The 85,491-nt window shown below is 69.7% G+C and carries 68 protein-coding genes and 2 pseudogenes; 45 read left to right on the forward strand and 25 right to left on the reverse strand.

Translation table 11 applies throughout. The features are described from left to right. The first annotated feature begins 283 nt into the window (after window positions 1-283). Window positions 284-1,372 carry a redox-regulated ATPase YchF gene (gene ychF, locus ACFCZF_RS21715; protein ID WP_375922766.1) on the forward strand — a complete coding sequence of 363 codons (1,089 nt, stop codon included), beginning with the start codon at window positions 284-286 and terminating at the stop codon, window positions 1,370-1,372. Between the two features lie 83 nt (window positions 1,373-1,455). On the opposite strand, the gene ACFCZF_RS21720 is transcribed toward ychF, so the two are convergent. Next, entirely contained in the window at window positions 1,456-1,848 is a 393-nt protein-coding gene (locus ACFCZF_RS21720) for a twitching motility protein PilT (RefSeq protein ID WP_376673039.1), read from the reverse strand. After that, on the reverse strand, window positions 1,845-2,111 hold the full coding sequence (locus ACFCZF_RS21725) for a hypothetical protein (RefSeq protein ID WP_376673040.1): 267 nt from the start codon (window positions 2,109-2,111) through the stop codon (window positions 1,845-1,847). The genes ACFCZF_RS21720 and ACFCZF_RS21725 overlap by 4 nt, the downstream gene beginning before the upstream one ends. 195 nt (window positions 2,112-2,306) lie before the next feature. Between ACFCZF_RS21725 and ACFCZF_RS21730 the strand changes: the two genes are divergently transcribed. The 4 genes from ACFCZF_RS21730 to ACFCZF_RS21745 all read left to right on the forward strand — a co-directional run bounded on the left by ACFCZF_RS21730 (window position 2,307) and on the right by ACFCZF_RS21745 (window position 5,787). Continuing rightward, window positions 2,307-4,487, forward strand: coding sequence for a DEAD/DEAH box helicase (locus ACFCZF_RS21730; RefSeq protein ID WP_376673041.1), 2,181 nt, complete (start codon window positions 2,307-2,309; stop codon window positions 4,485-4,487). Window positions 4,488-4,915: 428 nt separating this feature from the next. Next, complete coding sequence (locus ACFCZF_RS21735) at window positions 4,916-5,158, forward strand: hypothetical protein (protein WP_376673042.1); 243 nt, start codon at window positions 4,916-4,918, stop codon at window positions 5,156-5,158. Then, window positions 5,155-5,550, forward strand: coding sequence for a PIN domain-containing protein (locus tag ACFCZF_RS21740; RefSeq protein ID WP_376673043.1), 396 nt, complete (start codon window positions 5,155-5,157; stop codon window positions 5,548-5,550). The genes ACFCZF_RS21735 and ACFCZF_RS21740 overlap by 4 nt, the downstream gene beginning before the upstream one ends. A 90-nt stretch (window positions 5,551-5,640) precedes the next feature. Beyond that, the gene (locus tag ACFCZF_RS21745) at window positions 5,641-5,787 is read left to right on the forward strand and encodes a hypothetical protein (protein ID WP_376673044.1); all 147 of its coding nucleotides are present in this window, start codon (window positions 5,641-5,643) and stop codon (window positions 5,785-5,787) included. Between the two features lie 416 nt (window positions 5,788-6,203). On the opposite strand, the pseudogene ACFCZF_RS21750 reads toward ACFCZF_RS21745, so the two are convergent. Further along, a pseudogene (locus ACFCZF_RS21750) lies at window positions 6,204-6,850 on the reverse strand (response regulator). Here ACFCZF_RS21750 and ACFCZF_RS21755 point away from each other — a divergent pair. Continuing rightward, window positions 6,849-7,634 (forward strand): FtsX-like permease family protein, encoded by a 786-nt coding sequence (locus ACFCZF_RS21755; RefSeq protein ID WP_376673045.1) that lies wholly within the window; start codon window positions 6,849-6,851, stop codon window positions 7,632-7,634. The pseudogene ACFCZF_RS21750 and the gene ACFCZF_RS21755 overlap by 2 nt on opposite strands. Before the next feature lies 1 nt (window position 7,635). After that, entirely contained in the window at window positions 7,636-8,355 is a 720-nt protein-coding gene (locus ACFCZF_RS21760; RefSeq protein ID WP_376673046.1) for an ABC transporter ATP-binding protein, read from the forward strand. 120 nt (window positions 8,356-8,475) lie between these two features. Here ACFCZF_RS21760 and ACFCZF_RS21765 read toward each other — a convergent pair whose 3' ends face one another. The 3 genes from ACFCZF_RS21765 to ACFCZF_RS21775 form a co-directional block, all read right to left on the reverse strand. Continuing rightward, window positions 8,476-8,769 (reverse strand): hypothetical protein, encoded by a 294-nt coding sequence (locus tag ACFCZF_RS21765; protein ID WP_376673117.1) that lies wholly within the window; start codon window positions 8,767-8,769, stop codon window positions 8,476-8,478. After that, on the reverse strand, window positions 8,748-8,942 hold the full coding sequence (locus ACFCZF_RS21770; protein ID WP_376673047.1) for a hypothetical protein: 195 nt from the start codon (window positions 8,940-8,942) through the stop codon (window positions 8,748-8,750). The genes ACFCZF_RS21765 and ACFCZF_RS21770 overlap by 22 nt, the downstream gene beginning before the upstream one ends. A gap of 272 nt (window positions 8,943-9,214) precedes the next feature. Beyond that, window positions 9,215-9,946 (reverse strand): SDR family oxidoreductase, encoded by a 732-nt coding sequence (locus ACFCZF_RS21775; RefSeq protein ID WP_376673048.1) that lies wholly within the window; start codon window positions 9,944-9,946, stop codon window positions 9,215-9,217. A 75-nt stretch (window positions 9,947-10,021) separates the two neighbouring features. Here ACFCZF_RS21775 and ACFCZF_RS21780 point away from each other — a divergent pair, with 75 nt between their 5' ends. Beyond that, window positions 10,022-10,399, forward strand: coding sequence for a MerR family transcriptional regulator (locus tag ACFCZF_RS21780; protein WP_376673049.1), 378 nt, complete (start codon window positions 10,022-10,024; stop codon window positions 10,397-10,399). Between the two features lie 54 nt (window positions 10,400-10,453). Beyond that, window positions 10,454-10,573, forward strand: a pseudogene (locus tag ACFCZF_RS21785) (hydrolase); the annotation flags it as partial. Between the two features lie 65 nt (window positions 10,574-10,638). Here ACFCZF_RS21785 and ACFCZF_RS21790 read toward each other — a convergent pair. The 3 genes from ACFCZF_RS21790 to ACFCZF_RS21800 form a co-directional block, all read right to left on the reverse strand. Next, window positions 10,639-11,502, reverse strand: coding sequence for a carbohydrate ABC transporter permease (locus ACFCZF_RS21790; protein WP_376673050.1), 864 nt, complete (start codon window positions 11,500-11,502; stop codon window positions 10,639-10,641). Continuing rightward, window positions 11,499-12,473 carry a carbohydrate ABC transporter permease gene (locus ACFCZF_RS21795; RefSeq protein ID WP_375921473.1) on the reverse strand — a complete coding sequence of 325 codons (975 nt, stop codon included), beginning with the start codon at window positions 12,471-12,473 and terminating at the stop codon, window positions 11,499-11,501. The genes ACFCZF_RS21790 and ACFCZF_RS21795 overlap by 4 nt, the downstream gene beginning before the upstream one ends. A gap of 103 nt (window positions 12,474-12,576) precedes the next feature. After that, entirely contained in the window at window positions 12,577-13,899 is a 1,323-nt protein-coding gene (locus ACFCZF_RS21800) for an ABC transporter substrate-binding protein (protein WP_376673051.1), read from the reverse strand. 265 nt (window positions 13,900-14,164) lie between these two features. On the opposite strand from ACFCZF_RS21800, the gene ACFCZF_RS21805 reads away from it, so the two are divergent. The 4 genes from ACFCZF_RS21805 to ACFCZF_RS21820 all read left to right on the forward strand — a co-directional run bounded on the left by ACFCZF_RS21805 (window position 14,165) and on the right by ACFCZF_RS21820 (window position 21,571). Beyond that, on the forward strand, window positions 14,165-16,588 hold the full coding sequence (locus ACFCZF_RS21805) for a glycoside hydrolase family 2 protein (protein ID WP_376673052.1): 2,424 nt from the start codon (window positions 14,165-14,167) through the stop codon (window positions 16,586-16,588). Further along, window positions 16,585-17,613 carry a LacI family DNA-binding transcriptional regulator gene (locus tag ACFCZF_RS21810; RefSeq protein ID WP_375921466.1) on the forward strand — a complete coding sequence of 343 codons (1,029 nt, stop codon included), beginning with the start codon at window positions 16,585-16,587 and terminating at the stop codon, window positions 17,611-17,613. Before ACFCZF_RS21805 ends, ACFCZF_RS21810 begins: the two co-directional genes overlap by 4 nt. A gap of 398 nt (window positions 17,614-18,011) precedes the next feature. Further along, complete coding sequence (locus ACFCZF_RS21815; RefSeq protein ID WP_376673053.1) at window positions 18,012-19,175, forward strand: cellulase family glycosylhydrolase; 1,164 nt, start codon at window positions 18,012-18,014, stop codon at window positions 19,173-19,175. 227 nt (window positions 19,176-19,402) lie between these two features. Beyond that, window positions 19,403-21,571, forward strand: coding sequence for a SpoIIE family protein phosphatase (locus ACFCZF_RS21820; protein ID WP_376673054.1), 2,169 nt, complete (start codon window positions 19,403-19,405; stop codon window positions 21,569-21,571). A 78-nt stretch (window positions 21,572-21,649) separates the two neighbouring features. Here ACFCZF_RS21820 and ACFCZF_RS21825 read toward each other — a convergent pair whose 3' ends face one another. The 3 genes from ACFCZF_RS21825 to ACFCZF_RS21835 form a co-directional block, all read right to left on the reverse strand. Next, window positions 21,650-22,834 carry a type III polyketide synthase gene (locus ACFCZF_RS21825; protein WP_376673055.1) on the reverse strand — a complete coding sequence of 395 codons (1,185 nt, stop codon included), beginning with the start codon at window positions 22,832-22,834 and terminating at the stop codon, window positions 21,650-21,652. Window positions 22,835-23,178: 344 nt separating this feature from the next. Then, a complete protein-coding gene (locus ACFCZF_RS21830) occupies window positions 23,179-23,673 on the reverse strand; it encodes a DinB family protein (protein ID WP_376673056.1) in 495 nt (164 codons plus the stop codon). A 276-nt stretch (window positions 23,674-23,949) separates the two neighbouring features. Continuing rightward, window positions 23,950-24,579 (reverse strand): SAM-dependent methyltransferase, encoded by a 630-nt coding sequence (locus ACFCZF_RS21835; RefSeq protein ID WP_376673057.1) that lies wholly within the window; start codon window positions 24,577-24,579, stop codon window positions 23,950-23,952. Window positions 24,580-24,682: 103 nt separating this feature from the next. On the opposite strand from ACFCZF_RS21835, the gene ACFCZF_RS21840 reads away from it, so the two are divergent. The 9 genes from ACFCZF_RS21840 to ACFCZF_RS21880 all read left to right on the forward strand — a co-directional run bounded on the left by ACFCZF_RS21840 (window position 24,683) and on the right by ACFCZF_RS21880 (window position 35,373). Next, window positions 24,683-25,264, forward strand: a complete 582-nt coding sequence (locus tag ACFCZF_RS21840; RefSeq protein WP_376673058.1) for a helix-turn-helix domain-containing protein — start codon at window positions 24,683-24,685, stop codon at window positions 25,262-25,264. A 227-nt stretch (window positions 25,265-25,491) separates the two neighbouring features. Next, window positions 25,492-27,075: a S8 family serine peptidase gene (locus tag ACFCZF_RS21845; RefSeq protein WP_376673059.1), complete on the forward strand. Its 1,584-nt coding sequence runs from the start codon at window positions 25,492-25,494 to the stop codon at window positions 27,073-27,075. 277 nt (window positions 27,076-27,352) lie between these two features. Continuing rightward, window positions 27,353-28,564 carry a DUF4190 domain-containing protein gene (locus ACFCZF_RS21850; protein WP_376673060.1) on the forward strand — a complete coding sequence of 404 codons (1,212 nt, stop codon included), beginning with the start codon at window positions 27,353-27,355 and terminating at the stop codon, window positions 28,562-28,564. Between the two features lie 147 nt (window positions 28,565-28,711). Next, window positions 28,712-29,464 carry a GntR family transcriptional regulator gene (locus ACFCZF_RS21855; protein WP_375921441.1) on the forward strand — a complete coding sequence of 251 codons (753 nt, stop codon included), beginning with the start codon at window positions 28,712-28,714 and terminating at the stop codon, window positions 29,462-29,464. A 374-nt stretch (window positions 29,465-29,838) separates the two neighbouring features. Further along, window positions 29,839-30,030 carry an SPOR domain-containing protein gene (locus ACFCZF_RS21860; protein WP_376673061.1) on the forward strand — a complete coding sequence of 64 codons (192 nt, stop codon included), beginning with the start codon at window positions 29,839-29,841 and terminating at the stop codon, window positions 30,028-30,030. Between the two features lie 85 nt (window positions 30,031-30,115). Continuing rightward, window positions 30,116-30,538, forward strand: a complete 423-nt coding sequence (locus ACFCZF_RS21865) for a (deoxy)nucleoside triphosphate pyrophosphohydrolase (protein ID WP_376673062.1) — start codon at window positions 30,116-30,118, stop codon at window positions 30,536-30,538. 136 nt (window positions 30,539-30,674) lie between these two features. Continuing rightward, on the forward strand, window positions 30,675-31,085 hold the full coding sequence (locus tag ACFCZF_RS21870) for an ATP-binding protein (RefSeq protein ID WP_375921482.1): 411 nt from the start codon (window positions 30,675-30,677) through the stop codon (window positions 31,083-31,085). Window positions 31,086-31,376: 291 nt separating this feature from the next. Next, complete coding sequence (locus ACFCZF_RS21875) at window positions 31,377-33,971, forward strand: SpoIIE family protein phosphatase (protein WP_376673063.1); 2,595 nt, start codon at window positions 31,377-31,379, stop codon at window positions 33,969-33,971. A gap of 241 nt (window positions 33,972-34,212) precedes the next feature. Next, entirely contained in the window at window positions 34,213-35,373 is a 1,161-nt protein-coding gene (locus tag ACFCZF_RS21880; RefSeq protein ID WP_376673064.1) for a glycoside hydrolase family 18 protein, read from the forward strand. Between the two features lie 4 nt (window positions 35,374-35,377). Here the strand turns inward: ACFCZF_RS21880 and ACFCZF_RS21885 are convergent, their stop codons facing one another. The 4 genes from ACFCZF_RS21885 to ACFCZF_RS21900 are packed head-to-tail and all read right to left on the reverse strand — an operon-like array spanning window position 35,378 to window position 39,234. Next, window positions 35,378-36,142, reverse strand: coding sequence for a succinate dehydrogenase/fumarate reductase iron-sulfur subunit (locus ACFCZF_RS21885; protein WP_376673065.1), 765 nt, complete (start codon window positions 36,140-36,142; stop codon window positions 35,378-35,380). Beyond that, a complete protein-coding gene (locus ACFCZF_RS21890) occupies window positions 36,139-38,082 on the reverse strand; it encodes a fumarate reductase/succinate dehydrogenase flavoprotein subunit (RefSeq protein ID WP_376673066.1) in 1,944 nt (647 codons plus the stop codon). Before ACFCZF_RS21890 ends, ACFCZF_RS21885 begins: the two co-directional genes overlap by 4 nt. After that, window positions 38,082-38,918 (reverse strand): hypothetical protein, encoded by an 837-nt coding sequence (locus ACFCZF_RS21895; protein WP_376673067.1) that lies wholly within the window; start codon window positions 38,916-38,918, stop codon window positions 38,082-38,084. Before ACFCZF_RS21895 ends, ACFCZF_RS21890 begins: the two co-directional genes overlap by 1 nt. 28 nt (window positions 38,919-38,946) lie before the next feature. Next, window positions 38,947-39,234, reverse strand: coding sequence for a hypothetical protein (locus ACFCZF_RS21900; protein WP_375921418.1), 288 nt, complete (start codon window positions 39,232-39,234; stop codon window positions 38,947-38,949). A 361-nt stretch (window positions 39,235-39,595) separates the two neighbouring features. Between ACFCZF_RS21900 and ACFCZF_RS21905 the strand changes: the two genes are divergently transcribed. The 7 genes from ACFCZF_RS21905 to ACFCZF_RS21935 all read left to right on the forward strand — a co-directional run bounded on the left by ACFCZF_RS21905 (window position 39,596) and on the right by ACFCZF_RS21935 (window position 50,998). Further along, entirely contained in the window at window positions 39,596-41,920 is a 2,325-nt protein-coding gene (locus ACFCZF_RS21905) for an ABC transporter family substrate-binding protein (protein ID WP_376673068.1), read from the forward strand. A gap of 178 nt (window positions 41,921-42,098) precedes the next feature. Continuing rightward, window positions 42,099-44,006: a translational GTPase TypA gene (gene typA, locus ACFCZF_RS21910; RefSeq protein ID WP_376673069.1), complete on the forward strand. Its 1,908-nt coding sequence runs from the start codon at window positions 42,099-42,101 to the stop codon at window positions 44,004-44,006. A gap of 701 nt (window positions 44,007-44,707) precedes the next feature. Further along, a complete protein-coding gene (locus tag ACFCZF_RS21915) occupies window positions 44,708-45,751 on the forward strand; it encodes an ABC transporter permease (RefSeq protein ID WP_375915424.1) in 1,044 nt (347 codons plus the stop codon). A 113-nt stretch (window positions 45,752-45,864) separates the two neighbouring features. Continuing rightward, window positions 45,865-47,661: an ABC transporter substrate-binding protein gene (locus ACFCZF_RS21920; RefSeq protein ID WP_376673070.1), complete on the forward strand. Its 1,797-nt coding sequence runs from the start codon at window positions 45,865-45,867 to the stop codon at window positions 47,659-47,661. Between the two features lie 99 nt (window positions 47,662-47,760). Further along, complete coding sequence (locus tag ACFCZF_RS21925; protein WP_376673071.1) at window positions 47,761-48,738, forward strand: ABC transporter permease; 978 nt, start codon at window positions 47,761-47,763, stop codon at window positions 48,736-48,738. A 15-nt stretch (window positions 48,739-48,753) separates the two neighbouring features. After that, window positions 48,754-49,815 (forward strand): ABC transporter ATP-binding protein, encoded by a 1,062-nt coding sequence (locus tag ACFCZF_RS21930; RefSeq protein ID WP_376673072.1) that lies wholly within the window; start codon window positions 48,754-48,756, stop codon window positions 49,813-49,815. A gap of 61 nt (window positions 49,816-49,876) precedes the next feature. Beyond that, window positions 49,877-50,998 carry an ABC transporter ATP-binding protein gene (locus ACFCZF_RS21935; protein WP_376673073.1) on the forward strand — a complete coding sequence of 374 codons (1,122 nt, stop codon included), beginning with the start codon at window positions 49,877-49,879 and terminating at the stop codon, window positions 50,996-50,998. A gap of 142 nt (window positions 50,999-51,140) precedes the next feature. On the opposite strand, the gene ACFCZF_RS21940 is transcribed toward ACFCZF_RS21935, so the two are convergent. The 5 genes from ACFCZF_RS21940 to ACFCZF_RS21960 form a co-directional block, all read right to left on the reverse strand. Then, window positions 51,141-52,181 (reverse strand): ABC transporter ATP-binding protein, encoded by a 1,041-nt coding sequence (locus tag ACFCZF_RS21940; protein WP_376673074.1) that lies wholly within the window; start codon window positions 52,179-52,181, stop codon window positions 51,141-51,143. 26 nt (window positions 52,182-52,207) lie between these two features. After that, complete coding sequence (locus ACFCZF_RS21945) at window positions 52,208-53,245, reverse strand: ABC transporter ATP-binding protein (protein ID WP_376673075.1); 1,038 nt, start codon at window positions 53,243-53,245, stop codon at window positions 52,208-52,210. A gap of 49 nt (window positions 53,246-53,294) precedes the next feature. Beyond that, window positions 53,295-54,275 (reverse strand): ABC transporter permease, encoded by a 981-nt coding sequence (locus ACFCZF_RS21950; protein WP_376673076.1) that lies wholly within the window; start codon window positions 54,273-54,275, stop codon window positions 53,295-53,297. Window positions 54,276-54,381: 106 nt separating this feature from the next. Beyond that, on the reverse strand, window positions 54,382-56,142 hold the full coding sequence (locus ACFCZF_RS21955) for an ABC transporter substrate-binding protein (protein WP_376673077.1): 1,761 nt from the start codon (window positions 56,140-56,142) through the stop codon (window positions 54,382-54,384). An 80-nt stretch (window positions 56,143-56,222) separates the two neighbouring features. Next, window positions 56,223-57,251, reverse strand: a complete 1,029-nt coding sequence (locus ACFCZF_RS21960) for an ABC transporter permease (protein ID WP_376673078.1) — start codon at window positions 57,249-57,251, stop codon at window positions 56,223-56,225. Between the two features lie 532 nt (window positions 57,252-57,783). Here ACFCZF_RS21960 and ACFCZF_RS21965 point away from each other — a divergent pair. From ACFCZF_RS21965 to ACFCZF_RS21985, 5 genes are read left to right on the forward strand one after another with little or no spacing between them, the layout of a single operon-like run. After that, window positions 57,784-59,409 carry an ABC transporter substrate-binding protein gene (locus tag ACFCZF_RS21965; protein WP_376673079.1) on the forward strand — a complete coding sequence of 542 codons (1,626 nt, stop codon included), beginning with the start codon at window positions 57,784-57,786 and terminating at the stop codon, window positions 59,407-59,409. Window positions 59,410-59,418: 9 nt separating this feature from the next. Continuing rightward, on the forward strand, window positions 59,419-60,342 hold the full coding sequence (locus ACFCZF_RS21970) for an ABC transporter permease (protein ID WP_375915455.1): 924 nt from the start codon (window positions 59,419-59,421) through the stop codon (window positions 60,340-60,342). Beyond that, the gene (locus tag ACFCZF_RS21975; protein ID WP_376673080.1) at window positions 60,335-61,315 is read left to right on the forward strand and encodes an ABC transporter permease; all 981 of its coding nucleotides are present in this window, start codon (window positions 60,335-60,337) and stop codon (window positions 61,313-61,315) included. The genes ACFCZF_RS21970 and ACFCZF_RS21975 overlap by 8 nt, the downstream gene beginning before the upstream one ends. 8 nt (window positions 61,316-61,323) lie before the next feature. Beyond that, window positions 61,324-62,307, forward strand: a complete 984-nt coding sequence (locus tag ACFCZF_RS21980) for an ABC transporter ATP-binding protein (RefSeq protein WP_376673081.1) — start codon at window positions 61,324-61,326, stop codon at window positions 62,305-62,307. Next, on the forward strand, window positions 62,300-63,379 hold the full coding sequence (locus ACFCZF_RS21985) for an ABC transporter ATP-binding protein (protein WP_376673082.1): 1,080 nt from the start codon (window positions 62,300-62,302) through the stop codon (window positions 63,377-63,379). Before ACFCZF_RS21980 ends, ACFCZF_RS21985 begins: the two co-directional genes overlap by 8 nt. 128 nt (window positions 63,380-63,507) lie before the next feature. Here the strand turns inward: ACFCZF_RS21985 and ACFCZF_RS21990 are convergent, their stop codons facing one another. Further along, window positions 63,508-65,622, reverse strand: coding sequence for a prolyl oligopeptidase family serine peptidase (locus ACFCZF_RS21990; protein WP_376673083.1), 2,115 nt, complete (start codon window positions 65,620-65,622; stop codon window positions 63,508-63,510). A 198-nt stretch (window positions 65,623-65,820) separates the two neighbouring features. Here ACFCZF_RS21990 and ACFCZF_RS21995 point away from each other — a divergent pair, with 198 nt between their 5' ends. From ACFCZF_RS21995 to ACFCZF_RS22015, 5 genes are all read left to right on the forward strand, one after another. After that, entirely contained in the window at window positions 65,821-66,015 is a 195-nt protein-coding gene (locus ACFCZF_RS21995) for a hypothetical protein (RefSeq protein WP_121749054.1), read from the forward strand. 157 nt (window positions 66,016-66,172) lie between these two features. Continuing rightward, window positions 66,173-69,754 carry a DEAD/DEAH box helicase family protein gene (locus tag ACFCZF_RS22000; protein WP_376673084.1) on the forward strand — a complete coding sequence of 1,194 codons (3,582 nt, stop codon included), beginning with the start codon at window positions 66,173-66,175 and terminating at the stop codon, window positions 69,752-69,754. Continuing rightward, the gene (locus tag ACFCZF_RS22005; protein ID WP_376673085.1) at window positions 69,751-71,199 is read left to right on the forward strand and encodes a restriction endonuclease subunit S; all 1,449 of its coding nucleotides are present in this window, start codon (window positions 69,751-69,753) and stop codon (window positions 71,197-71,199) included. The genes ACFCZF_RS22000 and ACFCZF_RS22005 overlap by 4 nt, the downstream gene beginning before the upstream one ends. After that, entirely contained in the window at window positions 71,196-72,794 is a 1,599-nt protein-coding gene (locus ACFCZF_RS22010) for an N-6 DNA methylase (RefSeq protein ID WP_376673086.1), read from the forward strand. Before ACFCZF_RS22005 ends, ACFCZF_RS22010 begins: the two co-directional genes overlap by 4 nt. Window positions 72,795-73,235: 441 nt before the next feature. Continuing rightward, the gene (locus ACFCZF_RS22015; RefSeq protein ID WP_376673087.1) at window positions 73,236-76,775 is read left to right on the forward strand and encodes a WD40 repeat domain-containing protein; all 3,540 of its coding nucleotides are present in this window, start codon (window positions 73,236-73,238) and stop codon (window positions 76,773-76,775) included. Here ACFCZF_RS22015 and ACFCZF_RS22020 read toward each other — a convergent pair whose 3' ends face one another. The 3 genes from ACFCZF_RS22020 to ACFCZF_RS22030 form a co-directional block, all read right to left on the reverse strand. Continuing rightward, a complete protein-coding gene (locus ACFCZF_RS22020) occupies window positions 76,776-77,075 on the reverse strand; it encodes an NIPSNAP family protein (RefSeq protein WP_376673088.1) in 300 nt (99 codons plus the stop codon). A gap of 92 nt (window positions 77,076-77,167) precedes the next feature. Further along, complete coding sequence (locus tag ACFCZF_RS22025; RefSeq protein ID WP_376673089.1) at window positions 77,168-77,377, reverse strand: DUF397 domain-containing protein; 210 nt, start codon at window positions 77,375-77,377, stop codon at window positions 77,168-77,170. Further along, a complete protein-coding gene (locus ACFCZF_RS22030) occupies window positions 77,374-78,258 on the reverse strand; it encodes a helix-turn-helix domain-containing protein (protein WP_376673090.1) in 885 nt (294 codons plus the stop codon). The genes ACFCZF_RS22025 and ACFCZF_RS22030 overlap by 4 nt, the downstream gene beginning before the upstream one ends. A 153-nt stretch (window positions 78,259-78,411) precedes the next feature. Here ACFCZF_RS22030 and ACFCZF_RS22035 point away from each other — a divergent pair, with 153 nt between their 5' ends. From ACFCZF_RS22035 to ACFCZF_RS22060, 6 genes are all read left to right on the forward strand, one after another. Further along, complete coding sequence (locus ACFCZF_RS22035) at window positions 78,412-78,894, forward strand: ATP-binding protein (RefSeq protein ID WP_376673091.1); 483 nt, start codon at window positions 78,412-78,414, stop codon at window positions 78,892-78,894. 227 nt (window positions 78,895-79,121) lie between these two features. Then, window positions 79,122-80,063, forward strand: a complete 942-nt coding sequence (locus ACFCZF_RS22040; protein ID WP_376673092.1) for a helix-turn-helix domain-containing protein — start codon at window positions 79,122-79,124, stop codon at window positions 80,061-80,063. Between the two features lie 243 nt (window positions 80,064-80,306). Beyond that, complete coding sequence (locus ACFCZF_RS22045) at window positions 80,307-80,969, forward strand: hypothetical protein (protein ID WP_376673093.1); 663 nt, start codon at window positions 80,307-80,309, stop codon at window positions 80,967-80,969. 236 nt (window positions 80,970-81,205) lie between these two features. Next, window positions 81,206-82,084, forward strand: a complete 879-nt coding sequence (gene mshB / locus ACFCZF_RS22050) for an N-acetyl-1-D-myo-inositol-2-amino-2-deoxy-alpha-D-glucopyranoside deacetylase (RefSeq protein WP_376673094.1) — start codon at window positions 81,206-81,208, stop codon at window positions 82,082-82,084. Beyond that, window positions 82,081-82,503, forward strand: coding sequence for a DUF6113 family protein (locus ACFCZF_RS22055; protein ID WP_376673095.1), 423 nt, complete (start codon window positions 82,081-82,083; stop codon window positions 82,501-82,503). Before mshB ends, ACFCZF_RS22055 begins: the two co-directional genes overlap by 4 nt. A 156-nt stretch (window positions 82,504-82,659) precedes the next feature. Beyond that, window positions 82,660-85,353 (forward strand): hypothetical protein, encoded by a 2,694-nt coding sequence (locus ACFCZF_RS22060; RefSeq protein WP_376673096.1) that lies wholly within the window; start codon window positions 82,660-82,662, stop codon window positions 85,351-85,353. Window positions 85,354-85,491: the final 138 nt, after the last annotated feature.

The raw sequence follows: 85,491 nt of genomic DNA on the forward strand, positions 1-85,491 counted from the left end.
GCCGACAGCGGCGCCGCCCGCCCCCCGCCCCTGCGGGGGCAGCGGCGCCCGGCCCCGTCGCGGTCCGTACTGCGCAGGTCGCGTCCTGTGTTGCTCCACTGGACCAACTTAGGTCGGTTTATGTGCCGAATAGCCCGACAGACACGCCGTCGGTCCGAGCTTGGCCAAGCGTTCGACACCGCGCGGGTCCGGTACCCGCCACCCCGTAGACTGGTGGATCGGCCCTGCCTGGCCCGCCCCACCCCTCCATCCCTCCGCATCCTCACGTACGGGAAGTCGCAACGTGTCGCTCACGATCGGAATCGTCGGTCTGCCGAATGTCGGCAAGTCGACCCTGTTCAACGCCCTGACCAAGAACGACGTGCTCGCGGCCAACTACCCGTTCGCCACGATCGAGCCCAACGTCGGCGTGGTGGGCGTCCCCGACCCCCGCCTGACGAAGCTGGCCGAGATCTTCTCCTCCGAGAAGGTCCTCCCGGCCACGGTCGACTTCGTCGACATCGCGGGCATCGTGCGCGGCGCCAGCGAGGGCGAGGGCCTGGGCAACAAGTTCCTGGCCAACATCCGCGAGTCCGACGCGATCTGCCAGGTCATCCGCGCCTTCAAGGACGAGAACGTCGTTCACGTCGACGGCAAGGTCTCGCCCAAGGACGACATCGAGACGATCAACACCGAACTGATCCTCGCCGACCTCCAGACCATCGAGAAGGTCCTCCCGCGCCTCCAGAAGGAGTCCCGGATCAAGAAGGACGTGGCGCCCAAGGTCAAGGCGGTCGAGGAGGCCAAGGAACTCCTGGAGAAGGGCGACACGCTCTTCGCGCACGGCATCCTCCAGGGCAGCGAGCGCGCCGAACTCCTCCACGACCTGCACCTCCTCACCACCAAGCCCTTCCTCTACGTCTTCAACGTCGACGAGGACGAGCTGACCGACGAAGCCTTCAAGGACGACCAGCGAGCCCTGGTCGCCCCCGCCGAGGCGATCTTCCTCAACGCCAAGCTGGAGGCGGACCTCGCGGAGCTGGAGGAGGACGAGGCCCTGGAACTCCTCCAGTCCGTCGGCCAGGAGGAGCCCGGCCTCGCCACCCTCGCCCACGTCGGCTTCAACACCCTCGGCCTGCAGACCTACCTCACGGCCGGCCCCAAGGAATCCCGCGCCTGGACCATCAAGAAGGGCGCCACCGCCCCCGAGGCCGCCGGTGTCATCCACACCGACTTCCAGAAGGGCTTCATCAAGGCCGAGGTCATCTCCTTCGACGACCTGGTGACCACCGGCTCGGTCGCCGAGGCCCGCGCCAAGGGCAAGGCACGCATGGAGGGCAAGGACTATGTGATGCAGGACGGGGACGTGGTGGAGTTCCGCTTCAACGTCTGATCTCATCCATACAGGTGGCCTGAACTGCGAGGATGCTGGTCAGGCCGTCTTGCTGTCCGCAGGAGTCCGCAGACCTTCGGAGGTCAGACGGTGCGGATGACGGGAGCGGGCTTGACGTCCTGGGCGTCGATGAGGGCGCGGATGTCGTCCGGGTCGGAGGTCCAGATGATCGCCCCGAGGCCGGCAGCCATGACAACGACGGTGGCGTCGACGATGTCTGCGGTGCCGGCCTTGCCGCAGAGAATGCCTGTGGCCTTGGCGGTTTCGAGGCCCACGGGCACGACGTGGCACCCGGCGAGGAACTTGCCGAGCCTGACCTGGCGGCGGGAGTCCCGCCATGCCTGGCTGACAACCACGGAGGGCACGTGGATGTCCCTGCCGTCTTCGAGAGCCAGGCTGTGCCGGGCCCACATGCGCCGGTCGTCGTTGTCGATGGCGATCAGCGCACCGGCGTCGTACAGGTAAGGGATGTTCACGCGGCCGACGCTCCCGTGCCGCCGAGGTACTCGGCGTCGGCGTCGGCCATGTCGGCGCGGGCAGCTGCGAGCTCTTGCGGCGTGAAGCCGCCGTGCTCCGCCTGCCACTGCTGGATCACGGCCCGCCCGGCCCGCAGCCGCAGTTCTCGTTCAGCCGCTCCGGCGACAAGTCGGGAGAGCGGGATGCCTTCCTCCTCAGCAGCACTGGCCAGGGCCTCGACCAGGGATTCATCGAGAGTAATCGTCACCTTCTTAGTAGCCATACCAGCACCATAGCGTGGTATGGCGGAAGCGGGTGGGTTCTCGGCGGTGGGGATGTCCTCTTGGGTCCGGCCGAGAAGCCGCCGTATCGAGGCAGTTCGGCAATCTGCAGGCGTTCCAAGGCCGTATTGGGCGGCGCACCACGGCCGGCGTGGGTGGTGGGAAGATGCGGGAAGTGTGAGAGAGGGGCGGGACGGGTGGGGCGTGGCGAGCGGGACACAGTCACGAGGGGAGCGCGACTGTACGAAGCGGCTCAGGCAGTGGCCGGTGACCACGGCAAGGCAGTCGACGCGGTACGGGCGACGCTTGAGCCGATCCACGACGCGGCGGTCAAGCGGGAGCTCGATGCCCTCCCCGTCGCCCGGCTGCAAGACGTCACCGAAGGACGCCTGCGGCTGGAGAACGTAGAGAAGAGCGGCCTGCGCACAGTGGGCCGTGTTCTCGAAGCGGGCCCCTACCGGTTGCGCCAGATTCCCGGGGTGGGGCAGCGCACTGTCGACCAGATGCTCGCCGCAGCTCGCCGACTTTCCGAGGCCGTGCACGAGACGGTGGCCGTCCACATTGACGTGGACCGGCCGGAGCCGAGCACCACCGCACTCGTCATGGCCTTGCAGGTTCTGGTGGAAGCGGGGCCGGATGCCCGGCGCTCGGTGGACAGAGCCGCAGCCTTGTCGGAACGACTTGGCCCGCTGCTGGTCGACGCGAGGCCCGCCGCCGGGCGCTTCAGGATGCTTCTGGCTGGTCAGGAGAAAAGGGCGCGCGCCCTGGCGGCGCTCAACGAGATCCGCTCGCTGGTGGACGAGGCGGAGCAGGCGGGCCTGCCTGAACTGCTCGCCCAGGCATCGGTGGACCTGCTGCGCGGATCCTCGTCCGACATCGCGGCCTGGGTGGACTTCGAACTCCGTTCCGCCGAGTACTACAGCCTGCTCGCCGAGATCTCCGGTCGGCCGCCTGACACGGCCGCCGCCGAAGGCTTCCTGCCGGAGGAGATTGCCGAGCGGGTACGGACCCAGCACCTCGACGACTCGCATCGGCGGGTCTCCCTGCGCGGCTACCAGGCGTTCGGCGCGCGCTTCGTCCTTGCGCAGCGCAAGGTCATACTCGGCGACGAGATGGGTCTCGGGAAGACCATCCAGGCGATCGCCGTGCTGGCACACCTGGCCGCCGAAGGGCAGAGCCACTTCATGGTTGTCTGCCCGGCGAGCGTTCTCGTGAACTGGACTCGGGAGATCGAGGCCCGCAGTGCCCTTCGCGTCACGGTGCTCCACGGCCAGGACCGGCACTACGCGTTCGCCGACTGGAAGGGGCGGGGCGGGGCAGGGGTGACTACGTTCGACGCACTGCGCGGCTTTCCGGCGCCTGGCGGCGGGGAGGTCGGACTGCTCGTCGTCGACGAAGCGCACTCCGTGAAGAACCCGAAGGCCAAGCGGTCTCAGTCGGTCGCGCTGTGGACGGAGCGTTGTGAGCGCAGCCTCTTCATGACCGGGACTCCGATGGAGAACCGGGTCGTGGAATTCCGCAACTTGGTCCAGATGCTCGATGGAGGGGTCGCGGACTCCTTGGGCGAGCGAGACGCCTTGGCGGGATCGGTCGCCTTTCGCAAGGCCGTCGCTCCGGTCTACCTGAGGCGCAACCAGGAGGACGTACTGACGGAACTCCCCAGTCTTCAGCAGACCGACGAGTGGGAGGAGCTGAGCGCATCGGACGAAGAGGTGTACCGCGAAGCCGTGCGCGCCGGCAACTTCATGGCGATGCGCAGGGCTGCGTACATGCACCCAGAGAAGTCGGCCAAGCTGGACCGGCTCCGCGAGATCGTCCAGGAGGCCGGCGAGAACGGGCAGAAGACGGTGGTCTTCTCCTATTTCAAGGACGTGCTGGGAGTGGTGAAGGCAGCACTCGCCGCAGGCCCCGCTGCCGGCACTGCGGTGTTCGGTCCGCTCACCGGAAGCGTCGCGGCAGGGCGGAGGCAGCAGATCGTCGACGACTTCGCCGGTGTCTCGGGACCAGCGGTGCTCCTGGCACAGATTCAGGCGGCCGGCGTCGGCCTCAATATGCAGGCTGCCTCCGTCGTCATCATCTGCGAACCGCAGATCAAGCCGACCATCGAGCACCAGGCAGTTGCCCGGGCCCATCGCATGGGCCAGGTCAGGCCGGTTCGCGCGCACCGCCTGCTCGCCACTGGGGGAGTGGATGAACGCATGGTGAAGATGCTGGAGGAGAAGACCCGCCTGTTCGATGCCTACGCCCGCCGTAGCGCCGTGGCCGAATCCACCCCGGACGCGGTCGACGTGTCGGACACCGAGCTGGCCCGCCGGATAGTCGTGGAGGAACAGGCGCGCCTGGGCATGACGAACGGGAGGCCCACGGCATCCGGGTGAGGGGGTCCTCCGGCCCGCAACCAGTCCGCAGGACACTCGTAAACGGCCATCCAGAGCCAACGCATACCAACGGAGAAAAGGCTGGTCAGAGCCTTCAATGGGGCTCCGCCGCAGGTCAGGATCGGGCCACTGGCATTACGCTTCAACGTGTAGCGGCTGACTTATCACCACGTCGCTGATCTGGCACGCATGCAAATGCAGGTCAGAGGGGTCGGGCCCTGGTCTTTTCCCGTGCCAGGATTGTGCCGGGACGACAGGAGGCGCCCGTGCTGGGTCCCGGGCGACGCGCGTCTGGCGGGAAGGGGTGATCGCCTCTCTCGAGCGCCGGAACGAACTCCAGCTTCTGGGGCCGCCGGGGTCCGGGAGCGCATGCATCCGGTGTGGATCACTCCTGCGCGTGAGCGGTAACACCATGGTATGGTCGCGGTATGGCGAAGACGAAGAAGGTCACGATCACGCTGCCGGCAGACCTGTTGGAGAGCATGAAGGCCCACACCGACAACGTCTCCGGCTATATCACCGAGCTGGCCGAGCGGGCTGAGCGGCGCAGGCTTCTGCGGGAGGAGCTGGACCGCTATCAAGGTGAATGCGGTCCGTTCACCGATGAGGAGATGGCCGCGGCCCGCGCGCTCCTGCACGGAGCTGAGGGGGAAGCGGAGCGCGCGGCGTGAACATTGAATCCCTGGTGCTCGACTCGCAGGGTTTCTCTTCGTGGATCGACCGGGACCGTAAGGTGATGTCGCTCCTGGAGCAGGCGGAGCGTGACGGGGTCGATGTCGCCATGTCGGCGGCCACGATCATCGAGGTGTCGTACGGGGGCGTCGACATGGCGCGACTGAATTGGCTGTTGTCCCGGATTCGCGTGGAGATGGTGTCGAAGGAGAGTGCCCGTCGCAGTGCCCAGCTCCTGAAGGAGGCTGGGCTGCACGGGCACAAGCACGCCATCGACGCCATGGTCGCCGAAGTGGCGTTGCGTCTGCCGGGGTCGGTGGCGGTGCTCACGTCGGATGCCGACGACATGGTCAAGCTGTGTGGGCGGCGGGTGCGAGTTATCGGTCTGTAAGGACATGAGCCCGTCTCTGTCAGCGCGCCAACCGCTGACAGAAGGTCCGTTCGAGGACTCGGCGAGGCTGACCGGGTGCCCATCGCGCGGGTGCTGTCTCTGGCTGACGTCCTCAGCGCGACAACCGCCGAACGGCGCCGGGCCATGATCCTGCACTATGACGGCGACTTCAACATGATCGCCTCGGTAGGCGGACTGAAGGCCGAGTCGGTCGCGGAGCCCGGCGCAGCCGACTGAGCCGGCACCCGAGTCACGACCTGGCGGCTCACGAACGGCTCGTCGGTCGTGGCTGCTATCGGGATGCCGGGTCCCTGATGACCGGGTGCCTGCTGGGTTTCCTTGTGCCGGAAAGCCGGGGAGCTTGACCCGAAAGTCGGCAGGTCGGAAGCATCGGTCTGACCCGGCCCGTCGACAGGGGGGACGAGCCGTGTCCGAGATCCCGGGGACGTCACTCTGGCCCTTGACCGTGCAGCCGCATTACCCGGCCGCCGTATTCCGCACCGACCGCCACTCGCATGCACCCGGCCGGTGCGCACCGTGCGCGGCCGAAAGTCCCCGTCGGGCCGGCGTTCTTCGGGGCCAGGTCTCGCCCCGAAGGCCGCTTGCTGTCATTCGGTGTACAGCGGCCCTCGCAGTGGCTGCCGCCCCAAGCGTCATGTGTCCGTTCGCCGTAGCAGGCCCTGCTCCATCGCCACCACCACGGCCCGGTGCGGTCGCTGACGTCGAGCTTGGCGAAGACCCGTAGCAGGTGGGTCTTCACCGTCGCCTCGGCGATGAAGAGGCGCTCGCCGATCTCCGGGTTCGACAGCCCGTCGGCGACCGCGGTCAGTACATCCACCTCTCGGCTGGTCAGCTCCGCCGGCGCCGGTCGGCGCATCCGCGCCATCAGCCGCTGGGCGGCCCGCGGTGCCAGCACCGTCTCGCCGCGGTGGGCCGCGTGGATCGCCTCCACCAGGCGCTCCCGGGTGGCGTCCTTCAGCAGATAGCCGGTCGCTCCGGCCTCCACGGCGCGCTCGATCTCGGCGTCGGTGTCATACGTGGTGAGGATCAGCACCCGGGTGCCGGGGTGCTCCGCCACGATCCGCTCTGTGGCGCCGGCCCCGTCGAGCACCGGCATCCGCAGGTCGAGCAGCACCACGTCCGGCCGTACCTCGCCGACCAGCGACACCGCCGCGCGGCCGTCGCCCGCCTCGCCGACGATCTCGATGGACGGCTCCGCGGAGAGCAGTGCCACCAGTCCGGAGCGTATGACGGTGTGGTCGTCGGCCACGATGACGCGCAGCTTGGGCTCGTGCGTCATGTCACTCCTGACCGACACGGGCCAGTACGTGCCGGCAATGATGGACCCGGCCAATCAGCTCTACACGACCATCGAGGGCGCCAGCCTGCTCGGCGGCAGGACCACCGACGGCGGCGGCACCCTCAAGTCGGCCACCTTCACGCTGAACGACCCCGACGACCTGGGCCGGCTCAAGGGAGACGCCGAGAAGGCGGGCGCCGATCTCCAGATCTTCCCGATCTCGGTCAACGACAAGCAGTACAAGGTGCTCGTCGGCCCCATCACCAAGACCGCGAGCTTCGCGACGGTCACCGTGTGGCTCGTCGCCGTCGCCGTCGCCGGCACCATCATCCTCGCCCTCATCGTCGCCTCGAACCTCCGCGAGCGCAGGGGTGAGCTGGGCATCCTGCTCTCCCTCGGCGAGAAGAAGCCCAAGCTGCTCGGCCAGCACCTCGTCGAGGTCGTCGCCTGCGCCGTCATCGCGATCGGACTGGCCGGCGTGGGCAGCCAGTTCATCTCCGAGGCGATCCGCAACAAGCTGCTCGCCGGCGAGGTCGACTCGGCCCACGAGGAAGCCGAGAACGAGAGCCTCCAGCCCGACTACGGCGACCTCAGCGGCATGGGCAAGCAGGGCGACGGCCGGCCCGGGACCGATCCCATCGACTCGCTCGACGTAAAGCTCGGTCCGGCCGACATCGCCAAGGTCGGCACCACCGGACTCGGCATCGCCGCCCTGGCCACCCTCATCCCCGGAGCCCGCGTCCTGCGCCTCAACCCGCGCGACATCCTCACGAAGGGCGACTGACGTGACCACCACTCCCACCACCGCCACGAAAGCACCCGGCGGCATGACCGCGCCGATCCTCGAACTCACCGACGTGAGCCGCACCTACAGCACCGGCACCCGTCGCCGCGTCGTCCTCAAGTCCGTCTCCTACGCCTTCGAAGCAGGCCGCATGTACGCCATCGTCGGCCCGTCCGGCTCCGGCAAGACGACGCTGCTGTCCTTGGCCAGCGGACTCGACTCGCCCAGCTCCGGCAGCGTCCGCTTCAAGGGCCGTAACGTGGCCGATCTGGGCCTGGCCACGTACCGCAACCGGCACGTGGCCACCGTGTTCCAGTCGCTGAACCTGCTCACGTACATGGACGCCGTCCAGAACGTGACCTCCGCCATGGAGATCACCGGGGTCAAGGGCGGCCGCAGGAAACAACGCGCCCACGAACTGCTCGACCTCCTCGGCATCGAACCCGGCGACCGCACCCGCCGTACCCTCCAACTCTCCGGCGGACAGCAGCAGCGCGTGGCCATCGCCCGCGCGCTCGCCTGCGAGGTCGACGTCCTCTTCGCCGACGAGCCCACCGGCGCCCTCGACCACGAGACCGCCGCCGGCATCATCGAGGTCTTCCAGAAGCTGGCCCACGACGACGGCAAGTGCGTGATCGTCGTGACCCACTCCAGGGAGGTCGCCGCCGCCTGCGACGAGACGCTGATCCTGAAACGGGGGAAGCTGGTCCCGCAGGGCTGAACCCGCGGTAGGCGTCTCCTGCCCGGTACTGCCACGCCCCCGCGTCGCTGGTGACTGCGGAGCACCGCCGTACCGACATCCGGGGCTGATGTGCCGGGGGCGTAGGTGGTCTCGCCCAAGTCAGACGTCCTTGATCTGTACGCGGTCGCCGCAGAGTTTCGACCAGTCGTCGCGGTCCGAGGTCAGCACAAGGACGGGCGCCGGGACGCGGAGCGCCATCGCGGCGACGAGAGCGTCGATGGCGTATTTGTGGCCGTGCAGGCCACCGGCGTCGCTCAGCAACTGCATCGCGGTGAGGCTGTCCGCGTGGGTGACGTCCTGGACCTGGAGACGGGACAGTACCCAGTGCAGCCGGGCGACATCCGTCACCAGGGACCGGGCCGCGGGCGCCTTCATGCGGCGCTGTCGCCGGATGCGTACGGCGCCGGTGCGTCACCGGACAGCTCGCGCTGCGCGGCCGGCACCCGATGGCCGGCCCCGCGCGTACGCTTCACGGCGAGGTCGAGCAGCACGCTCTTGCCGGCACCGGGCTCGCCCTCGATGATCAGCACCGCGCTGTGGGACCGGTCGACGGCGATCCGCCTCATGATTTCCGCGGTCTCGGTTTTCCCGACCCACCACCGCGGTCTCGGTTTTCCCGACCCACCACCGCGGTCTCGGTTTCCCGACCCACCACAGTCGGCGCGAGATCTCCAGCGGAGCTTCGGCCCGCTCGAGTGCCTCCACCGTCTTTCATGGATGCTCCAGAAACCGAAGAAACGGCCGGCGTCAATTCTGCACACTCCCTGACCCGGTGCGGCTTCGTCGGAGTCACGCTCATGGACCCTGGAGGGTGAGGCGGTGCCGGACGAGTGACCCCTCAGGCCGCCGTCAGCGTCGCCAGGGCGCGGTCCATCGCGGCGTTGAACTCTTCCGGCGCCAGCGGCAGCCGGGACTTGACGTCCCGGCTCCACTGGTCGGCGAGGACCTCGGCGGAGCCCCCTTCGACACCGTCGAGCGCCGCGTCGGCCAGGTCCGACGGCGCGATCTTGGCCACGGGCCAGCCCGCCGCCATGTCGGTGTCGGCCAGGCCGAGGTGCACCGCCGTCACGAGCGTGCCCTGCTCGGCGAGCTCCAGGCGGACGCCGTTGGTCATGGCCCAGGCGGCGGCCTTGGTCAGGTGGTAGGCATTGGCGCCCTTGCCTCCGAACCACGACATGGCGGAGAGCACGTTGACGATCGCGCCCCCGCCGTTCCTGGCGAGCGCCGGCGCGAGCTCCCGGATCATTCCCAGGTGGCCGAACACGTTGGTCTCCAGCTCGTGCCGCACCGCGTCCAGCGAACCGGTCACCAGGTCGGTCCCCGTCTGGATCCCCGCGTTGTTGATGAGCAGCGAGACGTCCGGGGCGGCCTCGGCGGCGGCCCGCACGGATGCGGGATCGGCGATGTCGAGGGGCAGCACCTCGACCCCGGGCAGGTCCACGGTCTCCGGTCGGCGGGCCGTCGCGTAGACCTTGCTGGCGCCCCGTTCGAGAAGGCGCTGGGTGAAGGCGGCGCGGCCCAGGCCGCGGTTGGCTCCGGTGACAAGGGCGACTGAGTTGTTGATGTCCATGCCCGGTACGCTAAAACCTGACGTTGACGTCAGAGGCAAGTGCTGTTCATCAGGGCCGGGGTGAGAGGAATCACCATGACCGTCGCAGAGGCCGCGGCCGAGCGGCTGATCCGCATCGGCGAGGTGGCGCGGGGTGCCGGCGTCTCGGTACGCGCCGTGCGCTACTACGAGCAGCAGGGGCTGCTCGTGCCGGAGCGCAGCCCTTCCGGCCAGCGCCTCTACCGACAGGACGCCATCCCCCTGGTCCGCTTCTTCCAGCAGATGTTCGCCGCCGGCCTGACCAGCCGAAGGATCACGGAACTCCTGCCGTGCTGGGACTCCGGGCAGACCGACGCCGAGCAACGAGCCATGCTGCGCGCCGAGCGCGACCGCATCCAGGCCAAGGTCGACGACCTGCAGGCTGCCCTGGAGCGCCTCGACGAGGTCATCGCGGTCACGGACACGCACCCGTAGGCGCGGTCGGTCGGACGTCGCACCAGCGATCTACGGCTGGAGTACCAGGTGTTGCGGATCCGGTTCGCCCGGACCGGCGACCCCGGCTGGGACCCGTACGACACCGACCGCCGGGCCACCATGCGCATCGACGCCGAGTGGACCCAGGTCGACGATCCTCGCAGCCGGGAACGGGGGCGGTGTCTTCGCCCGTGCCGCGTCAGCATGGGGAATCCCCACTTCATGGCCCCGCCCCTGGCCTACTTCGTGGCCCCCTGCGCGAACCCGTTGTAGATGTACCGCTGAAGGAAGAGGAAGATCACCAGCGTTGGCACGATCACGAGGACGGCTCCGGCGGAGATGTTCTCCCAGTGTGCGCCGAACGGACCCTTGAAGCGGAACAGGGCCGTCGACATGGTCCCCAGTTCCTCGGAGGGCATGTAGAGGAACGGGATGTAGAAGTCGTTGTACGTCGTGATGCCCTTGATGATGACCACGGTGGCGATCGCCGGCTTCAGCAGCGGGAAGATGATCTTCCGGTAGATGGTGAAGGAGTTGGCGCCGTCCAGCCGCGCGGCCTCGTCGAGGGACTTCGGGATCCCGCGGATGAACTGCAGGAAGATGTAGATGGACACGATGTCGGTGCCCATGTAGAGCAGGATCGGGGCCCAGCGGGTGTCGAACAGGCCGAAGCTGTTGACGACCTGGAAGGTGGCGACCTGGGTGGTCACGCTGGGCACCAGGGTGGCGATGAGGAACAGCGCCATGACGAGACCCTTGAAGCGGAAGTCGAAGCGGTCGATGGCGTACGCCGTCATGGAGCCGATGATCACGGTGCCGGTGATGGAGAAGAGCAGGATGAAGGCGGTGTTGCCGAACGCCGTCAGCATGTGGCCGTCGGTGAAGGCCGTGGCGTAGTTGGAGAAGTTCAGCCAGTCGTCCGGCAGGGACAGCGCGCCCTGTCCGTCGGCGATCTCGCCGTAGGACTTCAGCGAGGTCAGGAACACCACGAGGAGTGGGATCAGGACCACGAGGGACGCGACGATCAGCGACGCGTAGGTGAGCGCGGTACCGATGCGGAGGCGTCGGCGGGGGCGGTCCTGGGTGGGGGCGGTGATCGTCATACGAGGTCCACCTTCTCGTCGGGCACGATGCGGCGCTGGATCCAGGTGATCAGCAGGATGATGGCCAGCAGCACCACGGCGCAGGCGGAGGCCAGGCCGGTCTTGTTGAACTGGAAGGCGAACTTCACCGTCTGGATGACGAAGGTCGAGGTCTCGGTGGCGCCGCCGGTCATGATGTACGGGATCTCGAAGACGGACAGCGAGCCGGAGATCGCCAGGATGACGCTGAGGCTCAGCACCGGGCGGATGCTCGGCGCGATGATGTGCCGGAACTGCTGCCACCGGGTCGCGCCGTCGAGCTGGGCGGCCTCGTAGAGCTCGCCGGGGATGGACTGAATCGCGCCGAGGAACAGGACGAAGTTGAGGCCGGTGAAGCGCCACACGGACACGCCGGCGAGCGAGGTGTTGGCGGACTCCGGGCTGCCGAGCCAGGCGTGGTCGCTGTCGGCGCCGAACCAGGACAGGACGGAGTCGAGGGTGCCGCCGTCCTGGAAGAAGTAGAGGAAGACGAAGCCGATCGCGACGCCGTTGATCAGGTAGGGGAAGAACAGGATGCCCTTGAACAGGTTCCTGAAGCGCAGGTCGAAGCTGAGCACCGTGGCGAAGTACAGGGCGATGACGATCTGTACGACGGACGCCGCGAGGTAGTAGAAGCTGACCGCGAAGACCTTGAAGATCTCCGGCCGGGTGAACAACTCGGTGTAGTTGTCGCCGCCGACGAAGTTCCGGTCGGGACTGACGCCGTCCCAGTCGGTGAAGCTGTAGTAGAGCATGTTGCCCACCGGCACGTAGGTGAACGTGACCAGCAGGGCGAGCGGGGCCAACAGGAACAGCCACGGCGTGATGCGGCGCAACGGCCGGTCACGCCACGAGGCACCGGCCGGGGCGCGGTGGCGGGACGGCCGTTTGCCGGTCCTGCCCGGCTCGGCTGCCGGGGCGGGCGGTGACGCGGTGGAAGCGGTTCGGGTCATTGCGGAGCCAGGGCCTTTCGTCGTCCGCTGAAAGCGCTGGTGAGCCGGGTCCCTCCCGCCGCGGGTCCCTCCGCGTGGGGGAGGGACCCCGGCGGGCGGCGGTTCAGGAGCCGGCCAACTGCCTGGCCTCGGACCAGCGCTTGTTCAGCTCGTCGAAGTAGCCGTCGAGCGACCCGTCCACGGCGCCGCGGGCGATGTCGACCAGCTTCTGTCGGTAGTCCGGCTTGGCCAGGCCGATCTCGGAGGCGTTGTCGATGGCATTGACCTCGGCGGTCTTCGCCTCGGAGCGCTCGACCATCTTGACATCGTTGTCTACGTAGCCCTTGAGCGTCGTGGGCATCCCCTCCGACCTCAGGGCGGAGACAGCCCCCTCCTTGGCCGCGTAGCCGGACTTCTCGGTGAACCAGTCGATCCAGGCGCGGGCGGCGCTCTTGTGGTCGGAGTGGATGTTGACGGCCTGCTGGTAGTCGGAGACCAGGGTGGCGCAGAACTTGCCGCCCCGCTGGGCGGGTACGGGCATGAAGCCGATGTCGTCGGGGTTCTCGCCCGCCTTCTCGGCCGCGTCCCGCATCTGGTTGATCGCCCAGGAGCCGAGCAGCATGCTGCCGACCTCGCCCTTGGCCAGGAGGGTCTTCGAGCTCTCCCAGTTGGTGGTGGCGGGGTCCTTCTCCGACAGCTTCTCGTGGACGATGTCGTGGAGCAGGGTGTCGAGCGCGTTCAGCTCGGTGCCCTTCTCCCAGGGCTTGTCCATCGCGGCCAGCTTGTCGGAAGCCTGGCTGTCGCAGGTGACGGAGCCGACGCTGTTGGTCCAGGGGCTGCTGAGCGGCCAGCCGTCCTTGAAGTTGGTGTAGTAGGGAGTGGCGCCGGTCTTCTCCTTGACGGCCTTGAGGTCGTCGAGGAACTGCCGCGACGTCGTCGGCCAGTCGGTGATGCCGGCCTGCTTCCACAGCGCCTTGTTGTAGACGAAGCCGTTGGCGGTGCCGAAGGTGGCGATTCCGTAGGTCTTGCCGCCGACATCGGTCTTGTCGGTGAAGCGGTAGGTGTCCTTCATCGTCGAGGTGTCACCGAGCGGTGCGAAGAACTTGGGGTAGTCGCCCTTGGCGATCACCGAGGGGATCAGCAGGACGTCGCCGTAGTCCTCCGTGTTCATACGGATCTTCACCTCACCCTCGTAGTCGGTGAGGCCCTCGAACTCGGCCTTCACCCCGGGGTAGGTCTTGTTGAACTCGGCCGCGTACTTCTTCATCGTCCCGTCCTGGATCAGGTCGGTGCGATTGGTCAGTACGGTGATGCCCCCCGAGACGCCGTCCGGATTCACCGGCGCTGCGGCGGTCTCGTCGGCGTTCGGGCTCCCGCCCCCGCTGCACCCCGCGACGGTCAGCATCGCGGTGGTGAGCAGAGCGACGCCCAGCGTCCTCTTCCCCATGTGCCCAGCTCCTTCCAAGGATTACGGCTCGGGCTCCGGTGGTTGTCGGCGACTATGTCAGCCGTACGTGAACCGGTAAAGCTTGGAACTTCACCGCGATATTCAATCGTTACATGGGGTGAACGGGGGGCTGGGTGTCAGTGGTATCAACTGCGGTGTTGCGAAGGTTGCCGTCGGGAGATTAGGGCTAGACCGGTTCAGCTGCGCGGGGTTAGGTTGAGCCGCGTCGCACATGATCGGGCCCGTCCCGCCTAAGGAGCCGCACATGAAGGAAGTCGTCCAGCTCGCCGAGGGCTGGAGCCTGCGCCACGGCGAGAGCCTGGTGCCCGCCCAGGTTCCCGGCTGTGTCCACACCGATCTGCTCACGGCCGGTCTGATCCCGGATCCCTTCCTCGGCGTCAACGAGCCGGAGGTGGCCTGGGTCGGACGGCGGGCCTGGTCCTATGTGCGGGACCTGGCGGCGACCGACACCGCCGGTGCGGGCCACGAGCGGACCGACCTGGTCTTCGACGGGCTGGACACGGCCGCGACCGTCACCCTGGGCGAGCGGGAGCTGGGACGTACCCGCAACATGCACCGCCGCTACCGCTTCGACGTCACCGGCCACCACGGACCACTGAAGGTGGATTTCGCCTCCGCCTACGACGAGGCGGCCTCGGTACGAGCAGTGACGGGCGAGCGGCCCAATGTCTACCCGGAGCCCTTCCAGTACATCCGCAAGATGGCGTGCGCCTTCGGCTGGGACTGGGGCCCGACGCTGGTGACCGCCGGGATGTGGCGTCCGGTCCGGCTGGAGCGCTGGTCGACGGCGCGGCTGGACCAGGTACGCCCCCTGGTGACGGTCGACGGCACCACCGGCCGGGTCGAGGTGCGCGTCGAGGTCGAGCGCACCGAACAGGGCGCGGACCGTGCTCTCACCGTGCGCGCCACCGTCGGCGGCATCGAGGCCCGCGCCACCGTCGACGGAACGCGGGCCGTGCTGACGCTCGACGTCCCCGACGTCTCCCTGTGGTGGCCGCGCGGCTACGGGGCGCAACCGCTCCACGACCTGGAGGTGGTGCTGGTCGAGGACGGAACCGAGGACCGGCGGCTGGACTCCTGGAACCGGCGGATCGGCTTCCGGAACGTGCGGGTGGACCGCGCCCCGGACGAACACGGGACCGGCTTCACCCTGGTCGTCAACGGCGTCCGCGTCTTCGCCCGCGGCGTGAACTGGATCCCCGACGACGTCTTCCCCTCCCGGATCACGCCCGGGCGGTATCGCACCCGGCTGCGTCGGACGGCCGAGGCGGGCGTGGACCTGGTGCGGATCTGGGGCGGCGGAATCTACGAGGACGACGCCTTCTACGACGTCTGCGACGAACTGGGCCTCATGGTCTGGCAGGACTTCCTCTTCGCCTGCGCCGCCTATCCGGAGGAGCAGCCGTTGCGCGGCGAGGTGGAGGCCGAGGCCCGGGACAACGTTGTCCGACTGATGCCGCACCCGAGCCTCGTCCTGTGGAACGGCAACAACGAGAACCTGTGGGGCTTCCGCGACTGGGACTGGGAGCCCGAACTCGCCGGCGACTCATGGGGTGGCGGCTACTACCTGGATCTGCTGCCGCGCGTCGTCGCCGAGCTTGATCCGACCCGTTCGTACACCGCGGGCAGCCCCTGGTCCGGCTCGTGGGACCACCACCCCAACGACCCGGCCCACGGCACCCACCACTCGTGGGAGGTCTGGAACCGCCGGGACTACGCCGAGTACCGCGACTCGGTGCCCCGCTTCGTCTCGGAGTTCGGCTGGCAGGCACCCCCCGCCATGGCGACCCTGCGGCGCGCGCTGCCCGGCGAGCGGCTCGCACCCGACTCGCCCGGCATGCTGCACCACCAGAAGGCCGAGGACGGCAACGGCAAGCTGAACCGGGGAGTGGAACGCCACTTCGCCCTGCCCACGGACGACTTCGACCGCTGGCACTACCTCACCCAGGTCGTACAGGCCCGCGCGATCGCCGCCGGCATCGAACACTGGCGCTCGCACTGGCCGGTCTGCGCCGGCACCATCGTCTGGCAGATCAACGACTGCTGGCCGGTCAGCTCCTGGTCCGCCATCGACGGCGACGGAAGGCTCAAGCCCCTCTACCACGAACTGCGCAGGGTCTACGCGGATCGCCTCCTCACCCTCCAGCCGGTCACCGACGGTCCGGTACTCGCCGTCGTCAACCAGGGCGCGGAGCCGTGGCGGGCCCCGGTGACGCTGCGCCGGATGCGGGCGGACGGCACCGAGGCGGCGAAGCTGGTCCTCGACGTGACCGTCACCGCCCGTTCGGTGCACCGGCAGGGCGTGCCGCGGGAGCTGGTGCCGGACGAGCAGTCGGGCAAGGAGTTCCTCGTCGCCGACTGCGACGGCCTGCGCGCGGTCCATGTTCCCGTACCGGACAAGGACTTCGCCTATCCGGTCCCCCGCTACGACGTCGCCGTGGAGTCCCCGGTCGGTGGTGGTCCGGGTAATGTCGAGGTCGTGGTGACAGCACACACTCTCGTACGTGACCTTCTCCTCCAGGCCGACCGGCTCGGCCCGGACGCGGTCTGCGACACCGGACTGCGCACCCTGCTTCCCGGAGAGCGGGCCCGTCTGCGGGTCGTGGGGGCGGCCGAGGCCGGCGCCAACGCCGTACGCGCCGCGCTGTACTGCGTGGAACCGGCGTGAGCGCACCCTCCGAACGCGTCACCATCAAGGACGTGGCCGCCGCCGCGGGCGTGTCCAAAGGTGCTGTCTCTCTGGCGTTCAACCACAAACCGGGTGTCTCCGACGCCACCCGGGAGCGGATCTTCGCGGCGGCCCGGCAGCTGGGCTGGGCGCCGAACTCCTCGGCCCGCAGCCTGTCCCGCCAGTCGGTCGACACCGTCGGGCTGGCGATCTGCCGGCCGGCCCGGCTGCTGGGCCTGGAGCCGTTCTACATGGAGTTCGTCTCCGGCATCGAGAGTGTGCTGGCCGAGCGGGACTGCTCGCTGCTGCTGCGGCTGGTGGGCTCGCTGGAGGAGGAGATCGGTCTGCAGGAGCGCTGGTGGAGGGAGCGGCAGGTCGGCGGTTCGATCCTGGTCGACTTCCACCAGGAGGACCCGCGTGTGGAACCGCTGCGGCAGCTCGGTCTGCCGGCCGTGGCGGTCGGCCACCCCTCCCTGACCGGGGGCTTCCCCTCCGTCTGGACCGATGACGCCGCCGCCGTCGCCGAGGCGGTGCGTTACCTGGCGGCGCTGGGACACCGGCGCATCGCGCACGTGGGCGGCCCCCGCGGCCTGGGGCACAGCGGCATCCGGACGACCGCGTTCGAGCGGACCATGGGCGAACTCGGCCTCCAGGGCGGCCTGCACGCGGAGACGGGTTTCTCGGGCGACGAGGGCGCACGCGCCACACGCTCCCTGCTGCTGTCCCCGGAACGGCCCACGGCGATCCTCTACGACAACGACATCATGGCGGTCGCCGGACTCGGCGTCGCCGCCGAGATGGGCATCTCGGTGCCGGACGACCTGTCGCTGCTGGCCTGGGACGACTCCCAGCTGTGCAGGCTGACGCATCCGACGCTGTCGGCGATGAGTCACGACGTGCACGGCTTCGGAGCCGAGGTCACGCGCGTGCTGTTCGAGGTGATCGCCGGCCGGCAGGTCGCCTCCCGGCCGGTGGCGACACCGTCCCTCGTGCCGCGTGCCTCGACCGCGTCACCTCGTTCCTAGAGCGGGCACGCCACTCATGTGTACCGGTTAATTAGCCAGGACCGTAGAGACGTGTCGCTCAGCTGTCAATCAGGCGGGGAGTCCCTGTATTTGCTGGTGGACGTCTCTTTCTTGGCGCGCCCCGGGGCTGGTCAGGCTGTTTAGCGGTTTAGTTCCGGGGGTGTCGCCGTACACGGCGGGCGGATCGTGAACCGGCTCTTGACATGAGCGGAACACTCGGTGCCTCATGGTGTGGCGACGAGCCGTCCGTGGCCCCGGCCCGGCCGAAGTCGGCGCTTTGCAGAGCCGGTTGTTCGATGCTCGCCCCCACCCATGACGTCAGCGGCGCCCGTCAAGCGCGCCCTCAAAGGCCGGCGTCGTTGGACAACGTTGTCAGCCGATCGCGTCCGAGGAGAGCCATGCGAAATCCGAGAAGCACAAGAAGGACCCTGATCAAGACGGCGGGGGTGGTGTTCGCCGCCGTCGCCGGCCTGCTGTTCTCGGTCACCGGCCCGCCGGCCGGCGAGGCCGAGGCCGCTCCCACCGGTATCCGGGTCAGCAACGGCCGTGTGGTCGAGGCCAACGGGAACGACTTCGTCATGCGCGGGGTCAACCATGCCCACACCTGGTATCCGGACCGCACCGGCTCGATCGCCGACATAGCGGCCAAGGGAGCCAACACCGTCCGCGTCGTGCTCAGCAGCGGTGACCGGTGGACGCGGACGAGCGCCTCCGAGGTCTCGTCCCTCATCGGCCAGTGCAAGGCCGCCAAGGTCATCTGCGTACTGGAGGTGCACGACACCACCGGCTACGGCGAGGACGGCGCCGCGACCACCCTGGACCGGGCGGCGGACTACTGGGTCGGCGTGAAGAGCGCGCTGGCGGGCCAGGAGGACTACGTCGTCGTCAACATCGGCAACGAGCCGTTCGGCAACACCGGCTACAGCGCCTGGACCGACGCCACCAAGGCGGCGATCGGCAAGCTCCGCAGTGCCGGCATCAACCACGCCCTGATGGTCGACGCCCCCAACTGGGGCCAGGACTGGTCCCACACCATGCGGGACAACGCGGCCTCCGTCTTCGCCGCCGACCCCGACCGCAACACCATCTTCTCGATCCACATGTACGGGGTCTACGACACCGCCGCCGAGGTGCGGAGCTACCTGAACCACTTCGTCGGCAACCGGCTTCCCGTCGTCGTGGGCGAGTTCGGCGACCAGCACAGCGACGGCAACCCCGACGAGGACGCCATCATGGCGACCGCGCAGTCCCTCGGGGTGGGCTACCTCGGCTGGTCCTGGAGCGGCAACGGCAGTGGTGTCGAGTACCTCGACATGGTCAACGGCTTCGACCCGAACTCACTGACCAACTGGGGCAACCGCCTCTTCAACGGCGGCAACGGCATCTCCGCCACGTCGAAGAGGGCCACCGTCTACGGCGGCGGGGGCGACACGGGCGGCGGCACCGCCCCCAACGGTTACCCGTACTGCGTGCACGGCGGCTCGTCCGACCCCGACGGCGACGGGTGGGGCTGGGAGAACAGCCGCTCCTGCGTCGTCCGCGGCGGCAACGCGGACCGCTGACCTTCCTCGCGCACATCCATCGGGTTGTCTTCCCGCCTCCGGCGGTGGGAAGACAACCACCGCATTCCCTCATTGTCCCGGTTCGCCGGCTATCAGCTGGTGTGGGCGAAGCGGCCCCGGGTGTTATTGAATGAGGTGTGCGGTCAGGAATCTCGGGGTCCCGTCGCACGGCTTCTGGTACGGCTCCGGCGCCGCGCCGGGGTTGGTGAGCGAGCTGAGAGAGCCGCATGGACTCCACACCCTTCCCCTCGTCCTCGTCCTCGTCGCCGTTCGACCTGGTCAGCAGTGCCTTGGGGCAGTACATCCCGCGCGGCGGAGCGGCAGCGGCCGCCGGTCCGGCCGACTCGCGGGGCGACCGCACCGCCCGCCAACCCGTACCCGCCGACCCGACAGCCCGCCGTCAGGAGCAGATCCTCGGCGTGGTCAACCTGGACCGCGATCTCAGGATCACCCGCAGCAACCTGGACGCCCCCGTCTTCGCGGGGCTGGACGCCGTGACCGGGAGCCCGGTCGTCGATCTTCTGCCGCCGGGGGACGTACCGACGGTCACGCGGCGGTTGCGGCAGGTCCTCGAGACCGGTGACGCGCACGTCGCCCGGGTCCAGCGGCTGCGGCGCAGCGACGGGTCGGAGCTGGTGGTCTCGATGAGCATCCTGTCCGCCGCACAGCCTCATGAGGGCCTGACCGTCTCCCTGATCGCCATGGCCAGAAGGCTGCACCTGTACGCCGCCGAGACCGCGATCGGCACCTCGCTGGACATCGGCGAGACCGCGCAGTCGCTGGCGGAGTCCCTGCTGGCCTGGGGAGACGTGGCCGCCATCGACCTCGACTTCGCCGTGTGGACGGGCGAGGGGGTCACCGACCAGGCGCCGGGGCGCATCCGGCTGCGGCGGGCGGCCCTGGTGCCGGACCGGGCGTGGCCCGAGGGGTATCTGACCCCGGGCGACGATCTTCCCCGCGACGCGAGCCGCCTGCTGTCGCAAGCGATACGGCGTGACGATGCCGCCCAGGCCATCGTCATACCCGACCGGGAGGCGATCGAGCGGGTGCTCGGCAGTCCGCGGCTGGTACGCGCCCTGGTGCCCAGCGAGCGGTCGGCGGGTGTGGCGTGCATACCGCTGGTCCTGGAGGGCACGCCGCCCGTCGTACTGGGTGTGGCGGAGGTCTGGCGGCGGGCGGACCGTCCCTTTCACGACAGCGAGCTGTTCGACCTGCAAGAACTGGTGGCCAGGACCTCCCATCACGTCGACCTGGCCCGTCAGCACCAGCGCGAGCACACGCAGGTGCTGGCGTTGCAGCGCCGCCTGCTGCCGCGGGCCGGCGGCGACACCATCGAGACCGCCAGCGTCTACCAGCCCGCCACCCCCGACAGCGCGGGCGTCGGCGGTGACTGGGTGAACAGCTTTCCGCTGCCGGACGGCCGTACCGCGCTGGTGGTCGGGGACGTCGTCGGGCACGGCCTGGGAGCCGCGGCGACCATGGGCCAGCTGAGCATGGAGGCCCGCGCGCTGCTGTCCGCGGGGCTGGCGCCCGACGAGGTGCTGGAGCACCTGGACGAGACCGTGTCGCTGCTGGACGACGCGGAGTCCGGGCTGGCGGCCGGCTACAGCGCCCTCGGGTCGACCTGCTGCATCGCCGTCTACGATCCGGTCAGCCACCACGTGGCGCTGGCCAGCGCCGGCCACCTCCCCCCGGTACTGGTGCCCCCGGACGGGCACTCCGGCCCGCTCGGGGTCCGTCCGCATCCCGGCCTGGGCGCCGAGTTCGCGCTGCGGGAGCCGTTCGCCGTGCACACGTTCGCCGTACCCCCGGGCTCCCTGCTCGCCCTCTACACCGACGGCCTGGTGGAGGATCCCGCCCTGTCGATCGACGAGGGCATCGGCAGGCTGGCGGACGTCGTGGCCACGGTGCACCCCTGGGACGGCCTGCCGGCGGCTGCCCGGCACGTGGTCTCGGCGCTGGCGCCTGTGCGCCGGCGTGATGACGTGACCCTGCTGCTCGCCCGCATGATCGGCTACCGCAAGGGGGACACCGCGACCTGGCGGCTGCCCGCCCGCGCCGACGCGGCCGCCCGGGCCCGCACGCTCGTCTCCCCGCTGCTGCGGCAGTGGCGCAGCAGGGACGACACCCGGGACAGCGTGCTGCTACTGGTCAGCGAGCTGGTCACCAACGCGGTCCGCTTCGGCGGCGGACCCATCACGGTACGGCTGATCAGGGCTGGTCACGGCCTGCTGTGCGAGGTGGGGGACACCGGCAACGGCAGGCCGCGGCTGGGCCCGTGCGGGCTGCTCGACGACGGTGGTCGTGGCTTGCACGTGGTGCACCGGCTCACCACCGGGTGGGGGGTGCGCTGGACGGACACCGGGAAGGTCGTCTGGGCGAAGGTCGCGAGGTGACGCGAGCGTGGGGCCGCTGACCGGCGCTGCGGGCGGCCCGCCCGCCGGCACCGGCCGCGGCGCGGGCCGAGCGCGTGCTTACAGCCACTCCCCTTCCAGGGCGGTGGCCGTGAGGCCCGGGGCCGCCGCGTACAGGACGGCGCGATCGCCCGGCTTCTGCCCGGCGTCGTGCGCCCTGCGCATGATGTCGAACACGGCGGCGCCTCCGCGGTTGCCGGTGGTGTAGCTGTCCCGGCTGTAGTCCAGCAGCCCCGTCGGCCACGCGTCGGGCATCGTCTGCTCCATGTACTCCAGCACCCGGGTCCCGCCGGGGTGCGCGAGCAGGACGTCGGGGTGCCAGGAGCCGGGCTCGTCCTGGTAACGCAGGCGCAGCCACTCCCACATGGCGGTGACCGTCTCCTGTACGGCGCGCGGGCCGCGCCGGTCCATCACGAAGTGGGTGCCGTCCGACCGTGTGTCCAGGCGGTGCAGGTCCTGGGTGTCCGGCAGGGTGTGGTGCCAGGCGCTGTCCAGCCGCAGCACCGACTCGGGCCTCGGGCGGCCCGTGACCACCGCGGCGACCGCGGTGTCCGCGAACAGCAGCCGGACGATCAGGGACTCCAGAGTGTCGTCCGCCGGCTGGTAGGTCGTGCTCAGCGCCTCCGCGATCACGACCAGGACCACCCGGTCGGGGTCCGCGGCCACCAGGTCGGCCGCCAACGCCAGGGAGCGGGTCCCGGCCACGCAGGCCCACTGCGTGGCCGGCAGCAGCAACGCGTCGCTGCGGAGCGGAAGCCTGTTGGCCAGGGCGACGTCCAGGCCCGGCAGCGCGGGGGTGGTGGAGTGACTGGTGATCAGGCAGTCGACGTCCGAGGCGTCCAGCCCGGCGATCTGCAGGGCCCCGCGTGCCGCGCGCTCCCCGTAGGACTGCACGGCCTCCCAGGCCGGCGCGGTGCGCTCCTGGACGGTCTGCGGCGCGGGTATCGACTCGAGGGCGGCGACCGCGCGGTCCACGTCCTGCTCGGTGAACCCGTCGCGGGCCAGCGCCTCTCGGGCCGCCGCGATGCCGCCGGCCACCGAGCCGCTCCCGTTGCCGGGCGCGACGGCGGTCTCCAGCGGCAGCATCCACCCGCGGGTCTCGATGCCCGTGCTGGCCGCGATGCCGTCGATCCGGGGGGCCCACGCCGCGTGCGGGTGCCGGCCGCGTACCTCCGCCACGATCTGGTCGGTCTCCACGGTGTGCTCGCCGTGTATCACGGCCGGAGGGCACAGGTATGCAGCCACGGTTCGCGCCTTTCTGCGGGGAACGGGGGAGGAACGTCAGGAGCGCCGGGGCAAGGGGGAGTTGGCACTTCACGTCCGGGAAACGCCGCTGCGCTCTGCTTCGGGCGTCGGCATCCGTTCCGAGCATGGACGCTAAAGGGACATTTCCGCTGTGATGCAGGCAACTTGGGCGGCCTTTGGGTGCGTGACACGGCACACACCGCCGGCGGGGAGGTTCCTGGCGTGCATCGACGGACCGCCCTGACGCGCCGTCAACCGGACGTCCGGCAACGCTGACGCGGTGCCGGTGCCGGTGCCGGTGCCGGTGCCTGTGCCTGTGCCGGTGCCGGTCGTCCTGGGTCGTGTCAGCGCCCCGTCGTGCCGTCGATCAGCTCACGGAGGATGTCCGCGTGACCGGCGTGGCGGCCGGTCTCCTCGATCATGTGGGTGAGCGCCCAGCGGACACTGGGTGCCGCACGGCCCGGCCGCGGCCGGGGGACCGGCTCGCCGAGGTCGTCCGTGCACTGGTCGAGGGCGGCGTTCGCGCGCTCGACGGTCGCCCGGTAGCGGGCGACGACGTCGGCGACGCCGTCCTCCGGTGCGGCGTGGAACGTCGCCTGCCAGTCGGTGACCTTCTCGCCCAGGAAGATCGCGCGCTCCACGAAGGTCAGGTGGTTGAGCAGACCGAGCAGGTTCGTGCCCGAGGGGACTTGGGCCGTGCGGACCTGCGGCTCGGGTGCGCCGTCGAACTTCGCGGCCATCGAGGTCCGGAGGTAGTCGAGGAACCCGCGCAGAACCTCGGCCTCGCTGCTTCCGGTCCGGGGCGGCGGGGTGTCCCCGCGGCGGGGTGCGGTGGGCATGGTGGCCTCCTTGGTCGGGGGCGGTTCTTGGGTGGGCCTGCCGGTCCTGGGTCGGGGGCGGTTCTTGGGTGGGCCGGTCCTGGATCGGGGGGCGGTTGTCGGGTGGGCCGGTCCTTGGCCGGCGCGAGCCCACCCCGGCCGGTCTTTCGTCCGGGGTGGCTCGCGGTCCGGCCGGTCCTTCGTCCGGGGTGGCTCGCGGTCCGGCCGGTCCTTCGTCGGGGGTGGCTCGCGGTCCGGCCGGTCAGGCCGGCCCGGCCGGGCCGGCCGTCCGGCCGGTCAGGCGGCGGTGCGGCGGATGAGCAGGACGTGGTCGACGACCTCGGCGGTGCGCCCGCCGGGGCCGGTCGCGATCCGGCGGGGCGCGGCGGCCCGCTCGACCGACCACGCCTCCGGATCCAGGGCGATGCCCGCCGCGACCTCCCGCGGGGTCGGGTACCGGATGTCCGGATCCTGGTTCCACGACCACGGCGCGGTGGAGCCGTGGTCGACGACCAGCAGCCGCCCGCCCGGGCGCAGCGCGTGCGCGGCCGTGCGCAGGACCGCCGCCCGGTCCAGGTCGAAGGGGGTGTGGAGGTAGTGGGCGGAGACCAGGTCGAACCGCCCCTCGGGGAAGGACGCGCGCAGGTCGTGCTGCTCGGCGGTGACCAGGTCGCCGAGGCCGAGTGAACGGGTGTGGTCGGCGAGCCGCTCGGCCGCCACGGCCGAGATGTCGACGGCGGTGACCCGCCATCCTCGGCGGGCGAGCCACAGCGCGTCGCCGCCGTCGCCACATCCGAGGTCAAGCGCGTCGCCGGGGGGCAGGTCGGTGACCGTCTCGACGAGACGGGCGTTCGGCCGGGGGGCGTCTGCCGACGGCCGGTCGGCGTAGACGCCGTCCCAGAACGTGACCGCATCGGTGGCGCTCATCGGAGCTCCTTCGTCTGTCGGGATTGCCTGACGGGATGCGGTCAGTCTCACCGGGCGCCGCGCGAACCGGCACGGAAACTTGCCGTTGTGGCAAGGTGGCCCGATGGACGCCGGAACGGACGACGTACTCGACGCGGTGGGCCCTCGGCTGCGTGCGCTGCGGCGCGACCGCGGCATCACCCTCACCGACCTCTCGGCGGCCACCGGAGTGTCGGAGAGCACGCTGTCCCGGCTGGAGAGCGGGCAGCGCCGGGCGACCCTGGAGCTGCTGCTGCCGCTCGCCCGGATCTACGACGTTCCGCTGGACGACCTCGTCGGTGCCCCGCGCACGGGCGACCCCCGTATTCACCTGAAGCCGATCCGGCGGTTCGGGATGGTCTTCGTGCCGCTGACCCGGCGGCCGGGCGGGACACAGGCCTTCAAGATGATCATCCCGAGCCGGCCCCGACCGCTCGAACCGACCCCGCAGACGCACGAGGGCTTCGAATGGCTCTACGTGCTCGTCGGCCGGCTGCGGCTGGTGGTCGGCGAGCGCGACCTGACGCTGGCGCCCGGTGAGGCCGCCGAGTTCGACACGTCGCTGCCGCACTGGCTGGGCAGTGCCGACGGCGGCGCGGTCGAGCTGCTCGTCCTGTTCGGCCTGCAAGGGGTGCGCGCGCACGTACGCGCCACGGCGGACGGCTGAACGACGGTTCAGGAAGCGACTCGGGAAGCAGGTCGCTCAAACGGCACAGGGGTCCGCACATCCGTGCAGGCCTCTTGTGTAATTCCTCTGGAAGCCTCAATCTTTCGGCTGACGCACCGAAGTCGCCCCAGATTGACATGACCATGACCCAATGGTCATCACCGGGTGCGGCCTGCTCGGCGTGCACGAACCCCACCACGCACCACCGACTGAGGAGGACCCCTCACATGGCAGTGCTGCGTCACACCCCCCACCGCACCACCCGGCGAAGACTGGCCGCCGTCAGCGCCGCGGCCACCGCGGCCCTCGCCGCGAGCCTCGTCTCCGCGCTCCCCGCCACCGCGGCGGAGGGCCGCATCCAGTACGAGGACGCGGCGAACGCGGTCGCCGGCAGCTACATAGTGACCCTGAAGGCGGACGAGGCGAAGTCCGGTTCCGCCGAGGGCCGCGCCGTCGCGAAGCGCCACGGCGCCGACATCGAGCGCACGTACACCAAGGCCCTCAACGGCTACGCGGTCGAGGCCTCCGAGACCGAGGCGAAACGTCTCGCCGCCGACCCGGCCGTCGCCTCCGTCGTCCAGAACCGCACCTTCCACGTCACCGGCACCCAGCCCAACCCGCCGTCCTGGGGCCTGGACCGCATCGACCAGCAGAACCGCCCGCTGGACAGCTCGTACACCTACCCGGACAGCGCCGGACAGGGTGTGACGGCGTACGTCATCGACACCGGCGTCCGCATCACCCACAACGACTTCGGCGGCCGCGCCTCCTACGGCTACGACGCCATTGACAACGACAACACCGCCCAGGACGGCCACGGCCACGGCACCCACGTCGCCGGCACCGTCGGCGGCAGCGCCTACGGCGTCGCCAAGCAGGCGAAGGTCGTCGGCGTCCGGGTGCTCGACAACTCCGGCTCCGGCACCACCGCGCAGGTCGTCGCCGGCATCGACTGGGTCGCCCGCAACGCCGTCAAGCCGGCCGTCGCCAACATGTCCCTCGGCGGCGGCGCCGACAGCGCCCTGGACACGGCCGTGCGCAACGCCATCGCCTCCGGCATCACCTTCGCCGTCGCGGCCGGCAACGAGTCCACCAACGCCTCCACCAAGTCCCCGGCCCGGGTGACGGAGGCGATCACGGTCGGCGCCACCACTTCGAGCGACGCCCGCGCGAGCTACTCCAACTACGGCTCGGTCCTGGACCTGTTCGCGCCCGGCTCGTCCATCACCTCCGCCTGGAACAGCGGCGACTCGGCCACCAACACCATCTCCGGTACGTCCATGGCGAGCCCGCACGTCGCCGGGGCCGCCGCCCTGTACCTGGCCGACAACCCCTCGGCCACCCCCTCCCAGGTCGCCTCCGCCCTGACGTCCACCGCCACCAGCGGCGTCGTCTCGAACCCGGGCAGCGGCTCGCCCAACCGGCTGCTGTACGTCGGCGACGGCGACACCACGCCCCCGCCGACCGGCGACCGCTTCGAGAACACCGGTGACCACACCATCCGGGACAACGCCACCGTCGAGTCCCCGGTGACCGTCTCCGGCGTCTCGGGCAACGCGCCTTCGTCCCTGGCCGTCGAGGTGAACATCGTCCACAGCTACATCGGTGACCTCCAGGTCCAGCTGGTCGCCCCGGACGGCTCGGCGTACACGCTGAAGTCGTACGGCACCGGCGGCAGCGCGAACGACATCAACACCACGTACACCGTGAACGCCTCCTCGGAGACCGCGAACGGCACGTGGAAGCTGCGCGTCAGCGACAACGCGTCCTGGGACACCGGGCGGATCGACGCCTGGGCCCTGCAGTTCTGACGGACCGATCCTGACGGACCGATCCTGACGGACCGATCCTGACGGACCACTCCTGATGGACCGCTCCTGACGGCAGCTCAGTGAAGAACCTCGCCCTCGCGGTGCGGCTCCGGGTCGACGACCCGGCCCACCGCGAGGGCGAGACGCGTTGAACACCGTGCCGCCGCGCACGCCTACCATGCGCTCAGTGATCGGCCGGCCGGCCACCTGTCGGGCCCGGCCGCCCCAGCCCCGCGGCGTCTTCGCGTCACCGCCCGAAAGCAGGAGCACGGTACACGTGTCCATACCGCCGCCGCCCGGCCCCCAAGGGCCCTACAACCAGGGGCAGTACCCGCAGGGGCAGTACCCACCGGGGCCGCCCCCGCCCGGCCAGTACCCGCAGGGGCCGTACCCGCCGCAGCAGCCGTATCCCGGCGGCTGGGGTCAGCCCTACGGGGCGTACCCCCGGCAGCCTCCCGTCAACGGCGTGGCCATCGCCGCGTTCGTGCTCGGCGTCCTGTGCTTCGTGCCGGCGGTCGGGCTCGTGCTGGGGCTGATCGCGCTGGCCCAGATCAGAAGGAGGGGCGAGCGGGGCAAGGGGTTCGCCGTGGCCGGTTCCGTGCTGTCGTCCGTGGGGCTGGCCCTGTGGGTGCTGTCGCTCTCCACGGGCGCCGCCGCCGACTTCTGGGACGGATTCCGGGACGCCGCGCGCGGCGAGGGCACCGCCTACTCGCTGGAGAAGGGCCAGTGCTTCACCACCCCCAGCGGATCTCTTCAGGGGGTGACGTACGACGTCGACGAGGTGCCCTGCGAGGAGGAGCACGACGGCGAGGTGTTCGCCGCCTTCGAGTTGCCGGGCGGATCCTTCCCGGGCGACGGGGAGATCACCCGGAAAGCCGACGAGCGGTGCTACGCCCTCCAGGACACGTACGCCATGGACCGGTGGGCCCTGCCGACCGACGTCGACGTGTACTACCTGACTCCGACCTCGCAGAGCTGGCGCACGGGCGACCGCGAGATCACCTGCCTGTTCGGGAACACGGACGAGCGGGGCACGCTGACCGGCTCGCTGCGCAGGGACGGCACGAGGCTCGACTCGGGCCAGCACACCTACCTGGTGGCGGAGGGCTTCCTCAACCGGGCCATGGACGAGATGCCGGTGGCGGAGACCGTCGAGGAGGACCTCGCCGGATACCAGGTGTGGGCGGGGCAGATGTCGCGGGCGCTCGTCCGGGAGACCGGGATGCTGCGCGGACACAGCTGGCCCGACGACGCCGAGCGGCCGGTCGCCGACCTGGTCGAGGACCTGGAGACGGCGCGGGAGGAGTGGGATCGGGCGGCCGAGGCGGCCGACGTCGACACGTACTACCTGCACCTCGACAAGGCCTTCGCGCTCATCGAGGCCGACTCGACGGTCACCGCCCGCAAGGCTCTGGGCCTGGATACCACGCCGCCGGTGTACGAGGAGAGCGGTGACGGTGAGGGAGAGAGCCCCGGCAAGGAGGTGTGACGGCGGCTATAGCGGGGAGAAAGTGCCTGCGTAAAGCCCTCCGACGATACAAGTCATCACATCGAGTGATTCTTTGGCCTTTGCTTGCCTGGCACAACCTACGGTTGCCACGCTGTTGCTGTCTGTACAACCTGATGGGAGCGGCCAGTGACTTTCGGTGAGCAGCCGGCGTATCTGCGTGTCGCGGGTGATCTCCGCAAGAAGATCGCCGACGGCCTGCTGCCGCCCCACACCCGCCTCCCGTCCCAGGCGCGGATCCGCGAGGAGTACGGCGTCTCGGACACCGTCGCCCTGGAAGCGCGCAAGGTGCTGATGGCCGAGGGGCTGGTCGAGGGCCGCTCCGGTTCGGGGACGTATGTGCGCGAGCGGCCCGTGCCCCGGCGCATCGCCCGCTCCGGGTACCGGCCGGCCGGCGGTGCCACCCCCTTCCGGCAGGAGCAGGCCGACGCCGGGACGCGCGGCACCTGGGAGTCGCGCAGCGAGCAGGCCGAGGCGAGCGGCGCCGTCGCCGAACGGCTCGGGATCAAGCCCGGGGACCGGGTGATGTGCACGCGGTACGTGTTTCGGGAGGGCGGCGAGGCCATGATGCTCTCCACCTCCTGGGAGCCGCTGGACCTCATCGGCCGGACGCCGGTGATGCTCCCCGAGGAGGGCCCGCTCGGCGGCATGGGTGTCGTGGAGCGGATGGCCGCCATCGACGTGGTCGTCGACAACGTCACCGAGGAGGTCGGCGCCCGCCCCGGCCTCGCCGAGGAACTGCTCGCCCTCGGGGGTGTTCCGGGGCACGTGGTCCTGGTCGTCCAGCGCACGTTCTACGCCTCGGGCCGGGCGGTCGAGACGGCCGACGTGGTCGTTCCGGCCGACCGCTACCGGGTGGCGTACCACCTGCCCGTCAAGTAGCGGCGGCGCCGGGGGAGTTCACGCGCCCGCCGGTGGTGTGAGATGGCGCACGCCTCTCGTGCGCCTCCCGCGCCCCTTTTCTCTGCTCGCACTGGTGTCCGTACCCCGCACCGCCGTCCGCGCGGTGCCGGGATCCGGTCGTTCTCGCAGGTCGTCCGCGAGGTTCCCGGTATGCCTCCGACCGGAAGCGTCGGCGCGCGCGGACGGCGCGTTTCGTATCGTGCGCCCCCTGTGTTCTGGCCGGTTGCGTACCTCTTTGTGTAAAGCCGTATTCGCTGCGTGAAGGTTAGGCGTAGGCTCGGGCATATGCGGATCGGGGTTTCCTTAGCGGGCGGGGCGCGGCGCGGGCCGTGGGTGGGAAGTGGAGGGGCGCGATGAACGACGGCACGGTCACTCTTCCCTGGCTGGTCTTCCGGCAGGACGACAACGGCAACCGCTACCGCGTGGGCAGGTACGCGACCAGGGCCGAGGCCCAGAAGATCGCGGACACCCTCGACGGTCGCGGCCACAAGCAGCTCTACTGGGTCGAGAAGCTCGGCCCGAACGGAACGGGCGCGGCGGGCTGACCGCGCCGACGGGACAAGCCGTAGGGCAGGACAGGCCGTAGGACAGGACAGGCCGTAGGGCAGGACAGGCCGTAGGCTCCGGCGCATGACGGAACGGATCGTGGTCGGCGCCGCCCTCATCGACGGCGGACGCCTGCTCGCCGCGCGCCGCAGCGCACCGGCCGAGCTGGCCGGACGGTGGGAGCTGCCTGGCGGCAAGGTCGAGGCGGGCGAGACGCCCGAGGCGGCGCTCGTGCGCGAACTGCGCGAGGAACTGGGCGTGACGGCCGAGCCCGGTGAGCGGGTCCCGGGGCAGTGGCCCCTGCGAGCGCCCTTCGTCCTGCACGTGTGGACCGCACGGCTGCTCCCCGGCTCCGCCTCCCCCGAGCCTCTGGAGGACCACGACGCGCTGCGCTGGCTCACCCCCGCCGAGATCTGGGACGTGCCCTGGCTCGACCAGGACGTGTCGGCCGTCGAGCGGGCGCTCGCCCACCTGGGGCCGGCGGCGACGGACGCGCGGGGCGTGTGAGCGCACCGGCGTGAGAGCCCCGTGCGCCGTTGATGCCACAGTGCGCCCTCCCGGGCGGTACCGGGGCCCGAATATCGGGTATGTGCCCATTAACCCCACGAAACCGGACAAGGGTGGGGGGTCGCCGGCCGGGGAAGTGATCGGCGTGATCGACAGCGAAGGCGGCTGTGCCGAATGGGTCTTTCCCGCGGCACCGGACGCCGTGCGGACCGCCCGCTCCCTGGTCCGCCGCACCCTGAGCGGATGGGACCTCGACAGCGTCGGCGACGTCGCCGCCCTGCTGGTCAGCGAGCTGGTCACCAACGCCCTGCGGCACGCCACCGGCCCCATCGGCGTCCGCCTGGTACGCCACCCCGCCGGGCCGGACGGCGTGCTGCTGGTGGAGGTCTCCGACCCGCTTCCGGACCCGCCCCGCGAGCGCGTCGCCCGCCCCGGGGACGAGGACGGCCGGGGCCTGCAACTGGTGGCCTCCTCCGCACGCCGCTGGGGAACCCGGCCCGGAGAGGTGGGCAAGACGGTGTGGTTCGAACTCGCGGTGCCGGAATGACCGGGTGTCACACCGTTTCACGGCGCCCGGAACCGTGCCGAAACGCCCCCGCGCCGGGCCCGGCCCCACGGGCCAACTGGTTCAGGCCAGTGGCAGTTGTGGAACTACGTGATTCGATGTCGTGTCCGCTGGTTAGAAGACTGGAAGTGTTGTCACGGTCCGGACCGAAAACCATCGGGACCGTGCTGTGATCGTGAACACCGTGTTGTGCGGCGCCGTAGTGCTGGATACTGCGGGCAGCCGCCCCCGGTGACCGGTGCCGGACGCGGTGAGCTGGAGGGGACGGTTCGCGTGAGCGAGATACCAGCGAGGGCCACGGAGTCCGAGGGCGCGTCGGACGGCGCGCCGTTCGGTGACGCGGTGTGGCAGAGCAGCCCGCCCGGCTCCATCTACGACTACATCAAGGTCGCGTCCTTCTCCATCGGTCCCGACGGACTCGTCGACCAGTGGAGCCTGCGCGCGGAGCAACTGCTCGGCATCCCGGCCGAGCACGCCGTGGGCACCGACCCCATCGACGCCTTCATCGACGCCGATCTGCGGGAACGCGGCCAGCGCAAGATGGCCGAGATCCTCGACGGACGGGAGTGGACCGGTGTGGTCCCCTTCCGGGTGCCGGACGCCGCGACCGACGGCGCACAGCGCGGACGCGGACAGCGTGGACAGCGCGGGCTCGCCGAGGTGTACGTCATGCCGACGCGCACGGAGGACGGGGAGAAGGCCGCCGTATGCATCGTCGTCGACGTCCGCGTCCTGCGCAGCATCGAGACCGACCTCGCCGCCTCGCAGGCCATATTCGGCCAGTCTCCGTTCGGCTTCCTGCTGATCGACCCCGACCTCCGGGTACGCCGCGCCAACCAGCGGTTCGCCTCCGTCTTCGGCGGCACGCCCGACGACCATCGCGGCAAGGGCGTCCACGACTACCTGCCGCGCGCCGAGGCCGACCGGGTCTCCGCCACCCTGCGCCGGGTGCTGGAGACCGGCGACTCCATCACCGACATGCACGTCACCGGCTTCGCGCCGGGCTCCGACGAACGCCGCCACTGGTCCGTCAACCTCTACCGCGTGCACAGCGGTTCCGGCCGTCCCATCGGCATCTCCTGGCTCGGAACCGACATCACCGCCCGCCGCGAGGCCGCCCGCGAGGCCGCCGCCTCCCGCCGCAACCTCGCCCTCCTCAACGAGGCGGGCGCCCGCATCGGCAACTCCCTCGACCTGGAGACCACCGCCCGCGAACTCCTCGACGTCGTCGTCCCCGGCTTCTGCGACCTGGCCACCGTCGACCTCTACCAGGGCCTGCTGGTGGGCGACGAGACCCCGCCGGGCCTCGCCGACGGCAGCGCGGAGCTGCGCCGCGTCGCCTTCTCCAGCGCGGTCTCCGAGGCGCCGGTCCTCGGCACCGGCGAGCAGGTCGAGCTGGGCGCCGTGCATCACTACCCGTTCAACTCGCCCTGCGCCGACGCCCTGCGCACCGCCCGTCCGCGCACCGTCCCCGCCGAGGAAGGCAGCCTCGTGCAGTCCACCCTCGCCGTGCCGATGGTCGCCCACGACACGGTCGTAGGACTCGCGCGGTTCGCCCGGACGAAGGGCAGCGAGCCGTTCGGGGACCGCGACCGCGACCTCGCCGTGGAACTGGCCGCGCGAGCCGCCGTATGCATCGACAACGCCCGCCTCTACCGGCGCGAACACGAACGCGCGCTGATACTGCAACGCTCCCTGCTCCCGCCCGGCGACCCCGAGGCGTCCGGCCTCGACATCGCCTGCCGCTACCTGCCCGGCAACGCGGCCACCGGCCGGTCCAGCGAGGTCGGCGGCGACTGGTTCGACGTGATCGAACTCCCTGGTCATCGCACCGCGCTGGTCGTCGGCGACGTCATGGGACGCGGTCTGCGCGCCGCCGTCGCGATGGGCGAACTCCGCACCGCCGTAAGGACGCTGGCGCAGCTCGACATCGAACCGGCCGAGGTGCTCTCCCAGCTGGACGAGATCGCGCGGGGCCTGGGCGCCCCGGGCGGCGTCCAGCAGGCGACCCGGGCCGCCCGCCGGCCCCGCGAGGCCGACCTCTCCGAGGTCTACCTGGCGACCTGCGTCTACGCCGTCTACGACTCGGTGACCAGGCGCTGCACCTTCGCCAACGCGGGCCACCTGCCGCCCGTCCTGGTCGAGCCCGGCGAGTCCGCGCTGATGCTGGACGTGCCGCCGGGCCTGCCGCTCGGCGTCGGCGGGGAGCCCTTCGAGGAGGTGGAGGTCGAACTACCCGAAGGCGCCCTGCTCGCGCTCTACACGGATGGACTGGTCGAAAGCCGCGACCACCCCCTCGACGAGGGACTCCAGGCCTTCGTAGGGGCACTCACGGACCCGGCGCGCCCCCTGGAGGACGTCTGCGACCAGGTCCTCAACACCCTCGACAGCCACCACGGCGAGGACGACATCGCCCTGCTGATGGCCCGCGTCCAGGGCCTGCCCAGCGAGTCCGTCGGCGACTGGACCCTGCCGCGCGAGCCGCGCAGCGTGGGCCGGGCCCGCGAGCTGGCCCGTGCCAAGCTGCTCGACTGGGACATGGAATCGCTGGTCGACACGACGGAACTGCTCGTCAGCGAGCTGGTCACCAACGCCCTGAGGTACGGCGAGGGCGAGATCAGACTCCGCCTCCTCCTCGACCGCACGCTGGTCTGCGAGGTCTGGGACTCCGGCCTGGTCCAGCCCCGCCGGCGTCGCGCCCGCGACACCGACGAGGGCGGCCGCGGCCTGCAACTGGTCGGCCTGCTCAGCGCGGCCTGGGGCTCGCGCCGTACGCCGCGCGGCAAGACGGTGTGGTTCGAACTGCCCCTGCCGGGCGACGACACCCGGCTCACCGACCCGGCGGAGGCGTTGCTGAGCCTGTTCTGACCCGGCCCGGGGTCGTACGGGTCCGGGCCCGCCGGGTGCGACGCAGGTGCCCGTACCCGGCCAGCAGCAACGCCGCCCCGGCCGTGACCAGGGGCGGCACCAGATCGGCGGAGATCATCGCCACGCACCCCTGACCGCAACCGGAACACCGGTTCGAGTCGTCCCCGCTGGCAACACGCTCGGAGCGTATGCGCGGTAACCGGCCACCGCGACCGGAGCCGGGCCACAGGGAGGGGACACCGTGGAGGACACGGAACCGAGACAGAACGAACCGGCACCCGCCGACGGTGAGGGCGCTCCACCGGGGCCACCCGCACCCGACGACGAAAGCAGCACGGGTGGTGCGGGTGGGAACAGGGACGCCGAAGGCGAAGCCGAGGCCACCGGACGAACACGCCGCCGCACTCGCATCCGCCGGACGGCCCTCGCCGTCCTCCTGGTCCTGATCCTCCCCCTGCTCACCGCCGGCGCGGCCCTCCGCGTCAACTACATGGGCGACCCCGCCGACGGCACCTACACCAGGAACCGCGACGCGATGTGGCTCGGCCACGCCTGGGTCGACGGCCGCAAGGACGACGCGGACCTCACCGCCTTCGCCCGCCGCATCGAGAGCACCGGCATCCGCGACCTGTACGTCCACACCGGCCCGCTGGAACACGACGGCACGCTGCCCGAGTCCCGCTACCCCAAGGCCCGCCGGCTGATCGACGCCGTGCACCGCGAGCTGCCCGGCGTCCGCGTCCAGGCATTCCTCGGCGACGTCCTCGTCACCGAGGGCCCCGACGGCATGCACCTCGACCGCGCCGACACCCGCGCCGCCGTCGTCGACTCCGCCCGCCAGGTCCTGGACGCGGGCTACGACGGCGTCCACCTCGACCTGGAGCCCCTGCACTCCGGCGACCGGAACTACCTCTCCCTCCTGGACGACCTGCGCGCCGTCACCCGTGCCAAGGACGCGCAGCTGTCGGTGGCCGCTCACCAGATCGACCCGCTCCCGGCCCTGCACTCCGTCTTCGGCGTCTTCACCGAGAACCCCAAGTGGTGGTCGCAGGAGTTCTTCGGCGAGGTCGCCCGCCGCGTCGACCAGATCGCCGTGATGACCTACGACACCGCGCAGCCGCTGGAGGGCACCTACGGCGGCTACGTGGCCCAGCAGACCTCCCTCGCCCTGGAGGTCACCCCGCCCACCACCCACCTGCTGATGGGCCTGCCCTTCTACTACGAGAGCAACTTCGACCACTGGGGCCACGCCGAGACAGTCGAGGCCGCCGTCCGGGGCGTCCGCCTCGGTCTGTCCCGGACGGACGCCGACCGGAAGCTCTTCGGTGTCGCCCCGTACATCGACTTCGCGGCGACGGAGACGAACTGGGACGAGTACCGGGAGGGCTGGGTGAACCCGTGACCCCCTAACGCCGCCTGATCTTCGACCCCAGCCACACCAGCGGGTCGTACTTGCGGTCCACGGCCCGCTCCTTCAGCGGGATCAGCGCGTTGTCCGTGATCTTGATGCCCTCGGGGCAGACCTCCGTGCAGCACTTGGTGATGTTGCAGTAGCCGAGGCCGTGCTCGTCCTGGGCCGTGCGCCCGCGGTCCAGGCCGGTGTCGCCGGCCGCGTCCAGCGGGTGCATGTCCAGTTCGGCGACGCGCATGAGGAAACGCGGGCCTGCGAAGGCCGGCTTGTTCTCCTCGTGGTCACGGACGACATGGCAGGTGTCCTGGCACAGGAAGCACTCGATGCACTTGCGGAACTCCTGCGAGCGGTCCACGTCCTCCTGCATCATCCGGTACTCGCCCGGCCCGAGGTCGGCGGGCGGGACGAAGGACGGGACCTCTCGGGCCTTGGTGTAGTTGAAGCCGACGTCCGTCACCAGGTCGCGGACGACCGGGAAGGCGCGCAGGGGCGTGACGGTGATCGTCTCCTCGGGGGTGAAGACGGACATACGGGTCATGCAGAGCAGCCGCGGACGCCCGTTGATCTCCGCCGAGCACGAACCGCACTTGCCCGCCTTGCAGTTCCAGCGCACGGCGAGGTCGGGGGCCTGGGTGGCCTGGAGGCGGTGGATGATGTCCAGGACCACCTCGCCCTCGTTCACCTCGACGCGGAAGTCCTCCAGACGGCCGCCCTCGACGTCGCCCCGCCACACCTTGAAGCGGGCCTCGTAGCCGCTCATTCGGAAAGCTCCTCATCGGCGAGGTACTTGACCAGCTCGTCCTTCTCGAAGAGGGCGAGCAGGTCCGGTCGGACGGGCTCGGTGGTCTGCCGCTCCAGCGCGATCTGGCCGCGCTCGGGATCCGCTGCCGCCGAACCGCCGCTCGGGTCGGCCAGGGAACACAGCAGGTTGGCCGGGCGCCACCGGCGGTCCATCGACGGATGGTCCTCGCGGGTGTGCCCGCCGCGGGACTCGGTGCGTTCCAGCGCGGCCCGCGCCACGCACTCGCTGACCAGCAGCATGTTGCGCAGGTCCAGGGCGAGGTGCCAGCCCGGGTTGAACTGCCGGTGCCCCTCCACGCCCGCTCGCCGGGCCCGTACCCGCAGCTCCGCGAGTTTCTCCAGGGCCTGCTTCATCTCCGGCTCGCGGCGGATGATGCCGACCAGGTCGTTCATCGTCTGCTGGAGCTCCTGGTGGAGGGTGTACGGGTTCTCCGGCGGCCCCTCGGACGGCTCGGGCGCCTCCGCCTCGGCGGAGAACGGCCGCAGCGCCTCCGCGGCGGCGGCGTCGACCTGCACGTCGTCCACCCGTGGCCGTGCTCCCGGGGCCCGACCCGCCGCGTACTCGGCCGCGTGCCAGCCCGCCCGGCGCCCGAACACCAGCAGGTCGGACAGCGAGTTGCCGCCGAGCCGGTTGGAGCCGTGCATGCCGCCGGCCACCTCACCGGCCGCGTACAGCCCCGGCACCCCGCGCGCGGCGGCCGTGTCGGAGTCGACGGCGATGCCGCCCATCACGTAGTGGCAGGTGGGCCCGACCTCCATCGGCTCGGCCGTGATGTCGACGTCGGCCAGCTCCTTGAACTGGTGGTACATGGAGGGCAGCCGGCGCTGGATCACCTCGGCCGGCATCCGCGTCGAGACGTCGAGGAAGACACCGCCGTGCGGGGAGCCCCGGCCCTCCTTCACCTCGGAGTTGATCGCGCGCGCGACCTCGTCCCGGGGGAGCAGCTCGGGGGGCCGCCGGTTGTGGTCCGGGTCGTCGTACCAGCGGTCGCCCTCCTCCTCCGTCACCGCGTACTTGTCCTTGAAGACGTCGGGGACGTAGTCGAACATGAACCGCTTGCCCTCGGAGTTCCTGAGCACCCCGCCGTCGCCGCGCACCGACTCCGTGACGAGGATGCCCTTGACCGACGGCGGCCAGACCATGCCCGTCGGGTGGAACTGCACGAACTCCATGTTCAGCAGCGGCGCCCCGGCCAGCAGCGCCAGCGCGTGGCCGTCGCCCGTGTACTCCCACGAGTTCGACGTCACCTTGAAGGACTTGCCGATGCCGCCCGTGGCGATCACCACCGAGGGCGCCTCCAGGACGAAGAACCGGCCGGTCTCCCGCTCGTAGCCGAAGACGCCCGAGACCTGGCCGCCGTCCTTGAGCACCCGGGTGACCGTGCACTCCTGGAAGACCTTCAGACGGGCCTCGTAGTCGCCGGTCTCCCTGAAGTCCTCCTGCTGGAGCGAGACGATCTTCTGCTGGAGGGTGCGGATCAGCTCCAGGCCGGTACGGTCGCCGACGTGGGCGAGGCGCGGGTACTCGTGGCCGCCGAAGTTGCGCTGCGAGATCCGGCCGTCCTTCGTACGGTCGAACAGCGCGCCCCAGGTCTCCAGCTCCCATACCCGCTGCGGCGCCTCCTGGGCGTGCAGCTCGGCCATCCGCCACTGGTTGAGGAACTTGCCGCCGCGCATGGTGTCGCGGAAGTGGACCTGCCAGTCGTCGCCGGAGTTGGCGTTGCCCATGGCGGCGGCGATGCCGCCCTCGGCCATCACGGTGTGCGCCTTGCCGAACAGCGACTTGCAGATCACGGCCGTACGGGCGCCCCGCTCGCGGGCCTCGATGGCGGCGCGCAGCCCGGCGCCGCCCGCGCCCACCACGACGACGTCCCACTCCTGGCGGTCGACCACGGACATCAGAACAACCTCGGATCGTCGAAGGCACCGGACGCGACCAGGTACACGTAGAAGTCGGCGAGCGCCACGCTCACCAGTGACGTCCAGGCGAGCAGCATGTGGCGGGCGTTGAGCTTCCCGACCCACTGCCACATCCGGTAGCGCACGGGGTGCCGGGAGAAGTGCTTGAGCTTGCCGCCGACGATGTGCCGGCAGGAGTGGCAGGAGAGGGTGTACGCCCAGATCAGCACGATGTTGGCCAGGAACACCAGGGTGCCCAGGCCCATGTGGCCCCAGGCGTAGTGCTCGTCGCGGAAGGCGAGCACGGTGTCGTAGGTGAGGATGAGCGCGACCAGGAGCGCGGCGTAGAAGAAGTACCGGTGGATGTTCTGCAGGATGAGCGGGAAGCGGGTCTCGCCGGTGTACTTCTTGTGCGGCTCGGCCACCGCGCAGGCCGGCGGGGACGCCCAGAAGCCCCGGTAGTAGGCCTTGCGGTAGTAGTAGCAGGTGAGGCGGAAGCCGAGCGGGAAGATCAGGATGATGATCGCGGGGGAGATGCCCCACCAGCTTCCGAACAGCTCCCAGTTGGGGCCGCCGCGCATCGGCTCGCAGTTCTCCGCCAGACAGGGGGAGTAGAACGGCGAGACGTACGGGGCCGCGTAGTAGTCCGCGTTGGCGAAGGCCCGCCAGGTCGAGTAGACGACGAAGGCGAGCAGGCCCGCGGCGGTGGCGGCGGGCGCCAGCCACCAGCGGTCGGTGCGCAGGTGCGGGGCGCGGATGGCGGCGCGCGTCGGGGTGTGGACGCCGCCGCCTCGGGGATGGGGTTCGGTGGCTGGAGGTTCCGTACCAGTGGCCACTGGGCGACTCCGGTCGGTCGGGTCGGGTTCAGGGGGCGCGGCGGTCGCGGGCGCCGAGGCCCTCGTCGTCCGAGTCCGTCCACAGCGAGCCGTCGTACGGCGTGTCGGGGATCGGGACGAGGTCCGGACGCTTGGGCGCGTCCGGTGCGGCTGACGCCGCCCGCAGCAGCGCGACGCTCTCGCGCAGATGGTCGGCGTCGGTGCGGACGCGGCGGATCTCGAGGCCGCCGCCCAGCTGCTGTTCCAGCCGGGCCACCGACCGGGACAGGTCGTCGAGACCGCGTTGGATCGATGACAGGTCGTCGTGCACGGACATGACGTGACCTCACTTCCGTAGGGCACGGCACGGGGCCGGTCCTGGTGGCGACGTTCATGCGCCTGCGAGTGTCGCGCGTCACACCTGTCGCTGGGAAGGGATATGCAGCGATTGGCCGGGGCGTGTCGGTGCATCAGGGGTGGCGTTGCGCCGCACGGGTGACGTTACGCACCGTCGTCGCCGTGTCTCCCAGCGTCGCCGAACCGTTTCCTCTTCAGTGGCGGCATCCCTGCCCGGGATACAAATGATCAACTCCAATACTGCATATAACGCATAACGCATAACGCACTCAACGTACTCGTACAACGCATATGCCGCCACAAGTGATCACCACGCCCGCGGCCTTCCGGAGGTAGCAGAGATGTCCCACGTCGGCGTCGGACCGCGCGCGGTGACGCGCTCGGTCGCCTTCCTCACCGCGGGCGTGCTCGCGGTCCCCGCGCTGGCCGGCTGCAGCTCCGAGGACCCGTCGGGCAAACCGCTCGCCGAGCAGGACATCGCCTCGGCGAGCCGCGCCCGGGTCTCCGACGGCGGCACCCTGCGCTGGGCCGTGGACTCCGTACCTGACACGCTGAACACCTTCCAGTCGGACGCCGACGCCACCTCGGCCCGCGTCGCGCAGGCCGTGCTGCCGTCGATGTACCGGATGGACGAGACCGGCCGCCCGGTGCGCAATCCGGACTACCTGGAATCGGCCGAGGTCGTCGAGACCGAGCCCAAGCAGGTCGTCGTCTACAAGCTCAACCAGCAGGCCGTATGGAGCGACGGCCGGGAGGTCGGCGCCGCCGACTTCGCCGCCCAGTGGCGCGCCCTGTCCGGCAAGGACAGCGCCTACTGGACCGCCCGCAACGCCGGCTACGACCGCATCGAGAAGATCCAGCGCGGCGCCGGCGACCTGGAGGTCAAGGTCACCTTCAGCCGTCCCTACGCCGACTGGAAGTCGCTGTTCACGCCGCTGTACCCGAAGGACGTCATGGGCACCCCGGACGCCTTCAACGACGGCGCGCGGCGCAAGCTCAAGGTCACCGCCGGTCCCTTCGCCGTCAAAGAGGTCGACACCAAGGACGACGAGGTCGTCCTCACCGGCAACCCGCGCTGGTGGGGGGAGCCGGCCAAGCTGGACCGGATCGTGCTGCGCGCCGTACCCCGCGACGAGCGGGTCTCCGAGCTGGTCGCGGGCAAGCTCGACCTGGCCGAGATCGACCCGGACACCGCCGACCAGGTCGGCCTGGCCGCCGCCCCCCGGGACGCCGCCACCGGCACCCCGCTCATGGGCCCGGACGGCACCCCGGCCGCGGGTTCGGGCGGCTCACCGCTCCCCGGCCCGCAGGGCAGGTCCGCCGCCCAGGCACTGCGCTCCTGGGCGGTCGCCAACGGCTCCGACGAGGAGGCCGCCGAGGAGGAGATCCTGGCCCGCGAGGAGCGGCGCGAGGCCCGGGCGAAGCTCGAACGCCGGCGGAAGGCCCTGAGCGGCTTCGAGGTCCGCAAGTCGCTGGAGCCCGCCTACACCCAGCTCGCCCTGAACGGCGCCGACGGCCCCCTCGCCGACGAGCGCGTCCGGCGGGCCGTGGCCCGCGCCCTGGACCGCGAGAAGCTGGCCAAGGCGGTGCTGGGTCCGCTGGACCTGCCCGCCGAGCCCGTGGGCAGCCACCTCGCCCTGTCCGGCCAGGCCGCCTACGCCGACGGCAGCGGCGCCCTCGGCGACCAGAACGCCAAGGAGGCCAGGGCCCTGCTCGCGGACGCCGGATGGGTGCCCGGCGGGCCCGTGAAGGAGTCCGAGGAGGGCGAGAAGGCGGCCGGCGCCAAGGGTGAGAAGGACAAGGACGGCAAGGACGAGAAGAAGTCCGAGGGCGGCGACGACGGGACGTACATCGTCGGCGAGGACGGCAAGAACACGGACGACAAGGAGAAGGAAGAGAAGGGGGAGAAGGAGAAGGGAGAGAAGGGAGAGAAGGGAGAGAAGGGAGAGAAGGGAGAGAAGGGAGAGAAGGGAGAGAAGGGGGAGAAGGAGAAGAGGGAGCACAGCAGCGGCAAGAACACCGCGCAGGGCGGCGCCCCCGGCGCCTACGCCCCCAAGGGCACCGCCGCCCCGGCCGGCTCCGCGACGGGCCCGCTCGCCAAGGACGGCAAGGCGCTCACCCTGCGCTTCGTCCTCCCCTCCGGCCCCGGCTCCGAGGCCCTGCGCACCGTCGCCGACCGCATCTCGGACATGCTGGAGAAGATCGGCATCGGCACCGACATCACCAAGGTCCCGGACGAGAGCTACTTCAAGGACCACGTCGCCTCCGGCGAGTACGACCTGGCGCTCTACTCCTGGCCCGCCTCCGCCTTCCCCGCCACCGACGCCCGCCCGATCTACGCCAAGCCCGTCCCGGCCGCCGACGGCTCCCTGAACGTCGCGCAGAACTACACCCGGGTCGGCACCGACCAGGTCGACCAGCTCTTCGACCAGGCCATGGCGACGCTGGACCAGAAGGAGGCCCGGGACCTGCTCCGCAAGGCCGACTCGCGGATCTGGGCGGCGGCCGGCTCCATCCCCCTCTACCAGCGCCCCCAGCTCGTGGCGGCCCGGAAGAACCTCGCCAACGCGGGCGCCTTCGGCTTCGAGACCCCGGTCTACGAGGACATGGGCTTCCTCAAGAAGGGCGCCCCCGGCTCGCGGCCGTCGGCCACTCCCTCGTCCTGACCAGGTGTCCGGGACGTCCTGACCGGGGCGCCCCGGCCCGGGTGTACAGCACCCGGGAAGCCCCAGTCCCCGGGGCCCCGTACCATTGGGTGAGGCCGTGGCATGTATCGCCCGGCAGGCCCGCGTGACACGGACGTACGCGAGGGCCGTCCTCACACCCTCCGGGAGTACGCCTCATATGGCCACGCGCCACGACATCCGCAACGTCGCCATCGTCGCCCACGTCGACCACGGCAAGACCACCATCGTCGACGGCATGCTGAAGCAGGCCGGCGCCTTCGCCGCGCACCAGCTCGAAGGCGTCGACGACCGCATGATGGACTCGAACGACCTGGAGCGTGAGAAGGGCATCACGATCCTCGCCAAGAACACGGCGGTGAAGTACCACCCGAAGGATGGCAGCGACGTCATCACCATCAACATCATCGACACCCCCGGCCACGCCGACTTCGGCGGCGAGGTCGAGCGCGGTCTGTCGATGGTGGACGGCGTCGTCCTGCTCGTGGACGCCTCCGAGGGCCCGCTGCCGCAGACCCGCTTCGTGCTGCGCAAGGCGCTCAGCCAGCGGCTGCCGATCATCCTCTGCATCAACAAGACGGACCGCCCGGACGCCCGGATCGACGAGGTCGTCAACGAGACGTACGACCTCTTCCTCGACCTGGACGCCGACGAGGAGCAGATCGAGTTCCCGATCGTCTACGCGTGTGGCCGGGACGGCGTCGCCTCCCTCACCAAGCCCGACGACGGCACGGTCCCGTCCGACTCCACCAGCCTGGAGCCGTTCTTCTCGACGATCCTGGACCACATCCCGGCCCCGGTCTACGACGAGGCCGCCCCGCTCCAGGCGCACGTGACCAACCTGGACGCGGACAACTTCCTCGGCCGTATCGCCCTGCTGCGCGTCCATCAGGGCGAGCTGAAGAAGGGCCAGACGGTCGCCTGGATGAAGCGCGACGGGTCCGTGCAGAACGTGCGGATCTCCGAGCTGATGATGACCGAGGCGCTCACCCGCAAGCCGGCCGAGAAGGCCGGCCCCGGTGACATCTGCGCGGTCGCCGGTATCCCGGACATCATGATCGGCGAGACCCTGGCCGACCAGGAGAACCCGGTTCCGCTGCCGCTGATCACGGTGGACGAGCCCGCGATCTCCATGACCATCGGCACCAACACCTCGCCGCTGGTCGGCCGCGGCGCCACCGGCAAGGGTGCGGACAACAAGGCGGCCGTCAAGGACCGCAAGGTCACCGCCCGCCAGGTCAAGGACCGCCTGGACCGCGAGCTGATCGGCAACGTCTCGCTCCGCGTCCTGGACACCGAGCGCCCGGACGCCTGGGAGGTGCAGGGCCGCGGTGAGCTGGCGCTGGCCATCCTGGTCGAGCAGATGCGCCGTGAGGGCTTCGAGCTGACCATCGGCAAGCCGCAGGTGGTCACCAAGGACGTCGAGGGCAAGACGTACGAGCCCGTCGAGCGCATGACGATCGACGTGCCCGAGGAGCACATGGGTGCGGTCACGCAGCTCATGGGCGTGCGCAAGGGCAGGATGGACAACATGTCCAACCACGGCTCCGGCTGGGTCCGCATGGAGTTCGTGGTCCCCTCCCGCGGCCTGATCGGCTTCCGCACGGAGTTCCTGACCCAGACCCGCGGCACCGGCATCGCCCACTCCATCCACGAGGGCCACGAGCCCTGGTTCGGCACCCTCACGACCCGTAACAACGGCTCGCTGGTCGCCGACCGCTCCGGTGCCGTCACCGCGTTCGCGATGACGAACCTCCAGGAGCGCGGCGTGCTCTTCACGGAGCCCGGCACCGAGGTGTACGAGGGCATGATCGTCGGCGAGAACTCCCGCGCCGACGACATGGACGTCAACATCACCAAGGAGAAGAAGCTCACCAACATGCGGTCGTCCTCGGCCGACTCGTTCGAGGCGATCGTCCCGCCGCGCAAGCTCTCGCTGGAGCAGTCGCTGGAGTTCTGCCGCGACGACGAGTGCGTCGAGGTGACCCCGGAGGCCGTTCGCATCCGCAAGGTGAACCTGGACGCCCGCGAGCGCGCCCGCGCCGCGAGCCGCGCCAAGCACAACTGATCCACCCGCCGCCGGCGCACAGCCGGCAGCACCCAGCGGAGCCCGGGTGCCCCCATCATGGGGGCACCCGGGCTTTTTTCAACCGGTTTTCCGTGGCCCCAGCACCCTTCTGGCACCCTTCCGGCGGCCCTCGGTGTCCGAAACACGGAGATCGACGCCCGATAGCCAGGTAACACGTCCGTTTCGCGGCCTTCTCGTCCCGAACAGTTTGTCCAGATTTTGGAAGATCTCCCTGTCAGCTGTGACTGAATTGAGATTTAAAGACGGTGGTCGGTCCTTCTGGTCATGGCAGATAGTTAGCCGCGTAGCGCTCGGGTCAATGGGTCACGCGCTGTGGGGACAGCGCCGACTCACGAGCACCAGGGGGTGTCTGACCTTCCGTCAGGGGTGTCGGAAGGCAGATGTGCGCCCCCTCCTGTCGGTGAACACGTGGAGTCATGAGGAGGAGCCCCATGCGCGGTGTCACGAACACCAGGTGGGTCACACGGTCCGTCGCCCCCAACTTCGCCCCGTCGGACGGCGATCGACTCTAGGGAGCGGGCCGGTCGCTGACGTCCGGGCATCCGGCTACGCGCGTCCGGCTGCGGGTTTCCCGCATACCACGGGACCACTCGACGCTTCTTCATGATCCGTTCCGCGATCGCGCACACCCTGCGCCGGTCGTCGGTTCGGCACACCCACACCTGTGAAATGGGCGAACTGTGACAAGTCCAATCGACCTTGAGGGCGGCGGAACGCCGGCCGCCGTCGACGGCGCACCGGAGCCGGCCCGGAAGAGCGAGACCAGCAGTCTCGAGGGACGGTCTCCCGGGCAGTTGATGTGGCTGCGCTTCAAGCGCGACCGGACCGGTGTCGTCTGCGCCTGGATCGTGCTCGGCTACTTCCTGATCTCCGCACTGGCACCGGTGATCGCCAAGCTCTACGGCAAGAACCCGTACACCCTGTACGGCCAGGACCCCGAGTACACGACCGACAGCCCAGTCCTCGACGAGTTCGGGCTGCCGCTCGGCTACTTCGGCGGCGTCTCCGGGGACCACTGGTTCGGCGTCGAGCCGCAGTTCGGCCGCGACGTCTTCACCATGCTCCTCTACGGCATGCGCACCTCGCTGTACATGGCGCTGGGCGTGACCACGCTGCTGATGCTGACCGGTGTCCTCATCGGCCTGGTCGGCGGTTACTTCGGCGGGCGGACCGACTACTTCCTCGGCCGGTTCACCGACTTCTTCCTCTCCTTCCCGCAGCAGCTCTTCTTCATCGCCTTCATGCCGGTGGTGACCTCGTTCTTCGTCGACCCGCGGGACGAGACGCCCACCTACTTCCGGGCGCTGGCCATCCTGATCGTGCTGTGGCTGCTGGGCTGGATGGGCATGTCCCGCCTGGTGCGGTCGACCGTGCTGTCCCTGCGGGAGCGGGAGTTCGTCGAGGCCGCCAAGATCGCCGGCGCCTCTCCCTGGCGGATCATCCGCAAGGAGATCCTGCCGAACGTGGTCTCGCCGATCCTCATCCAGTTCACGTACCTGCTCCCCAGCACGATCCTCAGCATCGCGTTCCTGTCCTTCGCCGGAGTCGGCTTCGTCGAGCCGACCCCCGACTGGGGGCGCATGTTCGCCACCGGTGCCAAGGTCGCCGAGCAGGACCCGGCGTTCATGTTCTTCCCGGGCGTGGCGCTGGTCATCTTCGTCCTGTGTTTCAACCTCCTCGGAGACTCCGTGCGGGACGCCCTCGACCCCAAGTCAGGACGGTAGGAGGGGTCCATCGGTGGGGGGACTGCCGCCCCTGCGCCGGCCCGCGGGCCGCGTCAGGCAGTGCACAGCAGTGCTCAGTGGATAACAAACCCGACAGGCAGGTGCATCACCACATGAAGTCGTTCAACTCGCGCACTGCGCGCGCCGTCATGGTCGCGCTCGCGGCAGGCTCGCTGGTCCTCACCGGATGCTCGGAGAACAAGGGCGGCGGCGACTCCGGCAAGGACTCGAAGAAGGACCAGAAGGAGGCCGAGGTCCAGTCGAAGGCGGTCACCTACGCCGACGCCGCCGCCTCCACCGGGCCGGCCAAGGAGGTCCCCGGCGCCAAGCCCGGCGGCACCATCAACGTCTACCAGGAGCAGGGCCTGTCCCACCTGGACCCGGGGCAGATCTACGTCTCCGACGCCGGCCAGGTCGCCAACCTGCTCTTCCGCGGCCTGACCAACTTCCAGGAGGACGGCAAGGGCGGCGTCTCCGTCGTCGGCGACCTCGCCACCGACTCCGGCAAGTCCTCGGACGGCGGCAAGACCTGGACGTTCACGCTGAAGGACGGCGTCAAGGACCAGAACGGCAACCCGATCACCTCGGCCGACATACGGCACACCGTCGAGCGCCAGTACGCCAAGTTCATCTTCGACGGTCCGACCTACCTCCAGACCTGGCTGAGTGGCGCCGACTACCGCAAGGCCCTGCCCGACGGCGGCTACGGCGACAAGCACCTGCCGGACTCGGTCCTGGAGACCCCGGACGACAAGACCGTCGTCTTCCACTTCGACACCCCGCGCCCCGACCTGCCGCAGACGCTGGCCATGCCGGGCTACACGGTCGTGCCCGAGGAGACCGACACCAAGGAGAAGTACGACAAGGCCCCCGTCGCCTCCGGCCCGTACAAGATCGCCGAATACAAGGTCGGCAAGTCCCTCAAGCTCGTCAAGAACGAGAACTGGGACCCGAAGACCGACGCGGTGCGCCACCAGTACCTGGACGGCTACGACTTCGACTTCGGCGTCACGGAGTCGACCCAGACCAAGCGCCTGATCGCCGACCAGGGCGACGCCAAGAACGCCATCCAGCTCACCGGCGGCGTCGAGGCCACCCAGATCCAGGACGTCATCAGCGACCCGGCCATCAACAAGCGCACGATCAAGGGCTACCAGCCCTACGTGATGACGCTGACGTTCAACCTGGACCGGGTGAAGAACAAGAAGGTCCGCGACGCCATCACCTACGCGGTCAACTCCAAGTCGCTCATCGCCGGCGAGGGCGGCGCCTACGGCGGCGACGTCGCGCCCAACCTGTTCGCCCCGACCCTGCCGGGCTACGAGGCCGACTACGACCCCTACGGCCGGCTGAAGACGCCGTCCGGCAACATCGAGAAGGCCAAGGAACTCCTCGCGGGCGTCCCGGCCGCCGAGAAGAAGCTCGTCTTCGCCTACCGCAACAGCGAGCAGGGCCAGAAGCGCAAGGTCGCCATCGAGGACGCGCTGAGCAAGGTCGGTCTGGAGGTCGTCTCCAAGGAGGTCGACGCGGCGAGCTTCTACGAGCAGGTCGGCAAGCTGAAGAACCCGTACGACATGTACATCACGGGTTGGGGCCAGGACTGGCCGTCCCCGGGCACGGTCGTCACGCCGATCTACGACGGTGACCAGGTCGCCGACGGTGCGCCGAACTACTCGCACATCGACGACCCCAAGGTCCAGGAGCTGATCAAGAAGGCGCTCACCCAGGAGCCGACCGAGGCCGCGGCGACCTGGAAGGAAGCGCACCGCTACATCCTGGAGCAGATCAACCCGTCCGCTCCGCTGTGGTACACGAAGCAGTTCCAGCTCTACGGCTCGAACATCGGCGGCGCGCGCTACAGCACCGAGTCCAGCTACATCGACGTGAACAACCTGTTCCTCAAGTCGTAACTCTCTACGGCTGACTGCGGGGGTGCGCACCAGGCGGAGCGCACCCCCAGGGTTCCGTGAAACTTCCCGACCACCTCCGCAGAGAGCAGCCATCCCGCCATGCTTCAGTTCATCATCCGACGTGCGGTCGGTGCCGTCGTCACCCTGTTCCTGATCGGTGCCGCGACGTTCTTCCTCTTCGTCGCCGCCCCGTCCGACTACGCCTCCCTGGCCTGCGGCAAGGACTGCTCCCCCGCCAGACTGGAGGACATCCGCGAGGCCCTCGGCCTCAACCTGCCGATCGCCCAGCAGTTCTGGGACTTCATGTCCGGCATCGTCGCCGGACGCGACTTCCCCGACGGCCACTGCCCCGCTCCGTGTCTCGGGCAGTCCTTCTACTCGGGCGAACTCGTCTGGACCATCATCAAGGACCGCTTCCCGCTGACCCTGTCGCTGACCGTCGGCGCCGCGCTCGTCTTCCTGATCGTCGGCCTCGGCACGGGCATGCTCGCCGCCTTCCGGCGCGGCTCGCACGTGGACAAGGTGGCCACCGGCGCCTCCATGGTGCTCAGCTCCTTCCAGATCTACTTCCTCGGCCCGATCGCCCTGGCGATCTTCGTCTACAGCACGGGCTGGATGGAGGATCCCAAGTACGTCCCCATCAGCGAGGACCCGTTCGGCTGGCTCATCGGCCTGTCCATTCCGATGGTCGTGATGGCCACCATCTTCACCGCCCAGTACACCCGTATGTCGCGCTCCTCGCTGATCGAGCAGCTGGCGGAGGACCATGTGCGCACCGCCCGCGCCAAGGGCATGTCGCAGAAGTACGTCTTCTTCCGCTACGCCTGGCGCGGCTCGCTCATCCCCATCGTCACCATCCTCGGCATCGACCTCAGCAGCCTGCTCGGCGGCGCCGTCGTCACCGAGCTGACCTTCTCCCTCCAGGGCATCGGCCGGCTCGCCGTGGACGGCGCGGTCAACAAGGACCTGCCGCTGACCATGGGCGTCATGCTGGTCGGGGCCTTCATGATCCTCATGCTGAACATCCTCGTCGACATCGCGTACGCCTGGATCGACCCGCGCGTCCGGCTTTCCTAGGAAGAGGGCACCCCCGTGACCACACTGACCAAGACCGAGGGCGCGCCGCCCCCCACCGGGCCCGAGGGCTTCCTGTCGGTCCGCGATCTGAGCGTGCGGTTCGCCACGGAGGACGGTGTCGTCAAGGCGGTCGACGGTCTCTCCTTCGACGTGGAGCGGGGCCGGACCCTGGGCATCGTGGGCGAGTCCGGCTCCGGCAAGTCCGTCACCAACCTGACGATCCTGGGCCTGCACAACCCGCGGACCACGACGATCGACGGCGAGATCGTCTTCGACGGCAAGGAACTCGTCACCGCCACCGAGCGGGAACTGGAACAGCTGCGCGGCAACCGGATCGCCATGATCTTCCAGGATCCGCTGACGGCCATGTCCCCGTACTACACGGTGGGCCGGCAGATCGCCGAGCCGTACCGCAAGCACACCGGCTCCTCCAAGCAGGAGGCCTGGAACCGGGCGGTGGAGATGCTGGGCAAGGTCGGCATCCCCAACCCGGCCCAGCGGGCCAAGGACTATCCGCACCAGTTCTCCGGCGGTATGCGCCAGCGCGCGATGATCGCCATGGCGCTGGTCTGCGACCCCGACCTGCTGATCGCCGACGAGCCGACGACCGCGCTGGACGTGACGGTGCAGGCGCAGATCCTGGACCTGCTCAAGGACCTCCAGCAGGAGTTCGGCTCGGCGATCGTCTTCATCACGCACGACCTCGGCGTCATCGCCGACGTCGCCGACGACATCATGGTGATGTACGCGGGCAGCGCGGTGGAGCGGGGCAGCACCGACGAGGTGCTCAGGGCGCCCCGGCACCCCTACACCTGGGGCCTGCTGAACTCGATGCCCCGCCTGGACTCCGACCTGAGCGCCGCGCTCGCGCCGATCCCCGGCACCCCGCCGTCGCTGCTCACCCCGCCGTCCGGCTGCCGCTTCCACCCCCGCTGCACCTTCCAGGACCGGGTCGGCGGCAACCGCTGCGTCACCGAGCGGCCGCTGCTGGGCTCGGACCGGTCCTCCGCGTGCCATCTGACGGCGGAGCAGAAGCGGACCATCTTCATCGAAGAGATCAAGCCCCGACTGGGGTAGGGCGCGACCGGCCAACAGCCGGAACGCCCACAAGGAGGACCTGCCGCATGAAAGAGGAGTCATGAAAGAAGACCTCGTCCTCCCCGCCCCGCGCGAGGCCGCGGCCGGCGGATCAGGGGAGCCGCTGCTGGTGGCGGAGGGCCTGACCAAGCACTTCCCGGTCAAGGGCGGCTTCCCCATCCGGCGGACCGTCGGTCAGGTCCAGGCCGTCGACGGCATCGACCTGACCGTGCACTCCGGCGAGAGCTTCGGCCTGGTGGGGGAGTCGGGCTGCGGCAAGTCGACCACGGGCCGGCTGATCACCCGCCTGCTGGAGCCGACCGCGGGCAAGATCACGTACCGGGGCCGGGACATCTCCCACGCCAGTCGCAGGGGTCTCGCGCCGATCCGGTCCGAGATCCAGATGATCTTCCAGGACCCGTACTCCTCACTGAACCCCCGGCAGACGGTCGGCAAGATCATCGCCGGTCCGATGGAGATCAACGGCATCAACCCGCCGGGCGGCCGGGAGAACCGGGTGCGTGAGCTGCTGGAGATCGTGGGTCTCAACCCCGAGCACTTCAACCGCTTCCCGCACGAGTTCTCCGGCGGCCAGCGCCAGCGCATCGGCGTGGCACGCGCGTTGGCCCTGGAGCCGAAGCTGATCGTGGCCGACGAGCCGGTCTCCGCGCTCGACGTGTCCATCCAGGCCCAGGTGGTGAACCTGCTCCAGAAGGTGCAGAAGGAACTGGGCATCGCGTTCCTGTTCATCGCCCACGACCTGGCCGTCGTACGGCACTTCTCGCAGCGCGTCGCGGTCATGTACCTCGGCAAGGTGATCGAGGTCGGCGACCGGGACTCCATCTACACCCGCCCCCGTCACCCCTACACGCACGCCCTGCTCTCCGCCGTTCCCGAGGTGAACCTGGCGGACGGCGAGAGCGACCGGCGCGAACGCATCCGCCTGGCCGGCGACGTGCCGTCCCCGATCAACCCGCCCTCCGGCTGCCGCTTCCGCACCCGGTGCTGGAAGGCGCAGGACAAGTGCGCGAGCGAGGTGCCTCCACTGGTCCGGATCGACGGCAACCGCGACGGTCACCTGACGGCCTGCCACTTCCCGGAGGAGCCGACGATCGCGGCCCGCGAGGCGGACATCGTCCTCGACCCGGCGCTGGCCGCGCTGGAGGAGCCGGACAAGGACTGACCCGACCCCGCCGCGAACAGACCGAGGGCCCGCGCCTGGGGAGGCGCGGGCCCTCGGTTTCCCTGGAGCGGACGTTCCGGGCTCGGGTCAATGGGCCGTAGAAGTCCGTTCCGCAGGCGGTGCCGACAGAAAAGGGGTGTTGTCAGGCAGCCGCCTGGGGGCTCTTGGTGAGACGGGGCGAGGGTACGTCATCCGTCTCGGGGTAGTGGCACGCGGTCAGGTGCCCGGCCTTGTTGCCCTCCACCTGCACCAGCGGCGGAGCCTCGGACGCGCACTTGTCCGTCGCCTTCCAGCACCGGGTGCGGAAGCGGCAGCCCGAGGGCGGGTTGATCGGCGAGGGCACGTCGCCGACGAGCCGGATGCGCTCGCGGGGCGTGTCCTCCACCGTCGCCTCGGGCACGGCGGAGAGCAGGGCGCGCGTGTAAGGGTGCCGCGGGTTGTTGTACAGATCGTCGCGGTCGGCGATCTCCATGATCTTACCGAGGTACATGACCGCCACGCGCTGCGAGAAGTGCCGTACGACGGCCAGGTCGTGCGCGATGAAGACGAAGGCGATGCCCAGTTCCCTCTGCACCTTCTGGAGCAGGTTCACCACCTGGGCCTGAATGGATACGTCCAGCGCGGAGACCGGCTCGTCGGCCACGATCAGCTTCGGCTCCAGGGCCAGGGCGCGGGCGACCCCGATGCGCTGACGCTGACCGCCGGAGAACTCGTGCGGGAAGCGGTTGAAGTGCTCGGGGTTGAGACCCACGATCTCCAGCAGCTCACGCACCCGGTTCTCCCGCCCGCCGGCCGGGTTGATGTCGTTGATCTCCATCGGACCGGCGATGATCTTGCCGACCGTCTGCCGGGGGTTCAGGGACGCGTACGGGTCCTGGAAGATCATCTGGATCTCGGACCGGATCGGCGCGAGGCCCCTGCGACTGGCGTGCGTGATGTCCTGACCCCGGTACACGACCTTGCCGCCCGTGGGCTCCAGCAGGCGGGTGATCAGCCGGCCGGTCGTCGACTTGCCGCACCCGGACTCGCCGACCAGGCCCAGGCTCTCGCCCTCGCGCACCTGGAAGTCCAGGCCGTCCACCGCCCGCACGGCTCCGACCGTACGAGAGATCGGGAAGCCGCCCTTGATCGGGAAGTGCTTGGTCAGGCCGCTGACGTCCAGGAGCGTTTCCGCGTTGCTCATGATGGTGAAGTCCTGTCTCTTTTACGTCAGTTGAGCCGGGAACCGGCGAAGTCGGCGAACAGCTCCGGGCGCTGCTCGGGGGGCAGGTGGCAGGCGGAGCCCCGGCCCTTCTCCACCTGCAGCAACGGCTGCTCCGAGGAGCACAGCCCACCGGGGACCTTCTCGACGAAGGCGCACCGCGGGTGGAACCGGCAGCCGGTGGGCGGGTTGAGCAGCGAGGGCGGCGAGCCCGGGATCGGCTCCAGCGGCACGTCGACCGGTCCGTCCAGGCTGGGCATGGAGCTCATCAGGCCCAGCGTGTACGGGTGCTGCGGGTCGCGCAGCACTTCCTGCTTGGTGCCGCGCTCCACGCACCGGCCGCCGTACATCACCAGCACGTCGTCCGCGATGTCCGCGATGACGCCGAGGTCGTGGGTGATGAAGACGATGGCCGTGCCGAACTCCTGCTGGAGGTCCTTGAGCAGGTCCATGATCTGCGCCTGGACCGTCACGTCGAGGGCCGTGGTCGGCTCGTCCGCGATGAGCAGCTCGGGGTCGCAGACCAGTGCCATGGCGATCATCGCGCGCTGGCGCATACCGCCGGAGAACTGGTGCGGGTAATCGTCCACCCGGACGTCCGGCTGCGGGATGCCCACCCGGCGCAGCATCTCGATCGCCCGGTCCCGGGCCTCCTTCTTGGAGGCGCCGGTGTGCTTGCGGTACGTCTCGCTGATCTGCTTGCCGATGGTGTGGTACGGCGACAGCGAGGCCAGCGCGTCCTGGAAGATCATCGCCATCTTGTTGCCGCGCAGCCGCTCCAGCTCCCGCTCGGTGGCGGTGAGCAGGTCCTTGTCGTCGAGGACGATCTCGCCGTCGATCGCGGTGCGGTCCCGGTCGTGCAGGCCCAGGATCGTCAGGTTGGTGACCGACTTGCCCGAGCCCGATTCGCCCACGATGCCGAGCGTCCTGCCCTTGGCGAGGTCGAAGGAGAGCCCGTCGACGGCCTTGACGATGCCGTCCTCGGTGGAGAAGTGGACCTTCAGGTCCCTGACGGAGAGGAAGGGCTGCTGTTCGGTGCTCGTCACGGGGACGCTCCAGGAGGTGATGCGGGGGGTAGGGGGCAGCGAGCGGAGGTCAGGCGAGCCGGATCCGCGGGTCGATGAGGGCGTAGACCGCGTCGACGATGATGTTGAAGAACACGATCGCGCCGGCCGCCAGCACGGTGACGCCGAGCTGCATGGGCAGGTCGCTCTGGTTCACGGCCTGCACCGCGAGCCTGCCGACACCCTGGAGGGAGAACACCGACTCGGTGATGATGGCGCCGCCGATCAGGGTGCCGAGGTCGATGCCGAAAAGGGTGACGATCGGGCCCATCGCGCCGCGCCAGGCGAACCGGAAGAAGACGTTCGACTGGGACAGGCCCTTGGCCCGTGCAGTGCGGACGTAGTCCTCGCTGAGCTGCTCCACCATCTGGGAGCGCGTCATACGGGTGTAGTTGGCGGTGAAGATGATCGACAGCACGAGCCAGGGAAGCAGCAGACCGGATACCCAGGCGGCCGGGTTCTCCGTGAGCGGGGTGTACGAGGGCTGGCTGAGGATGCCGAGCTGCGCTACCAGGAAGAACATCGCGACGTAGCCGACGAAGTAGATCTGGAGCGAGGAGCCGAGCAGCGACACCGAGCTGGCGAACTTGTCCAGGAACTTGCCCTGCTTGAGCGCGGCGAGCATGCCCGCGCCGACACCGATGATCAGGAAGAAGACCGCCGAGCCGAAGGCGAGCGAGAGGGTCAGCGGCAGCCGGTCCATGATCGTGCCGAAGACGGGCTCGTTGTTGGCGAACGAGTAGCCGAGGCAGGGCGCGTCGCAGTAGCCGTACCCGCCGTAGTCGCGTCCGGCGAAGACACCCACGAGCCAGTGCCAGAACTGCATGACGATCGACTCGTCGATGCCCAGATTCTGCCGGATCTGCTCCAGGTTCGCTTCGGTGCAGTTCTTGCCGCAGGACATCATCGCGGGGTCACGCGGGATCGCGTAGAAGAGCCAGAAGGTGACAGCGCTGATGATCAGCAGGATGACCATCGCGCCGATGACTCGGCGGACTAGGAAGCGGAGCATGGGGCGTGACTTTCCGGACGGGGCGCCGTCGCCGGGGGCATGGAGGGGGGTTGGCCCCAGGGGGCGGTCGCGCGGATGGTGACCGCCCCCCGGGGATCGTGCGCGCTTACTTCTTGGCGTAGAGCTTGCAGAGCGCGATGCAGTTGTTGCCGCCGTCGTAGACGACGTTGCCGACCTTGGATCCGTACATCCAGTTGCGGATCTTGTGGTAGTCCGGGACGACCGGGGCCAGCTCCATGATCTGGCGGTCGATCGCGCCCCAGGCCTTGTTGGCCTCGTCCGGGTCGGTGATCTTCGCGGCGGCGTCGATCGCCTTGTTCACGCCGGTGTCGTTCAGCTGGGCGTAGTTGTTGCGGCCGTTGCCGATGTTGTCGCCGTGCCAGCAGGGGTAGAAGACCGAGTAACCGTTCGGCCAGTCGGGGCTCCAGCCGGCGCCGAACAGGTCGTACTCGTTGTCGATCTTGCCGATCTGGGTGTAGAAGGTCGACTTGTCGACCTGCTTGTTGACGACCTCGAAGCCGGCCGCCTCCAGGGCGTTCTTGACCGCGACGGCGACCTTCACCTGCGTGTCCGACTGCTGGTAGGCGATGACGAGCTTCTGGCCGAGCTTGCCGGCCTCCTTCAGCATCGCCTTGGCCTTGGCCGGGTCACCGCCGGGCTTCTTCGTCGTGCCGTAGAGGTCGAACTTCTGGTAGCCGGGGGTGACCGGGCTGAGGATGGTGGTGGCGATCTCGGTGCTGTAGGCACCGCCGCTGATCGTCTGGAGCTGCTGGTGCGGCCACGCCCAGTTGATCGCCTGGCGGACCTTGACGTCCGTGATGCGGGTGGTGTTGATCGGCCAGTAGTAGGTGACCGTGTCGACCCGGGTGAGGACCCGCTTCTTGTACTCGGCGTTGGTGAGTACCTGTGCGATGCGCTCGGGGGCGATCTCGTTGAAGATCGACATCGTGTACTGGGTGTTGCCCTTGTCCGCGATGTAGCGGTCGGTGGAGGCGACCAGCTCGAAGCCGAACTGGAAGTGGAAGGAGTCCGGGTAGGCGTTGCGGATCGGGTCCGTCTTCGCGTCCCAGTGCTCGTTGCGCACGAAGGTCATCGACTTGCCGACGCTGCGGTTTTTGATCTTGTACGGACCGCAGGAGACCGGCTTCTTGTCGTACTTCTCCTTGGTGTCCAGCTTCTTCGGCACCAGCGAGTAACCGCGCATGGCCACCGTGAAGTTGAAGTCGCTGCGCGGTTCCGTCAGGCGGAAGGTGATGGTCTTGCCGTCGACCTCGATGGAGTCGAGGTGCTTGCCCTCGTAGGGGCCCTTGTACTTGTCGCCGCCCTCGAGCCAGCTCTGGACGAAGATCGGGCCCTCGGTGATGAACGGGGCGAAGACGCGCTCGAAGGTGTGCTGGACGTCCTCGGCGGTGACGTCCGAGCCGTCCTCCCACTTCAGGCCGTCCTTCAGGGTGAAGGACCAGGTCTTGCCGCCGTCCTTCATGGTGCCGGCGTCGGTGGCGGCGTCGCCGACCAGGGTGGTGACGCCCTTGTCGTCGATCTTGTAGCCGGTCAGACCGCGCATGATCGGCACGGTGATGGCGGCCTCGGTCGAGACGTAGATCTGCGCCGGGTCCATGTGGTCCATGTCGAACTGGTCCAGCGAGTAGATCGTCCCGCCCTTGACCGCGCCCTTGACCTCGGGGGCCGGGCCCACCGAGTCGGCCTTGGAACCGACCGCGATCTCGATGGTCTCGCTGTCGCTGACCTTGGGACCGTCGTGCTTGGCGGAAGAGCCGCCGTCCCCGCCGCCGCAGGCGGTCAGCACCGAGGACGAGGCCGCGACCACACCGGTGGCGATGAGGAAGTTTCTACGGGAGAAAGACATGAGGCACCTGCCAGAGAGGGACAAACGGGACGGGACGGCCGGCCGGACGGCGTTGGACGAGCCGGGATGGAACGGGAGGGTCAGCGCTTGGACTTCGGGTCGAGGGCGTCGCGCACCGAGTCACCGAGGAGGTTGAAGGCGAGCACGAAGATCACCATCGACACGCCCGGGAAGAGCATGAAGGTGAGGTCCTCGGTGTAGAACTGGGCGCCGCGCTGGATCATGACGCCCCAGTCCGGGGTCGGGTCGATGATGCCGACGCCGAGGAAGGCCAGGCCGGCCTCGGCCGTGACGAACGCCGGGAGCATCAGCGTGGACTGGATGATGATCGGCGTCCAAAGGTTGGGCAGCAGTTCCTTGAAGACGATCCGGAACGGCGACGCACCCGTGACCTTGGCCGCCTCGACGAACTCCCGCTCGCGCAGGCCGAGCACCTGACCGCGCAGCAGTCGGGCGAGTGAGGCCCAGCCGAAGGCCGAGAGCACCAGGATGAGCGAGATGGCGCGCAGCGAGGTCGGGATGTTCTCGTCGCTCGCGACGAACAGGCCGTAGACGACCGGCATGAAGGCGATGAAGAAGAGCGTGGACGGGAACGAGAGCAGGATGTCGATGACCCGGCTGACGAAGTAGTCGGTCCTGCCGCCGAGGTAGCCCGCCGTGATGCCCACGACGACGCCGACGATCGCGGTGAGCAGGGTGGCGGCCACCGCGATGCCCAGCGACGTGCGAATGCCGTACAGCAGGAAGGTGAACACGTCCCGGCCGAGCTGGGGCTCGATGCCGAACCAGAACTCGCTGCTCATGCCGCCGTTGGGGCCGGCCGGGTACGAGAAGGCGTCGAGCAGTTCGGGGCGCTGGCTCGCGTACGTGGTGTACGGGTCCTTGCCGTACAGCTTGGCTATGAGCGGTGCGGCGAGCGCGATCACGAAGAAGAAGATCACGATGCACGCCGATATGACGCCCGTGCGGTCGCGCTTGAAGCGCTTCCAGGCCAGTCGGCCCGGTGAACGGCTCTCGCTGCCCTGAGGGGTGGTGGGCGTGGGCGACTTGACGACGCTCTCGTCGGTCACCTCGAGCGGGGCAGCCGCTGATGGAGTTGGGGGGGTCATGGTGCTCCTGGCCCAAGGGAGGGTCTGATGACTCCGCAGGGCGTCCCCCTACGGGCTACGCCGGACTTTTTCAACGCAATTCGTTCAAGGTCAATAAAATCTCGCTCGGCTTGGCTTTCTCTTTACCTTCTTTACCTTCTCTTGGGTGAACCGTAGTTACGCGTGTAGCGGGCCGTGATCGATCCGTGCCTTACATCGGGCCAACTGGACCAATCAGGCAAGGCGTTCGTTATGCGGACGCGGAGTCGTCGAAATGTGTACACCGCGGGTTCGTAATCCAACGGTTCGGCATCGGATCGTGAAGATCCGTTGCGTCGAGGTTCAAGATCCTTTGTGGCGGGTTACGGGGGTCCGCCCCGACGCCCCGTCAGCTTCCGTCAGGTGCCGTCGGCGGGATGTTGGGTTCCTCCAAAGGGAGGTATGCGTGTGCGATGTGCACCTTTTGCCCTGATGCTGGCCGGTAATGGATCAGCGGACGAGTCAGCGGACGAGTCGGACGAGTCGGACGAGTCAGGGCACGAGGAGGCACTCCATGCGCGGAGCCAGGCACACCAAATGGGCCGCATGCGCGGCGGCGGTGGCCCTCGCGGCGACCGCCTGCGGAGGCGGGGGCGGCAGCGGCGGAGACACGAGCGCGGTCCTCAGCTCCTCCTGGGGTGACCCGCAGAACCCGCTGGAGCCGGCCAACACCAACGAGGTGCAGGGCGGCAAGGTCCTCGACATGATCTTCCGGGGCCTGAAGAAGTACGACCCCGAGACCGGCGAGGCGCAGAACATGCTCGCCGAGAAGATCGAGACCTCCGACTCGCAGAACTTCACGATCACCGTCAAGGACGGCTGGACCTTCAGCAACGGCGAGAAGGTCACCGCCCAGTCCTTCGTGGACGCCTGGAACTACGGCGCGAGCCTGAAGAACAACCAGCGCAACGCCTACTTCTTCGCGTACATCGAGGGCTACGACAAGACGCACCCGGAGAGCGGCGAACAGAGCGCCGACACGCTCTCCGGGCTGAAGGTGACCGGGCCCCGCACCTTCACCGTCAAGCTGAGCCAGAAGTTCTCGACCTTCCCCGACACCCTCGGCTACCCGGCCTTCGCGCCGCTGCCCCGCGCCTTCTTCGACGACCACGACGCCTGGCTGGAGAAGCCGGTCGGCAACGGCCCGTACATGGTGGACAACTACGCCCGCGGCTCCCAGATGTCGCTGCGGAAGTGGGAGGGGTACCCGGGGCCGGACAAGGCGCAGAACGGCGGCGTCGACCTGAAGGTCTACACCGACAACAACACCGCCTACACCGACCTGATGGCCGGCAACCTCGACCTCGTCGACGACGTCCCCGCCGCCCAGCTCAAGAACGTGAAGAACGACCTCGGCGACCGGTACATCAACACCCCGGCCGGCATCATCCAGACCCTCGCCTTCCCGTTCTACGACAACGACTGGAGCAAGCCCGGCTCCGAGAAGGTCCGCAAGGGCCTGTCCATGGCGATCGACCGCAAGCAGATCACGGACACGATCTTCCAGCAGACCCGCACCCCGGCCACCGACTGGACCTCACCCGTCCTCGGCGAGGACGGCGGTTACAAGGCCGGTCTGTGCGGTGAGGCCTGCGAGTACAAGCCCGACGAGGCCAAGAAGCTGATCAGCGAGGGCGGCGGACTGCCCGGCGGCCAGGTCAGGATCACGTACAACGCCGACACCGGCTCCCACGGGCAGTGGGTCGACGCGGTCTGCAACTCCATCAACAACGCCCTGGACAACGACCGCGCCTGCGCGGGCAACCCGGTCGGCACCTTCGCCGACTTCCGCAACCAGATCACCGACCGGAAGATGAGCGGTCCCTTCCGCGCCGGCTGGCAGATGGACTACCCGCTCATCCAGAACTTCCTCCAGCCGCTCTACTACACCAACGCCTCCTCCAACGACGGCAAGTGGTCCAACGAGAGGTTCGACGACCTCGTCGACCGGGCCAACGCCGAGACGGACACCACCAAGGCGATCGGCCTCTTCCAGCAGGCCGAGGAGGTGCTGAGGGACGAGATGGGGGCCATCCCGCTCTGGTACCAGAACGGCAGCGCGGGCTACTCGGACCGGCTGTCCAACGTGAAGCTCAACCCGTTCAGCGTCCCGGTCTACAACGAGATCAAGGTCGGCTGAGGGGGCGCCATGGGACGCTACGTCGTCCGGCGGCTGCTCCAGATGATCCCGGTCTTCATCGGGGCCACGCTGCTGATCTTCCTGATGGTCAACGTGATGGGCGACCCCATCGCGGGCCTGTGCGGCGACCGGGAGTGCGACCCGGCGACGGCCGCGCAGCTGCGGCGCGAGTTCGGGCTCGACCAGCCCGTGTGGCAGCAGTACCTGACCTACATGGGCAACGTCTTCACCGGCGACTTCGGCACCGCCTTCAACGGCCAGCCGGTCACCGAGCTGATGGGCACGGCGTTCCCGGTCACCATCCGGCTCACCATCATCGCCATCCTCTTCGAGATCGTCGTCGGCATCGTCCTCGGCGTCGTCACCGGTCTGCGCCGCGGCCGCCCCATCGACACCGGCGTCCTGCTGCTCACCCTCGTCGTCATCTCCGTCCCCACCTTCGTCACCGGCCTGCTGCTCCAGCTGCTGCTCGGCGTCAAGTGGGGCTGGATCGACCCGGCCGTCTCCTCCGAGGCCCCCTTCGGCGAGCTGATCGTCCCCGGGCTGGTCCTCGCCTCGGTCTCCCTGGCGTACGTCACCCGATTGACCCGTACCTCCATCGCGGAGAACCGCCGCTCCGACTACGTCCGCACCGCCATCGCCAAGGGCCTCCCGCGCCACCGGGTCATCACCCGGCACCTGCTGCGCAACTCCCTCATCCCCGTCGTCACCTTCATCGGCACCGACATCGGCGCCCTGATGGGCGGCGCCATCGTCACCGAGCGGATCTTCAACATCCACGGCGTCGGCTACCAGCTCTACCAGGGCATCCTCCGGCAGAACACGCAGACCGTCGTCGGCTTCGTCACCGTCCTGGTCCTCGTCTTCCTCGTCGCCAACCTCGTCGTCGACCTCCTGTACGCCGTACTCGACCCGAGGATCCGCTATGCCTGAGCAGCAGCCGTACGAGCCGGAGCGCGCGATCGCCGGTACCGGCATGGGCGGGCAGATGGACCTCGGCGCGAGCGAGGCGGTCACGCTGGAGCAGCCGCCGGGACCGGACGGGGCGGACCCGCGCGACAAGCCCCGCAGTCTCTGGTCCGACGCCTGGCACGACCTGCGCCGCAACCCCGTCTTCATCATCTCGGCCCTGGTCATCCTCTTCCTGATCGTCATCTCCATCTGGCCGTCCCTGATCGCCTCCGGCAGCCCCCTCAAGTGCGACCTGGCCAAGGCCCAGGAGGGCTCCCAGTCCGGCCACCCCTTCGGCTTCAACGGCCAGGGCTGCGACGTCTACACCCGCACCGTCTACGGCGCCCGTACGTCGGTGGCGGTCGGCGTCCTCGCCACGCTCGGGGTCGCGGTCCTCGGCAGCGTGCTGGGCGGGCTCGCCGGGTTCTTCGGCGGCGCGGGGGACGCGGTCCTGTCCCGGATCACCGACGTCTTCTTCGCCATCCCGGTCGTCCTCGGCGGCCTGGTCCTGCTCTCCGTCATCACCAGCAACACCGTCTGGCCGGTCATCGGCCTCATCGTGCTGCTCGGCTGGCCGCAGATCTCCCGTATCGCCCGCGGCTCCGTCATCACCGCCAAGCAGAACGACTACGTCCAGGCCGCCCGCGCGCTCGGCGCCTCGAACTCCCGGCTCCTGCTGCGCCACATCGCACCCAACGCCGTCGCCCCCGTCATCGTCGTGGCGACCATCGCGCTCGGCACCTACATCTCCCTGGAGGCGACCCTGTCCTTCCTCGGCGTCGGCCTCAAGCCGCCCAGCGTCTCCTGGGGCATCGACATCTCCGCCGCCGCCCCCTACGTCCGCAACGCCCCGCACGCGCTGCTGTGGCCCTCCGGAGCCCTCGCCATCACCGTCCTCGCGTTCATCATGCTCGGCGACGCGGTGCGCGACGCCCTCGACCCGAAGCTGAGGTGAGCCGCCGCATGCTGCTGGAAGTGCGCGACCTGCACGTGGAGTTCCACACCCGGGACGGCGTCGCCAAGGCCGTCAACGGCGTCAGCTACGGCGTCGACGCGGGCGAGACCCTGGCCGTCCTCGGCGAGTCCGGCTCCGGCAAGTCCGTCACCGCCCAGACGGTCATGGGCATCCTCGACATCCCCCCGGGCCGGATCACCGCCGGCGAGGTGCTCTTCGAGGGCCGGGACCTGCTGAAGCTGAAGGAGGAGGAACGTCGGAAGGTCCGCGGCGCCGAGATGGCGATGATCTTCCAGGACGCGCTGTCGTCGTTGAACCCCGTCCTCACCGTCGGCGCCCAGCTCGCCGAGATGTTCACCGTGCACCGCGGCGTGTCGCGCAAGGACGCCCATGCCAAGGCCGTCGAGCTGATGGACCGCGTACGCATCCCGGCGGCGAAGGAGCGGGTGCGGCAGTACCCGCACCAGTTCTCCGGCGGCATGCGCCAGCGCATCATGATCGCGATGGCGATGGCCCTGGAACCGAAGCTGATCATCGCCGACGAGCCGACCACCGCCCTCGACGTCACCGTCCAGGCCCAGGTCATGGACCTGCTCGCGGAGCTCCAGCGCGAACTGCACATGGGCCTGATCCTCATCACCCACGACCTGGGCGTGGTCGCCGACGTGGCCGACAAGATCGCCGTCATGTACGCGGGCCGGATCGTGGAGACGGCGCCCGTCCACGACATCTACAAGGCACCCGCCCACCCGTACACGCGCGGCCTGCTGGAGTCGATCCCGCGCCTGGACCAGAAGGGCCAGGAGCTCTACGCCATCAAGGGCCTGCCGCCCAACCTCACCCGCATCCCGCCCGGCTGCGCCTTCCACCCCCGCTGCCCGATGGCCCAGGACGTCTGCCGCACCGACGTACCGCCGCTGTACGACGTGACGGAGTCCGAAGCGGAACGCGGGAGCGCCTGCCACTTCTGGAGGGAGTGCCTGCATGGCTGAGACGACCGAGCCGATCCTCGAAGTCCGCAGTCTCGTCAAGCACTACCCGCTCACCACCGGCATTCTCTTCAAGAAGCAGGTCGGCGCGGTCAAGGCGGTCGACGGCGTCGACTTCCACCTCGACCGCGGGGAGACGCTGGGCATCGTCGGCGAGTCCGGCTGCGGCAAGTCCACGGTCGCCAAGATGCTGGTCAACCTGGAGAGGCCGACGGCCGGCGAGATCCGCTACAAGGGCGAGGACATCACCAAACTGTCGGGAAAGGCCCTCAAGTCCGTACGCCGCAACATCCAGATGGTCTTCCAGGACCCCTACACCTCCCTCAACCCCCGCATGACCGTGGGCGACATCATCGGGGAGGCGTACGACATCCACCCGGAGGTGGCGCCGAAGGGCGACCGGCGGGGGAGGGTGCAGCACCTGCTGGACGTCGTCGGTCTCAACCCGGAGTACATCAACCGCTACCCCCACCAGTTCTCCGGCGGCCAGCGCCAGCGCATCGGCATCGCGCGGGGACTGGCGCTGCGCCCGGAGATCATCGTCGCCGACGAGCCGGTGTCGGCCCTCGACGTGTCCGTCCAGGCGCAGGTGATCAACCTGATGGGCCGGCTCCAGGACGAGTTCGACCTGTCCTACATCTTCATCGCCCACGACCTGTCCATCGTCCGGCACATCTCGGACCGGGTCGGCGTGATGTACCTCGGCCGGATCGTGGAGACCGGCCGCGACGCCGAGATCTACGACCATCCCACGCACCCCTACACCCAGGCGCTGCTGTCCGCCGTGCCGGTGCCCGACCCGGAGGCCAGGGAGCACCGCGAGCGCATCATCCTGGCCGGCGACGTGCCGTCCCCGACCAACATCCCGTCCGGCTGCCGCTTCCGCACCCGCTGTTGGAAGGCGCGGGAGCGCTGCGCCCTGGAGGTACCGGCGCTCGCCGTCCCCGCCGAGTTCCGGCACGTGACCGGTCCCGCGGCCCACGACTCGGCGTGCCACTTCGCCGAGGAGAAGCAGGTAGTCCCCCCAGAGGCGGACGGCGACGGCACCGGGAGGCACGGCAGCGGGCCGGGGTGACATGGCGCTCCCCGGCCCGCTTACGGCACCCGCACGGCCGTACGCTGATCAGCGTCGCGCGTCCGTATATCGGTGCCGCTTCGGTGAAGTTGCCTGCGTGTTAAAGCGGTTGGTGCCTTCGTGTGCCGCTATGCCAGTGACCGCTTGAGGAAGTCGACCTGGAGCAGCAGCAGGTTCTCGGCGACCGACTCCTGCGGGGTCATGTGCGTGACGCCGGACAGGGGGAGCACCTCGTGCGGGCGTCCGGCGGCCAGCAGGGCCGAGGACAGACGCAGCGAGTGGGCGACCACCACGTTGTCGTCCACCAGCCCGTGGATGATCATCATGGGCCGGTGCGGCTCGGCGGCGTCGACGAGGCCCGCGTCGTCGATCACCGAGTTGCGGCGGTAGACGTCCGGTTGCTCGTCCGGGTGGCCGATGTAGCGCTCCTCGTAGTGGGTGTCGTACAGCCGCAGGTCGGTGACCGGGGCGCCCACGACGGCGGCGTGGAAGACGTCCGGACGGCGCAGGGCCGCCAGGGCGGCCAGATAGCCCCCGAAGGACCAGCCGCGGATGGCGACGCGGTTCAGGTCGAGCGGGAAGTCGGCGGCGAGGCCCTGGAGCGCGTCCACCTGGTCCTGGAGCACGACCGCGGCCACGTCGTCCTTGATGGCCTTCTCCCAGGCCGGGGACCGCCCCGGAGTGCCCCGCCCGTCGGCGACGACGACCGCGAACCCCTGGTCGGCGAACCACTGCGAGGTGAGGTGGGCGTTGTGCGCGGCCACCACGCGCTGACCGTGCGGGCCACCGTACGGGTCCAGGAGCACGGGGAGGGGGGTGTCACCGTGGTAGTCCCTTGGCATAAGCACGGCGCACGGGACACGGCGTGCGCCCCCTTCGGTGAGCGTCACGCGCGGGGACAAACCGGGGTCTTCGGCGTAAGAGGCGACGGTCGCCATCGGCTTCCCGTCCCGCAGAACCTGTACCCGGGCCCCCGGTCGGTCGAGCGTCGCGGAGACGAGAACGGTCACGCCCCCGGCGCGCACCGCCGAGTGCACGCCGGGCTCCTGCGAGACGCGCTCCACGCCGAGTTCGTTCACCCGGTACACGTGCACTTCGCCCGTCTCCGGCTCGGCCGCCTCCTCGCCCGCCGACGCGGAAACCAGCACGTCGTCGCCGGAGACGTCCAGCACCGCCCGCAGATGCAACTGGGCACCGGTGAGAGGCCGTTCACCGACCGCCAGCACGCGCGCGCCGCCCTCGTCGGCGATCCGCACGAGCTGCCCGGAGGGGCTCCAGCAGGGCACGCCGGGGAAGAGTTCCAGCCAAATTGGATCTTCGTCGGCGTGCACCATCCGGGTCGCCCCGGAGTCGGTGTCCACGGCCAGGAACAACTGGCTGCGCTGGTCGCGCGCCTGTACGAGGAGGAGTGGCGCACCCGCCGCTGACCAGTGCACTCGCGCCAGATACGGATACCGCGCCCGGTCCCAGAGGACCTCCGTGCGCCCCCCGTCCAACCCGAGCACGAACAGCCGTACGTCCGCGTTGGCGGTGCCCGCCGCCGGGTACGGCACGTGGTGTGGATCACGCTCGGGATGGGCCGGGTCGGAGATCCACCACCGGCTGACCGGCGTGTCGTCCACGCGTGCCACCAGCAGCCGGTCCGACTCGGGCCCCCACCAGAAGCCCCGGCTGCGCCCCATCTCCTCGGCGGCGATGAACTCGGCGAGCCCGTGGGTGACGCCCTCCGCGTCCGCCTCGGCCAGCGCCCTGTCCCCGTCCCCCTCGGCGCCCACGACCCGCAGGGCGCCCTGGGCGACGTAGGCGATGTGCCGGCCGTCGGGGGAGGGGCGCGGGTCGATCACCGGCCCGGGGGTGGGCAGTTCACGCGCCGTCCCGGCCCGCAGCTCGGCCGCGAAGAGCCGCCCTGACAAGGCGAAAGAGGCCAGCTCGACGGCCGCGTCGGTGGCGTAGCCGACGATGCCGGCGCCGCCCTCGCGGCTGCGCTCACGCCGCGCCCGCTCCTCGGGCGACAGATGCTCCTCGGCGCCGCCCAGGAGGGCGCGCGGGTCGGCGGCGACGCGTTCGCCGCCCTCCTCGGTATCGAGGATCCACAGGGAATTGGCCCGGTCCGTGCCGGTACCGGAGCGCAGGAACGCGACCCGGGACCCGTCGGGTGCCACGGTGAACGAACGCGGCGCGCCGAGCGTGAACCGCTGGGTGCGGGCGTGCCGTTTGGGGAAGGAGTCGGACTCGGTCGTCATGCCTTGACCATATTGGCCATGCGCCCCCTTGTGCGGCCGTGCGCCGAGAGATGCGCGCGCACGGATAGTTATGATCACTAGCGCATAGTGGGTACCAACCAGGTGCCCGCCGCGTGGATTTATCTGCCCCAAGGTGGGACCGCGTCCGACCGCGTCCGACCCTCCCCATGTCCCTGGGCTTATTGGAGGTGAGCCGCCGTGGCACTCTCGATTTCGGCGGTTGTGCTGCTGGCGATCATCGTCTTCCTGCTGGTCAAGAAGTCAGGGTTGAAGGCGGGGCACGCGGTCGTGTGCATGCTCCTCGGCTTCTACCTGGCCTCGTCGACCGTCGCGCCCACGATCAGTGAGCTGACGACGAACCTCGCGGGGATGATCGGGAGCATCAACTTCTGACGCCGACGCGTGACGGGTGCGGGTGCTGAACGCCCCGGCCGTGCCACAGCGACCCCCTCGGCTGTCCTGTTCGACCGCCTTCCGTTCGCGGGCTTCGTAAGCTTGGCGTGCCTGAGCAAGGACGAGGGTCGAGGGGTGGCGCGTGGAAGACGACGGTGTGGACAGACGACTTCGGGAGCTGGCAAAGGCGTCCCCGAACTTCGGGCGGCTCTATGGGCACCAGCCGCTCCTCGCCATCTACGGCTCCCAGGCCGAACTCACGGTCTTCACCAACCCCAACGCCGCCTACGTCAGCGCGGGCCAGTTCGGTGAGGTGCTCGCCGAGGAGTTCGTCACGCGGACGGGTACGCGCGTCGAGGGAACGAGCCAGATCGACCGCATCAACGCCCTCACTCGCGCCGGTGTCCTCGTCGGCTGGAGCCGCGACGCCTTCCACAAGCTGCGCCGGGGCCGCAACGAGGCGGCGCACAACCACCTCTTCGACAAGACCATGGCGCTGGAGGCGCTGAAGCTCTGCTGGCAGCTCGGCGACCTGTTCGACCGGGCCATGGGCGGAATCCGCGCCGTAACTGCCTTCGTGCCGCCCACCCTCCCCGCCGAGACCCCGGACACCGATCCGCAGGAGATCGCCGAGCTGCGCGAGGCGCTGGAGGGCCACCGGCGCACGCTCGCCGAGTCCCGTGTGAAGCTGACGGAGGCCGACGACCGCCTTGAGGCGGAGCGCCGTGCCCGCGCCGAGGCCGAGCGGGTCATCGACAATGCCGAGCAGGCCAAAGCGGCTGCCGCCGCGCAGGTCGAGGAGTTGCGGGCGCAGGTCATCGAGCTGCGGGCAGCGCACCAGCAGCGGTACGACCGCGAACGCCTCAAGCCCCGCCCGGTCGCCGCCACCGCCCGCGACGCCATCGTGGAGCGCGCCCAGCGCCCCGCCCCGCTCAACGAGGTGCAGGCACGCGAGAAGATCGACGCGATGCTCACCCGGGCGGGCTGGCTGATCCAGGACAAGGCGGACGCCAACCCGATGGCGGGCACGGGCGTCGCGATCCGGGAGTTCACCCTCGCCACCGGCCGCGCCGACTACGTCCTCTATGTCGCCGGGAAGATCGTCGGAGTCGTCGAGGCCAAGCGCGAGGGCACACCGCTGGCCGGTGCCCTCGCCCAGAACGAGCGGTATGCGGCGGGCGTGCTCAAGGAACACGCCATGGCGGTGTGGCGTCGCGACGAGCCGTTCGCCTTCCGCTACGCCGCCACCGGCACCGAGACCTACTTCCTCAACCGGATCGACCCGGACGCCCGCTCCCGCGAGGTCTTCGCCTTCCACCGCCCCGAGACCCTCGCCACCTGGATGCGGTACGCCGACGAGCACCGCGACGCGCCCACCTTCCGCGCGGCCCTGCGCACCGCCATGCCCCTGCTGGAAACTCACGGCCTACGCATGGCCCAGGTCGAGGCGATCACGGGCCTGGAGTCCTCCCTGGCCGCCGACCAGCCGCGTGCCCTGATCCAGATGGCGACGGGCGCGGGCAAGACCTTCACGGCCGTCACAGAGACCTACCGCCTGCTCCGCCACGCGGGCGCCCGACGGGTCCTCTTCCTCGTCGACCGCAACAACCTCGGCCGCCAGGCTCGCGCGGAGTTCGACAAGTACCGCACCCCCGACGAGAACCGGAAGCTCACCGACCTCTACAACGTCGACATGCTGGGCCGCAGCGGGCTCCAGGAGACCTCCTCGGTGGTCATCTCGACGATCCAGCGAATGTACGCCCTCCTCAAGGGAGACCCGCTGGACGATGGGGAGGCGAGCCAGGACCGCGAGGACGATGCCGCCTCGCCCCTCGACGACTCCTACGTGACCGAGGAGCCGATCACCGTCGAGTACAACCCCGACGTCCCCGTCGAGTCCTTCGACGTGATCGTCGTCGACGAGTGCCACCGCTCGATCTACGGCCTGTGGCGCGGCGTCCTGGACTACTTCGACGCCCACCTCGTCGGCCTCACCGCCACCCCCACCCGCCAGACCAGGGGCTTCTTCGACTACAACGAGGTCTCCCGCTACACCTTCGAACAGGCCGTCGCCGACGGAGTCAACGTCGACTTCGACATCGCGCGCATCGTGACAGACCTGCGGGACGGAAACGTCGTCGCGAAGATCGAGGCCGGTACGACCGTCCGCATCCGCGACCGCCAGACCCGCGCCCAGCGGTACGAGGAGCTCGACGAGGACTTCACCTACACCGCCCCGCAGATCGGCCGCACGGTCATCACGGAGGACGAGGTCCGTGCGGTCCTGACGATCTACCGCGACAACTGGAAGCGGTGGTTCCCCGGCCGTGCCGACCTCCCCAAGACCCTGATCTTCGCCGGCCCGTACGACGACCACGCCGACGAAGTGCTCAAACAGGTCAAGCAGATCTTTGGGCGGGGCGACGAATTCGCCAAGAAGATCACATACCGGTCACGGGACAACGGCGACGACCCGGAGAAGCTCATCAACGACCTGCGCAACTCACCCCGCCTGCGGGTCGCCGTCACCGTCGACATGATCGCCACCGGTACGGACGTGAAGCCGCTGGAGTGCGTGATCTTCCTGCGGTCGGTGAAGAGCCCGGTGATGTTCGAGCAGATGAAGGGGCGAGGCGCCCGTTCCATCGACGCGGACGAACTCAAGGCGGTGACCCCGGAGGCGGCACCCGACCTCAAGAAGGACCGTTTCGTCCTCGTCGACGCGGTCGGCGTCACCGACTCCCCGCTGGTCGACGCCCGCCCACTGATCCCGGCCGGGGCCCAGCGGGGCATCCCGCTGGCCAGGCTCCTCGACAAGGCTGGCACCCGGTCCCTCACCGTCGACGAGGCGGAGACCCTGGCCCGGCGCCTGGCCCGCATCGACCGCCAGCTCGGCAAGGAGGAGCGTGACCTTCTCGTCGAGGCGTCCGGGGGAGCGAGCCTCGCCGACCTCTCCCGGCGCATCACGGACGCGGTGGACGTCGACACTCAGGACCGCGCCCGGCACGAGGGCGGCCCCGAGCTGGCGCAGCAGCTCGTCCACGACGCGATCGCTCCGCTCACCACCCGGCCCGGACTGCGCAAGCTGATCCTGGAGATCCGTCACCAGCAGGACATGACGTACGACGAGACCACCGAGGTGACGGTCACCGAGGTGCGCGAGATCCCGATGGCGGAGCGGGCGACCAAGGAACTCGCCGAGTGGAACTCCCTGCTGGAGCGGGAGCAGCGGGACGAGAACGCGGCGATCCGGGTCGCGCTGGGCAGCGGCGTCCGGGTCGCGCCGAGCGAGGCGCGGGCCGCGCTCAGGGAACTCACCGGCCGGATCCGGGCGACGAATCGTTCCTGGACGACGGGGGTCCTGTGGGACCTCTACGAACAGGTCGGCAGGGCTTCGGCACGCCCTGGCAAGGAGGCGGGCCTGGGCGATCTGGTGCGCCTCATCCGGTTCGAGCTGGGCGCGGACGACGAGCTGAGGCCGTACCGTACGGTGGTTGAGAAGCGCTTCGAGGGCTGGCTGCTGCGGCAGCGACAGGCGGGCGTGGAGTTCACCGAGGACCAGCTGTGGTGGCTGGAGCGGATAAAGAACGCCATCGCCGTCGACATCGGCATGGAGCCCGCCGACTTCGCGGTCGCCCCGTTCTCGGAGCGCGGCGGCGGCAGGGGCTTCATGCGGGCGTTCGGGGACAAGAACCGGGCGTTGGAATTGCTGGATGAGCTGAATCAGGAACTGGCTTGAGCGGGAACGGCGGCGACGTGAGCGGTGAGCGGCAGCTTCCGGCGGGGTGGTCGTGGGTTAGGCTGAATCAAGTCTGCGACGTCAGCGGTGGAATCCAGAAGCAGGCCAAACGGCGTCCAGTGCAGAACAAGTTCCCGTTTCTACGCGTGGCCAATGTCGGTCGCGGTTCACTGGATCTTGCTGACGTACACGAGATCGAGCTGTTCGATGGGGAGCTGGACAAGTTTCGGCTGCGAGTTGGAGATCTACTCGTAGTCGAAGGGAACGGGAGCCCTGACCAGATCGGCCGTGCTGCCACGTGGCGTGGTTCCATCGAGGATGCTGTCCACCAGAATCACCTGATCAAGGTTCGGCCGACGTCAGCGATTAATCCCGGGTTTCTTGAGCTGTTGTGGAACTCGCCTAGCATTTCAGGTCAGCTACTCAAAGTGGCTCAATCGACCAGTGGTCTTTACACGCTGAGCACCTCGAAGCTGAACCGAGTGGAGTTCGCGCTGCCGCCACTCGCGGAGCAGCACCGGATCGTCGAGGCGCTGGAAGAGCAGTTGTCGCGCATTGATTCGGGCACCGCCACGTTGCGCCAGGCCCGTCGCCGCCTTGAAGGGCTGCGGAAGAGAGTCCTGGTCTCAACGGTGCCTGATGAGGTGCCGGAATCCTGGCGGATGACGACCGTGGAAGGTGCGGGGACCCTTGAGCTCGGGCGCGCGCGACACCCTGACTGGCATCACGGCCCCGACGTGCGCCCGTACTTGCGGGTTGCCAACGTCTTCGAAGACCGGATCGACACCACGGATGTCATGGAGATGGACTTCTCCGGGATCTGGGAGAGGTACCGGCTAGAGCCCGGGGATGTTCTGCTCAACGAGGGGCAGAGCCCTCACCTCGTAGGACGTCCGGCTCTCTACCGCGGAATCCCTGAGAATGTTGCGTTCACCAACAGCCTGCTGCGTTTCAAAGCCAATGCTGACGTTCTCCCGGAATGGGCTCTGCTTGTTTTCCGGCGGCATCTGCACGCGAAGCGGTTCATGCGGGAGGTGCGCATTACGACGAACATCGCGCACCTCTCCGCCAAGCGCTTGAAGAAGGTCGAGTTCCCAGTACCGCCGTTGGACGTGCAGAAACGGCTTGTCCAGCGTTGCGACGAACTGTTGAGCGGCATCGCGGCCATGGACCAGCAGGTCGAAACCGGCTTGAGGCGCGGTAATGCCTTGAGGGCGGCCCTACTAGGGCGAGCTTTCACCGGGGGACTGGTACCGCAGGATCCTGCTGAGGAGCCCGCTGCCATGCTTCTGGACCGCATCGCGGCTGAGAGGGCAGCGACCCCCAAGCCCAAGCGCACACGCAAGGCCGCAACCAAGGTTCCCGCCCCGCGAGCCGTCGACGCGGCCGCCCCCGAACCGACACCCGCCCCCGCCCTCGCCGTACAGCAGGAGTTCGAGCTGTGACCGCCGCCCCCGAAGACGCCCAGCAGCCCGCCCCGGAGCCGGTCAAGACGGCCAAGGCGGTCGCGCAGACCAACACGCTCGTTGCCAAGCTCTGGAACTACTGCAACGTCCTCCGGGACAACGGCATGTCCACCATCGAGTACGTCGAGCAGCTCTCCTACCTGCTCTTCCTCAAGATGGTCGACGAAATCGAGAACGACCCGTGGGAAGGGCGCGACATGACCGCCGTCGTCCCCGCCGACTACAACTGGCAGTCCCTCGTCACCAAGCGCGGCCCCGAGCTGGAGAAGCACTACCGCGCCGTGCTCGAGAACCTCGGCAGCCGCCCCGAGACGACCATCGGCACGATCTTCGACGAGGCTCAGAACCGGATCACCAAGCCCGCCCTCCTCGAAAGGCTCGTCGTCGAGCTGATCGGTCGCGAGGACTGGACCGTCACCGGCACGGACCTCAAGGGCGACGCCTACGAGGGCCTGCTCGCCAAGGGCGCCTCGGACACCAAGACCGGCGCCGGCCAGTACTTCACGCCCCGGCCCCTCATCGACGCCATGGTCGACGTCATGCAGCCCGGCCCCGACGACACGATCACCGACCCGGCCTGCGGCACCGGCGGCTTCCTCATCGCGGCCCACACCTACATCCGTGACCACCACATGCAGACCATGTCGCTCGACGACCGCAAGGCGTATGGCGAGGGCCGCAAGATCTGGGGCAACGAACTCGTCACCGGCACCGCCCGCCTGGCCGCGATGAACATGCTCCTCCACGGCATCGGGACCAGCGACGGCCCGAGCCTGATCACCGTCGGCGACGCCCTTGCCGACAAGCCCAGCGGCAAGCACGCCACCCTCGTCCTCGCGAACCCGCCCTTCGGCCGCAAGTCCGCGATCACCGTGATCGGACAGGACGGCGAGGCCGAGAAGCCGGACACCGAGTACGACCGTGACGACTTCACCGCCACGACCACCAACAAGCAGCTCAACTTCCTGCAACACATCATGTCTTTGACGGCTGTTGGTGGACGCGCCGCAGTCGTGCTGCCCGACAACGTCCTCTTCGAGGGCGGCGCGGGTGAGAAGGTCCGCCGGAAGCTGCTGGACGAGTTCGACCTGCACACCATCCTGCGGCTCCCCACTGGAATCTTCTACGCGGGCGGCGTCAAGGCGAACGTCCTGTTCTTCGAGAAGAAGCCCCCGCGTGCCGATGGCAAGCCCCACACCAGCGAGACGTGGGTCTACGACTTCCGTACCGGCCAGCACTTCACGCTCAAGCAGCGTCCGCTCACCCGTGCGCACCTGGACGACTTCGTAGCGGCCTACCGCGTGGGCGAGCCCCGCTCCTCCCGTGTCGAGTCCGAGGACGAGAACGGCCCGTTCAAAAAGTTCAGCTACGACGACCTGATCGCCCGGGACAAGGTCAACCTCGACATCACGTGGATGACCGACCCCGCCCTCGACGACGCCGACAGTGGCCTGCCGCTTGAGGTGATCGCCGAGGAGATCGTCCGCGACCTCCAGTCCGCCCTGAACGAATTCACGGCCATCGCCCGCTCCCTGGGCGGCGACGTGGACGTGCCCGAGGCCGAGATTGAGTAGGAGACGGACAGGCGGTCTCGCACAAAGGGTGAGCACTTCGACCCTTTTTGTCATCCGGGCGCTCTCCTGAGCGCCCGGATGACAGAAGGTGCCACTTGCTCACCCCTTTGGGAGGGTGCGTCAGCCCTTGGCCGCGCACGAAGCCGGCCCACGTCGCGTACATGGACGGGGGCAGGTTCGGCGGCGATCCTGACGCGGGAGTCAGTCTCTACGCCGCTGCCGCAGCTGCTCGTGACCCAACGGCACGGTCGCGCCCTGTGGCCGGAACCCGTTTTGCCCCGTTGATCGCGTACTCGGTGCACCGGATGATGATGTGGGCTTTCCCGCAGGTAGCAGGAACCAAGTGGGTGCGATGGCCGGTCCGTTGCGGCCGATGGATCGGAGGCAGGGCGTGTCGGCGGGCAGTGACGCGGTTGCGAGTGGTGCCGGATGAGACACCGGATGCAGGTGCTCCTCCAGGTCATCCTGGCGTTGGTTGCCTGTCTGCTTGGCATCACCACCAACTACGCCACCAGCACCGACGAGGTGCCGTGGGCGCTTCAGGTCATCCAGCGGTTCTCGGTCCCGGCGATCGGGCTGCTCGTGGTGGCCATGGTGGTTGGGCAGGTCGTGGTGTACCGGCTGGAGAACCCCGCTCCGCAGCAAGCCGACTGGCCGCGTGACCGAGTTCCGTATCCGGGTCTGGACGCCTACGACGAGGACGAGGCAGCCGTCTACTTCGGCCGGGAGGCGCAGGCTGTTGAGCTGACGCGCAGGCTACATACCTCCGAGACGCGGCCCGCCGACCGGTTGTTGCTCTTGGCCGGAGCGTCCGGCAGCGGGAAATCCTCGCTTGTGCGGGCCGGTGTCCTGCCCCGACTGCGAGAGCGGCGGTGGACCGTTATCCCGCCCTTCTCGCCGGGCCCGAATCCTCTCGGCGCGCTTGCCGCGTCCCTTGCGACCGCAGCCGGAGAGCGGGAGGCAGCCGGTTCCGTACTGCGGCGCCTCCGCCAAGGGCCTGATGCACTGCGGGCCGAGCTGGCCCGGCTCCGCGGGGGAAGGTTCCGGCGGACCCTTCTCGTTGTCGACCAGTTCGAGGAACTCGTTACTCTCGGAGGCGAGCGGGAACGAGCCTACTTTCTCGATTGCCTGAGTTGCTGCCTGGAGCAGGACCCGTCGGTCCGAGTACTGGCCACGCTTCGCGTCGACCTCCTCGGAAGACTTCTCGGCACCGGGCACGCCGAACTCTTCCAACACCCCATCGCGATCGGCACCCTGGGCCGGGCACAACTCACCGAGGTCGTCGAGGCGCCCGGCGCCCTGGTGGACCTCTCCTTCGCACCCGGCGTGGTCGACACGATCGTCGCTGAGACGGGCACCGACGACGCTCTTCCCCTGCTTGCCTACCTCCTCCAGGAGCTGTACTTCGTGGCAGGCCCCGGCGGCACGGTCACCGAGGAGCTGTACGAGCGGCTCGGTGGCGTGCCCGGCGCGCTGGCGCGGCAGGCCGACAACACTGTGGCCGGTCTCGGCACGGGGGACACCATCGACTTCGTCCTTCGCGTGCTGCTGAAGTTCGTCACTGTGGAGGGACAGGAGGTGGTCCGCCGCCACGTGCCTCTGTCGGACCTCAGCGACCGGGAACGGCGGGTGGTGGATGCGTTTGTCGACGCGCGGCTACTGCGGTCCGATGCACGCGGGGACGTGGCCACCGGTCAGGAACCATACGCGCAAGTGACGCACGAGGCCCTGTTCCGCCAGTGGGCGCCGCTTCGGCAGGAGGTCGAGGCGCGGTCCGAGCGGCTGCGCGAGCGTGCCGAGCTGGAGCGGTGGGCGGAGGACTGGGACCAGTCCGGGCGCAGCACCGATTACCTCCTCACCGGTGAACGGCTCACCGTGGCCCAGCGCTGGCTCGAAGCCCTGGAGGAAGCCGGGCAGGCTTCAGCACCCGCGCGAGCGCTTGTCGAGGCTTCCCGGCGCCGGGACACCGCCTTCCTGAGGCGTGTCTCCGACAGCATCGGCCGTCAGGTTCTCAGCAGTGCGGAGTCCGAGCCCGAGCGCGCGCTGCTGCTGTCACTGGCCGCGCTCGGCGAGTGCACGCCCACACCCTCTGCGAGGCGAGGGCTTCTGGCAGCGCTGGCCGCCAGCCATCCGCGTACGAGGCTCGACGGGCACACGGACACCGTCCGTGACATCGCATGGTCGCCGGACGGGCGGCGGTTGGCTACGGCATCCCGGGACGGTACGGCCCGGATCTACGAAGCCGGGTCGGGTCGGCCCATGTTCGTTCTGCCCTCTGACGGTGTGATGGTCGAGTCCGTCACCTGGTCGCCCGATGCGGCCCAGGTGGCCACCGTCGGCCGTGAGCTTGTTGTACGGATCTGGGACGCTTTCTCCGGTGAGCCGGTACGGTCGCTGACCGGGTCCGGGGACATCGTCAGGCAGGTGGCCTGGTCGCCCGACGGGGCACACGTCGCAGCCACCTCCAGGGACCGAGCGGTACGTATCTGGGAGGCCCGCACCGGTCGACTCGTGCACGAACTGCGCGGGCACGACGACGATGTCTGGGGAGTTGCCTGGTCGCCTGACAGCAGCCTTCTCGGCACTGCCTCACACGACCAGACCGTGATCGTGTGGGACCGCGTGACGGGGGCAGCCACCGTGTCCCTGACCGGGCACACGGACTTCGTCGAGGGCATCGCCTGGTCCCCGGACGGACGCCGTATCGCGACCGGCTCCGGTGACCACACCGCCCGCATCTGGGACGTGGAGACGGGCGAGCTGCGACTGCTGCTGCGCGGGCACACCGACTACGTGTGGAACCTGGCCTGGTCACCGGACGGCCGGAAGCTCGCCTCCGCCTCCTCTGACCGGACCGTGCGTGTCGTCGCTGCCGAGGACGCGAAGGTCCTGGCGGTGCTGCGCGGCCACACCGACACGGTGTGGGGAGTGACCTGGTCGTCCGATGGATCCCAGCTCGCCACCGCCTCGACCGATGGCACCGGAATGGTGTGGGACCTGCGTCCGCGCGGGGCCGAGACCACACTGGTCGACGGGCATGGTGGCCCGGTGAACGAGGCCGCGTGGTTCGGGGACGACAGCCGCGTGATCACCGCCTCGGACGACGGTACGGTTCGGGTCTGGGACGCTGGAACGGGATCTACCGCCGGGCCCGTAGTTCGCCTGGACGACCGAGTGTGGAGTGTGGCTTGCCCACCGCACGGGGACCGGCTCGCGCTCAGTACCAACGACGGGCTCTTCCGGGTCGTGGACGGTGCGGGCCACACACTCTTTGAACGGCGCGGGGAGGTTGTCGAAGGGTGCGCCTGGTCCCCGGACAGCCGACGGATCGCAACAGGTGGGCATGACGGCGCCGTCCGTGTCCTGTCAGCGCTGGACGGTACCGAACGGATGAAGTTCGAGGAACACCAGGACTGGGTGGGCCGCGTGGCCTGGTCACCGAGCGGGCGGCTGCTCGCCAGCTGTTCCGACGACCGAACCTGCCGACTCTGGGACACTCACGACAGTCGGCAACTCACAGTCCTGCGCGGACACGACAATTACGTGGAGGACGTGACCTGGTCCCCGGACGAGACGCGCGTCGCCACGGCCTCGGGGGACTGGACCGCCGCCGTGTGGGATGTGGCCACAGGTCGGCGCCTCGACGTCCTGAAGGGGCACGAGGGGCGCGTCCGCGCTGTCGCCTGGTCACCTGACGGCAGGTGTGTCGCCACTGGATCCGACGACCGCACCGTACGGGTGTGGTCCGCGGACACTTTCGAGGAGGTGGCAGTCGTCGGCGTTCACCAGGACAAGGTGACCTCGGTGGCTTGGTCCCACGACAGCACCCGGCTGCTGACCGGTTCCGCCGACGGGACGGCAAGGGTGTGGCCGGCGGAACCGGACTACGACCGGCTGGAAGCCGTCGCGCGGACGCGGGTCTTCCGCACGCTCACGAGGGAGGAACGGCGGCACCACATGCTGCCGCTCGACCCTTCGTGATCAGTAGACCTGTTCGATCGTGCAGTCGTCGGTGTGGACGAGATAGTCGTCAGGGTTCAGGTTCATCGCCTTACGCTCGGCCGAAGACCAGTACAGCGCGTTGCGATCCTGGAAGGTCTCGGGACCGTCGTAGGAGATGAGCCACACGAACTGGTTGCGCTCGCGCACCAGCCACGCCCCACCGATCTCGAAACCCAACTTCAACCGCAGCGGCACGATTTCCTGTCGCCAGCGCTCCGCCCACGCATCGAGCATGCCGTCACGGACGGTGTAGGTACGCAACTGCGTGGTCCTGGGCACGGAGGACCCCCTCCTAGCGTTCGGCCGTTGCGCTCACGTGAGCGCCCGGAAGACAGTGCTGCGCCATTCGCTCACCCTTTCGGGAAGCTGTGTCAGCCCTCGGCCGCGTACGGCACGAAGCCGGCCCACGCGGCTGGGGTGAAGGCGAGCTGAGGGCCGTTGAGGCTCTTGGAGTCGCGCACGTGGACGGTAGCGGTTTCGGTGGCGATCTCGACGCAGGAGTCGCCCTCGCTGCCGCTGCTGTAGCTGCTCTTGAACCAGGCCAGGTCGGACGCGCCTCCGTACGAGGTCTTGCGAGTCATGTCTCCCCCAGCAGTTGTTCGACAAAGGCAGTCGACTCACGTGGTGTGAGCGCCTGCGCTCGGATGATGCCATACCGGAGTTCCAGGATACGGAGGTGCCGCGGGTCGGAAACCGGTCGGCCGTTGGCCACTGCTGGTGAGCGTCCGACTGCCGAACCGTCCTCGAACTTGAGCACCTCGATGCCGCCGTCCACTCCCGCGTGCTCGTAGAGTTCCAGCGGCATCACTTGAAGCTCGACGTTGCACAACTGCGCAGTTTCGAGCAGGTGTTCAAGCTGGCTGCGAAGAGCGTCCCTGCCGCCCAGCGGACGCCGAAGGGTCCACTCCTCCAGGACGAAGCTGAGGTCGGGTACCGGATCTCGCTCGAAGATCGCTTTGCGGGCGATGCGCGCCGTGATGAAGCGCTCCACTTCCTCCGCAGAGTAGGTCGGGCGCCGCATGGTCAGGAGTGCACGTGCGTACTCCGAGGTCTGCAACAGGCCGTGGACGTGCAGGGGATCATAGAGCTGAAGCTCAACCGCCCGAGCCTCCAACTGCGCGAGATCCCGAACCTTCTTCGGATACCGGACCTTCTTCACGTCCTCGCGCATCGCCGAGATGAGCCCACCGGCGTCCAACACCTCGTCCGCCTTGTCCAGGTACTCGGGCCTGGGGATCCGCTTCCCCGTCTCGATCTTGTACACGAGATCCGCGCCGTACCCGGCGGCCATCGCGAAGTCGTTGACCCGCAGGCCGGCTGCCTCCCGGCGAAGCCGCAACTGCCGTCCCACCGTGGCCAACACGGCCAGCGCCCAGTCGTCGTTGGGGTCCACCTCCCAGCTCGACTCGTCCGTCCGGTCCGTCGCGGCCCTGGTCCGCACCGCCTCTTCGCTCACCGACATGTGTGCCCTCCGTTGTGGCGCGACGTGCTGTTCCGGTCTGTTCGCAGGAGCCGCTTCGACAGCTTGGACAGGGTCCTTCGGACCTTGGACCGTAGCTCTACGTAACGAAGCAATGACCCGATTTAGTATGTCCGGTCGGCCACGCTCAGTGATGTGAATCAGCGAACTCAGAGACTCGCCGAGGCCGGGACACGACCCGAACCCGACGGTGCCGTCCGAAACTTCAGCGTGCTGCTGTCGTCCACCCCGCGCGGCGCGCGCCTGGCCCGCCTGCTCGCGGTGGATGCGCTCAGGAGCTGGGGGCTGCCGCACGAGAGGGCGAGCCATGTCGTCGCGGAACTGGCCGCCAATGCGGCCATTCACGGACGTCTCCCGGGCCGTAGCTTCCGGCTCACGCTCTACATGATCGGCACGACACTCCGCATCGAGGTCACGGACACACGCGGTGAACGGATGCCCGTGGTGCAAGTACCCGGCGCGGGGGCGGAGTCGGGCCGTGGCCTGCTGCTCGTCGAGGCTCTGGCGGATCGTTGGGGCGTGGCCGAGGAACGGTTCCCGCGCAAGACCGTCTGGGCGGAACTGGGTCTGTCAGCGCCGGAGCCCGAGTCCTCGCGCTCCGGTGTCGTCGGCGACTGAAAGACAAAGAACTTCCGGGAAAGCACCCCCGCCAAACCGCACCCTCCCGCCCGTGGCCGCACTCACTCGGGCGGGTGAACATCGCCGTTCCGGCTGGATTTTCGGACCGTCGAGGGCCGACGCTCAGCCCAACGCACCACCACGAAGACGACAGACATGAGACGGCCCCCGCCGGGACGGGAATCCCAAAGCGAGGGCCTCACCACCGAGGAAGAGGCAACTTCCTGATGGGTACCAAGAACCCTAGCGTGCCCCTGCGCGCTCCCGCCCGACCTGCGGGCAACAAGCATCCCCACACGCACGCGAACCGGCGTCCCGGCACGGGCCACCGCACCGGTGGCGGGATCGTCCACGACAACACCCGCCACGCCACCCGCTTCACGGTGATCGGCAACCACCTCGCCCAGCATCGGGAGCTCTCGCTCCTCGCCATCGGGCTCGGCACGCACCTCCAGTCGCTGCCCAAGGGTGCCCCCGCCGACATCAAGACCCTCACCGCCCGGTTCCCGGAGGGAGCCACCCGGATCGCCGCCGCTCTGCGTGAACTGGAGACGCACGGCTACCTGCGCCGCGAACGCCACCGCACGTCCTCCGGCCGCATCGTCACCCGCACGGTCTCCTGCAATCAGCCGGCGCCCGTTCCGGGGCACCCCGGGGAGGCCGCCGAGCCCCAGCCGCAGCCTCGGGCGGTCGGGCAGCCCCGCGACGAGGACAGGGCGGTGTCCGAAGCGCCCGTCAGGCGCCCGCGCAAGGCGCTGCCCGCTGTCCCGCGCCCGGCGTACTGCGGACCCGGGATCCTCCAGGCCGCCACCGACCTCCTCGCGAGCCTGCGCCGCCAAGACCCGAGCCTGCTCCTCTCCGCCCGCGACACTGCCCATCTGGCCCCCGGCGTCGCCGCGTGGCTGGAACGAGACGTCACCCCCGATGCCGTACGCCGCGTCCTGACCGCCGATCTGCCACCCGAGGGCGTACGACGACCCGCCGCCCTCCTGGCCCACCGGCTCGTCACCCAGCTTCCGCCACCGGCCCCCTACCGGGCTCCGGTCGCCGCCCCTTCGTCGCCGGTACGCCACCCGATGCAGAACTGCGACGGCTGTGACCGAGGCTTCCGCGCCCCCGCCCCCGGCCGCTGCCGCGACTGTCGAACTGATCACCCGGGGACCGCCTAGTCTGAACGGGACGCTCCTTGTCCCGGGCGGTCGAGGGGCGAGCCCCACGGCTACCGGACGGGACAAACGCAGGCCAGGGTGACCACGCGGAAAGCGACGATGTGCCAGGGGCGTGATCCGGAAACGGAGCGAACTGTTTCGGACACCTTCGCCTGGGCGGCAGGTCCTGGCTTGACCCACCCCCCTACGGCTCCGCGATCGTGCATGCATAGATCGTTGCGATAAGTGATCACGGGGTTGCACATGGCTGTTTCCGCACCGCAGACGCGCCAGTTCGAGGCGTTCATGACAAACCTGTCGTACGCCCGGCGCATGGTGAAGGCGGGCCGGATGCTCACGCCCTTCCGGTCACCCACGATCGACATCGACGATTTCTATCGGGCGGCCTGGGTCCAGGCCGTCGCCGCCATTGACCACTGGTTGCACGAGGAAGTGCTGCGCCGGGTGGCGGAGCTGACCGCCAAGGACAGCCCTGAGATGCCGCCCCAGCTGAGGAGGTACGAACTTCCGCTGCACCGGGTCGAGGCGGTACGGCGGGGCGAGGTCACGCTCTCCGAGGCCGTGGTGGAGCATCTGCGCGAGAAACTCGCCGTGCAGGCACTCCAGCACCCCGGCAAGATCTCCGAGGTGCTCAGGCTCGTGACGGAGAAGAAGGTCTGGTACGAGGCGGCCGGCTGTCTCAACCAGCACTTCTTCCAGGGGCGCACCACCTTCAACGAGAAGAAGCTGCGCAGCCGCTACCTGGAGATCACCCAGCGCCGCAACAGGATCGCGCACGACGCCGACCTCGTCGACGGGGACCTGAAGCAGCGTCGTCCCATCGACGAGGCGGAAGTTACGGACGCCATCGACTGGATTGAGCGCATTGCCTTGGCGATCGCTCATGTGCTCGACGAGAAAGGGTGACGCCCGGTGCTCCCGAGGGTGCGCCGCCGGGCATCGGACAGCCGCTGGGCGGGGGCCCTCGGGGCCGCAACCGTCGCCGGGGGCGTACGTTGTCGGACTTGACGGTCAGCTGGGAGAGGTCTACCCGGCCCTGCGCAGCTTGTGCGTGAGCTGCGCCCCCCGTGTCCCGGTGGGCCGGTCCACGGACGGTCTCCCGCGTTACGTGGACGATCCTGCGCCCTCATAGGGTGGAGCCCATGACGGAACTCCCCGGTCGGCGTCTGCTGCTGGTGCACGCGCACCCGGACGACGAGTCGATCAACAACGGCGTCACCATGGCCAGGTATGCCGCCGAAGGCGCCCACGTGACGCTGGTGACCTGCACACTCGGTGAGCGGGGCGAGGTCATCCCGTCCGAGCTCGGGCACCTGACCGGAGCCGCCCTGGGCGGGCACCGCAGGGGCGAGCTGGCGGCCGCGATGCGCGCGCTCGGCGTCGACGACTTCCGGCTGCTCGGCGGGCCGGGACGGTTCGCCGACTCCGGGATGATGGGTCTGCCCGACAACGACGACCCCGGCTGCCTGTGGCAGGCGGACGTCGACCGGGCCGCCGAACTCCTCGTCGAGGTGATCCGCGAGGTGCGCCCCCAGGTGCTCGTCACCTACGACCCCGACGGCGGCTACGGCCACCCCGACCACATCCAGGCCCACCGCATCGCCATGCGGGCGGTGGAGCTGGCCGCCGAGGCGGGGTGCCCGGTCGCCAAGGTCTACTGGAACCGCGTCCCGCGCACCGTCGCCGAGGACGCCTTCGCCCGCCTCCGCGAGGACCTGCCCGGCCTGCCCTTCGCGAAGGCGGCGGGCGTCGAGGACGTACCGGGCGTCGTCGACGACGAGCGGATCACCACCGAGATCCGCGGCGAGGGCAGCGTGAACGCCGCCAAGGCCGCGGCCATGCGTGCGCACGTCACGCAGATCACCGTCGCCGAGCCGTACTTCGTCCTCTCCAACGAGCTGGCCCAGCCCCTCTTCACCACCGAGTACTACGAGCTGGTGCGCGGTGAGCGGTCCGGTGACGGGGACGGACGCGAGAGCGACCTCTTCGCCGGGATCGCCGGGATCGAGGTGGCGTCATGAGCGGGCGTACCCAGCCGACGACCTCCGCCCTGGCCCAGCCGCTGCGCGCGCCCTCGCTCGGGCGGGCCGCCCTCTACCTGGGGCTCTTCGTGCTCGGCGCCCTGGTCGGGGTGGCGGGCGCGCTGGTGCAGCCGGGGTGGTTTCCGGGCGGGCTGCTGCTCGCGCTGGCCGCCGAGGCGGGACTCTGTGTCGGAGCGGGGCGGGCCGTGGGCCGCCGGGGCGGGGCCGTCGCGCCCGCCGCGGGCTGGGCGCTCGCCGTGGTCCTGCTCACGACCAGCCGTCCCGAGGGCGACTTCCTCTTCGCGGCCGGCAGCGGCTCGTACCTCTTCCTGCTCGGCGGGATCGCCGCCGCTGTGATGTGCGCCACCCTCGCACCGGTGCGGCAACCGGACGGCGACGCCGTCCGACTTGGCAAGTGACGTACTACTTCGCCGCGGCCCGGGCGTGCGAGTCCGGTGTGGGTTTCCCCAGCGGTCACGGGATACGCGCGAGAAGTGGCCAGTATGGTGGTGCGCGCCGCCGAGCCGCCCGCTTTCTGGTGTGCCGGGCGGCGGAGCCAACCGGGAGAACCTGCCTTGAGTCGTGAAACTGACAGTTCGTCCTCCGGGCCCCACGGGCGCGGCGGAGCCGCATACCCGTCGGGCACCCCGCCCTACGGGACACCCACGGCTTCCGACGCCGGTGCGGACGCGGGCCGTTCGGCCTCGCGGCCGGAGGAGCGCAAGACCGAGACGACGCTGACGACCCGAATCCGGATCAACATCCCCGGGTCGCGGCCCATCCCGCCGGTCGTCGTGCGCAAGCCCGTCGCGGACGCCGAGGGCACCGCCGGTGCCCCGGAGACGACGGCCGAGCGGCCCGCGCCCACGTCGGCGCCGAGCGCCGCGGAGGCCTCGGGCGCCGTCGAGGCCCCCGCCGAGCCGGGGCAGTCCGCCCGGCCGACCGAGGACAAGCCGACCAGCGACTGGTTCGCGCCGCGCAAGTCCGGCCCGGGCAAGGGCGCTCAGGGTGGCGGCTCCACCAACGGTGCCGGTCTGCCCGGCGGTTCCGGTGGTTCCGGTGGTTCCGGCGCGGCGGCCGGTACGCCGGGCGCGCCCTCCGCGGGCCCCGCGGGTGCGGGGCCGGGTGCCGGTGCGCGACCGGGCGGCGGGAGTGGCCGTCCCGGTGGCGTCGTCGGCTCCATGAACGTGCCGGGCGGCTCCCGGCCCGGCTCCACGGGCGGCGCCGGTCTCTCCGGCGCGACGGGCGGACCCGTGGCGCCCGGCCACGGTGGCGGCACCGGCTCCTTCGACGTGACCGAGGCACTGGCGGCCGGACCGCTGGGCAACGGCAACGGCAACGGCGCCCGCCCGGGCTCCGACGGCGGCGGCGCCGAACCGCGCCGCGACGACCTGCCGTACTTCCCGGAGAACGGGCAGGGCAACCAGGCCCCCGGCCCCCGGAGCGGGCAGAGCGGCCCGAACGGGCAGTCCCCGTACGGCGGCACCCAGGGCCCGGCGGGCGCGACGAGCGGCCCGGTCACCGGGGAGAGCCGGCTGACGCCGCCCCCGGTCGGCGATATCGGCGATCTGGGCCGGCCCAGGACACCCGGCGGCCCCGGCGCGCCCAACGGCCAGCGCGGACCCGCACCGAACGGCCTGCACGGCCCGGGTGGTCCCGGCGGTCCCGGTGGTCCGGGCGACCTCGGTGCTCCGGGCGGTCCGGGCGGCCTCGGTGGTCCGGGCGGTCCCGGTGTTCCCGGCGGCCTCGGTGCTCCCGGCGGTCCGGGCGGCCCCGGTGGTCCCGGTGTTCCCGGCGGCCTCGGTGCTCCCGGCGGTCCGGGCAGCCTCGGCGGCCCGGGCGGCCCCGGTGGCCCGGGCGGCCCGGCTGGTCCCGCTGGTCCCGCTGGTCCCGGTGGTCCCGGTGTTCCCGGCGGCCTCGGTGCTCCCGGCGGTCCGGGCAGCCTCGGTGGCCCGGGCGGCCCCGGTGGCCCGGGCGGCCCCGGTGGCCCGGGCGGCCCGGCTGGTCCCGCTGGTCCCGCTGGTCCGGGCAGCCCGCAGGGCCCCGGCGCCGACGCCGCCCGCCTCGGCCCCGGCGGCGGGCTCAGCGACGACACCGCGATCCTCACCCCGCAGAAGCCGGCCCCCGAGCCGGGCACTCCCGGCTACGGCAACCCGGACAACGTCTCCGGGAACACCGTCACCAGCGGCATCCCCGTCGTGCCGACCGACCGGAACGCGCCGCCGTTCCAGGGCGCGCCCGGCGACGGACCGCTGCCGCACACGCCCCCGAAGCTGCCCGAGCCGGTCTCCGCGCCCCCGGCGAGCTCCGCCAAGCCGGCCAAGAAGAAGGGCCGCAAGAAGCTCCCGCTGCTCGTCGGCGGCCTGGTCTTCGTCGCCGGTGTCGCCTACGGTGCCGGCCTGCTCATGAACCGCTCCGACGTGCCGAAGGGCACCACCGTCCTCGGTGTCGACATCGGCGGCGGCACGCGCGACGACGCCGTCGAGAAGCTGGACGACGTCCTCTCCGCGCGCGCGAGCAAGCCGCTCAAGCTCACGGTGGGCGGCGAGACGGTCGCCCTGAAGCCGGACCAGGCGGGGCTCCAGCTCGACACGCAGGCCACGGCCAGCGCGGCGGCGAAGAGCGACTACAACCCGATGTCCGTGTTCGGCTCCCTCCTCGGCCAGCAGCGTGTCGTCGACCCGGTCATGCCGGTCGACGAGGAGAAGCTGCACGCCGCCCTGGAGGACGCCGCCGGCGGGGCCGGATCGGTGACCGAGGGCACCGTCAAGTTCGAGTCCGGCAAGGCCGTCCCCGTGTACGGCAAGGCCGGCAAGGGCATCGACGTCGCCAAGTCGACCGAGGCCGTGCAGGAGGCGTACCGCGCCCAGGTGGAGACGGGCACCGCCACCCCCGTGAACGTGCCGACGACCACCCAGCAGCCCACGGTCTCCAAGGCCGAGGTCGACCGGATCATGAAGGAGTTCGCCGAGCCGGCGATGTCGGCGACGGTGACCGTGCAGACCGACGCCGCGCACTCCATCAAGATGAGCCCGGAGAAGTCGCTGTGGAAGTTCCTCCGGGTCACGGCCGTCAACGGCAAACTCGTCGACAAGCCGGACCTCAACGCCCTCAAGGAGCTCTACGGCGGGACCTTCGACGGCGTGCTCATCACCCGCGCCAACGGTGAGAAGACGCCCGTCACCCCCGAGGACGTCTACGGCGCCGTGCGCCAGGCCCTGAAGAGCAAGACCGACCGCGTGGCGGTCATCGAGACCAGCCCCAGCTGACGACGCCACTCCACGAGGGGGCGCCCGGCACTCGCCGGGCGCCCCCCCCGGGCCCGTGTTTGGGTTCCCCCTTCTGCCCCCACCCCCCCCCCCCACCCTCCCCTCCCCACGGTCCCCAAACAATGTCTCCCCCCCCCC

Origin of the sequence: Streptomyces sp. NPDC056296 (assembly GCF_042268605.1) — a bacterium.
Lineage (GTDB): Bacteria > Actinomycetota > Actinomycetes > Streptomycetales > Streptomycetaceae > Streptomyces.

Bases quoted from the DNA above. Each gene is read 5' to 3' on its own strand.
- ACFCZF_RS21725 (WP_376673040.1), bottom strand. From the start codon at position 2,111: ATGGCTACTAAGAAGGTGACGATTACTCTCGATGAATCCCTGGTCGAG.
- ACFCZF_RS21735 (WP_376673042.1), top strand. From the start codon at position 4,916: ATGGCGAAGACGAAGAAGGTCACGATCACGCTGCCGGCAGACCTGTTG.
- ACFCZF_RS21755 (WP_376673045.1), top strand. From the start codon at position 6,849: ATGTCACTCCTGACCGACACGGGCCAGTACGTGCCGGCAATGATGGAC.
- ACFCZF_RS21770 (WP_376673047.1), bottom strand. From the start codon at position 8,942: ATGAGGCGGATCGCCGTCGACCGGTCCCACAGCGCGGTGCTGATCATC.
- ACFCZF_RS21775 (WP_376673048.1), bottom strand. From the start codon at position 9,946: ATGGACATCAACAACTCAGTCGCCCTTGTCACCGGAGCCAACCGCGGC.
- ACFCZF_RS21780 (WP_376673049.1), top strand. From the start codon at position 10,022: ATGACCGTCGCAGAGGCCGCGGCCGAGCGGCTGATCCGCATCGGCGAG.
- ACFCZF_RS21790 (WP_376673050.1), bottom strand. From the start codon at position 11,502: ATGACGATCACCGCCCCCACCCAGGACCGCCCCCGCCGACGCCTCCGC.
- ACFCZF_RS21795 (WP_375921473.1), bottom strand. From the start codon at position 12,473: ATGACCCGAACCGCTTCCACCGCGTCACCGCCCGCCCCGGCAGCCGAG.
- ACFCZF_RS21800 (WP_376673051.1), bottom strand. From the start codon at position 13,899: ATGGGGAAGAGGACGCTGGGCGTCGCTCTGCTCACCACCGCGATGCTG.
- ACFCZF_RS21805 (WP_376673052.1), top strand. From the start codon at position 14,165: ATGAAGGAAGTCGTCCAGCTCGCCGAGGGCTGGAGCCTGCGCCACGGC.
- ACFCZF_RS21815 (WP_376673053.1), top strand. From the start codon at position 18,012: ATGCGAAATCCGAGAAGCACAAGAAGGACCCTGATCAAGACGGCGGGG.
- ACFCZF_RS21820 (WP_376673054.1), top strand. From the start codon at position 19,403: ATGGACTCCACACCCTTCCCCTCGTCCTCGTCCTCGTCGCCGTTCGAC.
- ACFCZF_RS21830 (WP_376673056.1), bottom strand. From the start codon at position 23,673: ATGCCCACCGCACCCCGCCGCGGGGACACCCCGCCGCCCCGGACCGGA.
- ACFCZF_RS21835 (WP_376673057.1), bottom strand. From the start codon at position 24,579: ATGAGCGCCACCGATGCGGTCACGTTCTGGGACGGCGTCTACGCCGAC.
- ACFCZF_RS21840 (WP_376673058.1), top strand. From the start codon at position 24,683: ATGGACGCCGGAACGGACGACGTACTCGACGCGGTGGGCCCTCGGCTG.
- ACFCZF_RS21845 (WP_376673059.1), top strand. From the start codon at position 25,492: ATGGCAGTGCTGCGTCACACCCCCCACCGCACCACCCGGCGAAGACTG.
- ACFCZF_RS21860 (WP_376673061.1), top strand. From the start codon at position 29,839: ATGAACGACGGCACGGTCACTCTTCCCTGGCTGGTCTTCCGGCAGGAC.
- ACFCZF_RS21865 (WP_376673062.1), top strand. From the start codon at position 30,116: ATGACGGAACGGATCGTGGTCGGCGCCGCCCTCATCGACGGCGGACGC.
- ACFCZF_RS21885 (WP_376673065.1), bottom strand. From the start codon at position 36,142: ATGAGCGGCTACGAGGCCCGCTTCAAGGTGTGGCGGGGCGACGTCGAG.
- ACFCZF_RS21890 (WP_376673066.1), bottom strand. From the start codon at position 38,082: ATGTCCGTGGTCGACCGCCAGGAGTGGGACGTCGTCGTGGTGGGCGCG.
- ACFCZF_RS21900 (WP_375921418.1), bottom strand. From the start codon at position 39,234: ATGTCCGTGCACGACGACCTGTCATCGATCCAACGCGGTCTCGACGAC.
- ACFCZF_RS21905 (WP_376673068.1), top strand. From the start codon at position 39,596: ATGTCCCACGTCGGCGTCGGACCGCGCGCGGTGACGCGCTCGGTCGCC.
- typA (WP_376673069.1), top strand. From the start codon at position 42,099: ATGGCCACGCGCCACGACATCCGCAACGTCGCCATCGTCGCCCACGTC.
- ACFCZF_RS21920 (WP_376673070.1), top strand. From the start codon at position 45,865: ATGAAGTCGTTCAACTCGCGCACTGCGCGCGCCGTCATGGTCGCGCTC.
- ACFCZF_RS21925 (WP_376673071.1), top strand. From the start codon at position 47,761: ATGCTTCAGTTCATCATCCGACGTGCGGTCGGTGCCGTCGTCACCCTG.
- ACFCZF_RS21935 (WP_376673073.1), top strand. From the start codon at position 49,877: ATGAAAGAAGACCTCGTCCTCCCCGCCCCGCGCGAGGCCGCGGCCGGC.
- ACFCZF_RS21940 (WP_376673074.1), bottom strand. From the start codon at position 52,181: ATGAGCAACGCGGAAACGCTCCTGGACGTCAGCGGCCTGACCAAGCAC.
- ACFCZF_RS21950 (WP_376673076.1), bottom strand. From the start codon at position 54,275: ATGCTCCGCTTCCTAGTCCGCCGAGTCATCGGCGCGATGGTCATCCTG.
- ACFCZF_RS21955 (WP_376673077.1), bottom strand. From the start codon at position 56,142: ATGTCTTTCTCCCGTAGAAACTTCCTCATCGCCACCGGTGTGGTCGCG.
- ACFCZF_RS21960 (WP_376673078.1), bottom strand. From the start codon at position 57,251: ATGACCCCCCCAACTCCATCAGCGGCTGCCCCGCTCGAGGTGACCGAC.
- ACFCZF_RS21965 (WP_376673079.1), top strand. From the start codon at position 57,784: ATGCGCGGAGCCAGGCACACCAAATGGGCCGCATGCGCGGCGGCGGTG.
- ACFCZF_RS21970 (WP_375915455.1), top strand. From the start codon at position 59,419: ATGGGACGCTACGTCGTCCGGCGGCTGCTCCAGATGATCCCGGTCTTC.
- ACFCZF_RS21975 (WP_376673080.1), top strand. From the start codon at position 60,335: ATGCCTGAGCAGCAGCCGTACGAGCCGGAGCGCGCGATCGCCGGTACC.
- ACFCZF_RS21980 (WP_376673081.1), top strand. From the start codon at position 61,324: ATGCTGCTGGAAGTGCGCGACCTGCACGTGGAGTTCCACACCCGGGAC.
- ACFCZF_RS21985 (WP_376673082.1), top strand. From the start codon at position 62,300: ATGGCTGAGACGACCGAGCCGATCCTCGAAGTCCGCAGTCTCGTCAAG.
- ACFCZF_RS21990 (WP_376673083.1), bottom strand. From the start codon at position 65,622: ATGACGACCGAGTCCGACTCCTTCCCCAAACGGCACGCCCGCACCCAG.
- ACFCZF_RS22015 (WP_376673087.1), top strand. From the start codon at position 73,236: ATGCAGGTGCTCCTCCAGGTCATCCTGGCGTTGGTTGCCTGTCTGCTT.
- ACFCZF_RS22025 (WP_376673089.1), bottom strand. From the start codon at position 77,377: ATGACTCGCAAGACCTCGTACGGAGGCGCGTCCGACCTGGCCTGGTTC.
- ACFCZF_RS22030 (WP_376673090.1), bottom strand. From the start codon at position 78,258: ATGTCGGTGAGCGAAGAGGCGGTGCGGACCAGGGCCGCGACGGACCGG.
- ACFCZF_RS22040 (WP_376673092.1), top strand. From the start codon at position 79,122: ATGGGTACCAAGAACCCTAGCGTGCCCCTGCGCGCTCCCGCCCGACCT.
- ACFCZF_RS22045 (WP_376673093.1), top strand. From the start codon at position 80,307: ATGGCTGTTTCCGCACCGCAGACGCGCCAGTTCGAGGCGTTCATGACA.
- mshB (WP_376673094.1), top strand. From the start codon at position 81,206: ATGACGGAACTCCCCGGTCGGCGTCTGCTGCTGGTGCACGCGCACCCG.
- ACFCZF_RS22055 (WP_376673095.1), top strand. From the start codon at position 82,081: ATGAGCGGGCGTACCCAGCCGACGACCTCCGCCCTGGCCCAGCCGCTG.